Origin of the sequence: Nonomuraea sp. NPDC049504, from assembly GCF_040676845.1 — a bacterium.
In the GTDB taxonomy this organism is placed as follows: domain Bacteria; phylum Actinomycetota; class Actinomycetes; order Streptosporangiales; family Streptosporangiaceae; genus Nonomuraea; species Nonomuraea salmonea.
The window spans coordinates 57,392-169,448 of the sequence record NZ_JBFAPT010000016.1 but is presented as its reverse complement, the minus strand read 5'-3'; the positions used below and the strand labels follow the sequence as shown (position 1 = coordinate 169,448).

110 protein-coding genes and 1 pseudogene (1 of these 111 only partly in view) are annotated in these 112,057 nt (G+C 72.2%); 51 read left to right on the top strand and 60 right to left on the bottom strand.

Translation table 11 applies throughout. From position 1 onward, the window contains the following. On the top strand, positions 1–417 hold the 3' end of the coding sequence (locus AB0K28_RS29080) for a glycoside hydrolase family 3 N-terminal domain-containing protein (protein WP_364376237.1). The gene continues 1,905 nt to the left of window position 1, outside the view; only the last 417 of its 2,322 coding nucleotides appear in the window; the start codon falls outside the window, past its left edge; the stop codon is at positions 415–417. Positions 418–428: 11 nt separating this feature from the next. Then, the gene (locus AB0K28_RS29075) at positions 429–2,441 is read left to right on the top strand and encodes a beta-galactosidase (protein ID WP_364376386.1); all 2,013 of its coding nucleotides are present in this window, start codon (positions 429–431) and stop codon (positions 2,439–2,441) included. Here AB0K28_RS29075 and AB0K28_RS29070 read toward each other — a convergent pair. From AB0K28_RS29070 to AB0K28_RS29055, 4 genes are all read right to left on the bottom strand, one after another. Further along, positions 2,438–3,325, bottom strand: a complete 888-nt coding sequence (locus AB0K28_RS29070; RefSeq protein ID WP_364376234.1) for a TIGR02569 family protein — start codon at positions 3,323–3,325, stop codon at positions 2,438–2,440. The genes AB0K28_RS29075 and AB0K28_RS29070 overlap by 4 nt on opposite strands. Then, complete coding sequence (gene add / locus AB0K28_RS29065) at positions 3,322–4,272, bottom strand: adenosine deaminase (protein WP_364376231.1); 951 nt, start codon at positions 4,270–4,272, stop codon at positions 3,322–3,324. Before add ends, AB0K28_RS29070 begins: the two co-directional genes overlap by 4 nt. A gap of 53 nt (positions 4,273–4,325) precedes the next feature. Beyond that, the gene (locus tag AB0K28_RS29060) at positions 4,326–5,093 is read right to left on the bottom strand and encodes a class I SAM-dependent methyltransferase (protein ID WP_364376229.1); all 768 of its coding nucleotides are present in this window, start codon (positions 5,091–5,093) and stop codon (positions 4,326–4,328) included. A 120-nt stretch (positions 5,094–5,213) separates the two neighbouring features. Further along, positions 5,214–6,182 carry an RNA polymerase sigma factor gene (locus tag AB0K28_RS29055; RefSeq protein WP_364376226.1) on the bottom strand — a complete coding sequence of 323 codons (969 nt, stop codon included), beginning with the start codon at positions 6,180–6,182 and terminating at the stop codon, positions 5,214–5,216. Positions 6,183–6,312: 130 nt separating this feature from the next. Between AB0K28_RS29055 and AB0K28_RS29050 the strand changes: the two genes are divergently transcribed. After that, positions 6,313–6,951, top strand: a complete 639-nt coding sequence (locus AB0K28_RS29050) for a TetR/AcrR family transcriptional regulator (RefSeq protein WP_364376223.1) — start codon at positions 6,313–6,315, stop codon at positions 6,949–6,951. A gap of 62 nt (positions 6,952–7,013) precedes the next feature. On the opposite strand, the gene AB0K28_RS29045 is transcribed toward AB0K28_RS29050, so the two are convergent. The 3 genes from AB0K28_RS29045 to AB0K28_RS29035 all read right to left on the bottom strand — a co-directional run bounded on the left by AB0K28_RS29045 (position 7,014) and on the right by AB0K28_RS29035 (position 9,985). Next, positions 7,014–7,337 carry a hypothetical protein gene (locus AB0K28_RS29045; RefSeq protein WP_345403895.1) on the bottom strand — a complete coding sequence of 108 codons (324 nt, stop codon included), beginning with the start codon at positions 7,335–7,337 and terminating at the stop codon, positions 7,014–7,016. Between the two features lie 103 nt (positions 7,338–7,440). Then, the gene (locus AB0K28_RS29040) at positions 7,441–8,910 is read right to left on the bottom strand and encodes a wax ester/triacylglycerol synthase family O-acyltransferase (protein WP_364376220.1); all 1,470 of its coding nucleotides are present in this window, start codon (positions 8,908–8,910) and stop codon (positions 7,441–7,443) included. A gap of 25 nt (positions 8,911–8,935) precedes the next feature. Further along, the gene (locus AB0K28_RS29035) at positions 8,936–9,985 is read right to left on the bottom strand and encodes a winged helix DNA-binding domain-containing protein (protein ID WP_364376217.1); all 1,050 of its coding nucleotides are present in this window, start codon (positions 9,983–9,985) and stop codon (positions 8,936–8,938) included. Between the two features lie 9 nt (positions 9,986–9,994). On the opposite strand from AB0K28_RS29035, the gene AB0K28_RS29030 reads away from it, so the two are divergent. Further along, positions 9,995–11,173, top strand: a complete 1,179-nt coding sequence (locus tag AB0K28_RS29030; RefSeq protein ID WP_364376214.1) for a cysteine desulfurase-like protein — start codon at positions 9,995–9,997, stop codon at positions 11,171–11,173. Between the two features lie 7 nt (positions 11,174–11,180). Here AB0K28_RS29030 and AB0K28_RS29025 read toward each other — a convergent pair whose 3' ends face one another. Then, positions 11,181–11,729 (bottom strand): hypothetical protein, encoded by a 549-nt coding sequence (locus tag AB0K28_RS29025; protein WP_364376211.1) that lies wholly within the window; start codon positions 11,727–11,729, stop codon positions 11,181–11,183. Positions 11,730–12,048: 319 nt separating this feature from the next. Here AB0K28_RS29025 and AB0K28_RS29020 point away from each other — a divergent pair, with 319 nt between their 5' ends. Next, a complete protein-coding gene (locus tag AB0K28_RS29020; protein ID WP_364376208.1) occupies positions 12,049–12,627 on the top strand; it encodes a helix-turn-helix transcriptional regulator in 579 nt (192 codons plus the stop codon). Between the two features lie 6 nt (positions 12,628–12,633). Here AB0K28_RS29020 and AB0K28_RS29015 read toward each other — a convergent pair whose 3' ends face one another. From AB0K28_RS29015 to AB0K28_RS29005, 3 genes are all read right to left on the bottom strand, one after another. Further along, positions 12,634–14,037: a HAMP domain-containing sensor histidine kinase gene (locus tag AB0K28_RS29015; protein ID WP_364376205.1), complete on the bottom strand. Its 1,404-nt coding sequence runs from the start codon at positions 14,035–14,037 to the stop codon at positions 12,634–12,636. Between the two features lie 71 nt (positions 14,038–14,108). Next, complete coding sequence (locus AB0K28_RS29010) at positions 14,109–16,277, bottom strand: SpoIIE family protein phosphatase (protein ID WP_364376202.1); 2,169 nt, start codon at positions 16,275–16,277, stop codon at positions 14,109–14,111. A gap of 150 nt (positions 16,278–16,427) precedes the next feature. Continuing rightward, complete coding sequence (locus tag AB0K28_RS29005) at positions 16,428–17,363, bottom strand: hypothetical protein (protein ID WP_345403868.1); 936 nt, start codon at positions 17,361–17,363, stop codon at positions 16,428–16,430. Positions 17,364–17,721: 358 nt separating this feature from the next. On the opposite strand from AB0K28_RS29005, the gene AB0K28_RS29000 reads away from it, so the two are divergent. Continuing rightward, the gene (locus tag AB0K28_RS29000; protein WP_364376199.1) at positions 17,722–21,063 is read left to right on the top strand and encodes a S8 family serine peptidase; all 3,342 of its coding nucleotides are present in this window, start codon (positions 17,722–17,724) and stop codon (positions 21,061–21,063) included. Between the two features lie 113 nt (positions 21,064–21,176). Here AB0K28_RS29000 and AB0K28_RS28995 read toward each other — a convergent pair whose 3' ends face one another. Then, complete coding sequence (locus AB0K28_RS28995) at positions 21,177–21,914, bottom strand: SDR family NAD(P)-dependent oxidoreductase (RefSeq protein WP_345403865.1); 738 nt, start codon at positions 21,912–21,914, stop codon at positions 21,177–21,179. A gap of 113 nt (positions 21,915–22,027) precedes the next feature. Here AB0K28_RS28995 and AB0K28_RS28990 point away from each other — a divergent pair, with 113 nt between their 5' ends. Both AB0K28_RS28990 and AB0K28_RS28985 read left to right on the top strand, forming a co-directional pair. Further along, positions 22,028–22,654 (top strand): TetR/AcrR family transcriptional regulator, encoded by a 627-nt coding sequence (locus tag AB0K28_RS28990; RefSeq protein WP_364376196.1) that lies wholly within the window; start codon positions 22,028–22,030, stop codon positions 22,652–22,654. Between the two features lie 133 nt (positions 22,655–22,787). Then, on the top strand, positions 22,788–23,399 hold the full coding sequence (locus AB0K28_RS28985; RefSeq protein ID WP_364376193.1) for a GPP34 family phosphoprotein: 612 nt from the start codon (positions 22,788–22,790) through the stop codon (positions 23,397–23,399). Between the two features lie 24 nt (positions 23,400–23,423). Here AB0K28_RS28985 and AB0K28_RS28980 read toward each other — a convergent pair whose 3' ends face one another. Continuing rightward, a complete protein-coding gene (locus tag AB0K28_RS28980; protein WP_364376190.1) occupies positions 23,424–23,960 on the bottom strand; it encodes an XRE family transcriptional regulator in 537 nt (178 codons plus the stop codon). A gap of 76 nt (positions 23,961–24,036) precedes the next feature. On the opposite strand from AB0K28_RS28980, the gene AB0K28_RS28975 reads away from it, so the two are divergent. From AB0K28_RS28975 to AB0K28_RS28950, 6 genes are all read left to right on the top strand, one after another. Beyond that, the gene (locus tag AB0K28_RS28975) at positions 24,037–25,170 is read left to right on the top strand and encodes an aminotransferase class V-fold PLP-dependent enzyme (RefSeq protein ID WP_364376187.1); all 1,134 of its coding nucleotides are present in this window, start codon (positions 24,037–24,039) and stop codon (positions 25,168–25,170) included. A gap of 26 nt (positions 25,171–25,196) precedes the next feature. Continuing rightward, positions 25,197–26,585: an amino acid permease gene (locus AB0K28_RS28970; RefSeq protein WP_364376184.1), complete on the top strand. Its 1,389-nt coding sequence runs from the start codon at positions 25,197–25,199 to the stop codon at positions 26,583–26,585. Positions 26,586–26,917: 332 nt separating this feature from the next. Next, a complete protein-coding gene (locus AB0K28_RS28965; protein ID WP_364376181.1) occupies positions 26,918–28,546 on the top strand; it encodes an ABC-F family ATP-binding cassette domain-containing protein in 1,629 nt (542 codons plus the stop codon). Positions 28,547–28,739: 193 nt separating this feature from the next. Then, positions 28,740–29,279, top strand: a complete 540-nt coding sequence (locus tag AB0K28_RS28960; RefSeq protein WP_364376178.1) for a hypothetical protein — start codon at positions 28,740–28,742, stop codon at positions 29,277–29,279. A 151-nt stretch (positions 29,280–29,430) separates the two neighbouring features. Next, complete coding sequence (locus AB0K28_RS28955) at positions 29,431–29,985, top strand: hypothetical protein (protein ID WP_364376175.1); 555 nt, start codon at positions 29,431–29,433, stop codon at positions 29,983–29,985. A 6-nt stretch (positions 29,986–29,991) separates the two neighbouring features. After that, positions 29,992–31,623 (top strand): SRPBCC family protein, encoded by a 1,632-nt coding sequence (locus tag AB0K28_RS28950; RefSeq protein ID WP_364376172.1) that lies wholly within the window; start codon positions 29,992–29,994, stop codon positions 31,621–31,623. 345 nt (positions 31,624–31,968) lie between these two features. Here AB0K28_RS28950 and AB0K28_RS28945 read toward each other — a convergent pair whose 3' ends face one another. Then, entirely contained in the window at positions 31,969–32,397 is a 429-nt protein-coding gene (locus AB0K28_RS28945) for a glutaredoxin domain-containing protein (protein ID WP_364376169.1), read from the bottom strand. 59 nt (positions 32,398–32,456) lie between these two features. Beyond that, positions 32,457–32,852: a hypothetical protein gene (locus tag AB0K28_RS28940; RefSeq protein WP_364376166.1), complete on the bottom strand. Its 396-nt coding sequence runs from the start codon at positions 32,850–32,852 to the stop codon at positions 32,457–32,459. A gap of 207 nt (positions 32,853–33,059) precedes the next feature. On the opposite strand from AB0K28_RS28940, the gene AB0K28_RS28935 reads away from it, so the two are divergent. The 3 genes from AB0K28_RS28935 to AB0K28_RS28925 all read left to right on the top strand — a co-directional run bounded on the left by AB0K28_RS28935 (position 33,060) and on the right by AB0K28_RS28925 (position 35,292). After that, on the top strand, positions 33,060–33,407 hold the full coding sequence (locus AB0K28_RS28935; RefSeq protein WP_364376163.1) for a hypothetical protein: 348 nt from the start codon (positions 33,060–33,062) through the stop codon (positions 33,405–33,407). 105 nt (positions 33,408–33,512) lie between these two features. Continuing rightward, complete coding sequence (locus tag AB0K28_RS28930) at positions 33,513–34,469, top strand: NAD-dependent epimerase/dehydratase family protein (protein WP_364376160.1); 957 nt, start codon at positions 33,513–33,515, stop codon at positions 34,467–34,469. Between the two features lie 451 nt (positions 34,470–34,920). After that, positions 34,921–35,292 carry a cupin gene (locus AB0K28_RS28925; protein ID WP_364376157.1) on the top strand — a complete coding sequence of 124 codons (372 nt, stop codon included), beginning with the start codon at positions 34,921–34,923 and terminating at the stop codon, positions 35,290–35,292. Positions 35,293–35,852: 560 nt separating this feature from the next. Here the strand turns inward: AB0K28_RS28925 and AB0K28_RS28920 are convergent. Next, a complete protein-coding gene (locus AB0K28_RS28920) occupies positions 35,853–36,308 on the bottom strand; it encodes a MarR family transcriptional regulator (protein ID WP_364376154.1) in 456 nt (151 codons plus the stop codon). An 86-nt stretch (positions 36,309–36,394) separates the two neighbouring features. Between AB0K28_RS28920 and AB0K28_RS28915 the strand changes: the two genes are divergently transcribed. Next, positions 36,395–36,910 carry an SgcJ/EcaC family oxidoreductase gene (locus AB0K28_RS28915; RefSeq protein WP_345403812.1) on the top strand — a complete coding sequence of 172 codons (516 nt, stop codon included), beginning with the start codon at positions 36,395–36,397 and terminating at the stop codon, positions 36,908–36,910. Between the two features lie 38 nt (positions 36,911–36,948). On the opposite strand, the gene AB0K28_RS28910 is transcribed toward AB0K28_RS28915, so the two are convergent. The 3 genes from AB0K28_RS28910 to AB0K28_RS28900 all read right to left on the bottom strand — a co-directional run bounded on the left by AB0K28_RS28910 (position 36,949) and on the right by AB0K28_RS28900 (position 39,096). Next, entirely contained in the window at positions 36,949–37,365 is a 417-nt protein-coding gene (locus AB0K28_RS28910; protein WP_345403809.1) for a nuclear transport factor 2 family protein, read from the bottom strand. Between the two features lie 47 nt (positions 37,366–37,412). Beyond that, on the bottom strand, positions 37,413–38,042 hold the full coding sequence (locus tag AB0K28_RS28905; protein ID WP_345403806.1) for an isochorismatase family cysteine hydrolase: 630 nt from the start codon (positions 38,040–38,042) through the stop codon (positions 37,413–37,415). Positions 38,043–38,154: 112 nt separating this feature from the next. After that, positions 38,155–39,096 (bottom strand): aldo/keto reductase, encoded by a 942-nt coding sequence (locus tag AB0K28_RS28900; RefSeq protein WP_364376150.1) that lies wholly within the window; start codon positions 39,094–39,096, stop codon positions 38,155–38,157. 90 nt (positions 39,097–39,186) lie between these two features. Between AB0K28_RS28900 and AB0K28_RS28895 the strand changes: the two genes are divergently transcribed. Then, positions 39,187–39,783: a TetR/AcrR family transcriptional regulator gene (locus AB0K28_RS28895; RefSeq protein ID WP_364376147.1), complete on the top strand. Its 597-nt coding sequence runs from the start codon at positions 39,187–39,189 to the stop codon at positions 39,781–39,783. A gap of 23 nt (positions 39,784–39,806) precedes the next feature. Here AB0K28_RS28895 and AB0K28_RS28890 read toward each other — a convergent pair whose 3' ends face one another. Then, positions 39,807–42,086, bottom strand: coding sequence for a glycogen debranching N-terminal domain-containing protein (locus AB0K28_RS28890; protein WP_364376144.1), 2,280 nt, complete (start codon positions 42,084–42,086; stop codon positions 39,807–39,809). Between AB0K28_RS28890 and AB0K28_RS28885 the strand changes: the two genes are divergently transcribed. The 6 genes from AB0K28_RS28885 to AB0K28_RS28860 all read left to right on the top strand — a co-directional run bounded on the left by AB0K28_RS28885 (position 42,052) and on the right by AB0K28_RS28860 (position 46,819). After that, positions 42,052–42,957 carry a substrate-binding domain-containing protein gene (locus AB0K28_RS28885; protein WP_364376141.1) on the top strand — a complete coding sequence of 302 codons (906 nt, stop codon included), beginning with the start codon at positions 42,052–42,054 and terminating at the stop codon, positions 42,955–42,957. The genes AB0K28_RS28890 and AB0K28_RS28885 overlap by 35 nt on opposite strands. After that, entirely contained in the window at positions 42,954–44,174 is a 1,221-nt protein-coding gene (locus AB0K28_RS28880; protein ID WP_364376138.1) for an extracellular solute-binding protein, read from the top strand. Before AB0K28_RS28885 ends, AB0K28_RS28880 begins: the two co-directional genes overlap by 4 nt. A gap of 5 nt (positions 44,175–44,179) precedes the next feature. Further along, the gene (locus AB0K28_RS28875) at positions 44,180–45,163 is read left to right on the top strand and encodes a sugar ABC transporter permease (protein ID WP_364376135.1); all 984 of its coding nucleotides are present in this window, start codon (positions 44,180–44,182) and stop codon (positions 45,161–45,163) included. After that, a complete protein-coding gene (locus AB0K28_RS28870; protein ID WP_364376132.1) occupies positions 45,160–45,966 on the top strand; it encodes a carbohydrate ABC transporter permease in 807 nt (268 codons plus the stop codon). The genes AB0K28_RS28875 and AB0K28_RS28870 overlap by 4 nt, the downstream gene beginning before the upstream one ends. Positions 45,967–46,028: 62 nt before the next feature. Then, positions 46,029–46,616, top strand: a complete 588-nt coding sequence (locus AB0K28_RS28865; protein ID WP_364376129.1) for a helix-turn-helix domain-containing protein — start codon at positions 46,029–46,031, stop codon at positions 46,614–46,616. A gap of 20 nt (positions 46,617–46,636) precedes the next feature. Further along, entirely contained in the window at positions 46,637–46,819 is a 183-nt protein-coding gene (locus tag AB0K28_RS28860; RefSeq protein WP_364376126.1) for a hypothetical protein, read from the top strand. An 11-nt stretch (positions 46,820–46,830) separates the two neighbouring features. Here AB0K28_RS28860 and AB0K28_RS28855 read toward each other — a convergent pair whose 3' ends face one another. Further along, positions 46,831–47,403, bottom strand: coding sequence for a TetR/AcrR family transcriptional regulator (locus AB0K28_RS28855; RefSeq protein WP_364376123.1), 573 nt, complete (start codon positions 47,401–47,403; stop codon positions 46,831–46,833). Between the two features lie 133 nt (positions 47,404–47,536). On the opposite strand from AB0K28_RS28855, the gene AB0K28_RS28850 reads away from it, so the two are divergent. Then, positions 47,537–48,562 (top strand): aldo/keto reductase, encoded by a 1,026-nt coding sequence (locus tag AB0K28_RS28850; protein WP_345403769.1) that lies wholly within the window; start codon positions 47,537–47,539, stop codon positions 48,560–48,562. An 8-nt stretch (positions 48,563–48,570) separates the two neighbouring features. Further along, complete coding sequence (locus AB0K28_RS28845; RefSeq protein WP_364376119.1) at positions 48,571–49,437, top strand: LLM class flavin-dependent oxidoreductase; 867 nt, start codon at positions 48,571–48,573, stop codon at positions 49,435–49,437. A 4-nt stretch (positions 49,438–49,441) separates the two neighbouring features. Here AB0K28_RS28845 and AB0K28_RS28840 read toward each other — a convergent pair whose 3' ends face one another. The 5 genes from AB0K28_RS28840 to ureA all read right to left on the bottom strand — a co-directional run bounded on the left by AB0K28_RS28840 (position 49,442) and on the right by ureA (position 56,047). Then, positions 49,442–50,833 (bottom strand): HAMP domain-containing sensor histidine kinase, encoded by a 1,392-nt coding sequence (locus AB0K28_RS28840; protein ID WP_364376116.1) that lies wholly within the window; start codon positions 50,831–50,833, stop codon positions 49,442–49,444. A 107-nt stretch (positions 50,834–50,940) separates the two neighbouring features. Beyond that, the gene (locus AB0K28_RS28835; RefSeq protein WP_364376113.1) at positions 50,941–52,551 is read right to left on the bottom strand and encodes an amidohydrolase; all 1,611 of its coding nucleotides are present in this window, start codon (positions 52,549–52,551) and stop codon (positions 50,941–50,943) included. Beyond that, the gene (locus AB0K28_RS28830) at positions 52,551–53,831 is read right to left on the bottom strand and encodes an MFS transporter (protein ID WP_364376110.1); all 1,281 of its coding nucleotides are present in this window, start codon (positions 53,829–53,831) and stop codon (positions 52,551–52,553) included. The genes AB0K28_RS28835 and AB0K28_RS28830 overlap by 1 nt, the downstream gene beginning before the upstream one ends. Before the next feature lie 12 nt (positions 53,832–53,843). Further along, a complete protein-coding gene (locus AB0K28_RS28825) occupies positions 53,844–55,487 on the bottom strand; it encodes an urease subunit alpha (RefSeq protein WP_364376107.1) in 1,644 nt (547 codons plus the stop codon). Next, positions 55,484–56,047, bottom strand: coding sequence for an urease subunit gamma (ureA, locus tag AB0K28_RS28820; RefSeq protein ID WP_364376104.1), 564 nt, complete (start codon positions 56,045–56,047; stop codon positions 55,484–55,486). The genes AB0K28_RS28825 and ureA overlap by 4 nt, the downstream gene beginning before the upstream one ends. 90 nt (positions 56,048–56,137) lie before the next feature. On the opposite strand from ureA, the gene AB0K28_RS28815 reads away from it, so the two are divergent. Beyond that, positions 56,138–57,286 (top strand): helix-turn-helix domain-containing protein, encoded by a 1,149-nt coding sequence (locus tag AB0K28_RS28815; protein ID WP_364376101.1) that lies wholly within the window; start codon positions 56,138–56,140, stop codon positions 57,284–57,286. 39 nt (positions 57,287–57,325) lie between these two features. Here the strand turns inward: AB0K28_RS28815 and AB0K28_RS28810 are convergent, their stop codons facing one another. Beyond that, entirely contained in the window at positions 57,326–57,742 is a 417-nt protein-coding gene (locus tag AB0K28_RS28810; RefSeq protein WP_364376098.1) for an SPW repeat protein, read from the bottom strand. Positions 57,743–57,885: 143 nt separating this feature from the next. Between AB0K28_RS28810 and AB0K28_RS28805 the strand changes: the two genes are divergently transcribed. Further along, positions 57,886–58,926 carry an iron-containing redox enzyme family protein gene (locus tag AB0K28_RS28805; RefSeq protein WP_364376095.1) on the top strand — a complete coding sequence of 347 codons (1,041 nt, stop codon included), beginning with the start codon at positions 57,886–57,888 and terminating at the stop codon, positions 58,924–58,926. 20 nt (positions 58,927–58,946) lie between these two features. On the opposite strand, the gene AB0K28_RS28800 is transcribed toward AB0K28_RS28805, so the two are convergent. Beyond that, positions 58,947–59,684: a class I SAM-dependent methyltransferase gene (locus tag AB0K28_RS28800; protein WP_364376092.1), complete on the bottom strand. Its 738-nt coding sequence runs from the start codon at positions 59,682–59,684 to the stop codon at positions 58,947–58,949. Here AB0K28_RS28800 and AB0K28_RS28795 point away from each other — a divergent pair. Beyond that, positions 59,635–59,949 (top strand): annotated as a pseudogene (locus AB0K28_RS28795) (hypothetical protein); the annotation flags it as partial. The gene AB0K28_RS28800 and the pseudogene AB0K28_RS28795 sit on opposite strands and share 50 nt — an antisense overlap. Here AB0K28_RS28795 and AB0K28_RS28790 read toward each other — a convergent pair. Genes AB0K28_RS28790 through AB0K28_RS28775 form a run of 4 tightly spaced genes read right to left on the bottom strand, consistent with a single transcriptional unit; the run spans position 59,913 to position 63,220 of the window. Further along, positions 59,913–61,001 carry a glycosyltransferase gene (locus AB0K28_RS28790; RefSeq protein ID WP_364376089.1) on the bottom strand — a complete coding sequence of 363 codons (1,089 nt, stop codon included), beginning with the start codon at positions 60,999–61,001 and terminating at the stop codon, positions 59,913–59,915. The pseudogene AB0K28_RS28795 and the gene AB0K28_RS28790 sit on opposite strands and share 37 nt — an antisense overlap. 50 nt (positions 61,002–61,051) lie before the next feature. Further along, on the bottom strand, positions 61,052–61,903 hold the full coding sequence (locus AB0K28_RS28785; protein WP_364376087.1) for an ABC transporter permease: 852 nt from the start codon (positions 61,901–61,903) through the stop codon (positions 61,052–61,054). Further along, a complete protein-coding gene (locus tag AB0K28_RS28780; protein WP_364376085.1) occupies positions 61,863–62,753 on the bottom strand; it encodes an ATP-binding cassette domain-containing protein in 891 nt (296 codons plus the stop codon). Before AB0K28_RS28780 ends, AB0K28_RS28785 begins: the two co-directional genes overlap by 41 nt. Then, on the bottom strand, positions 62,750–63,220 hold the full coding sequence (locus AB0K28_RS28775; protein ID WP_345403737.1) for a MarR family transcriptional regulator: 471 nt from the start codon (positions 63,218–63,220) through the stop codon (positions 62,750–62,752). Before AB0K28_RS28775 ends, AB0K28_RS28780 begins: the two co-directional genes overlap by 4 nt. Before the next feature lie 119 nt (positions 63,221–63,339). Here AB0K28_RS28775 and AB0K28_RS28770 point away from each other — a divergent pair, with 119 nt between their 5' ends. Continuing rightward, on the top strand, positions 63,340–64,119 hold the full coding sequence (locus tag AB0K28_RS28770) for an LLM class flavin-dependent oxidoreductase (protein WP_345403734.1): 780 nt from the start codon (positions 63,340–63,342) through the stop codon (positions 64,117–64,119). A gap of 165 nt (positions 64,120–64,284) precedes the next feature. Here the strand turns inward: AB0K28_RS28770 and AB0K28_RS28765 are convergent, their stop codons facing one another. Then, on the bottom strand, positions 64,285–65,304 hold the full coding sequence (locus tag AB0K28_RS28765; RefSeq protein ID WP_364376083.1) for a glycoside hydrolase family 11 protein: 1,020 nt from the start codon (positions 65,302–65,304) through the stop codon (positions 64,285–64,287). Positions 65,305–65,567: 263 nt separating this feature from the next. Next, positions 65,568–66,953: an aminotransferase class V-fold PLP-dependent enzyme gene (locus AB0K28_RS28760; RefSeq protein ID WP_364376080.1), complete on the bottom strand. Its 1,386-nt coding sequence runs from the start codon at positions 66,951–66,953 to the stop codon at positions 65,568–65,570. A gap of 240 nt (positions 66,954–67,193) precedes the next feature. Between AB0K28_RS28760 and AB0K28_RS28755 the strand changes: the two genes are divergently transcribed. After that, on the top strand, positions 67,194–67,874 hold the full coding sequence (locus AB0K28_RS28755) for a DUF4142 domain-containing protein (protein ID WP_364376077.1): 681 nt from the start codon (positions 67,194–67,196) through the stop codon (positions 67,872–67,874). Between the two features lie 59 nt (positions 67,875–67,933). On the opposite strand, the gene AB0K28_RS28750 is transcribed toward AB0K28_RS28755, so the two are convergent. From AB0K28_RS28750 to AB0K28_RS28730, 5 genes are all read right to left on the bottom strand, one after another. Further along, positions 67,934–68,449: a MarR family transcriptional regulator gene (locus AB0K28_RS28750; RefSeq protein ID WP_364376074.1), complete on the bottom strand. Its 516-nt coding sequence runs from the start codon at positions 68,447–68,449 to the stop codon at positions 67,934–67,936. Between the two features lie 18 nt (positions 68,450–68,467). Beyond that, positions 68,468–68,737, bottom strand: a complete 270-nt coding sequence (locus AB0K28_RS28745; protein WP_345403719.1) for a DUF3040 domain-containing protein — start codon at positions 68,735–68,737, stop codon at positions 68,468–68,470. Positions 68,738–68,898: 161 nt separating this feature from the next. Continuing rightward, positions 68,899–69,654: a cytochrome c oxidase assembly protein gene (locus AB0K28_RS28740; protein ID WP_345403716.1), complete on the bottom strand. Its 756-nt coding sequence runs from the start codon at positions 69,652–69,654 to the stop codon at positions 68,899–68,901. After that, the gene (locus tag AB0K28_RS28735; RefSeq protein WP_364376069.1) at positions 69,651–70,160 is read right to left on the bottom strand and encodes a DUF2243 domain-containing protein; all 510 of its coding nucleotides are present in this window, start codon (positions 70,158–70,160) and stop codon (positions 69,651–69,653) included. Before AB0K28_RS28735 ends, AB0K28_RS28740 begins: the two co-directional genes overlap by 4 nt. Before the next feature lie 2 nt (positions 70,161–70,162). Continuing rightward, on the bottom strand, positions 70,163–70,741 hold the full coding sequence (locus tag AB0K28_RS28730; RefSeq protein WP_364376066.1) for a hemerythrin domain-containing protein: 579 nt from the start codon (positions 70,739–70,741) through the stop codon (positions 70,163–70,165). 174 nt (positions 70,742–70,915) lie between these two features. Between AB0K28_RS28730 and AB0K28_RS28725 the strand changes: the two genes are divergently transcribed. Beyond that, complete coding sequence (locus AB0K28_RS28725; protein ID WP_364376063.1) at positions 70,916–72,118, top strand: hypothetical protein; 1,203 nt, start codon at positions 70,916–70,918, stop codon at positions 72,116–72,118. 45 nt (positions 72,119–72,163) lie between these two features. On the opposite strand, the gene AB0K28_RS28720 is transcribed toward AB0K28_RS28725, so the two are convergent. Next, positions 72,164–73,450 (bottom strand): MFS transporter, encoded by a 1,287-nt coding sequence (locus tag AB0K28_RS28720; protein WP_364376060.1) that lies wholly within the window; start codon positions 73,448–73,450, stop codon positions 72,164–72,166. Then, on the bottom strand, positions 73,447–74,334 hold the full coding sequence (locus AB0K28_RS28715; protein WP_345403709.1) for a polysaccharide deacetylase: 888 nt from the start codon (positions 74,332–74,334) through the stop codon (positions 73,447–73,449). Before AB0K28_RS28715 ends, AB0K28_RS28720 begins: the two co-directional genes overlap by 4 nt. Positions 74,335–74,536: 202 nt before the next feature. Here AB0K28_RS28715 and AB0K28_RS28710 point away from each other — a divergent pair, with 202 nt between their 5' ends. Together AB0K28_RS28710 and AB0K28_RS28705 are read left to right on the top strand one after the other, a co-directional pair. After that, positions 74,537–75,775 (top strand): histidine kinase, encoded by a 1,239-nt coding sequence (locus tag AB0K28_RS28710; protein ID WP_364376057.1) that lies wholly within the window; start codon positions 74,537–74,539, stop codon positions 75,773–75,775. Next, positions 75,772–76,422: a response regulator transcription factor gene (locus AB0K28_RS28705; protein WP_364376054.1), complete on the top strand. Its 651-nt coding sequence runs from the start codon at positions 75,772–75,774 to the stop codon at positions 76,420–76,422. Before AB0K28_RS28710 ends, AB0K28_RS28705 begins: the two co-directional genes overlap by 4 nt. 2 nt (positions 76,423–76,424) lie before the next feature. On the opposite strand, the gene AB0K28_RS28700 is transcribed toward AB0K28_RS28705, so the two are convergent. After that, positions 76,425–77,288 (bottom strand): DUF2268 domain-containing putative Zn-dependent protease, encoded by an 864-nt coding sequence (locus AB0K28_RS28700; RefSeq protein ID WP_364376051.1) that lies wholly within the window; start codon positions 77,286–77,288, stop codon positions 76,425–76,427. Between the two features lie 44 nt (positions 77,289–77,332). Then, complete coding sequence (locus tag AB0K28_RS28695; protein WP_364376048.1) at positions 77,333–78,112, bottom strand: hypothetical protein; 780 nt, start codon at positions 78,110–78,112, stop codon at positions 77,333–77,335. Positions 78,113–78,168: 56 nt separating this feature from the next. Between AB0K28_RS28695 and AB0K28_RS28690 the strand changes: the two genes are divergently transcribed. From AB0K28_RS28690 to AB0K28_RS28660, 7 genes are all read left to right on the top strand, one after another. Beyond that, positions 78,169–79,170: an AAA family ATPase gene (locus AB0K28_RS28690; protein WP_355422427.1), complete on the top strand. Its 1,002-nt coding sequence runs from the start codon at positions 78,169–78,171 to the stop codon at positions 79,168–79,170. After that, positions 79,167–80,105, top strand: coding sequence for a DUF58 domain-containing protein (locus AB0K28_RS28685; RefSeq protein WP_364376045.1), 939 nt, complete (start codon positions 79,167–79,169; stop codon positions 80,103–80,105). Before AB0K28_RS28690 ends, AB0K28_RS28685 begins: the two co-directional genes overlap by 4 nt. Beyond that, positions 80,102–81,049, top strand: coding sequence for a VWA domain-containing protein (locus tag AB0K28_RS28680; protein ID WP_364376042.1), 948 nt, complete (start codon positions 80,102–80,104; stop codon positions 81,047–81,049). Before AB0K28_RS28685 ends, AB0K28_RS28680 begins: the two co-directional genes overlap by 4 nt. An 11-nt stretch (positions 81,050–81,060) precedes the next feature. Next, entirely contained in the window at positions 81,061–81,651 is a 591-nt protein-coding gene (locus tag AB0K28_RS28675; protein ID WP_345403698.1) for a methyltransferase, read from the top strand. Continuing rightward, positions 81,648–82,187, top strand: coding sequence for a TrmH family RNA methyltransferase (locus AB0K28_RS28670; RefSeq protein WP_345403695.1), 540 nt, complete (start codon positions 81,648–81,650; stop codon positions 82,185–82,187). The genes AB0K28_RS28675 and AB0K28_RS28670 overlap by 4 nt, the downstream gene beginning before the upstream one ends. Positions 82,188–82,226: 39 nt before the next feature. Further along, on the top strand, positions 82,227–83,021 hold the full coding sequence (locus AB0K28_RS28665; protein WP_345409772.1) for a glycerophosphodiester phosphodiesterase family protein: 795 nt from the start codon (positions 82,227–82,229) through the stop codon (positions 83,019–83,021). Between the two features lie 64 nt (positions 83,022–83,085). Then, on the top strand, positions 83,086–84,519 hold the full coding sequence (locus AB0K28_RS28660; protein ID WP_364376039.1) for an MFS transporter: 1,434 nt from the start codon (positions 83,086–83,088) through the stop codon (positions 84,517–84,519). 8 nt (positions 84,520–84,527) lie between these two features. On the opposite strand, the gene AB0K28_RS28655 is transcribed toward AB0K28_RS28660, so the two are convergent. Further along, positions 84,528–84,914, bottom strand: coding sequence for a hypothetical protein (locus AB0K28_RS28655; protein ID WP_364376036.1), 387 nt, complete (start codon positions 84,912–84,914; stop codon positions 84,528–84,530). A gap of 72 nt (positions 84,915–84,986) precedes the next feature. Between AB0K28_RS28655 and AB0K28_RS28650 the strand changes: the two genes are divergently transcribed. Next, on the top strand, positions 84,987–85,448 hold the full coding sequence (locus AB0K28_RS28650; protein ID WP_364376033.1) for a MarR family transcriptional regulator: 462 nt from the start codon (positions 84,987–84,989) through the stop codon (positions 85,446–85,448). Positions 85,449–85,450: 2 nt separating this feature from the next. Here the strand turns inward: AB0K28_RS28650 and AB0K28_RS28645 are convergent, their stop codons facing one another. From AB0K28_RS28645 to AB0K28_RS28615, 7 genes are all read right to left on the bottom strand, one after another. Then, on the bottom strand, positions 85,451–86,659 hold the full coding sequence (locus AB0K28_RS28645) for an MFS transporter (protein WP_364376030.1): 1,209 nt from the start codon (positions 86,657–86,659) through the stop codon (positions 85,451–85,453). A 102-nt stretch (positions 86,660–86,761) separates the two neighbouring features. Then, a complete protein-coding gene (locus AB0K28_RS28640) occupies positions 86,762–87,166 on the bottom strand; it encodes a hypothetical protein (protein ID WP_364376028.1) in 405 nt (134 codons plus the stop codon). 144 nt (positions 87,167–87,310) lie between these two features. Then, complete coding sequence (locus AB0K28_RS28635; RefSeq protein ID WP_364376025.1) at positions 87,311–88,237, bottom strand: universal stress protein; 927 nt, start codon at positions 88,235–88,237, stop codon at positions 87,311–87,313. Positions 88,238–88,303: 66 nt separating this feature from the next. Next, positions 88,304–88,735, bottom strand: coding sequence for a hypothetical protein (locus tag AB0K28_RS28630; protein ID WP_364376022.1), 432 nt, complete (start codon positions 88,733–88,735; stop codon positions 88,304–88,306). Between the two features lie 89 nt (positions 88,736–88,824). After that, entirely contained in the window at positions 88,825–90,519 is a 1,695-nt protein-coding gene (locus AB0K28_RS28625) for a DUF5994 family protein (RefSeq protein ID WP_364376019.1), read from the bottom strand. Positions 90,520–90,896: 377 nt separating this feature from the next. Next, entirely contained in the window at positions 90,897–91,103 is a 207-nt protein-coding gene (locus AB0K28_RS28620; protein WP_355422459.1) for a cold-shock protein, read from the bottom strand. 205 nt (positions 91,104–91,308) lie between these two features. Further along, the gene (locus AB0K28_RS28615) at positions 91,309–91,563 is read right to left on the bottom strand and encodes a hypothetical protein (RefSeq protein WP_364376016.1); all 255 of its coding nucleotides are present in this window, start codon (positions 91,561–91,563) and stop codon (positions 91,309–91,311) included. Between the two features lie 173 nt (positions 91,564–91,736). Here AB0K28_RS28615 and AB0K28_RS28610 point away from each other — a divergent pair, with 173 nt between their 5' ends. Continuing rightward, positions 91,737–92,240 (top strand): DinB family protein, encoded by a 504-nt coding sequence (locus AB0K28_RS28610; RefSeq protein ID WP_364376013.1) that lies wholly within the window; start codon positions 91,737–91,739, stop codon positions 92,238–92,240. A gap of 250 nt (positions 92,241–92,490) precedes the next feature. After that, entirely contained in the window at positions 92,491–92,835 is a 345-nt protein-coding gene (locus AB0K28_RS28605; protein WP_345403653.1) for an RNA polymerase-binding protein RbpA, read from the top strand. A 57-nt stretch (positions 92,836–92,892) separates the two neighbouring features. Here AB0K28_RS28605 and AB0K28_RS28600 read toward each other — a convergent pair whose 3' ends face one another. From AB0K28_RS28600 to AB0K28_RS28585, 4 genes are all read right to left on the bottom strand, one after another. Further along, the gene (locus tag AB0K28_RS28600) at positions 92,893–93,420 is read right to left on the bottom strand and encodes an FxsA family protein (RefSeq protein WP_364376010.1); all 528 of its coding nucleotides are present in this window, start codon (positions 93,418–93,420) and stop codon (positions 92,893–92,895) included. 187 nt (positions 93,421–93,607) lie between these two features. Then, positions 93,608–94,360, bottom strand: coding sequence for a polyprenol monophosphomannose synthase (locus AB0K28_RS28595; protein ID WP_364376007.1), 753 nt, complete (start codon positions 94,358–94,360; stop codon positions 93,608–93,610). Next, a complete protein-coding gene (gene lnt, locus AB0K28_RS28590) occupies positions 94,357–96,102 on the bottom strand; it encodes an apolipoprotein N-acyltransferase (RefSeq protein ID WP_364376004.1) in 1,746 nt (581 codons plus the stop codon). Before lnt ends, AB0K28_RS28595 begins: the two co-directional genes overlap by 4 nt. Before the next feature lie 520 nt (positions 96,103–96,622). Then, positions 96,623–98,815, bottom strand: a complete 2,193-nt coding sequence (locus AB0K28_RS28585; RefSeq protein WP_364376001.1) for an ATP-binding domain-containing protein — start codon at positions 98,813–98,815, stop codon at positions 96,623–96,625. A 313-nt stretch (positions 98,816–99,128) separates the two neighbouring features. Here AB0K28_RS28585 and AB0K28_RS28580 point away from each other — a divergent pair, with 313 nt between their 5' ends. Genes AB0K28_RS28580 through AB0K28_RS28555 form a run of 6 tightly spaced genes read left to right on the top strand, consistent with a single transcriptional unit; the run spans position 99,129 to position 105,742 of the window. Beyond that, a complete protein-coding gene (locus tag AB0K28_RS28580; RefSeq protein ID WP_364375999.1) occupies positions 99,129–100,325 on the top strand; it encodes an ROK family transcriptional regulator in 1,197 nt (398 codons plus the stop codon). A gap of 22 nt (positions 100,326–100,347) precedes the next feature. Beyond that, positions 100,348–101,673 (top strand): ABC transporter substrate-binding protein, encoded by a 1,326-nt coding sequence (locus tag AB0K28_RS28575; protein ID WP_364375996.1) that lies wholly within the window; start codon positions 100,348–100,350, stop codon positions 101,671–101,673. A 10-nt stretch (positions 101,674–101,683) separates the two neighbouring features. Continuing rightward, complete coding sequence (locus tag AB0K28_RS28570) at positions 101,684–102,613, top strand: sugar ABC transporter permease (protein ID WP_345403623.1); 930 nt, start codon at positions 101,684–101,686, stop codon at positions 102,611–102,613. Beyond that, positions 102,610–103,518, top strand: coding sequence for a carbohydrate ABC transporter permease (locus tag AB0K28_RS28565; protein WP_364375993.1), 909 nt, complete (start codon positions 102,610–102,612; stop codon positions 103,516–103,518). Before AB0K28_RS28570 ends, AB0K28_RS28565 begins: the two co-directional genes overlap by 4 nt. Next, positions 103,515–104,777, top strand: coding sequence for a 6-phospho-beta-glucosidase (locus tag AB0K28_RS28560; RefSeq protein ID WP_364375990.1), 1,263 nt, complete (start codon positions 103,515–103,517; stop codon positions 104,775–104,777). The genes AB0K28_RS28565 and AB0K28_RS28560 overlap by 4 nt, the downstream gene beginning before the upstream one ends. Then, positions 104,759–105,742 (top strand): BadF/BadG/BcrA/BcrD ATPase family protein, encoded by a 984-nt coding sequence (locus AB0K28_RS28555; RefSeq protein WP_364375986.1) that lies wholly within the window; start codon positions 104,759–104,761, stop codon positions 105,740–105,742. Before AB0K28_RS28560 ends, AB0K28_RS28555 begins: the two co-directional genes overlap by 19 nt. A 117-nt stretch (positions 105,743–105,859) precedes the next feature. Here AB0K28_RS28555 and AB0K28_RS28550 read toward each other — a convergent pair whose 3' ends face one another. The 5 genes from AB0K28_RS28550 to AB0K28_RS28530 form a co-directional block, all read right to left on the bottom strand. Beyond that, on the bottom strand, positions 105,860–106,333 hold the full coding sequence (locus AB0K28_RS28550) for an Lrp/AsnC family transcriptional regulator (RefSeq protein WP_364375983.1): 474 nt from the start codon (positions 106,331–106,333) through the stop codon (positions 105,860–105,862). Between the two features lie 23 nt (positions 106,334–106,356). Next, complete coding sequence (locus AB0K28_RS28545) at positions 106,357–106,950, bottom strand: ATP/GTP-binding protein (RefSeq protein ID WP_364375980.1); 594 nt, start codon at positions 106,948–106,950, stop codon at positions 106,357–106,359. Between the two features lie 257 nt (positions 106,951–107,207). After that, a complete protein-coding gene (locus AB0K28_RS28540) occupies positions 107,208–108,074 on the bottom strand; it encodes a terpene synthase family protein (protein ID WP_364375977.1) in 867 nt (288 codons plus the stop codon). Positions 108,075–108,161: 87 nt separating this feature from the next. Beyond that, positions 108,162–111,224 carry an AAA family ATPase gene (locus AB0K28_RS28535; protein ID WP_364375974.1) on the bottom strand — a complete coding sequence of 1,021 codons (3,063 nt, stop codon included), beginning with the start codon at positions 111,222–111,224 and terminating at the stop codon, positions 108,162–108,164. Between the two features lie 62 nt (positions 111,225–111,286). Next, entirely contained in the window at positions 111,287–112,054 is a 768-nt protein-coding gene (locus AB0K28_RS28530) for a protein phosphatase 2C domain-containing protein (RefSeq protein WP_364375971.1), read from the bottom strand. Between the last annotated feature and the right edge of the window lie 3 nt (positions 112,055–112,057).

Below are 112,057 nucleotides of genomic sequence, written 5' to 3'. Positions count from 1 at the left end.
TTCGGCTACTCCGCCTTCACCGCCGACGGCGAGGTGCCGGCCGGTGAGGAGATCCGCTGCGCGGTGACGGTGACCAACACCGGTGACCGCGCCGGCGCCGACGTCGTGCAGGTGTACGCCTCCGACCGGATCGCCTCGGTCACCCGGCCGCTGGCCCAGCTCGTCGGCTACGCCCGGGTCGAGCTGGCGCCGGGGCAGTCGGCGCGGGTGGAGTTCGCGGTGCCGGCCCGGCTGCTGTCGTTCACCGGCCGCGACGGGCGGCGCGTGGTCGAGCCGGGCGAGGTCGGCCTGTCCGTCCGCCGCTCGGTCACCGACGTGGTGGAGGAGCGCACGGTGCTGCTGACCGGCCCGGTCCACGCGTGCACCGGCGACGAGCCGCGGCTGACCACCGTCGCCGTGATGGCCGAGGAGCGCTGAGCGTGGACCGCATGGAGGCGTTCAGGCGGCGCGTCGGCGGTTTCGCCTTCGGCGGCGACTACAACCCCGAGCAGTGGGACCGCACGGTGTGGAAGGAGGACGTCCGGCTCATGCGGCAGGCCGGCGTCAACACCGTCAGCCTGGGCGTCTTCGCGTGGGCGTCGCTGGAGCCCGAGCCGGGCAGGTACGACTTCGGCTGGCTCGACGAGGTCATGGACCTCCTGCACGACAACGGCATCAGCGTCAACCTGGCCACGCCCACGGCGGCGCCGCCCGTCTGGCTCACCAACCTGCACCCCGAGGTGTTCCCGATCAGGGAGGACGGCCAGCCGTTCGGCTTCGGCAACCGGCTGCACTACGACCCTTCGTCGCCGGTCTACCGCGAGTACGCCGCGCGGATCACGACCAAGCTGGCCGAGCGCTACTCCTTCCACCCGGCGCTGGCGATGTGGCACATCAGCAACGAGTACGGGCCCACGTCGTACGGCGAGGCCGCCTCGGTGAACTTCCGCCACTGGCTGCGCCGCAAGTACGGCTCCCTCGACGCGCTCAACGAGGCGTGGACCACCCGCTTCTGGGGCCAGGTCTACACCGACTGGGAGCAGGTCGACGTGCCGCACATCCCCCGTACGTGGATGAACCCCACCCGCCGTCTCGACTTCAAGCGCTTCACCTCCGACGCGCTGCTGGAGTGCTACATCGCCGAGCGGGACATCGTGCGCTCCTTCCGCGACGACATCCCGGTCATGACGAACTTCATGCGCTTCTTCCGCCACGCCGACTACTGGAAGTGGGCGCGGGAGGAGGACGCCGCGGCGCTCGACATCTACCCCAACCCGGCCGAGGCGGATTCGCACGTGTCGGCGGCGTTCAACTACGACCTGTTCCGCTCGCTCAAGGGCGGGCAGCCGTGGATGCTGATGGAGCAGGCGGCCAGCGCGGTCAGCCAGTGGAAGCTCAACATCGTCAAGGAGCCTGGACGCATGCGGCTCGGCTCGCTGCAGGCCGTCTCGCGGGCCGCCGACTCGGTGATGTACTTCCAGTGGCGGGCCGCCAGGGGCGGGCAGGAGCGCTTCCACTCGGCGATGCTGCCCCACTCCGGCCCTGAGTCGCGCACGTTCAAGGAGGTCACCGACCTCGGGCGGGAGATGAAGCTGCTCGCGCCCGTGGCCGGCACCCGCTCCTCGGCGGACATCGCGATCCTGTTCGACTGGGACGGCTGGTGGGGCCTTGAGGAGGTCTTCGGCCTGCCGCGCAACGACTGGAGCTACACCGAGACGGTGATGCGGCACTACACGCCGCTGTGGGAGCGGCACCACGCGGTGGACGTGGTGTCGGCGTCGTCCTCGCTGGACGGGTACAAGGTGCTGGTGGTGCCGAACGCGTACCTGATCGACGACGCGGGCGCGGCCCGCATCGAGGCGTTCGCGCGCGACGGCGGCACCGTCATCATGTCGTTCTTCTCCGGGGTCGTGGACGCCGACAACCGGGTCAGGCCGGACGGCTACCCGGGCGCGTTCCGGCGGCTCATCGGCGCGAAGATCGACGAGTACTGGCCGGCGCGGCCGGACGAGTCGTTCACCGTCGCGTTCGCCGACGGCCGGCGGGCCACCTCTACCTGGTGGCGCGACGACCTGCACCTGGAGAGCGGCACTGCGCTGGCCACGTACGCCGACGGGCTGCTCGCGGGGCGGGCGGCCGTGGTCGAGAACCGGTTCGGGGCCGGGCGGGTGGTCTACTTCGCGACGCTGCTGGAGCAGGAGGCGTTCGACGAGACGGTGGCGCGGGTCGTCGCCGAGTCGGGGGTGCGCTCCCGCTTCGAGGGTGTGCCCGCGCACGTGGAGTGCTCGGTACGCGGTGACGCCTCGCACGAGTACGTGTTCCTGCTCAACCACAGCGCCGAGTCGGGCGTGTCCGTGCCTGTGGGAGGGGAGGGCACGGATCTGCTGACCGGGCGGCCGGTGTCCGGCGAGGTGTCCCTTGACCCGCTGGGCGCGGCGGTCGTCCAGCTCGCCCGCGGCTAGGACCGCCGGGCGTAGGTGACGGCGAGGTCCACGACCGGGTGGTAGGCGGCCACCCGGTCCTGGGTCCAGCCGTCCTCGCCCAGGGTGAGGTCGTCGGTGACGATGCGGTAGATCAGCGCCCTGACCAGGAGCTGTCCCCACTGCGGCAGGTGGGCCCAGCGGGCGGCCAGGCCGGGGGTGGCGCCGTACCAGCACAGGGCGTCGGCGACCGCGACGGCCGACGCCCAGGCGGCGGGCCGCCAGTAGACCGGCCAGTCGATGATCGCGGGTGGCAGAGCGGGGGCGAACAGCACGTTGCCCGGCAGGTCGCCGTGCACCGCCTGGGACGGCAGCCCGACCGGGCGGCGGGCGCGGACGAGCGGCGCGAGCAGGGCGGCCGCGTCCGAGGTCACCGGCCGTTCCCCCCACGCCACCCGGTCCCCGTGCGCCCAGGGGTCGTCGCGTACGTCGAGGAAGTCGGGCCTCGGCAGGTGCGCGATCGCCGCGTGGAACGCCGCGCCGGCCCGCAGCACGTCGTCCTGCCTGCGCACGTCCGGCTCCCCCGCCACCAGCCGCGCCGCCTCCCACCCGTCCACCACCCAGCCGCCGCCCGCCCGGACGGGGCGGGCGAGCCGGAACTCCGGCGGCTCGGGCAGGGACGCCAGCACCTCGGCCCGCCAGAGCGTCTCCGGCAGGAACGTGACCCGCTTGAGCACCACGGGCCCCGCCCGCCACGCTCCGCCCAGCCACACCGGCTCCCCCGCCCCGCCGAACGCGGCCACCACCTCGCCGGACGGCACCTCCCCACTCTCCGGAGGGGCCGCGCCCTGAGGCGAGGGGTCGGGGCCGGTGGGGGCCGAGGTGTCGTGGTCGCTGGGGGCCGAGGTGTCGTGGTCGCTGGTCATGCGGGCTGCTCCAGCCAGGCGTCGACGCCGGCCCGGAGGGCCGACTTGAGGGGGCCGGGGGCGAAGGAGGCGTCGATGCCGGCGCGGGCCAGGGCGGCGAGGTCGGCGTCGGTGAAGCCGTGGACGTCGCGCAGGCGGGCGTACTCGTCGGCCAGCGCCGTCTCCCCGTCCGTGTTGACGGTGACGGCGAGCCCGGCGGCGCGCAGCCGGGGCAGCGGGTGGTCGGCCAGCGACGGCACGAGCCCGAGCAGCACGTTGGAGGTGGGGCACACCTCCAGCGGGATGCCGCGCTCGCGTACCTCCGCCACCAGCAGGTCGTCGTCGAGCACCCGGATGCCGTGCCCGAGCCGCTCGGCATGTCCCACGTCGAGCGCCTCACGGATGCTGGCCGCCCCCGCCGACTCCCCCGCGTGGTGCACGAGGTGCAGCCCCGCCTGCCTGGCCTCGTCCAGCACGCCGGCGAACGGGGCGAGCGGGTGGCTCTCGTCGCCGGCCAGCCCGATGCCGATCACCTCGTCGTGCCGCAGGGCCAGCTCGTACGTCCGCCGCAGCCGCTCGACCGGCCGCCGCCTGGAGTGGTCGAGCAGCACCCGGCATTCGATGCCGTAACGGGCCCGCCCTTCGGCCAGCCCGTCGAGCACGGCCTGCAACGGCATCTCGGGCTGCCCCACCCGCTCGCCGTGGGCGGCGGCGGTGAACGTCACTTCGGCGTAGCGGGTGCCCTGGGCGGCCTCGTCGGCGCAGAACTCCAGCGCGACCCGGCGGAAGTGATCGGCCGTGCGGAGCAGCCCCCGCACCTGGGCCCGCTGGTCGGCGAACTCCCTGAAGGTGCGGAACACCCCCTCAGGCGCGGGCTCACCACCCAGCTCGCGCACGGTCTCGGGACGGACGGTGCTCTCGAGGTGCACGTGCAGGTGGGCCTTGGGCAGGGCGCGAAGATCTCTCACGTGCCCCCACGATAGACAGGCGCGGGCACCGGCCGCACCGCATTATCGCCAGGTCAGACGGCCAGTCGCTTGGTCAGGCGCATCTTCGACTGCTTGTGCGGCGAGCGTTCCCAGTCCTCCATGAACGTGGCGGTGAAGCCGTAGGAGGCGGCCAGGGCGGCCAGCGTCTCGGTGCGGTAGTAGAAGTCCTCGCGCAGCACGTGGTGCTCCTTGCCCTCGGTGCGGTCGAAGGTGAAGTCGAACCATCCGCCCGGCTTCATCACCCGTCCCACGTGGGCGAAGCACTCCTCGATGACGTGCAGCGGCGAGTGCGAGAACACGCTGTGGGCGTGCACCACGTCGAAGTGCGCGTCGGGCAGGAACGCGAAGCGCAGGTCGCGTACGGGGGTCAGGTGGGGCAGCTTGTCGGCCAGCCCGTGCCGGACGAGGGTGTCCTGGGCGGCCATGAGGATGTCGGGCGAGATGTCGATGCCGTAGTAGTTGCCGGTGTGCAGGTAGTCGATGAACAGGTGGCCGGCCCGCAGGTTGCCGCAGCCGATCTCCAGCATCCGGCACTCGGGCTTGAGCCCGTGCTCGACGAGGTAGTCGAACTGCATGCGGCCGAGCGCCAGCCAGCGCTTGTGGGTGTGGGAGCCTACGGCGCCCTCGGGATCGCGGGCGGTGTCGGAGCGCATGACGGCCCGGTAGTAGGCGACGTGGTCCCGCGTACGCAGCCTGAACCACGTGTCGCGGGCCAATCGCCGCAGATGGGGCACGACCTTGTGCGGATGCTTGATCGCGTACGTCGCCTGGTGGACGAGGCTCGAACGGGAGCGTTTCACGCCTTGGAATCTAGGCCGACGGCCCCTGCCCTCATAGGGCTGTGGCGACACTCTTGATGAGCCTTTGGCGCAGCCTTTCTCCGCGGCCTGGCCGTGTGGACCTGACCGTGTGGCGGCGGCTCAGCTCAGGTAGTCGCGCAGGGCCAGGGAGCGGGACGGGTGGCGGAGCTTCGACATGGTCTTGGCCTCGATCTGGCGGATGCGCTCGCGGGTGACGCCGTAGACGCGGCCGATCTCGTCGAGCGTCATCGGCTTGCCGTCGTTGAGGCCGTAGCGCATGCTGATCACCCCGGCCTCGCGCTCGGAGAGCTGGTCGAGCAGGGCGCGCAGCTGCTGCTGGAGCAGCGTGAACGAGACCGCGTCGGCCGGCGAGACGGCCTCGGTGTCCTCGATGAGGTCGCCGAACTCGCTGTCGCCCTCCTCGCCGAGCGGCGTGTGCAGGGAGATGGGCTCGCGGCCGTAGCCCTGGATCTCGATGACGCGGTCGACCTCGAGCTCGCACTCCTGGGCGATCTCCTCGGGCGTGGGCTCGCGGCCGAGGTCGCTCTGCAGGCGGCGCTGCACCCGCGCGACCTTGTTGATCAGCTCGACCATGTGGACGGGGATGCGGATCGTGCGGGCCTGGTCGGCCATCGCCCGGGTGATCGCCTGCTTGATCCACCACGTGGCGTACGTGGAGAACTTGAAGCCCAGCCGGTAGTCGAACTTCTCGATCGTCCTGATCAGGCCCAGGTTGCCCTCCTGGATGAGGTCGAGGAAGAGCATGCCGCGGCCGGTGTAGCGCTTGGCGATGGAGACCACCAGGCGCAGGTTGGCCTCCAGCATGCGCTGCTTGGCCCGCGTGCCGTCCTCGGCGATCCACTCCAGGTCGGCCCGCAGGTCGTCGGGCAGGCCCGGTTCGGTGTCGAGCCGTTCCCTGGCGAACAGCCCGGCCTCGATCCGCTTGGCCAGCTCGATCTCCTGCTCGGCGGTGAGCAGCGGCACGCGGCCGATCTCCTTGAGATAGGCCTTGACCGAGTCGGCGCCGACGGTGGTGACACCCTCGGCGGTGCTGTCGTCGAGTTCGAGAACCTCTGCTGCTTGGGACAAAACCTTCTCCTCGCTCACGTGCGGCACGAACGGCGTCCTAAACTTAGGTCGCGCCTAACTTTAGGCTTCCTCGATAGAAGAGTCAACCTAAAATAAGGTCGAACCTAAGTTTTTGTGTAAGACTGGAGCTATGAGCATCGACACCTTGGGCTTGAGGGAACAGAAGAAGCGAGAGACCAGGCAGGCCATCTCTGACCACGCTACCCAACTGTTCCTGCAACGTGGCTTCGACCGCACGACGATCGCCGACATCGCGGCCGCCGCACGAGTCGCGAAGATGACCGTGACCAACTACTTCCCCCGTAAGGAGGACCTGGCACTCGACCACCACGAGGAGTTCGTGGCGGGGCCGGCCGCGACCCTCGCCCGCCGGCCCGAGGGTGAGTCCGCGCTGGCGGCGATGCGGCGGGAGTACATGGCCGCGCTCGAGCGCCACGACCCGGTGATCGGCTTCACCGGGCCCGCGTTCGCCCGCATGATCGCTGAGAGCCCGACCCTGGTCGCTCGCCTGCGCGAGCTGCACGACCTGAGGGAGGAGGCCCTGGCCGAGCGCCTCACCGCCGAGACGCCTGACGACCCGATCGGCGCGCGCGCGATAGCGGCCCAGCTCGCCGCCGCCGACCGCCTGCTCTTCCGCGAGCTGCAGTCCCGCATGCTGACCGCCCCGGACGGCGACCCCCTCGACAGCATCGCCGCCGAACTCGCAGAGATGGCCCACCGCGTCTTCGACCTCCTGGAACCCTCGCTCGGCACCGCGGCCATCCGCTGACCGCCCCGCGCACGGCGGTGTGGTGGGGGCCTGAGGACGGGGGCTGCTCGGGCAGCGGCCGGTCAGCCGGCCAGCTCTTCGCCGTAGGCGGCGGCCTCGCCGAGGAGGTGGCGCCAGGTCTCCTCGTCGGGCTGGGCGAGGCCGACCCACTCGCGCATGCGGCGGCCGCCCATGCGCATCTCCTCGGCCGTGCCGTCCTCGACCAGGGCGGCCGCCCGCGGAGCCGGGAGCTTGACCACCACCCGCCCTCGCGATCTGGCGTAGAAGGCGTAGACGCGTCCCCTCACCTGCAGCCCCTCCGAGTTGAACATGCGCCCCATCCGCACCCCCGGCCGGGCGAGGTGTTCGGAGACGAGGTCCTCGTAGAGCTCCTCGGCGGTGGCCATGCGATCTCCCCTTCGTATGGGCGCCGGCCGGCCCCCGGCCGTGTGCACGCCGAGGTCCAAGATTTCACATGCCACCGACAAAAGCCCGCGCGGGCCGGGGCTTTCAGTGCGGCAGGCCGGACTCGGCCGCGCGCAGCTCCCGCAGGGCCGCGCGCAGGTCGGTGACCAGCTCCCAGGCGTCGGGCACCATCTCCCTGTCGGTGACGACGCCGACGTCCAGCGAGCCGTCGTAGGAGAAGGCGGTGATGTTGACGCCGCCGCTGACGTCGGTGATCACCGAGACGGGGTAGTGGGCGAGCAGCCGGACGCCGCACACGTACAGGGGGAACTGGGGTCCCGGCACGTTGGAGACGATCAGGTTGATCGGCGGCGCGGCCTGTCCGACCAGGTCGAACGCCGAGCGTGAGGCCAGCCCCATGAGCGCGGCCGGCATCGACTCGCTGAACTCGCGCAGCCACCGCGCCGACGCCGGCGCGAAGCGGTCCTTGATGCGCCGCATGGAGTGCCGTACGTGGTACAGCCGCTCCACCGGGTCGGCGAGGTGCACGGCCAGCGGCGCGGTCATGATGGCCACCTGGTTGCCCGCCTCCCCGCCGCCTTCGCCGCCGCCTTCGCCGCCGCCTTCCCCGCGTCCCTCCTCTGCTCGCACCGAGAACGGCACCCCGGCCACCAGCGGCCGGCCCGGCACTCCGCCGTGGGCGGCCAGCCACCGGCGCAGCGCCCCCGCGCACACGGACATGACGACGTCGTTGACCGTGACCCCGAACGCCTTGCGCACCTGCTTGATCTCATCGAGCGGCAGCGAGACGAACGCGAAGCGGCGGTGCGCGGAGACGGGACCGCTGAACGGCGTGCGTGGCGGGGGCAGCGCAGGCAGATCGGGCGCATGGCCCGCACCGGCCAGGCGGCGGGCGACGGCGGAGACGGCGCCCGCGCCGGGCAACTGGGACAGGACGGGGATCTCGTCGAGGTGCGGGACGGCCTGGGCGGCGAAGCGTACGGCGTGGGCGGGGTTGGCGGCCAGGCGGGCCAGGCCGCGCGCCACCATCTCGGCGGTGCCGGGCGGCGGTGCGTCGTGCTCGGGCTCGTCGCGGGGCGGCGGCGCCGGCTCGGGGCCGACGTCGAGCAGGGCGGCCAGCACATCGGCGCCGCCGATGCCGTCCACCGCCGCGTGGTGGATCTTGGTGTAGAGGGCCGTGCGGCCGCCGGGCAGGCCGTGGATCAGGTAGATCTCCCACAGCGGGCGGTTCCTGTCGAGGCGGCGGGGGTGCAGGCGGGCGACCTGCTCGGCGAGCTGCCGGTCGTCGCCGGGCGGGGGCAGCCCGATCTCGCGTACGTGGTAGTCGAGGTCGAGCTCGTCCTCCTGCCGCCAGTACGGGTGGTCGAGCCCGAACGGCACGGCGGCGAGCCTGCGCCGCAGGGCGGGCACGTACGGCAGCCGCCGTTCGAGCAGATCCTGCAGGTCGGCGCGGTGCAGGTGGCCGTCGAGCACGGCGAGCCCGGCGATGTTGGCGACGTTGGTGGCGGTCTCGAAGTGGAGGAACTGCGCGTCCAGTGCGGAAAGCTGCGGCATCGTCACACCTCCGCCCCGAACGCAATCACTGTGCGCCGGTCACTTCAAGAGCGGTCGTCGTCGCGTCCGGCTCGGCGAAGGCCAGCAGCCGGAGCCCCTCCTCCTCCACCTGCCCCAGGTCGGTGGCGACGAACGGGCTGATGAGCAGCTTGGCCTTCTTGCCCGAGCGTTTGATCTGCCAGGTGCCAGCGGCGAACCCGTCCACCAGGTAGACGGCCTTGATGCGCAGGTTCTTGGTGGCCACCAAGCCCTTGTGCTCGTCGGCGAGCACGCGCCTGCGGTCGGCGTGGCCGAGGAGCAGGGTGTCGAAGTCGGGCAGGAAGCGTACGGGGGCGGGCACGTCGCCGCCCGGCCTGGGCGCGCCGGGCAGGTCGTACAGCTCGCGGCCGGTGTCGTCGGCCAGCCGTTCCAGCTCCATGCCGGACATGACCTCGCGGATGCCGCGCAGCCCGCTCCAGGTCGCGACGTCGGCGGGGGTGGCGGGGCCGAAGCCGGCCAGGTAGCGCTCGACCAGGGCGGGCACGCTTGCGGGCGCCGGCTCGATGCCGGGCAGCCCGAACGCGGCGTCGCGGGGGAAGCTCCAGCGGTCGTCGGTGGGCTCCATGATGAGCGGGGTGAGCATGCGGACGACATAGCCGAGCGCGCGGTCGTACCCGCCGGGGAACTCCTCCAGCAGCTTCGGCCGCAGCTCGTTGAAGGTCATCGGCCCGCCGGCGAGCAGCCGTTCGGCGGCGGCGACGACCGCGCCGGTGTCGATGCCGTCGAAGCGGCGCGCGGCGGCGGCCAGCACGGGCTCGGCGACCGGACGGAACGCGGCGAAGTCGGCGGCCGTCACCAGGTGCAGCGTGGCCCGCCACATGGTGGCCCGCACCAGCGTGCGGGCGTGCAGCGCCGCGTGCAGGTCGTCGCGCTCGAACCCGGCGAGCCTGCTCCACACCCCGAGGTACGGCGGGCGCGGCTCCTGCGCCTGGAGGCCCACCAGCCGGTGCACGACGTCGGCCACGGCACCCTCGTGACGGGACAAAAGATGCTGGCGAGCCAGGGTGGCACGGTTGAGGTCGCGCAGGCTGAGCATCTACATATCATGCCCTTCCCCATCAAAGAGGTACGCGCCGCGTACCCCGCTCTCTCCGACGGTCACGCCTATCTCGACGGCGCCGCCGGCACTCAGGTCCCTCAGCCCGTGATCGACGCCATCGCCACCGCCTACCGGACGGGGATCGGCAACGTGGGCGGCACGTTCCCGGCCAGTCACCGCTCCGACGCGATCGTGGCCGCCTGCCGCGCCGCCGTCGCCGACCTGGTGGGCGGCCGGCCGGACGGCGTCATCCTCGGCCCCAACATGACGACGCTCACCTACCGCCTGTCCAGGGCGATCGCGGGGCCGGGCGACGAGGTGGTGGTCTCGCGGCTCGACCACGACGCCAACGTACGGCCGTGGACGCAGACCGGCGCCACCGTACGGTGGGCCGAGGTCGATCCGGTCACCGGGGAGCTGCCGGTCGAGCAGTACGCCGGCCTGATCAACGAGCGGACCAGGGTGGTCGCGGTCAGCGCGGCGAGCAACATCCTCGGCACCCGTCCCGACGTGGCCGCCATCGCCGAGCTGGCGCACCGGGCCGGGGCCCTGATGTACGTGGACGGCGTGCACGCCACCCCGCACGGACCGGTGGACATGGGGGCGATGGGCGCCGACTTCTACGCGACGAGCGCGTACAAGTGGGGCGGGCCGCACATCGGCGCGGTCGTCGCCGATCCCGGGCTGCTGGAGACACTGCGTCCTGACAAGCTGACGCCCTCGCCCGACACGGTGCCGCAGCGGTTCGAGACGGGCACGGCGGCCTTCGCCGACCTGGACGGCGTGACGGCCGCCGTGGACCACCTGGCCGCGATGGTGCCCGGCGCCGGCACCCGCCGCGAACGCCTGCTCGCCTCCATGGCCGCGGCCGAGGAGCACGAGCTGGGGCTGTTCGCCGAGCTGGTGGCCGAGCTGGAGTCGATGCCGCACGTGACGCTGTACGGCAAGCCCGCCCGGCGCACCGCGACGGCCTACTTCAACGTGGCCGGGCACGAGCCGCGCCGGGTCGCCGAGCACCTGGCGAAGCTGGGGGTCAACGTGTGGAGCGGGCACAGTTACGCCTGGGAGCTGACCGGGGCGCTGGGCATCCGCGACTCGGGCGGCGCGGTGCGGGCGGGCCTGGTGCACTACAACGACCGTACGGACGTGGAACGCCTCCTCGACGGCCTGACCCGCCTCCGCTGACCGGTGCTCAGCCCTTGTGGCGGTCCAGGAACGTGACGACGCGGTCGAGGACCGCGGGGCCGTGCGGGCTGCCGAACAGGGCGGAGGCGTGCAGGCTCTCCCCCGGGATGACCATGGTCTCGTTGGCGGCCGCCTTCGTGGCGGCGGCCTGGGCGGCGGCGAGGTCGTCCGCGCCGCCGTAGCCGTCGTTCTCCGAGCCGATCTGCAGGAGCGGGACGGTCAGCCGGGCGGCCAGCTCCGGCTTGATCTGCCCGGACAGCGCCACCACCCCCGCCGCCCTCGAACCGAGCTTCAGCGCGGCGGGGACGGCGGTGGTGGCGCCGATCGAGCCGCCGACGAGGAACACCCGCTCGACGCCCTTCTCCTTGGCCAGCCTGCGGGCGAGGGCGATCGTGGTGTCCTCGGGCAGCATGGTCGAGTCCCTGACGTACAGCAGGACGCGGTAGCCGGCCGCGACCAGCCGGTCGGACAGCGAGCGCCAGCTGCAGACGGTGCCGCGCCGCTCGTACGTGATGACCACGCCGACTGGGCCGTCGCCGGCGATCACGGCGGGCATGTCGTGGGCGTGCTTGATGATCTTCCCGTCCGCCTCGGTGAAGCACCCCGAGACGTTGGGCCCGGAGGGGACCGGCGACGCGCTCGTGACGGCACCGGCCGAAGGGCCCGGTGAAGCTGACGGTGAAGCTGACGGTGGAGCTGACGGTGAAGCAGACGGTGCCGCGCCGGTGCCGACCGCGCCCCCGCAGGCCGTCAGCACCAGCACCAGCACCCCTAAGACCGCCGATGAACCCGTCCACCTGCGCATGGCCGCCTCCTCCCGTCAAACTATGTCAAAACTGACATAGAAGCAACGGCACCTTATCCTTGGTCGGACCATGACCTCAACGACCTCGCCGGCCTCGACGCCCTCGACGCCCTCGACGCTCGGCTTCGCCATCCTCGCCGTGCTCGCCCGGGGCAACCGCACGGGATACGACCTCGCCGCCGCCATGCGCAGGCCGGTCGGCTACTTCTGGACGGCCCGCCACAGCCAGATCCACGCCGAACTGCAGAAGCTCAGGGCCGCCGAGCTCGTCGCGTACGAGTCGGAGCACGGGCCGGGCCCGCAGGACAAGAAGGTCTACCACCTGACGCCCGAGGGCCGACGGGCGCTGCGCGAGTGGGTCACCGAGCCGCCGCGCGAGCGGCCCGAGCGTGACGAGCTGGTGCTGAAGGCGTACGCGTCGTGGCTGGCCGAGCCGGGGATGGTGCGGCGGATGTTCGCCGAGCAGCTGGCCGCGCACGAGGAGCGGCTGGCCGAGTACGAGCGCCACGAGGCCTCCTTCGGCGGCCCGCCCGCCCTCGGCGACCCGCGCTTCGGCAACTACGCGACCCTGCTGTGCGGCCTCGGCTACGAACGGCACCGCATCGAGTGGTGCCGCTGGATGCTCTCCCGCCTCGGCGAAGACGCGTGACCCAGGTCAGGCGGGTTCGATGGCGGGGATGTCCTCGCAGGCCGGGAGGCGGACGACGAAACGGGCGCCGGACGGGCCGTCCTCGACCGTCAGCGTGCCCCCGTGCGCGATGCACGTCTCCCGGCTGACCGCCAGGCCGAGCCCGCTGCCGCCGGGGTCGAGCCGCTGCCCCTCGGCCAGCCGGACGAACGGCTCGAAGACCCGCTCGCGGTCACCGGGCGCGATGCCCTGGCCGTCGTCCTGCACGACCAGCACGGCGTGCCCGTTCCGGCGCGCGATGGAGACGTCGATCCTGGACCGGGCGTGCCGGCGCGCGTTGGCGAGGAGGTTGTCGAGCACGCGCGAGAGCTGCACGCGCGAGCCCAGCACGACCGGGCGTCCGGCCCGGTGCAGCTGGATGCAGGCGCCGGCGCGCGGCTGGGCCGCCAGCTCCTCCTCCACCAGCGCGGTGAGGTCGATCGGCTGGTACGCGATCGGCCCCGAGTCCTTGACCTTGGTGTAGGCGAGCAGGTCGTCGATGATCGCCTGGAGGCGCTCGGTGGTACGCAGCGTCAGCCGCAGCGCGGAGTGCGAGTCCACCTCGTCGGGGTACATGAGGGCCTCCTCCAGTTGCACGTGCAGGCCGGCGACCGGCGCGCGCAGCTCGTGGGAGACCAGGGAGGCGAAGCGGCGCTGCGCGCTCACCGCCTTCTCCAGCCGGTCGAGGTAGAGGTTGGAGGTGCGGGCGAACCTGGCGATCTCGTCGTCGCCGGGCGGGGTGGGGACCCGCAGGCTGAGGTCGCCGGCGGTGGCCTCGCGCATGGTGGCGCTGATCTTGCGCACGGGGCAGAGCATGCGTCCCACGACCACCCAGGTGACCCAGGCCGCGGCGACTGAGCCGATCAGCACCGCGGCCGCGAAGCCGATCAGCATGTACGGCATGGTCAGCGCGGGCGGGGAGACCTCGCCGGCGATGATGTAGTACTCCTGGCCGCCGAACAACGTCTGGGCCACCGGCCCGTCGAACCGCAGCACCGCCACCAGAAGGCACGGGCTCTGCTCGGGGCAGGTCACGACGTCCTCGAGGCGCTCGCCGAGCGCGGGCCGTACGTCGGTCAGCGGCGGCAGGCCGGACGCGGCGTCGTTGCCCGCCACCACCCGCCCCTCCTGGTCCACGAGCTGCAGGTAGTCGCTGCGCAGCTGTGGCTGGGGCGGCGGGTAGTCGCCTGGCGCCATCTGGTTCGCCCAGCTCAGGATGTCCTGGCGCAGGCCCTCTTCGATGTCCTTGGTGATGCTGTTGCGGATGCCGAGGACGGCGAGCGTGGCGACGGTCGACAGGACGACCAGGAACAGCGAGCCGACCCAGCAGGTGTAGCGCGTGCGGATCGACCGCAGGAACGGCCGTCGCCGTCCCGCTCGGCTCAGCCCCATGCCACCACCTCCTCGAGTGGCCGCGATCGGCCGGCCCGGCCCCGGGCGAATCGTTCGGTACGCTCCCCCCGTCATAGCCTCGGCAGGTGTTTGAGCAGCAGCAGCGCGATGTCGTCGCCGCGCTGCTCGGTGGCGGGCGCCTGGTCGAGCATGGCCTCTCCCAGGCTGTGCAACGGTTGCGGGCCCGCCTTGGTCAGGTGGGCGGCCAGGCGGGCGATGGCGTCACCGAGGTAGACGCCGGGCGCCTCGATCAGGCCGTCGGTGTAGAGGGCGAGCACGGCGCCGGGCGAGAACGGCACCTGCATCGTCGGATACTCCGCGTCGGGGTCGATGCCGAGCAGCGGCCCAGGCGGCACGTCCACGGGCTCCGCGACGCCGCCGGGTGCGCGCAGCAGGGGCGGCGGGTGCCCGGCGTTGGCCACGGAGAAGGCGCGCAGCCGCAGGTCGAGGTGGAGCAGCAGGCAGCTGGTGAACAGGTCGGTGTCCAGGTCGAGCAGCAGCCGGTTGGCGTTGCGCAGCACCGTGCCGGGGTCGGCGTCGGGGTCGGTGGCGGTGGCGTGGATGGCGGTGCGCACCTGCCCCATGAGGGCGGCGGCGGCCAGGTTGTGGCCCTGCACGTCGCCGATGACCGCCACGGCGGCGTGGTCGTGCAGGCGGATGAGGTCGTAGAAGTCGCCGCCGATGCCGACGCCGCGGGTGGCGGGCACGTAGCGGGCGGCCGTCTCCAGGCCGTCGATCTCGGGCAGGCGGCGCGGCAGCAGGCTGGTCTGCAGGCAGTGGGCGGCGTTGTCCTTCGCCTCGTACAGCAGGGCCCGGTCGAGCGCCTGCGCCATCATGCCGGACAGGGACGTGAGAGTGGCCCGTTCCGCGCAGGTGAAGGGATGCGGCTGCTGGAAGGCCACGATGCAGGTGCCGGTCAACCGGTCCGACAGCGACAGCGGCAGGAACGCCCACGCCTGCATGTCGTCCGGGTCCAGTGCGGGCTGGTAGCGGTCGCCCATCTCCTGCCGGTCGCCGAAGTATCTGGCCTCGCCGGTCCGCGCGACCTGGCCGGTCACCGTGCTGAAGTCCGCCGGCAGCCCGTCGAACCGGTCGAGGAGCTCGCGGCTGAACCCGTGCGAGCCGAGTGCCCGCAGCCTGCCGGCCTCGGCGAGGAAGACCGCCATGGACTGCACGCCGCAGGCGGCCATCATGTGGTCGCTGACCAGCTCCACGACCTGGCGCACGGTGAGCGCCCTGGTCAGGGTGGCGGCCAGGTGCAGGAGCTCGTGCAGGTGGTGCGGCTGCGGGTGCGCCGAGCCGTCGCCGAGCGCCGTCTGGCCGGTGGTCACGAGGTGCAGGCTGACGCCCGAGGGGTCGGGGTGCAGGCGGGCCTCGACGGTGGTGCCGCCCGACGTGCCGAGCCGGCAGAAGGTGGGCTGCTGGCCGACCACGGCGTGCCTGAAGCGCTCCTTGAAGGTGGGGCCGCGCAGCCAGTCCACCGCCTCCCACACCACGCGGCCGAGCAGCGCGGTGGGTGCGCCGCCGAGCAGCGCGGCGGCCGGGTCGTTGAGGTAGGTGATGTGGCCGTTCAGGTCGAGCGAGACGCAGCCGTCGCGCAGCCGGTCGGCGAAGCCGAAGGCGGCGAGCGAGCGCCCCACGTCGGAGGGAGGCGACGGAAGGGGGGTCAGCGTGCGGGGCTGCGGGGTGACGGAAGGCCGCTGCCCTTCCTCCGCCGCCTCGGTGAGCAGCTCCTGCATGCGGCGGGTGGCCTCGTCGACCACCCCCAGCTCGTACGCCCCCAGCCGCGGCGCCTGCGACGACGACCACATGAGCACCCAGGATCCGGCGACCCGGCCGCCGACTCTGAGCGGCGTGGCCAGCACGGAGAAGTGGTACGGCACGAGGAAGGCCATCGCGGGGAAGCGGCGGGCCAGCTCCTCCAGATCGGGCACCCAGACGCGCTCGCCCTTGCGGACGGCGACGGTCGCGGGGACGCCCGCCTCGGCCCGCAGCCGGCCCCACTGCCCGATCATCGGGCCCGGCAGTCCGAGCTGGGCCTGCATGAGGAGCACCTCGTCGTCGGCGTCCAGCAGATAGAGCATGCCGATGTGGGCGCCGGTCGCGCGCGCCGCGCGTACGAGCGTCTCGTCCAATGCCGAGGTGGCCGGGGGCCCGGCCGGCCGGAGCCGGTGAGACGCGCTGAGCCACTCGGTCCCGCGCGACAGCATCGGCTCCTCACGCCTCCCTACGCGAGCCATACGGTCACGGTATCTACCGCTTTGTCCCGATAGGGGAATGCTTGTCGTAATCTGAACTGTTTCCGGGGCGCGGATGGCGGTCTCCAAACCCTCCCATGGCGTGCCCGCCCGCCGTCGCGGCGGACGGGTCCCGCACCCCCTACCAGACGGCTACTCCGCGAGACTTCCGCAGGTAAAGCCCTTCTCCCGGTCGGGCGAGAACATCTGCACCTCGGTGAGGATCGTGCTCTCGGAGAACTTGCGGAAGGTCAGCGCCCTGTCGCAGTCGTAGATGGCGTAGCCGCCCTCGTGCTCGCCGAGGATCATCATCCAGCGGCTGTCGTAGAGGGGCTTGCCGCTGCTGTCCTGGAGCTTGGCCCACTGCGTCTGGAAGCCGACGGCGTCCAGCAGCGCGGTCGACTCGCCCTTCTCCAGCACGTTGATCGCGCCGTAGATCATCTGGATCATGAGGATGTAGCCGAGCCCGATCCCGGTGAGCGCGCCCACCAGCACCTTCAGCCCCGCCCTGCCGACCGGCTTGCGGCGCAGCAGCCGGAACGGCACCACGTACGCCAGCACGCCGAGCCCGCCCGCGATGAGCACGTCACCGGCCTCGACCGAGATGGAGGCGGTGGGGTCGGCGGCGTCCAGCGCGGTCATGAAGTACATGAAGCCCAGGTACGACGCGCCGGCCCAGGCGGCGGCGAGCACCGCGACGATCCACGGCTGCCTCCGCATGCCCTGCACGGCGCGGCCGGCCAGGCCGCGGGTGACGACGTTCAGCAGCCAGGCGACGCTGATGAGCAGGCCGGTGGCGATCGCGCCCAGGATCAGCAGCGGCAGGATCGTGCCCAGCAGCCGGCCGAGCAGCACCGACTGGTCGATGCCGGCCTGCTCGGGGGTGATGCCGAAGATGCCGTACATGCCCTGGTAGCCCATGTAGAGCAGCGCGTACAGGGTGACGCCGAGCGGGACGACGACGGAGCCGACCTTTTCCAGCAGGTCGAGGACCCCGACCTTTTCCTCGGCCTCCTGCTCGGGAGCAGCGGACGTTAAGTCCGGAATATGAGTATCCGCAGAGTGAGCGGTATACGACGGAGAAGTCATGGCTTGGGAGCATAGGGGATGATCACGCCGCTCAAGGGCGGTTTCCCTGTGCCGAGGGTCAGTGGTGGTCGTCACACTTCGCTCGTGTCCGGATCCGGACACGACCTGGGAAAACGGGCGATGTCGATCGCAACGTGTGCCGGATTACCGGCGGGATTCTGTCAAGTCACGCGGGTCCCCGGTCAAACCCCGCTGTTTACACTCCGGTTCGGAACCACGCTCTTTACGGCGCCGTTCCCGCTCGTCACCCGCCGGGGAGGGTCATGGCTCTCCCCTCGCGCGCCCGCGGGCGGGGTGACCTGACGGCCTCCCGGGCGGCGCGGCGAGCCCGCGCAGCCCTCGACGAGGAGGTCCTTCCGTGTCATCCAGTGCGCTCTTATCCCGCTTACGCCGGCTGGTCACCGTCGCCGCCGGCCTGAGCCTGGTCCTGGCCGCCGCCCCGCTTCCGGGCGCCGCGGCCACCCCCGAACCGCCGGACAAGAAGTGGACGGCCATCCCGCTCACCCCGTCCGCGGTGGTGGACGGCGCCAAGTCACCGACGGGCAAGCTCGCCAAGAGCGACCCCGCGCTGCTGCGCGCCACCTCCCCCGCACCGGTCAACGTCGTCGTGAAGCTCGACTACGACTCGCTCGCCGCCTACCAGGGCGGCCTGCCGGGGCTCGCCGGCACCAGCCCGTCCGCCACCGGCCGCGCGCTCGACACGCGCAGCGCGGACGCGAAGAAGTACGGCGAGCACATCGAGGAGGTCGAGAACGCCTTCCTCGCCGAGCTGAGGTCGAAGGTCCCTGGAGCCGTCGTCGGCCAGCGGCTGCGGACCGTGTACGGCGGCATCGCGCTGCGCATCCCCGGCGACAAGGCAGGCGAGGTGCTCAAGCTGCCCGGCGCGGTCGCCGTCCAGGAGGACAAGCCCGAGCAGCTGCTGACCGACTCCAGCCCTGCCTTCATCGGCGCCCCGGCGATCTACGACAAGCTGGGCGGCGGCAGCGGCACGGCGGGCAAGGGCGTGATCGTGGGCGTGCTCGACAGCGGCGCCTGGCCCGAGCACCCGTCGTTCGCGGGCCGGCCCGGCCTGCCCGCTCCCCCGCCGACCAAGGACGGCACGCCGCGGGTGTGCGACTTCGGCGACAACCCGACGACCCCGGCGAGCGACCCGTTCACCTGCACCAACAAGCTGATCGGCGGCCAGCCGTTCCTGGAGACGTACAACGCGGTGTTCGGCGGCGAGGTCTATCCCGACAGCGCCCGCGACTCCAACGGCCACGGCACGCACACCGCGAGCACCTCGGCCGGCGGGCCGGTCTCCGACGCCGACCCGCTCGGCATCAGCCGCGGCCCCATCCAGGGCATCGCACCCGGCGCGGCCGTGTCGGTCTACAAGGTGTGCGGCCTGGAGGGCTGCTTCCCGTCCGACTCGGCGGCGGCGGTGGCGCGGGCCATCCTGGACGGCGTCCGGGTGATCAACTTCTCGATCTCCGGCGGTGACGACCCGTACAGCGACCCCGTCGAGCTGGCCTTCCTCGACGCGTACGCGGCGGGCGTGCTGGTCTCGGCGTCGGCCGGCAACTCGGGCCCCGGCGCGGACACCACCGACCACCTCGGCCCGTGGACGACCACGGTGGCCGCCTCCACGCAGACCAGAACGTTCCAGACCACGATCAAGCTGCACGGCGGTCCCACCCCGGTGACGATCAAGGGCGCGTCCATCACGGCGGGCGTCTCCTCGCCGCTGCCCGTGGTGCTCGCCTCCGCGCCGCCGTACTCGCGGCCGCTGTGCGACGTGCCCGCGCCCGCCGGGCTGTTCACCGGCAAGATCGTCGCCTGTGAGCGCGGCCCGAACCGGGTGCTGAAGAGCTTCAACGTACGGCAGGGCGGCGCGGCCGGGATGATCCTCTACAACAGCTTCCCGTTCGACGTCTTCACCGACGCCCACTGGCTGCCGTCGGCGCACCTCGACAAGCCGAAGTCCGACACGCTGCTGAGCTTCCTCGCCGCCAACCCCGGGGCCACGGCCTCCTTCGGGCAGGGCGCCAAGAGCACCTGGCAGGGCGACGCGATCACGCACTTCTCCTCGCGCGGCCCCGGCGGCGACTTCCTCAAGCCGGACGTCACCGCGCCGGGCCTGCACATCATGGCGGGCATGACGCCCACCCCCGAGTCGCCGCTCGAAGGCCCGCCGGGCAACCTCTTCCAGGTCATCTCGGGCACCTCGATGTCGTCGCCGCACGTGGCGGGGGCGGCGGCGCTGCTGTTCGCGCTGCATCCCGACTGGACGCCTGGCCAGGTCAAGTCCGCGCTGGAGACGACGGCCAAGACGTCGGTCACCAAGCAGGACCGTACGACGCCGGCCGACCCGTTCGACATGGGCGGCGGGCGCATCGACCTGACCAAGGCCGGCGACCCCGGCCTGACGCTGGACGAGAGCGCGGACGGCTTCGTCGCCTCGGCCGCCGACCCGCTCAACCGCATCGACCTCAACCTGCCGTCGGTGAACGCCCCGACCATGCCGGGCGTCATCACCGCCAAGCGCACGGTGAAGAACGTCACCAGCAAGACGCTCACCTTCACCGCGTCGGGCAAGACCGTCAGCGGCGCCGCCGTCACCGTGCTGCCGCCGCTGTTCTCCGTCAAGCCGGGCAAGACGGCCAAGCTGAGCATCGTCATCACCGCGCCCGACCTGCCCGACGGGCAGTACTTCGGGCAGGTGAACCTCAAGCAGGTCGGCGGCTCCCGGCAGCTGCACCTGCCGGTCGCCTTCTACCGGCAGGAGGGCGCGATTCCGGTCGACCAGACCTGTACGCCCGACACGATCGCCAGGAACACCGGCGAGTCCACCTGCACGGTCACCGTGCACAACGGCACCTACCAGGACGCCGAGGTGACCGCGCTCAGCACGCTCGACTCCCGGCTGCGGCTCACCTCCGTCACCGGGGCGACCAAGGTCGGCACGCAGATCGCGACCACGAAGAAGACGCTGGCCGCGACCCAGCCGCCGAAACCCGTGATCGCGCCAGGTGCGGGGCCGGCCGGGTATCTGCCGCTCGACCTGTTCGGCGTCACCCCGTTCCCGCTCGGTGACGAGCAGGCGGTGAACTTCACCTCACCTGCGCCGTTCACCTTCGCCGGGAGCACCCACACCGTGCTCGGCGTGACGTCCAACGGCTACAGCGTGGCCGGTGGGGCCACCTCGGCCGACATCTCCTTCATCCCGCAGACGCTGCCCGACCCGGCACGGCCGAACAACGTGCTCGCCCCGTACTGGACCGACCTGAACGGCGCCGGCGCGCCCGGCGTCCTCGCCACGGTCCTGACCGACGGGACGAACCGCTGGCTGGTCGTCGAGTGGCGGGTCAACCTCTACGGGACGAACGAGCTGAAGGTGTTCCAGCAGTGGATCGGGATCAACGGCACCGAGGACATCAGCTACGCCTACGACCCGGCCAACCTGCCAGGCGCGCCGCCCGCCGAGTACGGCCTGACCGTCGGGGCCGAGAACGCTGAGGGCACCGCCGGCAGCCAGATCGCCGGACCGCCGGCCGAGGACCTCGTGGTCACCAGCACCCCGGCCGTGCCCGGCGGGACGCTGACGTACACGATGAAGGTCAAAGGCGTCAGCAGGGGCGCCGGGACCGTCACCACGGCCACCTCGACCCCGCAGGTCAGAGGCATCACCGTGGAGGTGGACCGGATCAACGTCCGGTGACATGACGGGCCGCGGGCGGCTCCGTCCGCCCGCGGCTCCGCTCAGGCGGACGCGGGCATGATCCGGTCGTGGATGAGCCTGAGCCGGGTGTCCACGCCCGCGGTCAGCCCGCTTCAGCGGGTCTGGTCGGTGGGACGGATGAGCAGCTCGTTGACCGCGACGTGCGGCGGTTGCCCGACCGCGTACACGACCGCCTCGGCGATGTCCTCCGGCTGGAGGGTGCGCATGGCCTCGCCCATCTCGCGTGCGGCGGCCCGCCGCGCCGGGTCGGTGATGTGGCCGATCAGCTCGGTGGCGACGAAGCCCGGCTCGACGACGACCACGCGGACACCCCTGGTGGTGACCTCCTGCCGCAGCGACTCGGCGAACCCGGTGACGCCGAACTTGGTGGCCGAGTAGACGCCGCCGCCGGCCGAGGCGATGCGGCCCGAGGTGGAGGAGACCTGCACGACCGTGCCCTTGCTCGCCAGGAGGTGGGGCAGGGCGGCGTGCACGGCGTACATGGAGCCGAGCAGGTTGGTCTCGACCATGCGCACCCACTCTGAGGTGTCGGCGCCCTCGATGGGGCCGCTGAGCATGACGCCGGCGTTGTTCACCAGCACGTCGAGCCTGCCGAAGTGGCCGACGGTCGCGGCCACGGCCGCGCGTACGGACTCCTGGTCGGTGACGTCCAGGTCGAGCGGGAGCAGCTCGCCCCGCGCCTGGTCCGCCAGGGCCTTGAGGCGGTCCGCGCGCCTGGCTCCGGCCGCGACACGGGCTCCCCCGGCCGACAGTGCCAGGGCGGTGGCCGCGCCGATGCCCGACGACGCGCCGGTGACGAGGGCGACCTTGCCCGCGAGATCGTGGTTCATGTGCGTCCTTTCCGCAGCTCACCGGCCCGCTGTTGCAAAACGGACCGGTTGGTCAGCTTCACCGTAGCAGTTAAACGGACCGCTCGGTCACCTTGGCCGGTAGACTGGCCGCCATGAGCGCGAAGCCCCCTTCGACCCGCAGCGACGCGGTGCGCAACAGGAAGCTGCTGCTCGACGTCGCGGCCAGGACGTTCGCCGAGCGCGGCGTCGAGGTGTCCATCGGCGAGATCGCGCAGCGCGCCGGGGTGGGCAAGGGCACGGTCTTCCGGCACTTCCCCACCAAGGAGGACCTGCTGGCGGCGATCATGCTCGACCTGCTCGACGAGCTGATCGGCGCCGCCACAGGGCTGCTCACCGACGACGACCCGGTGCGGGCGCTGCGCGCGTTCATGACCGCCGGGGTCGAGGCGTTCGTCAGGGACCGGGCGTTCTGTGACGTCATCGGCCGTCCCTCGCTGCAGAGCCAGGAGGTGCGCGACGCGATCCACCGGCTCTGCGAGGTCGCCGAGGGGCTCACCGCCCGCGCCAGGGAGCAGGGCGCCGTACGACCCGACGTTACCGGCACCGACGTCGCCCTCATGCTGAGCGGCATCCAGCACACCGCGGCGCCGCTGCTCGACGCCGACCCGCAGGCCTGGCGGCGCTACCTGGAGCTGACCTTCGACGGCATGACCGCCGTCACCGGCCGTCCGCTGCCCCACCCGCCCGGCCGCCTCACCCTGGAGGAGAACCCCTCTTGACCACATAGCCGTTTCGCTGGACGCTCGAAGGCACCCGGCTTGATCGACGGATCTTCCCCGGCTGGCCGCGCGACCACGTCCGAGGTGGACCACGCCGAGAGCACCATGGCGCGCGCGAGAGGGTGAAGGTCGAGTGACCATCGCGGAAGAGCTGCTCCTACTCGCCTACGACAACGAAGGCCGCCCGGCCGTCACCACGACCTGGCTGGATCCCGCGATCGCCGCCGCCGTCCTGGCCGAGCTGGTCGTGCGCGGCCGGATGGAGCTGTCGGGCAGGAAGCTGTCCGTCCGCGACCCCGCCAGGCTCGGCGAGGACGAGCTGGACGCGGCGCTCGCCCTGATGGGCACCCGCTGCAGGCGGCCCGTCTCGTGCATCCAGCTGCTGGAACGGCACGGCTTACGCCGGCGGCTGCTGGCCCGGCTGGTGACGGGCGGGGTGCTGGCCGAGACGCGCGGCAAGGCGCTCGGCCTCTTCCCGGTCAGGCGGTGGCCGGAGGCGCGGCCCGGCGGGCGCGCCGAAGTCAGGGCACGGGTGACGGCGGTGCTGACCGGGGCGGAGCCCGACGCCCGTACGGGGACACTCGTCGCGATCCTGCACGCCGACCGGTACACCCGCACGTTCTTCCCCGGCTACGACGACCGGCGCTTCAAGGAGGTCTGCGAGGGCGGCTGGGCCGCCGAGCCGGTCAGGCGCGCGGTGTCCGTCATCGCCGACGCCGCGCTCTACGCCATGGCCGGGGAGTGACGGCCGCTCGGGTGACGGCGCAGGTCAGTAGCTCGGCGGGGTGGCGGCGATGAGGAAGTCGGCGGGTTCGTCGCCCGGGTTGAGGTAGCGGTGCGGCAGCGCGGAGTCGAAGTAGCAGCTGTCCCCCGCCTCCAGCAGGTGCTCGGCCCCGGCGACCTCCACCACGAGCCGCCCGCGCAGCACCAGCACGCACTCCTCCGACGGGTGCGTCCACGGCTCGGCGGCCGACGAGCCGCCGGGCAGCAGGTGGCCCTCCAGCACCTCGAGCCGCCCGTGACCGGGTGAGACGCGCGTGTAGGAGATCCCGCCGGCGGGCGATTTCACCACCATCCGCCCGCCGCGCCTGACCACGGCCACGGCCTCGCCGTCCGGCTCCTGGAACAGGCTGAACAGCGGCAGGTCCAGCACCTTCGCGATCTTCCTGAGCGTCTCCAGGCTGGGGTCGGCGAGATCGCGCTCGACCTGGCTGATGAGCCCGCTGGACACGCCGGTGGCGGCGGCGAGCTGGGCGAGGGTCAGCCCGCGTTCTGTACGGAGCTGCCGGATCCTGGCACCGATCACCCGGCGATCCTATATGCCTTCAATCCCATTAAATCGGTATTGACCTGGTTAAAACTCCCCGGATAGGGTGCCCGAAATGTCACACCTGTTGAACCCCACCCAGTTCCGCGCCGAGTTCCCGTCCCTGGACGGCTCCGTGCACCTCGCGAGCTGCAGCCAGGGCGCGCTGTCGTCGCGGCTGGCGTACGCGCTGCAGGAGATCGGCCACTCGCTGCGCGAGGAGGGCGCCCCCTGGGGGACCTGGATGGGGCAGGTCGAGCGGGCCAGGGAGCGGTTCGCCCGGCTGATCGGCGCGGAGCCCGGCGAGGTGGCCGTGCTGTCGTGCGCGTCGGAGGCCGCGTTCCAGGCCGCCTCCTCGCTCGCCTGGGCGCGGCGGCCCGGCATCGTCACGACCGACCTGGAGTTCCCGTCGATCGCGCACGTCTGGCTGGCCCAGCAGCAGCGCGGCGCCCAGGTCGGGGTGGTCGCCGACAGCGGTGAGCAGGTGGCGGCGGAGGCGTACGAGGAGCTGATCGACGAACGCGCAGGCCTCGTGTCGGTGCCGCTGCACACCTACCGCAACGGCGCCCGCCTGCCGGTCGAGGACGTCGTACGACTGGCGCACGAGCAGGGCGCCCGGGTCTTCGTGGACGCCTACCAGGGCGCCGGCGTCACCCCGATCGACGTGCGCCGGCTCGGCTGCGACTACCTGGTGTCCGGCTCGCTCAAATACCTGCTCGGCCTGCCCGGCATCGCCTTCCTCTACGTGCGCGGCGGGCTGGAGCAGCAGCGCGCGCCCGAGCTGACCGGCTGGTTCGGCCGTACGCAGCCGTTCGCGTTCGACCCCCGCCTGCTCGACTTCCCCGGCGACGCCCGCCGCTTCGAGACCGGCACGCCGCCCATCCCGTCCGCCTACGCGGCCAACGCCGGCTTCGACCTCATCGAGCGGATCGACCTGCACGACGTGCGCCGGCACGTGTCCGAACTGGTGGACGAACTCGCCGAGCGGCTGACGGCGGAGGGCGTGAAGGTGGCCTCGCCCGCCGGTGCGCGCGGCCCGCAGGTGGCCATCGCCGACGACGCCCCCGACCGGCTGGCCGCCGCGCTGGCCGAGCGGCGCATCTGGACGGCGCCCCGCGGCGACCTGCTGCGGCTGTCGTTCCACTACTACAACGACCGCTCCGACGTGGACGCGGCCGTCGCAGCCATCAGCTCCTACCGCAGGAGCTGACCACCCCCTTCGTCGAGAGGTACGCCGTGGACGAGAACGCATCCGGCCTGCAACGCCGGCTGACCGGGCGCCAGCTCACCATGATCGGGCTGGGCGGGGCCATCGGCACCGGGCTCTTCCTCGGCTCCAGCCTGGCGATCTCGCAGGCGGGCCCGGCGACGATCGTCGCGTACGTCATCTGCGCCGGCGTCGCCCTGGTGATCGGCTGGTCGCTGGCCGAGATGGTGGTGGTGCATCCTGAGGCGGGCGCGTTCGGGGTGATCGCGCATCGCTATCTGGGGCCGTGGGCCGGGTTCGTGGTCCGGTGGACGTACTGGACGATCCAGGTCATCGCGATCGGCGGTGAGGTCATCGCGGCCGGGATCTACGTGCAGTTCTGGTGGCCGTCGCTGCCGCTGTGGCTGCCCGTCGCGGTCTTCTCGGTGGTCGTGCTGGGGGTGAACGCGGCCGCCGTCCGGCTGTTCGGCGAGATCGAGTACTGGTTCGCGATGATCAAGGTGGTCGCGATCATCGTGTTCATCCTGCTCGGCCTGGTGCTGGTGACGGTCGGCCTGCCCAGCGCCGACGCCACCGGCCTGACCAACCTCACCGCCCACGACGGCTTCCTGCCCAACGGGATGAGCGGCCTGTTCCTCGCCATGGTGTTCGTCCTGTTCAGCTACATCGGCACCGAGGTCGTCTCGGTGACCGCCGCCGAGTCGGAGAACCCCGTACGCGACATCCCCCGCGCCGCCCGCCGCATGATCACCCGGCTCGCCCTCTTCTACGTGGTCGCCATCGCGATCGTGCTCACCGTGGTGCCGTGGACCACGACGGCCCAGGGCGGCTCGGTCACCGAGAGCCCGTTCGTCACCGTCTTCTCCGCCGCCGGGGTCCCCGCGGCGGCGACGGTGATGAACTTCGTCGTCCTGACCGCCGCCCTGTCCAGCGCCAACACGAACCTCTACCTGACCACCCGCATGATGCACTCCCTGGCCGCCAACGGTTACGCCCCCCGCTGGACCGGCCGCCTGAGCGCCGCCGGCGTCCCCCGCAACGCCCTCACCCTGTCGGCGCTCGGCCTGGCGCTCGCGGCAGGCGTGTCGGCGGCCAGCGAAAGCGGCGCCTACCTGGCGTTGTTCGGCGTCTCGGTCTTCGGCGCCCTGGTGGTCTGGCTCCTCATCCTCGCCACCCACCACGCCTTCCGCCGCACCCGCACCGCCCAGGGCCTGCCACCCTCCCCGGTCCGTTTGTGGGGCGCCCCGGTCACGTCGGGCGTGGTGATGCTGTTCCTGGCCGCAGTGATCATCTCCACCCTGTTCATCGAGCCCCTGCGACCGGCATGGTGGGCAGGCATCCCGTTCTTCATCGTCGTCAGCATCGCGTACGCGGTGACCTCCCGCCGCGCTCGATCGGACGCAAGCCGGACCGGGTAAAGGTACTTCCACAAGCGGCCGGCGACTCCATGTCGAGAGCGAACAATCACTCGATCCGGGGCGCCGCCGCGACGATCGGCCCCGAGGGGGAGATCACGCTCCGGCGCGGCACCCGGACGGCGACCATCGGCCGGTGACCGGCCTCCTCCTGAACGCCGTCCGCCCGACGACATCGGGTAGAGTTTCTGGCATGCATTTGTACTTCCTCTGAGGACGACGCGGCTCGCCCCGCCCGCCACGGGCGCGGCTTGAGCGCTTCCGCGTCAGCTCTCACCTTTCAGGTCCCGCGCCGCCGCCGTGTGCCGCGCCGGGGCCTGCTTCCCGGAGGAAGTATGTCCATCGACATCGTGCTGCCCGCCCGTGCGCGGGCGCAGCTCAACGCCACCGGCCTGCACCTCGCCCGTGCCGGCCGGCCCGTCCTGTCCGGTGTGGACGTGACCGTCTCGGCCGGCGACCGGCTCGGCGTGGTCGGCGAGAACGGCCGTGGCAAGACCACGCTGCTGCAGGTGCTCGCAGGCACGCTCGCGCCCGACGCGGGCATCGTGCACCGCGTCGGCACCATAGGGGTGGCCGACCAGGAGATGCCGGTCGGCGACGACCGTGCCGTCGGCGACCTCATCGACGCCGAGCTCGCCCAGGTACGCGCGGCGCTGCGGGCCTTCGAGGCGGCCACGCTCGCGCTCGCCGAGGAGCGGCCGGGCGCCGAGCAGGCGTACGCCACGGCTCTGGAAGCCGCCGAGTCGCTCGGCGCGTGGGACGCCGACCGGCGTGTCGACGTCGCGCTCGCCGCGCTGAACGCCGTGAGCGACCGGGCCAGGCCGCTCGCCGGGCTGTCCGTCGGGCAGCGTTACCGGATCCGGCTGGCCTGCCTGCTCGGCGCCGGGCACGACCTGCTGCTGCTCGACGAGCCCACCAACCACCTCGACGCCGCCGGGCTCGACCATCTGACCGCCGCACTGCGGGCCCATCCGGGCGGGCTGGTGCTGGTCAGCCATGACCGGGCGCTGCTGTCTGACGTGGTGACCACCGTGCTCGACCTCGACCCGACCAGCGACGGGCGGCCGCGCACCTACGGCGGCGGGTATGCCGGTTACCGCGAGGGCCGCAGGGCGGAACGCGAGCGGTGGGAGACGGCGTACCGTGACCAGCAGCTCGAACGCCGGCGGCTCGCGCAGGACCTGTCCGAGGCGCAGAACCGGCTGGTCACCGGCTGGCGTCCGGACAAGGGCACCGGCAAGCACACCCGCGCCACGCGGGCCCCGGCCCTGGTCCGCGCCGTGCATCGGCGGCAGGAGGCGCTGGAGGCGCAGGTGCTCGACGTACCGGTGCCGCCGCTGCGCTTCTCCATGCCGCACCTGGACGCCCCGCCCGGCGTCGCGCTGCTGCAAGCCACCGACGTGACGCTCGATCCCCGGCTCACCACGCCGCGGTCCCTGCTGCTGCGGTCCCGCGACCGCCTGGTGGTCACCGGCCCGAACGGCTCCGGCAAGTCGACCCTCATGCACCTGCTCGCCGGGGAACTGGTCCCCGGCTCGGGGACCGTGCAGCGCGGGCGGGGCGTGCGGGCCGGGCTGCTCGGCCAGGAGTCGCCGCCGCCGTCCCGGCTGCGGGCTCTCGAGGTGTACGAGGCCGCGGTCGGCAGGTTGGTCGCCTCAGGACGCCTTCCCGAGGCCGACATGGTCGGGCTCGGACGGCTCGGGCTACTGCCCGCCGAGGCGGCGCACCGGCCGGTCGCCGAGCTGTCGGTCGGGCAGCAGCGGCGTCTCGACCTGGCGATCCTGCTGGCCGGACGGCCTCACGTGGTGCTGCTCGACGAGCCCACCAATCACCTGTCCATGGCTCTGGTGGAGGAACTGACCCAGGCACTCGCCGGTACGGGCGCCGCCGTCGTCCTGGCCACCCACGACCGGCAGCTCCTCCGCGACACGGCCGCCTGGCCCCGTCTCCACCTGGACGGGTAGCGCCGGGGACCCCTCCCGGGGCGGGGTGGTTAACGTGACGAGACGCCTACGGAGAGGAGACGATGCCACCATGGCCCCGACCCACCCCCCGCCCTCCCCGCTTCCCGCCTCGCCCCCGCTCAGCCGGTCCACGTCCACGGCGCCTGCGCCCATGTCGTTCGTCGCCCCTCCCCTACCGGCCCGGTATGGGCGGGTGCGTCGCGTACTGGCGGGGTGCGTGCTGGTGGGTGTGGTGGCGGGGTGCGGGGCGGCGGAGGAGCCGCCGGCCGCGGCCGCTCCCGCGAGCACGCCGGCCACCACCGCCCCGACCTCCGCCGCCCCTACCTCCGCCGCTCCGACCTCCGCCGCTCCGACCTCTGCTGCCGAGGCGTCCGCCACCCCGAGCGCGAGCCCCACGCCCTCGCCGTCCCCCTCTCCCACGAAGAAGCGCAAGGCCACCAGCCGGGTGAGGGACTGCTTCGACGGCGACTGCCTGCTGCGGGTGTCGAGGCCGGTCACCATCCGCCTCAACGCGAAGAAGTTCTACTACCGCCAGTTCCACATCCTGGACGTCGGCAAGAGCTCCATCACGTACCTGGTGGAGTATCCGCACGGCGGCGGCGCGCAGGCGACGCTGGGCAAGGGCGGCACTTCGAGCTTCGGGTTCCGCAAGCGGCCGACCGTGGAGGTGAGCCTGGTCTCCGTGAAGAAGGGCAGGGCGCTGGTGTCGATCACGGCGGGCAAGCCCGGCTGACCCACGGCGACACCGGTCGCCATCTGCAAAATGTGCTCAAGTTTCGCCTGATATCAGGTTCTTTGTCCCCTTTGAGGGCAGGCGGCGGGCGATGTCCCTCGCCTGCACAGACGCGGCCTCGGGGAAGGAAAACTTGATCATGGCGAACAAGATGCGAATCGCTTGTGCCCTGCTCGCCGGGTACTACCTCGGGCGACGGCGCAAGTTGCGCACGGCGGCGGTCCTCGTGGCGGCCGGGCTGGCCGGGAAGGCGTCCGGGAACAGCGGCGGGCTGCTGTCCCAAGGGCTCAAGACTCTGGGCTCGTCGGCCGACCTGGGCAAGTTGACCGAGCAGCTCCGTGGCGGCCTGCTGGAGGCGGGTAAGGCCGCGACCAGCAGGCAGATCGACTCGCTGAGCGACAAGCTGCACGAGCGCGCGGAATCGCTCAGGTCGCCGGGGGACGCCGAGGGCTCGGAGGAGCCTTCCGAGGCGACGGGCGACACCGCCTCCTCCAACGGCTCTCCCCAGAACGGGGCCTCACACGAGCCCCAGAACGGGGCTCACGACGGGGCACAGAACGGGGCCGAGAGCGAGGCCGAGAGCAGGGCCGAGAGCGGGGACGAGAGCGGGGACGGCAACCAGGACGAGGCCGAGCGGGAGCCCGCCGGACCGGAGCGAGCGCGGCGGCAGTCCCGTGCCGTCCGGCGGACCTCCATGCGGAGGTGAGCACAGGTGGCTGAGGAAAACGCGAGACGGCACACGAGCGCGGCCCGCCCCACGGTCCGGCGGGTGACACCTACGGCGGGCAAGGCCGCCGGCGCGGGCAAACGAGCAGCCAGCAGCCTCGGCAAGGCCGCCGGCGCGGCGAAACGGGGCACCGGCGCCGCGAAGGACACCACCGGCGAGGCCACGGGCACAGCGGCAGGCGCGGGCTCGAAGGCGACCGGCACGGCGAAGCGCGCCACGCGCACGGCCACCGGCGCCGCGAAGCGGACGGCAGGCACCGCCACCAGCACCGCCACCAGCACCGCTTCGGGCGCCGCGAAGGGGGCCGGAGGCGCAGCCGAAGGAGTCACCGGCGCAGCGAAGACAGCGGGCGAAGCGACCGAGGGGGTCGCCAAGGGAGCCGGCGGAGCAGCCGAAGGAGTCACCGATGCCGCCAAGGGAGCCGGAGGCGTCACCGGTGCAGCCAAGGGGGTGACGGGTGTGGCCAAAGGAGCCGCGGGTGCCGCCAAGGGGGTCGCGGGCACGGCGGCGGGCGCGGTCAAGGGGGTCGGCAAGGAGTTCCTGTCCGCCCTGCCGACCGACCGGCTCGCCGGCGAGGCACGCAACCTCATGCACGCCGCGATCGGACGCGTGGTCTCGGCGGCGGGTGACAAGGTGGAGAGCCTCACCGGCCGCCTGACCGACTACGCGGAGCAAGGCGGTGGCAAGGGCCTGATAGGCGCGCTGACCGGCTCGGGCGGCTCGGGCGGCTCGGGCGGCTCAGACGATTCCGGCGACTCCGGTGGCGGCGGCAGCGTACTGGGCGGCGTGTTGAAGGGCGGCTTCAAGGGCGGCCTGCAGAGCATCATGCAGAAGATCACGGGAGGTGGTAAGGGCGGTAAGGGCGGTTTCGAGAAGGTCACCAACATCGTCGAGACGATCGACGTGGGTGCGCCGCGCCGCCTGGTGTACGACCAGTGGACGCAGTTCCAGGACTTCCCGACCTTCATGAAGAAAGTGGAGACGATCAAGCAGGAGGCCGACGAGAAGCTCACCTGGAAGGCGCAGGTCTTCTGGTCGCACCGAAGCTGGTCCGCGCAGATCATCGAGCAGATCCCCGACCAGCGCATCATCTGGCGCTCGGAGGGGCCGAAGGGTCACGTGGACGGCGCGGTGACGTTCCATGAGCTGAGCGACGACCTCACCCGGGTGCTGGTGGTGCTGGAGTACCACCCGCAGGGCCTGTTCGAGCGGACCGGCAACCTGTGGCGGGCGCAGGGCCGTCGCGTACGGCTGGAGCTCAAGCACTTCCGCCGCCACGTCATGTCGCACCTGCTGCTGCACCCGGAGGACGTCGGCGAAGGCTGGCGCGGCGAGATTCGCGACGGCGAGGTGGTCAAGGACCACGAGACGGCAATGGAGGAGGAACGCGCCGCCGAGGAGGAGGAAGAGGAACAGGAGGAGCACGAGGAGGAGGAAGAGGGCGAAGAGCCCGAAGAGGGCGAGGAGGAAGAAGAGGGCGAAGAGGAAGAAGAGGGCGAAGAGGAAGAAGGCGAAGAGCCCGAAGAGGGCGAGGAAGCCGAAGAGGGCGAGGAAGCCGAAGAGGGCGAAGAAGCCGAAGAGGAGGAAGAGGAAGAAGGCGAGCAGCCAGGCCGTTGACAGGCGCCCGGCCCGAGCACGGAGCCGAAGCGAAGCGGCCCGTGCCACGGCTGGACGACCGGTCCGAGCCACACCCATGATCGTGCCCGCCCCCGGCTCAGCGGCCCGGGGACGGGCACTCGGCTGTTCCGGAGGCCCAGGGCCCGGTCAACGGCCTGCGGAGGGAACGGTGGTGCGGGCGGCTCGCTTGCCGAGCGATCTGATGAGGTGGCACCCCGCCGATCACCGTGGTCACCCCTCCACGGACAGAGCGACCGGGGCGAGCAGGAGCTGGGGCATGCCGAGCGAGAGCGCGGCCAGCAGCAGGGCGAACAGCGCGATGACGGCGAAGGACAGGGCGAGCTCTCAGCGCAACTGGTCGCGCAGCCACTTCGGGTGGGGGTTGACGTGCGGCTCGCCCGCAAGTACGACGGTCGGCACCGTCTCGTCGCCGCCGGTGATCGCGCGGACCGCCGCCGCGCCCTCCGGGTCGCGCCAGATGTCCACCCAGTACGCCCGCCGCGCCGCACGCCCCAGCCGGAGCCTGAGCCGCATGCAGTAGCGGCAGCCCGGCCGCCAGTAGACGATCGCCCGCCCGTCGGCGGCGCTGCGCCGCCGCGCCTCCCCGGCATCGACCGGCCTGGGGAACGCCAGCGGCGACAGCAGGAGGCCGAGCAGCGCGTACACCACGAGCACCACCACCGCCGGCACCAGATCGCCTTTCGTGACCTGCCAGGCCGCGATCGCCACCCCTAACGCCAGGAGCAGGCCCGGCACCTTCCATCTGCGGCTCACGGTTGAGCAAGCTATCGGAGCGCCCGCCGCGCCGATATCCCGGCCCCCGCCAGAGCGTGTCAGCCGGAGGGCCACCTCGGGGTGCCGGAGAGGTCGGTGAGCGCGTCCTCCACGGTGCCGGCCGCCTCGATCTCACCGCCGTCGTCGTCGGACGCCTGGGCGGCGTACTCCCCGTACACCACGATCATGCGCCCCTCCGCCACCCTGGCGTGCCGCGCGGCCGAGCGCAGGATGTCGCGCCCGTGCTCGTCGATCGCCGCGAGCGAGCGCAGGTCCACCGCGAGCAGCGGCGGTATCCGCGCCACCAGCGCGTTGACCAGGTATTGCTGCAGGACCAGGCACGCCACCCCCTCCAGCCGCCCGGTCAGGGACAGCAGGACGACCTGCCCGTGCCTGTCGAGCCGGATGTCGAAGTCCGGATCGCTCTCGTGGATGCCAGGTTCGGAGGGGTGCATGGGCGGATCCCGGTGACGACGACGGCATGACGGGTCTACGCCGACCAGACTTCCCGGCTCACCTGCTGCGACCATAACATTCCATTGCTCAATGCAACGATCCTGCGGTGCGGACCGTGACCTAAACGAAGCGCAAGCCCTCGCCTCCACGGCGCTACCCTGGGCCTCGGGGACGGCGGCGGCACCGTCCTCAGGCCGGACGGAGGGATGGCCGAGGTGACCGAGACCGACCCGCACATCCATGTCGATCGCAAGGTGCTGCAGGCCGGCGCCGACTTCCGCAACGTGCTCGCCTCGACGCTGGGCGGCGTCCCCGACGCGCCCTCCGAGGTCACCACCGGCTGCGGCCTCAAGGTGCCGTACGCGATGACCTCGCCCCACCCCGAACGCGTCACCTGCCTGCCCTGCCGCGAACACGCCTGCCGCGAACACCTGAACTTCGCCGACCAGGTCGAACGCCTCGGCCGCCACCCCGGCACCGCCCTCCCAGGCGACCGGACAGCCGAAGTGGCTCAGTGGGCCCGCGACCGCGCCCGGAAATTCGCCTCCGGCTGAACCCCCAGCACCGCCCCCGCTCCTGACGGCGACGGTGGTGGGGGGCGTTGCGCTGGGAGTGAAGCGGGGCGGACCTGACGCTCGCGGTGGGTCAGGATGAAGGGCATGCGAACACTTGTTTTGGGTGGCACGAGGTTCCTGTCCAAGGAGATCGCGCGGCAGGCGCGCGATCGCGGGCACGAGGTGGTGTGCGCGGCGCGCGGGCAGGCGGGTGACCCGCCGCCCGGAGTGGAGTTCGTCCGGGTCGATCGCTCGGAGGACGGCGGGCTGGCTCCTCTGGAGGGGTCGTTCGACCTGGTCATCGACGTCGCCAGGCATCCGAGCCAGGTGCGCAGGGCGGTCGATGAGCTGGCGGGCCGCGCCGGTCACTGGACGCTGGTGTCCACCGTCAGCGTCTACCCCGACACCCGCGAAGTCACCCAGGTGCTGCACGAGCCGCTGGCGCCCGGCGCCGACGAGAGCGACGTGGCCAACTACGGGCCGGCGAAGGTGGCGTGCGAGCAGATCGTCGGCGACGCGGCGCTGATCGTCCGCGCCGGGCTGATCGTGGGCCCGGAGGATTCGTCCGACCGGTTCACCTACTGGGTCGACCGGCTGGCGCGCGGCGGGCGCGTGCTGGCGCCGGGCTCTCCCGGCGACCTGGTGCAGCTCGTGGACGTACGCGACCTCGCCGCCTGGACGCTCGACGCCGCCGAGAAGGGGCTCGCCGGGCCGTATGACGCGATGTCCAGCCCGTTCCCGAGGGGCGAGCTGCTCGCGGGCATCGCCGAAGGGCTGTCGGTGCGGCCCGAGCTGGTCTGGGCCGGGCAGGAGTTCCTCGCCGAGCACGACGTGAACGCCTGGATGGGGCCGCGTTCCCTGCCGCTGTGGGTGCCGCTGCCGGAATACGCCGGCTTCATGGCCCGCGACGTCTCGGCCGTCCTGGCCGCCGGCCTGCACATCCGCCCGATCGCCGACACGGCCCGCGACACCCTCACCTGGCTGCGCGACTCCGGCCACACGGTGACCCGCTCCGGCCACACCCCCGAGGAGGAGGCCGAACTCCTCCGCCTCCTCGACTGATCCGCACTCCACTGACCAAAGGACATCTGCCCGCTCCTCCCCCGCCGGCGTGCCCCTTGCCTGGATGACGGGTGCGCCGAACGGCGCGGGAAGCCGGAAGGATCCGCGACGGATGGCGGGCGACCGGTCGCCGGCCGATCGTCAGGATGGCGGCATGAGCCGAGAACCGGAGACGTCCGTCCCGCTGATCGCCCAGCACGACTTGAGCGGCCCGGTCACCGCCCATGGGACCCGAGCGGACGTACAAGGGACGCGAACGAAGGTCCGACAGGCCAGAGGGGGTGTGCCAGAGGCCAGAGCGAGTGGGCGAGAAGCCGGGGCAGGTGTGCGAGAGGCCCGAGCGGATGGGCCGGAAGCTCGGGCGGCTGGGCGGCGGGCCGGGCGTCGGGTGCCTGGGGGCGAGCGGGAAGCGCCGACCGGGTCTGGGCTGGACGACGAGGGTGGTGTCCCGGTGGCGGTGACGCCGTTCGACCTGCTGATGTCGATCGTTCGCCTGAGCGCGAGCGGCGAGATCCACGCCGGCCGGAGAAGCGTCGATCGGGACGGCTGGCGGCTGCGGGTCTTCCACGCGAAGACCGCCACCGACGTGCACGGCGGCCGCTGGGAGCTGCACCCGGAGGCCGACGAGCTCGTCTCCTGCATCGTCGGCAAGATCCGCCTCTACCTGCGCGGGGAAGGGCGGGGTGAGGAGGAGGTCAAGCTGTGTGCGGGCACCGCGGCGATCGTCCCGCGCGGCCGGCGCCACCGCATCGCCCTGGACATCCCGAGCATCATCCTGACCGCCACTCTCCCACCCGCCAACCGCCTGGCCCAACCCGCCTGACATCCCGAGCAGCGGCCTGGACCGGCGCGCCCGAAGCGACCAGTGACCAGTCCCACCGAAGGAGCAGCCGCAGGGCACGGCGCACCCGAGAAGTCACCAGGCGACCGCCAGGGCGAGAGGGGTCGCGTCGCCGGGCGTAAGTGGGGTGGCCAGGGTGATGGGGAGGTGGGCCATGAAGCGTGGCTCGGTGCCTCGGTGTTCCTGGGCGGCGTGGACGGTGAAGGGGTGGACGATGCAGGCGGCCGTACGGGGCGGTGGTCCGGCGTACACGTCGCCGTTTCGCGCTGCATCTGACCGTCGAGGACGGGCTGATCACGCGCTATCACATCTACGAGGACAGTCTGACGGTCACCCGCGCCCTCGACGGCGCGTGAACGCCCTGGACGCCCTGGACGCCTCAGTTCGATGCACTGGCGCACTGCCCACTGGCGCGCTGGGCCCACTGCCGGACTGGCGTGCTGCCGGACTGGCGTGCTGCCGCCCGACTGCGGCGCCTGGGCAGGGCGTTGGAGCGCGGCCCTCGCCAGGGCCTCCCGGCCGCACCCACCGCCCGCACCGGGTCAGGGGCCGGTGCGCAGCTGCTCGGCCGCCTCCTCGTAGGCCCGGGCGGCCCGGCGGAAGTAGTCGTAGAGCACGTCGAGCTGATCGTCGTTGTATCCGGCGAGGATGTCGCCGACCTCGCGCCGCGCGGCGGCCATGACCTGGTCGAGCTGGGCGGGCTTGCCGATGGGCTCGACGATGACCTTGCGCCGGTCGTCGGGGGCGGGCACGCGGCGCACGTAACCGGCCTGCTCGAGCCGGTCGATGAGCCGGGTGGTCGGCCCGGTGGTCAGGCCGGCGCGGGCGCCCAGCTCGCCCGGCGTCAGGGGGCCTGCCAGCTCAAGGATGTTGAGCGCGTACAGGTCTGTGGCGCCCAGGCCGCACGCGCGCGCACTGGCGTGGCCGTGCAGCAGGACGGCGCTGAGGTAGCGGCGGTAGACGCGGCCGGCGTCGGGGCGTTCGCGTGGGGTTGACACGGGCTCCCTCGATTCCTAATCTCTTCCTCAGTGAAGAGAAATCTTCAGAGAAGAAACTTCTCGGAAGAAGCTACCATGGGAGAGCCATGACCACCACTGCCGCCACCACTGCCGCCACCACTGCCGCCACCACTGCCGCCACCACCGACGTCACCACCGACGAGACCGCCATCCTGGGCGTGCTCCGGAGCAGCCAGGACGCCTGGAACCGCGGCGACGGCGCCGCCTACGGCGCCTGCTTCACCGCCGACGCCACCGATGTGACGTTCGCCGGCACGGTCTATCGGGGCGGCGCCGAGATCGGGCGCGCCCACCAGGCCCTGTTCGACAGCTACCTCAAGGGGACGTGCCTGGTCATGGAGATCCTCGACGTCCGCCGCTACGGCTCCGGCACGGCCGTCGTGGTCACCCGCGGCGAGGTCGTCAAGGGCACGCCGGGGAAGCTGGGCAAGCTGGCCACGTACACGCTGGTGCGCGACGACGCCGGCCTCTGGCGCATCGCCGCGGTGCAGAAGACCAAGCACAAGCCGCTGATGGAGGCGGTGTCCTTCAAGCTCCAGCCCGCCACCCGGCCCGCCGCCCAGGCGGCGGACGCGCGCTGAGCGGCGCGCGGTCAGGACGTGCGCTGAGCGGCGCGCAGTCAGGACGTGCGCCACACCCCGTTCAGCGGTACGCGGTGCACGATCAGCTTGCGGTGGCTGATGCGCCAGCCGTGCTCGCCGCGCACGACCGTGTCCTCGTACGTGAGGCTGCCGGTGGTGCCGTCGGCCCGGACGCCGAGGCCCTTCGAGCGCGCGTGCACGAGCCCGTCGGCCCGCTCCGCCAAAATGATGTTGGTGACGTGGTGCCCGATCGGGTTCCCCTCGCCGAGGGCCAGGCCGGCGGCGGCCAGGGCCTCGACGCCGTGCAGTTCGCCGCCGCCCACGTCGCTCACGTCATAGACCACGTCGTCGGTGAACACCTCGCCGAACCGGTCGAGCTCGCCGCTGTCGCACAGGTGACCGTGCAGGTTGATCAGGTCGGTGATGGCGCAGCGGTCGTCGTGACTGAGGGGCATGGACGTCCTTTCCCGTGTACGGAACGCCGCCCCACTCTGCCACCTGGTCAGGCCGCGGTCACCCCGAGACCGGCCACCAGCTCGTCCGTGGTGAGGATGGCGTGGGCGTACGTGGGGCCGTTCAGCTCGTGGGCGGCGTGCATCATCTCGGGGCTGAACGCCGCCGTCGCGTCGCGCACCAGCGTGACGTGGTAGCCGAGCTCCATGGCGAAGCGGCCGGTCGACTCCAGGCAGGTGTTGGCCAGCACCCCGATCAGCACGACGTGGCTGATGCCGTGCTGCTTGAGCTGGAAGTCGAGGTCGGTGTTGGCGAAGCCGCTCTGCGCCCAGTGCTCGTGGACGACGATGTCGCCCGGCTGGGGCCCCAGATCGGGGTGGAACTCCCCGCCCCACGTCCCGCGCGCGAACGAGTGCCGCTCCATGATGCCGCGCTGGGTCGGGTTGGGGTGGTCCCAGCTCTCGTAGTCGCCGGGCTGCCAGCGGCGGTGCGGCACGATCAGCACCTGCACGCCGGCCCCGCGCGCGGCGGCGGTCACCGTGCGCAGGTGGTCCACCAGCCCCACCTTCGTGGCCACGGGCGCGAGCCTGGGCCACAGCTTGCCGCCCTCGGACATGAAGTCGTTGTACGGGTCGACCAGCAGGACCGCCGTGCGGCGGGGATCGTAGGTGCGGCTCACGGCGTGCTCCTCCGCGTACAAGGGACGGCGCAACAGCCCGCACCTACCCCGCCGACCCGCACGTCCGCCTCCCGTCCAGGTCAGCGTCGCGCCAAACCCCCTTGACCCGCGATCAGCCGAGCAGGATGTCCGTGGTCTGCGACGGTACGGCGTCCAGCGCGGCGAGGGTCTCCTCGTCGAAGGCGACGGCGCCGGCGGCGGCGTTCTCCTCCAGGTGGGCGGCCGTCGCGGTGCCGGGGATGAGCAGCACGTTCGGCGCGTGCCGCAGCAGCCAGGCCAGGCCGATCTGGGACGGAGTGCGCCCGAGCCGCGCGGCGGCCTCGGTCACGGCCGGCTGCTCCACCACCTTGGGCATGCCGGGGAACGCGCCCCCGAGCGGGAAGTACGGTACCCACGCGATGCCCTCGGCGGCGCAGAGCGCGAGCATCTCCTCGAAGTCCCGGCCGACGAGGCTGTAGGCGTTCTGCACGCAGGCGATGCCGGCCGGAAGCGCCCGGCGCAGCACGTCGAGCGAGACGGCGCTCAGCCCGATCGCGCCGATCTTGCCCTCGTCGCGCAGCTCGGTCATCACCGCGAGCTGGTCGTCGAGGTCCACCACCTGGGGGCCGGTGGCGCGGATGCCGGGGCCGACGTCGAGCCTGCGCAGGTTCACGACGGGGATGCGGTCGAGGCCGAGCGACTTCAGGTTCTCCTCGACGCTCGCGCGCAGTTCCCCGGGACGCTGGGCGGGGCGCAGCGGCAGGGGGCCGCCGGGGTCGCTGACGGCGCCGACCTTGCTGACGATCACCACGCCGTCCGAGGGGCGCAGCGCCTCGCGGAGCACGTCGTTGACGAAGCCGGCGCCGTAGAAGTCGGCGGTGTCGACGTGGTCGATGCCCAGCTCGACGGCGCGGCGCAGCAGCGCGACGGCGGCGGCGCGGTCGTCGCGCAGGCGTTCGAGCTGCATGGCGCCGTAGCCGACGCGGGAGACGGTAAGGTCACCGAGCAGGCCGGGACCGCCGGGGCGCGGGGCTCCGGTGGCCGTGACGTCGGAGGAAGAGGTGCCAGTGGACATCAGGAGTACACCGTCCTTCGGACAATGACGACAGAAAGCGGAGGACCCTCCGCCACGAACGACCCTAGCACTATCGGAGGTGCCTCCGCTTTGGCTTCCCCGAGTTCTTCCGAACCTCCCGCCGCCGGACGGCCCGTTCGCGCGCACGCGCGGCGCAACCGCGAGAACCTGCTCGCCGTCGCCCGCGCCGCCTTCGCCACCGCCGACGGGCCCGTCTCGCTCGAAGGCATCGCCAAGCAGGCCGGAGTCGGCATCGGCACGCTCTATCGCCACTTCCCCACCAGGGAGGCGCTGGTCGAGGCCGTCTACTCGGCCGAGCTCGACGACGTGACCGGCTGCGTGCCCGACCTGCTCGCCGAGCATCCGCCCGAGGTCGCGATACGGGTGTGGATGGAACGCTACGGCGCGTTCGTCTCGACCAAGCGGGCCATGCTCGACACGCTGCGCACCGGCTGGGCCTCAGGACGGCTCGCCACGCCCACCACCAGGGAACGCATCACCGCCGCGATCGGCGCGATCCTGAAGAGCGGGGCGCGGGCGGGCACGCTGCGCGGGGACGTCGAGGCCGACGACGTCACCTCGATGATCCTGGGCGTGTTCCTGTCCACGGCGGCCGGCGACACGTGGGACCGGATGGACCGCCTGTTCGACCTCCTCCTGGACGCCCTCCAGCCACGCCAGGGGTAACCGCCGCTTCGGCGGGCGTAGGTTCAGCCCCGGATGAGGGGGATGCCCTGCGGGAGGCCCGCGACCTGGGCCTTGCCCGATCCGTCCACCGCCACGTCCACGGAGGCGCCCGCCACCCGCAGCCCGCGCACCGACAGCGCACCGAGCGGGGCTCCGGGCAGCGGACGCAGGACCGCCCTGCCCGCCGGCACGTCGGGGTACAGGCCGGTGGCGGCGTGCAGAATCGCGATCGCGGCCGCCGCCGACCACGCCTGGGGACGACAAGCCGCCGGGTACGGCACCGGCCGCCCCATGAGCTCGCGGTCATCCCCCGCGTGCAGCTCAGGCAGCCGATACCCGAACGCCTCCGCCGCGGCGAGCAGCCCCTCGGCGAGCTCGGCGGCCAGCCCGCCGAGCTGGCTGGACAGGGTGGTGCGGGCGAGGGCGGTTATGACGATGGCGGTGTCGTGGGTCCAGACGGAGCCGCAGTGGTACGACAGAGGGCTGAAACCGGCGTCGCCGCTGGACATCGTCCGCAGACCGAAGGCGCCTGACATCGCAGGATCGCCCAGCACGGCGGCGATGCGGAGCTCTTCGTCGGGGGTGAGGATGCCGGTGCCGAGGAGGTGGCCGATGTTGCTGGTCAGGGCGTCCACCGGGCGTTTGTCCCGGTCGAGGGCCAGTGCCGGGTGGCCACCGTCCACCCAGAACGCCGCCCGGAACCGTTCGGCCAGCCGGCCCGCGTAGTCGCGCCACCGCTCGGCGCCGGGCCGTCCGTACGCGTCCAGCAGCGCCGCCCCGGCCATCGCGGCCTCGTACGCGTAGCCCTGGACCTCGACCAGGGCGATGGGCGGCTCGGCGCGGGAGCCGTCGTGGCAGCGCACGGCGTCGCCCGAGTCCTTCCAGCCCTGGTTGGCCAGGCCGCTCCCGCTGGTGTCGATGTACTCGAGGAACCCGTCCCCGTCCGCGTCGCCGTGGTCGGCGAGCCAGCCGAGCGCCGCCTCCATGGCGGGCAGCAGCGCGGCCACCTCGCCGTCGGGCAGGCCCCAGCGCCAGGCGTCGTGCAGGAGGGTGATCCAGAGGGGGGTGGCGTCGATGGTGCCGTAGTAGGCGGCGGGCAGGCGCAGCCGGTTGGCGTGAAGGGCGAACTCGTGGCGGCGCAGCTCGTGCATGATCTTGCCGGGCGCCTCCCCTGAGGCGGGGTCGAGCTTCGTGCCCTGGCGGCGGGCCAGCACGCGCAGGGTGCCCGCGGCCAGGTCGGTGCCGAGTGGAAGCAGCATGCGAGCAGCCCAGATGCTGTCGCGGCCGAACAGCGTCAGGAACCACGGGACGCCCGCGCCCAGGAACGTGTCCTGCGGCGCGCCGGTCTCGGTGAGCCGCAGGGATTCCAGGTCGTCGAGGGACTGGCGGGCCAGGCGTACGAGGCGGGCGTCATCTGCCGAGACTTGCGGCCTGCTCCACTCGCGAGCCCCGGACGGCGCCGCGACCACCGCCTCCGGATCCCGCACATCAACCCACCACCGGAGAGTCACCCGCTCCCCCGGCTCAACGGCAACCCGCCAAAGCACCGTCTCCCCGCTCATCTCACCATCGGCCCGCACCCAGACCCGAATGCCCCTGTCCCCCCAAACCACGCCCTCACCCACCTCGACCCCGACGGAGGAGGAGGTGGAGGAGGCGGACGAGACCGGAGAGGCGGAGGGGGCGGCGGACCCCAGCCCCACGGCCGGCGCGGAAGCCGAAGAAGCAGGGGCGGAAGGGGCGGAGGGAGCGGCGGGTCCCAACCCAGCGGAGGGGTCGGGGGATCCCGGCCTGATGGGGGCGAGGGGGGTGGTGGTGTCGCCGGATTTCACCGCCTCTATCGGGGCGAGGTCGCAGCCCAACCGAAGCGTGACCGTGCAGGTGACGGGGGTGGAGGCGGTGGAGGCGACGGTGATCTCCTCGGACATGGAGCCCGGCGTCACGTGGCGGACGCGGTCGATTCGCACCGTCGGGTCGGGGGTGGGGTCGCCGAGCCGGCGGGCCAGCGCGACGAAGCGGGAGACCCCGGGACCGAGTACGGCGTGCGCGACGGCCTCCGGCTCGCGGCCGTCGATCAGCAGCCCGGCCTGGGAGAGCACCCGCGCGTCCGCGTGGAAGAGCCCCTGCACACCGGCCGGCCTGATCTGGCCATCGGCGCCGCTGAGCGCGGTCGTCGGCGCCATGACGGTGCTGACGAGGTCGTGCAGCAGCGAGGCAAAGGTGACGATCGCCGATGTGGCGCGGCACGCCGGCGTGTCCCGCCAGACGGTGTCGAACGTCCTGAACTCCCCCGAGGTCGTCAAGGAGGAGACCCGGCAGCGCGTGCTCGCCGCCGTGGAGTCCCTCGGCTACCGGGTGAGCGCCGCCGCCAGGCAGATGCGGACCGGCCGGTCCAGGCTGCTCGCCGTACGGATCGAGACGACCCAGGACGGCATGAACGTCTTCGACCGCTTCCTGCACGGCCTCACCGAGTCGGCGGCCAGGTCCGGCTACCGCGTGCTGCTCTACACCGCCACCGGCGACGAGAACGAGATCGAGACGTTCGACCAGCTCCTCGGCGAGTTCGAGCCGGACGGTTTCGTGCTGACCAGCACCCACCACGGCGACCCGCGCGCGGCCTGGCTGGCCGAGCGGGACCTGCCGTTCGTCAGCTTCGGCCGGCCGTGGGGCGCCTCGGAGGCGACGCACCCCTGGGTGGACGTGAACGGCGCCGCCGGCACCGAGGCGGCCACCCGCCACCTGATCGACGCCGGCCACTGCAGGATCGGCTTCATCGGCTGGGAGCCCGGCTCCGGCGTGGGCGACGACCGCCGTACCGGCTGGTCGAGGACGCTCGGCGCGGAAGGGCTGGACACCGGCCTCGCGCTGGAGACGGACGGTTCGCCGGCCGCGGGCAGGGCCGCCGCGCTGGAGCTGGTGGAGCGGGGGGCCACCGCGCTGGTGTGCGTCAGCGACTCGGTGGCGCTCGGCGCGCTGCAGGTCACGCGGGCCGTCGTCGGGTTCGACGACACCCCGGTGGCCGCCGCCGTCGGGCTGACCAGCCTCGGCCAGCCGCTCGCCGAGGCCGCCGCGCGCTGCGTCGAGCTGCTGACCGACCGCCTGTCGGGCCGGCCCACCGCGTCTCATGTGCTGCTCAGTCCCACCCTGGTCATCCGGAAGGACCCCCGTCCATGAACAGACTCGTGATCCCCGTCGCGGCCGCCGTGCTCCTGTCCGCCACCGCCTGCGGCAGCGGCTTCGACGACCGGCAGGCGGCGCAGCAGCAGCAGCAGAGCGGCGGCCCGGCCGAGCTGCAGGTCCTGATGGCCTCCTCCGGCGACGCCGAGACGAACGCGGTCAAGGAGGCGGCCGCGGCGTGGGCCAAGACCACCGGCGGCAGCGTCGTCGTCACCCCCGCCCAGGACATCCACCAGCAGCTCGGCCAGGCGCTGGCGGGCAGCAACCCGCCCGACGTGTTCTACGTGGACGCCGCCCGCTTCGCCGACTACGCCAGCGTCGGCGCGCTGGAGCCGTACGCCGACAAGATCTCCGACAGCGCGGACTTCTACCCGAGCCTGCGGGAGACGTTCACCTACGACGGCCGCTTCACCTGCGTGCCGAAGGACTTCTCCACGCTCGCCCTGATCGTCAACGACGACCTGTGGAAGAAGAACGGCCTCACCGAGGACGACATCCCGGCCACGTGGGACGAGCTGACCGCCGTCGCGAAGAAGATCAAGGGCGTGACGCCGCTGACGTTCAGCGACACGCGGGACCGGGTCGGCGCGTTCATGGTGCAGGCGGGCGGCTGGATCACCGATGGCGAGCAGGCCACCGGCGACAGCCCCGAGAACCTCAAGGCCCTCGAGTACGTCAAGGGCCTGCTCACCGGCGAGCAGGCCCAGTACGCCAAGGCGCTCGACGCCGAGTGGGGCGGCGAGGCGTTCGGCAAGGGCAAGGCGGCGATGACGATCGAGGGCAACTGGATCAAGGGCGCGATGCAGGCCGACTATCCGGGCGTCGCGTTCTCGGTGCACGAGCTGCCGGCCGGGCCGGAGGGCAAGGGCACGCTGTCGTTCAGCAACTGCTGGGGCATCGCCGCCAAGTCGAGGAACAAGGCCGCGGCGATCAGCTTCGTGGAGGCGATGACGAAGACCGACCAGCAGCTCGCCTTCGCCAAGGCGTTCGGCGTGATGCCGTCGAGGGCCTCGGCCAAGGACGCCTACCTCAAGGAGTTCCCGGGCGACGCCGCCTTCGTCAACGGCGCCGACTACGCCCAGGGCCCGGTGAACGCCCCCAAGATGGACAGTGTCCTGTCCGACTTCGACGCGAACCTGCAGCAGCTGGCCACCAAGGACCCGAAGGACATCCTGGCCCGGCTGCAGAAGAACACGCAGAGCGCGCTGGGCTGACCGCCATGCGCAGCCGTACCAGGGAGAACCTCGCGGGCTGGTTGTTCGTGGCGCCGGTCGTGGTGATCCTCGGGTTGTTCCTGCTGCTGCCCATCCTGATGGCGCTCTGGGTGAGCCTCACGGGGTGGAACGGGCAGGGCAGCCCGTTCCGGGCGGGCGTGCCGTTCGTCGGCACGGACAACTACGCCCGGCTGTTCACCGAGGACGGGCTGGCCCGCGAGGACTTCATGACCAGCATCCGCAACAACCTCTATTACGTGGCCGCGGTCGTGCCGCTGCAGACGGCGCTCGCGCTGTTCCTCGCGCTCGTGGTGAACAAGCGCAGGACGTTCTTCCGCACCGCCTTCTACTTCCCCTCGGTGACCAGCTCCGTGGCGATCAGCGTGGTGTTCCTGTTCATCTTCAGCAACTCGGGGGCGGTCAACCAGCTGCTCGCGTTCCTCGGCATCGACGGGCCGCAATGGTTCTCCGACCCGCGCGGCGTGATCCAGCTGCTGGTCGGCGACCCGCCGGCCGCGCTGACCGAGCACGGCCTGCTGGGGCTGACCTGGTGGGACTGGCTGTCGGGGCCGAGCGTGGCGATGTGCGCGATCATCGTGCTGGTGGTGTGGACGACGTCGGGGACGTTCATGCTGATGTTCCTCGCGGCGCTGCAGAACATCCCGAGGACGCTGGACGAGGCCGCCACGATCGACGGGGCCACCCGGGCGCAGCGGTTCTGGCGGGTGACGCTGCCGATGCTGAAGCCGGCCATGTTCCTGGTGCTGACTCTGGGGCTGATCGGCACGTGGCAGGTGTTCGACCAGATCTACGTGATGAGCCAGGGCGATCCGGCCAAGACCACGCTGACGCCGGCGTTCCTGTCGTACCGGACGGCCTTCCGCGACTTCGACTACGGCGCGGGCACGGCGATCTCGTTCGTGCTCTTCCTGATCATCGTGCTGCTGACGTTGTTCCAGCGGTGGGTCATGAGGGAGCGCAAGGCATGAGGCGCGTCGTCCTGATCGTCTTCTCGGTCGTCTTCATCTATCCGTTCGTCATCCAGGTCGCGAACTCCTTCAAGACCGATCCCGACGCCGCCGCCAACCCTTTGTCGCCGATCCCCCACCCGGCCACGCTGTCGGCCTTCGAGCGGGTCTTCCTCGGCACGGACCTGCCGATCTGGCTGGGCAACTCGCTGCTGGTGACCGTGGTGGTGACGCTGGGGCGGGTGCTGCTGGACTCGATGGCGGGCTACGCGCTGGCCCGGCTGCGTTTCCGGGGGCGGTCGGGGCTGTTCGCGGCGGTGATCGCGGTGATGGCAGTGCCGGGGGTGGTGCTGTTCATCCCGAAGTTCCTGGTGCTGAACCAGCTCGGTATGTACGACTCATACCTGGCGTTGATCCTGCCCCTCGTCGCGGACGCGACCGGCGTGTTCGTCATGAAGCAGTTCTTCGAGTCGGTGCCGCGCGGCGTCGAGGAGGCGGCCCGCATCGACGGCGCCGGCACGTTCCGGGTCTTCTGGTCGGTGGTGCTGCCGATGTCGCGGCCCGCGCTGATCACGCTGACGATCCTGTCGTTCCAGGGCTCGTGGAACGAGTTCCCGCACACGCTGGTGGCGGTGCAGGACCCGGCGTTGTTCACGCTGCCGCGTGGCCTGGCCGACCTGGTCAGCGGCTCGCTCGGCGGCGGCACCCAGTTCCCGCTGAAACTGGGCGCGGCCCTGCTCGCCACCATCCCGGTCGCCGTGATCTTCGTTCTCTTCCAGCGCCACTTCATCCGCGACGCCAACGAGGGCGCCGAGAAGGGTTAGATACACAAAGGTATTTGCGAAAATTTCTTGTGCAACTCTCTTGGTGCATCTACCGTGGGGGTATGGCCAGGAAGAACGTACGCCACGTCAAGGATCTCGAGACGGTCAAGGCGCTCGGGCATCCGCTGCGCATGCGCCTCTACCGGGCGCTGATGGTGACCCAGCGCGCCACCGCCTCCCAGCTCGCCGAGCAGGTGGACGAGGCGGTGTCACTGGTCAGCTACCACCTGCGCAAGCTGGCCGCGCACGGGCTCATCGAGGAGGCCGAGCAGGGCAGTGCGGACGGGCGCGAGCGCTGGTGGCAGGCGGCGGTCAGCGGGGTCAGCACCGAGGACGTCGACTTCAGGGACGCCCCCGAGAGCGAGGGCGCCTACGTCGCCCTGTCCCGGCTGGCGGCCAGGCAGCGCCACGAGCTGTACCAGAGCTACCTCGACACCAAGTCCGCCTGGCCCGACGAGTGGCGTGACGCCTCGTTCAACTCCGAGTACCTGCTCTCGCTCACCCCTCAGGAGCTCGTCGGGCTCAGGACGGAGATGAACGAGCTGCTCAAGAAGTGGGAGGCGCGCAGTGACGCCGCCCGTGAGGCCGGCGAGCGCGAGGGTCGCGAGCACGTCGCCGTGCACACGGCGGGCTTCCCGTTCCGCCCCTGACGACGACCCCGGAGGTCGCCATGCATCCAGACCTGCATCTGTACGTAGAGCGAGTACGCGCCCGCGAACTGCGCCAGGAAGCCGAGCGGCACCGCCTGGCCGGATCCCCCTCCGCCACCGGAGCCCTGGAGGAGCGGCTCGGATGGGTGCTCGTGCGCGCGGGGCTGCGGCTGCTGGAGCGCCACGCGCCCGCCCCGTACTGATCCCCCGCCGGTCAGCGTTCGCGCAGGCCGGCGATGAGGAGGGCGACCATGCGGCGGGCGTCGTAGGCGCCCTCCTTGCCGGCGCCGACGCAGAGGTTGCCGACGCCGCGCATGAAGCTGAGGGCGTCCATGCCGGGCTCGGTCTGGCCGGCGTCGGCGGCGGCATCCAGCAGGCGGGCGCAGACCGGGACGAGCCGGTCGATGAAGTACGCGTGCAGCGACTGGAACGAGGCGTCCTCCGACTGCATCGCCTCGGCCAGGCCGTGCTTGGTGACCAGGAAGTCCACGAAGAGGTCGATCCAGTTCGCCAGCGCGTCGTACGGCGTGGGCCCGGCCGCCAGCAGGTCGGGCCCCGCCGCCGCGCACGCCTCCACCTGGTGCCGGTAGACCGCCACGATGAGGTCGGCGCGCGTCGGGAAGTGCCGGTAGATGGTGCCGACGCCGACCCCCGCCCTGGCGGCGATCTCGCGTACGGGCACGTCGACCCCTGAGGCGACGAAGGCCGCGGCGGCCGCGTCGAGCAGCGCCTTCTCATTCCGTCTCGCGTCGGCCCGCTTCTTCGGGGCTGCCTGTGACCCGGCCACTGTGCTGCTACCTCCACCATGCCGCTAGACAAACGGAACAGCGTTCCGTATCGTGTTTAACGGAACGCGGATCCGCTTTCAGGATGCCAGAAGCGCGGCCGCCGGACAAAGCCGCCGCGCACGTGGAGGAGACATGACCATGCAGTACCGCGCCCTGGGCCGCACCGGCGTCCAGGTCAGCACGCTCGCGCTCGGCGCGATGAACTTCGGCGCCATCGGCCGCACCACCCAGGACGAGGCCACCGCCATCATCGATGCCGCGCTGGAGGCCGGCGTCAACGTCATCGACACCGCCGACTGGTACAGCGGCGGCCAGTCGGAGGAGATCGTCGGCAAGGCCATCGCCGGCCGCCGCGACGACATCGTGCTGGCCACCAAGGCCACCATGCCGATGAGCGAGGCGCCGAACCACCAGGGCGGCTCGCGCCGCTGGATCGTCAGGGCGCTGGACGACAGCCTGCGCCGCCTCGGCGTGGACCACGTCGACCTGTACCAGATGCACCGGTGGGACCCCACGACCAGCGACGAGGAGACGCTGTCGGCGCTGACCGACCTGCAGCGGGCGGGCAAGATCCGCTACTTCGGCAGCTCGACGTTCCCCGCGTACCGGATCGTGCAGGCCCAGTGGGCCGCCCGCGAGCACCACCTCAGCCGGTACGTCACCGAGCAGCCCAGCTACTCGATCCTGCAGCGCGGCATCGAGGCCGACGTCCTGCCCGTCGCGCAGGAGTACGGGCTCGGCGTGCTGGTGTGGAGCCCGCTGGCCTCGGGGTGGCTGTCGGGCGCGATCCGCGCGGGCCGCGCGGCGGACACGCACCGCTCGTCGGTGCTGCCGGAGCGCTTCGACCCGGCGCTGCCGTACAACAGGGCCCGGCTGGAGGCGGTCGAGCGGCTGGCCGGGGTCGCCGACGCGGCGGGCCTGACGCTGATCCAGCTCGCGCTCGGCTTCGTGACCGCGCACCCCGGCGTGACCGGCGCGCTCATCGGCCCGCGCACGTTGGAGCACCTGAAGGCGCAGCTCGACGCGGCGCGGACCGTGCTGTCGCAGGACGTCCTGGACGCCGTCGACGAGATCGTCGCGCCGGGCACCGACCTGGCCGCGCACGAGAAGTTCGACACCCCGCCCGCGCTGCTCGACCCGTCCCTGCGACGCCGATGAGCAGCCCCGTGAACCGGACGCGGTTCGGCATCATGACCGCTCCCATGCAGGTCGGCTACGAGGACGTCCTGCGGGTCTGGCGGGAGGCCGACGGCGTGCCGGAGATCGAGCACGCCTGGCTGTTCGACCACCTGCTGCCCATCCAGGGCGACATCAACGGGCCGATCCACGAGGGCTGGACGCTGCTGTCGGCGCTCGCCGCCCGGACTCACCGGCTGCGCCTCGGCCTGCTGGTGACCAGCAACAGGTTCCGCCCGCCGGCCGTCCTGGCCAGGATCGCCGCGACCGTGGACATCGTGTCGGGCGGCCGGCTCGACTTCGGCATCGGCGCGGGCTCGCGGCCCGGCCATCCGCTGGCCCGCCGCGAGTACGAGGCGCACGGCCTGCCCTTCCACGACTTCCGTCACTCCGTGGAGAGCCTGGCCGAGGCGTGCACGGTGATCCGGCGGATGTGGAGCGAGAGCGAGCCGTTCGACTTCCACGGCTCGCACGTCACGCTGACCGGGGCGTACTGCAATCCGAAGCCCGTGCAGCGCCCGCACCCGCCGATCCTGCTCGGCGGGCGTTCTGCGGCGCTGCTGCGGGTGGCCGCCGAGCACGCCGACCTGTGGAACATCCCCGGCGGCGACATCGACGACGTCGTCCGCCGCAGCGCCCTGCTCGACCGCTACTGCGCGGAGGTCGGCCGCGACCCGGCCGCGATCACCCGCTCGATCCACCTGCCGGTCTCCTACGACCGGCCCGGCGCCACCAGGCAGGCCGTCGGCGAGGCGGCGGCCGCGGGCTTCCACCACGTGGTGCTCGGGCTGCCGGCGCCGTACCCGGAGAAGGTGGCCCGCTGGGTGGCGGACGAGCTGATCACGCCCTCGCTCTGACGGCTCAGCCGGGTTCGTGCTCGCCGGCCAGCGGCAGCCGCAGGACGAAGCAGGGGCCGCGCGGGCTGTCCTCGATGGTCAGGTCGCCCTCGTGCGCCTGGGCGATCGCGCGGGAGATGGCCAGGCCGAGCCCGCTGCCCGCGGGGTCGCGCCTGCGGCCGGCGGCCAGCCGGACGAAGGGCTGGAAGACCTGCTCGCGCTCCTCTGGCGCGATGCCCTCGCCGTCGTCCCAGACGCTCAGCACGGCCTCGTCGTCCTCACGGGCGACGCTCACCTCGATCGCGCCGCGGGTGTGCCGCTGGGCGTTGACCAGCAGGTTCGTCAGCACCTCCGTGAGCTGGGTCCTGTTGCCCCACACGCGGGGCGAGTCGTGGACGACCAGCACGGGCCGGCAGGGGCCCGGCAGACTCCCGGCCTCCTCGCGGACGAGGTGGCCCAGGTCGACCCGCTCGGCCTGCTGCGGCGACGACGTGCGGATCCGGGTGAGCAGCAGCATCTCGTCGATGATCCGCTGAAGGCGGTCCACGCTGCCGAGCGCCCCCCTGATCGTCTCCTCACGATCGGCGTCGGGGTACGTCACCGCCTCCTCCAGCCGTATGCGCAGCCCCGCCAGCGGGGTGCGCAGCTCGTGGGAGACCATCGAGGAGTAGTGGCGCTGCTGGCTGACCGCCTCCTGGAGCCTGGCCAGGGTCCTGTTCACGGTACGCGCGAGTGAGGCGATCGCGTCGTCGCCCGGCGGCGCCGGCACCCGCAGGCCGAGGTCGGTGACGGTGATCTCGGCGATCCTGGCCCGCATCTCCTCGACCGGGCGCAGCGTGCGGCGGATGAGGAGGGCGGCCAGGCCGGTCAGCAGCGTGGTGCCGGTGAGGACGGCGGCGGCCAGGCCCAGCTCCAGGTCCCAGCCGGCCAGGAGGGCGGGCTCGGGGCGGCCGGCGTACACGACGTGGGAGGCGCCGCCCCACAGCTCCTCCTCCTGCGGCGACGGCCGGTAGGCGGTGAACATGACGCAGCCGTCCCGCGTGCACTCCTTGCCGTGCTGGATGCGGTCGTCGGAGTTCGGCCACAGGGTGCTCATGGGCGGGCGGCCCTCGGCGTCGCGGCTGGCCTGCACGACGTGGCCGGTGGCGTCCACGAGCTGGAACAGGCTGACCTCGGGCGTGGTCACGGGCTGCGGGGTCGAGGTGCCCATGGCGCCGATCCACTCGGTGGCCGCGCGCTGGGTGCTCGCGTACACCTCGCGCTCGATCCTGCCGCGGACGATCAGGTCCACGGCGACGGCCACCCCCGTGAGGCTCGCCAGCGACAACAGGGCGGTCACCAGGACGAGGCGGGCCTGCACCGAGAGGCGGCCGGGACGCAGGAGCCCCGGCGTCAGGGGCCCCGGACGATGGGGCATCGTCCACCTCCCCGCTCGCCTCACTCCTCAGTGGCCATGTTTCCAACTAGGGGTTCACGGGGAGCCAATGGCTTTGCAAGCGGCGGGTCATAGGTGTCGAAATCGGGTCAACGCACGTCGTGCACCAGCCGCCCGCCCACCGCCGTGGCGATCACGGTGATGTCCCTGATCGTGGCCGGATCGACGGCCAGCAGGTCGTCGGAGAGCACCGCGAAGTCCGCCAGCCTGCCCCGGCCGAGCGTGCCCTTGAGGTGCTCCTCGTGCACCGCGTACGCCGAGCCCTCGGTGTACGCGCGCAGCGCCTGTCCGGGCGTCAGCGCCTCCTCCGGGTTGAACGGCCGCCCGCCCGCCGTGACCTGGTTGACCAGGTCGTGGATGCCGAGCAGCGGCGCGCCCGCCACCACGGGGCAGTCGGAGCTGCCCGGCAGCACGATGCCCGCCCCCAGGAACGAGCGCTGCCGGTAGCAGCCGCGGGCCCGCTCGGGGCCGAGCGCGTCCAGCATGCCGTCGCCGATCTCGGAGATGAACCGGCCCTGCGGCACCGGGATGACGCCCAGCTCGGCGAGCCTGGCGACCTGGGCGTCGCTGGTGACCGCGCAGTGCTCGATGCGGTGCCTGGCGCCGGGGCGCGGCGTGCGGGCCTGGGCTTCGGCGTAGGCGTCGAGCACGACGTCCACGGCGGCGTCGCCGATGGCGTGGGTGGCGATCTGCCAGCCGGAGTCGTGGGCGCGCAGGATGAAGCCGCGCAGCGCCGCCGCCTCCTCCTGCAGGAAGCCCCGGTTGCCCGGCTCGCCCGCGTAGTCGCAGCACATGGCGGCGGTGCGGCCGATCAGCGAGCCGTCGGAGAACAGCTTGACCGGCCCGATCCGCAGCCACTCGTCGCCGAACCCGGAGCGTACGCCGAGGTCGAGCCCGAACTCGGCGTCCACGTCGTGCAGGTTGGGCGAGCCCGGCATGAGCGTGGCCCGCTGCGGGAGCAGGCCGCGCCGGATCGCGTCCTGGAAGCCGGCCACGTCCCAGCGGCCGTTGCCGGCCAGCCCGACGCCCACGCCCGGCTCGGTGAAGCTGGTCAGTCCCTCGGCGGCGGCGGCCCGGCCGGCCAGCGCGATGCCCTCCACGAACTCCTCGTGCGCGAGCGGCCGCAGCACCCGCAGCGCGAGGTCCTGGGCCTGCTCGGCGAGCAGCCCCGTGGGCAGCCCGCGCTCGTCGCGGCCCACGAAGCCGCCGGGCACGTCGGGCACGTCCTCAAGGGAGGGGAAGCCCATGAGCGCGAACGCCGCCGTACTGGCGACGCCCATGTGGCCCGAGGTGTGCTGGAGCCAGACAGGGCGGCCTGCCGCGGCCTTGTCGAGCGCCTCGCGGTCGGGATGGGCGCCGCCCAGCTTGTTCTGGTCGTAGCCGCCGCCGCGGATCCACGCGCCGGCGGGGAACTCGGCGGCGCGCTCGGCGACCCGTGCGTACAGCTCGTCGAGGCTGGTCACGCGCACGTCCAGCTCGCGCAGCCGCTGGCCGCGCATGCTGAGGTGGTGGTGGGCGTCGTTGAAGCCGGGCACGACGGGAGCGCCGCCCAGGTCCACGACCGTCCCGGCGCTCGCGCCATCGAGCTCCTCGTCCAGCCCGGCGATCCGGCCGTGCAGCACACCCAGGCGGGTGGCGTACGGCCGGTCGCGGTCGAGCGTGGTGAAGCGGCCGTTGACGAACAGCGTGTCGAGACGCATCAGACCTCCAGGGGTTCCCGCGCGGCCGCCGCGCTCCTGCGCTGCAGGGCGGCCACGCAGGCCATGGTGAGCAGGATGATGACCAGGTACTGGGCGACGACCGCCCAGATGGTGCCGGTCGAGGTGAGCAGCGCCTGCGCGATCATCGGGGCGGTGCCGCCGATGAGGGCGCCGCACAGCTGGTACGCCAGCGAGATCCCGGTGTAGCGGACCCGCGCCGGGAACGCCTCGGCGAGGAACCCGGCCAGCGCCGCGTACGACATGCCGCCGAAGACGATGCTCAGCGCCAGCCCCAGCGTGGCGAGGACCGGCGAGCCGGTGCCGACCATGGCGAAGGTGATCGGCGTGCACACGATGAGCGCGGTGAACGCGATCAGCATGAAGCGGGCGGCGCCGTAGCGCTGGCCGAGCACCGCGCCGAGCGGCTGGGTGACGAACTGGGTGATCGCCACGATGAGCAGCACGTCCAGCATCGTGCTCTGGGCGATGCCGAGGTCGGTGGTGGCCCAGGACAGGATGAAGGTGTTGGTGAAGTACGCCGACGCGATGCCGACGCCGCTCGCGCCGATGCCGAGCAGCACCAGCGGCCACGCCGTGCGGAAGACCTCGGCGACCGGCAGCTTGGCCACCTCGCGCCGCTCCTGCATGCGGGTGAACTCCGGCGACTCCTCCACCCGCAGCCGGATGACCAGGCCCACCACCAGCAGCACGGCGGAGCACAGGAACGGGATGCGCCAGCCGTAGGACAGGAACGCGTCCTCGGGCAGCGTGCTGACCAGCGCGAACATGCCGGTGGCGAGGATCGACCCGGCGGGCGAGCCCTGCTGGGCGAAGGCGGCGTAGAAGATGCGCTTGGGCCCCGCGTGCTCGGCGGCGATCAGCACCGCGCCGCCCCACTCGCCGCCGACCGCGATGCCCTGCACCAGCCGCAGCGTCGCGAGCAGCACCGGCGCCAGCATGCCGACCTGCGCGTACGTGGGCAGCACGCCGACCAGCGTGGTGGCACCGCCCATCAGCAGCAGGGTGACGACGAGCGTGCGCTTGCGGCCGATGCGGTCGCCGAGGTGGCCGAAGACGACGCCGCCGAGCGGCCTGGCCAGGAACCCGACCCAGAAGGTGGCGAAGGAGGCCATCACGCCGGCGGCGGGGCTGACGTCGGGGAAGAACAGCCTGCTGAAGACGAGGGCGGAGGCGGTGCCGTAGATGTAGAAGTCGTACCACTCGATGGAGGTGCCGACGAAGGACGCGATGCCCGCGCCGCGGGCGGTGGTGGAGCTCATACGGGGGGATTCCTAAGCGAAGTGGTGGAGCTGGGCGAGCGGCACCTCGGTGGCGGGGGCCATGCTCGCCGCGGTGCCGTCCACGAGGACGGGCCCGGGTTCGCGCGGCACCTCGACCCGAGGAGTCGCCATATTTCGGCACATGTCGTGTCGGGTGAGGCCGCGGGCGTGCCGGATCGCCGCGTACCGCAGACCGCGCGGCAGGGCGTCCCTGCTGTCGGCCGAGTCGAGCGCGTCGTGCGCGACGAAGATCCGCGACAGCAGCGCGGGCGCGTCGCCGAGGCCGCCGAAGTACGGCCGGTAGACGCGCGGCTGGGTGAGCCGGGTGGAGCCCGACCCGCTGCCGGAGACGCCGTGCGCGACGAAACCACCCTTGATCACCAGCTCGGGCTTGCTGCCGAACCATCCCGGCTGCCAGAGCACGATGTCGGCGAGGCGGCCGGGCCGCAGCGTGCCGACCTCGTGGGCCAGGCCGTGCGCGACGGCCGGGTTGACGGTCAGCTTGGCCAGGTAGCGCAGGATCCGCGTGTTGTCTCCCACCGCTTCGCCGGCCCCGGCGGCCAGGGCGTTGAGGTGGGCGACCTGCCACGTACGCCGCACGGTCTCGGCCACCCGGCCCATCCCCATCGAGTCGGAGTTGACGATGCTGATCGCGCCGAGGTCGTGCAGCACGTTCTCGGCCGCGATGCCGTGCTCCCTGACCCGGCTGCGGGTCACCGCCACGTCGCTGTCGATGTGGTGGTTCTGCCGGTGCACGGTCATCGTCATCGGGAACAGCTCGCCCGCGGTGTTCGTGGTGTAGGGCAGCGTGGGGGTGGTGGAGGAGGGCAGCACGTGCGGTTCGGAGAGGATCTCCAGCAGGTCGGGATGCCCGCCGCCGCCCTCCACGTGGTACGCGTGCACGGTGCGCCCGCGCGTCGCCGCCACCGTGTCGGCCAGGTAGCCCGACTCGTTCATGGAGTCCGAGTGCAGCGCCACCGGCAGGTCCGCCTGCTCGGCCACGCCGAGGCAGGTGTCGATGACCCGCGGCGTCGCCCCGAAGTCCTCGTGGATCTTGAAGCCGCCGGCGCCCGCCAGCACCGCCTCCTCCAGCAGCCGCTGCGAACTGGACGAGCCCCTGGCCAGGAACGCCACGTTGAGCGGGGTGCCGCGCCAGGCGGCCATCAGCGTGTGCAGGTTGTGCGCCGGGTTGACGCCGACGTCCCAGACGCCGCCGAGTCCCATGCCGACCACGGTCGTCACGCCGGAGGCCAGCGCGGCGGGCGCGATCTCCGGCGAGGACAGGTGCACGTGCGAGTCCACGACGCCGGGCGTGGCGATCAGGCCCTCCCCCGGCACGATGGCCGTGTGCGAGTCGATGATCGCGCCCTCGACCGGCACGACCCGGCCGTCCTTGACGCCGATGTGCGTCTTGCGCACGCCGAGCACCGGGTCCATCAGCACGACCCCGGCGACCACCAGGTCCAGCGCGGACTCGCGGTCGCCGCGCGGGCTGGCCAGCAGCCCGTCGCGCAGCGTCTTGCCGCAGCCGCCGAGCAGCTCGTCGCCGTGCGGCACGTCGTCGGCCTCCACCTCGGCCCACAGGCAGGTGTCGCCGAGCCTGATCAGGTCACCGGTGGTCGGGCCGTAGATCGCGTTGTACGTCTCGCGCCTCATGACGTGATGACCTCCACCTCGACGGTCTCGCCCGGCGGGAAGGCGGTGGCCGTGCCGGCGGGGATGGCGAGCCTGAGCCCCTCCGGCTCCCTGTCGAAGGACAGCGCCGCGTTGACCTCGCCCAGCGGGAAGTGCGAGGAGACGTAGACCGTGCGCTCGCCCCGGTTGGTGACGCGCAGGGTGCCGCGCTCGCGGCCGGCGTTCAGCTCGACCTCGCGCGGCAGCGGCCGGACCGCGCCGGGTCCGTCCTGCTCCGGCGGGCCGATCGGGGCGTCCACGGCCACCAGCGCGGTGCCGTTCGGGAACAGGGCCTCGACCTGGACGTGGGTGACGAGCGCGGGGACGCCGTCCATCACGTCGCCCGGGCCGAGCACGGCCTTGGCGCCCTCGATGACCTCGGGCAGCGTGGCGCCGTCCCAGGCCAGTTCGAGTATCTCGTCGCAGATCAGGGCGATGGCCTCGGGGGCGTTGAGCCTGCGCCCTCGGGCGCGGCGGCGGCGGGCGAGCTCGGCGAGCGTGAAGATGGTCAGCCGCTCCTGCTCGCGAGGTGTCAGATGCAACGTCCAACCTCCCTTTCGCTCACGCTATGGCGAGGTCAGGGGGCCGACCAACGGCGATACGGTGCGTAAATGCGCGGCTAGATTGTGCATGTGACCAATGACGTGCTGGTCCGGCTGGCCAGGCGGTGCCTGGAGAGCTACGAGGACCTCATCGACGACTGGGCCGAGCAGGTCATGGCGATGGAGCCGTACGCGCGGGGCCTGGTCAGCCGCGAGGAGGTGCGCGAGGGGGCCAGGGTCGGGTTCGAGCTGATCCTGCGCCACCTGGCCGAGGGCAGGGTGCCGCCCGAGCAGCGCCCGCACTCCGAAAAGCTGGGCGAGCGGCGGGCCGGGCAGGGCGTGCCGCTGGAGTCGCTGCTGGCGGCGGCCCGGCTGGACGCCCGCGCGCTTTGGCACGGGCTGGTCGGGCTGGCCGCGCCCGGGGACGTCCCGGCGCTGCTCGAAGGGGCCAACCTGGTGTGGGAGGCGGTCGAGCAGCACAACACCGGCCTCATGACCGGCTACCAGCGGGCCGTGCTGGAGATGGGCAGGCAGCAGGAGGACGAGCGGCGCACGTGGTTCGCCCGGCTGATGGACAACGACGGGCGCAACCCCGACGTGGTCCGCGACGTGGGCCGGGTGCTCGGCTTCGACGTGCCCGCGCCGTTCGTGGCCGTCGTGGCGGCGCCCGCGTCGGGGGCGGCGCTGCGGGTGGCGGCGGGCGGGATGAGCGGGCTCGGGCTGCGTACGCACCGTCACGAGTCGCCGTCGGGCGACATCCTCGTCGTGCAACTGCCCTCCCGGGTGCCCGACCCGGAACGCCTGGTGCTCGACGCGCTCGCGCACGTGGCGTGCGGCCTGTCGCCGCGGGTGACGGGGCTGGCCTGGGTGCCCCACGCGGTGCGCCTGGCCTCGGCCACGGTCAGGGCCGGCGGCGCGGCGCCCGCGGGGCCGATGCGGCTGGAGGACCGGTGGCTGGAGGTGTTCGTCGCGCACAGCCCCGAGCTGGCCGCCGAGCTGGCGGAGCGGGTGCTGGGCCCGCTGGAGTCGATCGGCGCGGTGGAGCGGGAGCGGCTGCTGGAGACCGTACGCGTGCATCTGGCGGGCGACGGCTCGATCGCCGACACGGCCGCGGCGCTCTACTGCCACCGCAACACCGTCCAGCACCGCTTCGCCCGCTTCCGTGAGCTGACCGGCCGCGACGTGCGCGTGCCGGGGGACGCCGCCGTGGTGGCGCTGGCGCTGCGCGTCCGGGTGTGAGCGCATGAGAAGGGCCGGTCACACGGGCCGGCCCGGGTCTCATCGCCTCCTCGTCATGCTCATGCCGAGCGCGACCAGGCCGCAGATGAGGATGATCGCGCCGACGATCACGTTGGTGGTGATCGTGGTCGGCGTGTCCGCCTCTCCCCTGATCAGCCAGGGCGCCAGGATGGTCCACAGCCCGATGAGGGGCGCGACCCACGCGATCCCGTGCGTGCGCCCGTACGCCGAGCTGAAGCCCAGCGCGAGCACGGCCACGGCCAGCCCCGTGATCAGGTTGTTCATGGTCAATGACGTTATGCCGGTGAATCCGATGATCCACGGCGACAGCGCCAGGAACAGCCCGGCCACCAAGGTCAGCCCGTCCGCCAGCTGAACGGCCGGCTTGGCCGCGGCCACATCGTACTTCTCGCGCATGCTGATGATGTCGGGATGCCGCTCCATTTCGCGGGTCATCAGGGACATCACCTCCCCCGTTGCGAGCGGCGGGAGCCCTTCCCGTCGCCGCTCCCCACTACCCGGATTGAGGCCGGTCATACCTGCGGTTTGCCTGGTCAGAGGGTGGGAAACGACAAGGAGCCGACAGGAGGGGGGCGCTCGTGACAGCGGTCGACGCCATCGGGGGACACGCCCGTGAGAGAACCGGCGGGCCGGCGCCCGCGCTGCCCGCGCCGCGCGGGCCCGTCACCGCGCTGCTGTTCCGCCGCTTGGCCGGGGCACCCGACGGGCGGGCGCTGCACCTCGACGTGACCGGCGCCGACCTCGGCGACGCCGACTTCCAGCTCGCCCTGTTCGCCTGTTACGAGCTGCACTACCGGGGGTTCGCCGGGGTGGACGAGCGCTGGGAGTGGGATCCCGCGCTGCTGGCCGCCCGGGCCGTGCTGGAACGGCACTTCGAGGAACTGCTGGCGCGCGACGTCCCCATGCCGCCTCTGGAGGGGCCGCGGGACGTGCGGCGGGTGCTCACCGCGCTCGCCGCCGACGATCGCGGGCCGTCGGTGGCGGCGTTCCTGGCGCAGCGGGCCGGCCGCGAGCAGTTCCGCGAGTTCGTCGTGCACCGCTCGATCTACCACCTCAAGGAGGCCGACCCGCACACGTGGGCGATCCCGCGCCTGGCGGGCGGGCCCAAGGCGGCGCTGGTGGAGATCCAGGCCGACGAGTACGGCGGCGGCCGCACCGAGCGCATGCACTCCGAGCTGTTCCGCGCCACCATGCGCGGCCTCGGCCTCGACGACTCCTACGGCGCCTACCTCGGCCGCGTCCCCGGCATCACGCTGGCCATCTCGAACGCCATGTCGCTGTTCGGCCTGCACCGGCGGCGGCGCGGCGCACTCGCCGGGCACCTGGCGGCGCTGGAGATGACGTCCTCGCTGCCCAACCGGCGCTACGCGCAGGGGCTGCGGCGGCTCGGCGGCGACGCCGACACCGCGCGCTTCTACGACGAGCACGTCCAGGCGGACGCCGTGCACGAGCAGATCGCCGCCCACGACCTGTGCGCCGCCCTGGCCGCCGACGAGCCCGCCCTCGCCGGTGACATCGTCTTCGGCGCGGCCTGCGCGCTGGAGCTGGAGCGGTTGTGGGCGGGGTACGTGCTCACACGCTGGGAGCGCGGCGACACCTCCCTGTCCCGCCGCCCCTGACCCCGACCACCACGCGTTTCTCAGCCGGGCAGGCGGTACACCGACACGTGGTTGGTGCTGTCGTCGGTGAAGGGGCTGCGGGTCCAGTCGGCCCAGCGGTGCTCGCGCTCCATCCCCGCCAGCTGCGCCATCAGGTCCAGCTCGGCGGGCCAGGCGTAGCGGTGGTTGGCGGGCAGGAGGCGGACGCCGCCGGCGGTGAGCCGTACCTTGGTGGTGGCCATGAGCTGCTCGGCGGGCGAGATGCGGGCGGCCTCGGCGAGCACGACGTCCTCGCTCAGCGACAGCAGCCGCAGCGCGGAGCCGCGGCGGAAGGCGCCGGGGTCGGGCACCCACGCCTCCACCACGAACCTGCCGCCCGGCCGCAGGTGCGCGGCGGCGTTGCGGAAGCAGGCGACCTGCGCGGCCTGCGAGGGCAGCGCGTAGATGGTGTTCGTGGTGAGCGCCACCAGCGCGTACTCGCCCTCGACCCGCGTCGCCGAGAAGTCACCCACGGTGACCGGGATGTTCTCGCCGCCCGGCTTCTCGCGCAGGATCTCCACCATCTCCGGCGAGCCGTCGATGCCGGCCACCTGGTGCCCCCGCTCGGCCATCGGCACCGCCAGCCGGCCCGTCCCGATGCCGAACTCCAGCACGGGGCCGCCCTCGGCGAGCAGGCACAGCTGCTCGACGGTCGCCTCGGTCGGCAGGTTCCCGACGGTGACGTCGTAGATGTCGGCGATGCCGCGCCCGTACGCGGCCGGGTCGAACGCCGTCGTCATCGCCGCTCCCCCGCCCGGTTCCCGCCCGTCACACTCTGCTCACGTAGCTTCACGGCGGCAGTGCTACCCCGCAGGTCAGGGATCATTCCGGCATACCGCCGTGGCTCACGGGAACGTGGGGGGAATGTCGCAACACGGGGATGACGGGGACGATGTGGCCGCCGCGGTGACCGTGACGCCGTGCGAGGACGGGCCGCTGCTGGTCAGGGGGCCGTTCCGGCTGGTCACTCAGGACGGCGTGCCGATTCCCGCCGGACGTTCGACGGTCGCGCTGTGCCGGTGCGGGCGCTCGGCGGTCAAGCCGTTCTGCGACGGCTCGCACAAGGTCGCCGGGTTCCGGGCGGCGAGCGAGCCGGACCCGCCGGCCTGACGGTTCCTGCGCAGCCACCGTACGGAGTGGGCCGCCCGCCGCAGCCTGCGCCCCGCGTACGGGACGCCGCCCCGCAGCGCGGCGCACACGGCGAGCCAGCCGCAGGTGGCCCGCTCCAGCACCCACACGGGCGCGAACAGCGCCGACGTGCCGGGGAAGACGTGCCGTCCGCCCGCCCTGCGCCGCCCCGTCTCCGCCAGCGCGACGGCCAGCGCGGCGGCCGCCACCGGAGGCGCCCACCTGCCCCGCGACAGGCACCAGGCCAGCGCGGGCAGCACCGGCAGGAACACCGCCAGCCGGCCCGGCTGCGCCAGATCGTCGTAGGCCTGGCGGACCCGCTGGTTCCAGAAGCGGGCCTCGTCGGGCGGGAGCCGCCGCACGTACAGGTCGAGGGGGCGCAGCTCCCTGCCGCCGTGGGCGCGTACCGTGCGGATCAGCTCGAGGTTCTCGAACAGCACGTCGCCGTCGTAGCCGCCCATGCGCTCGAAGAACGCGCGGCGCACGCCGAACGTGCCGGGGTAGTCGGCGCCGAAGCTGCGGTTGAGCAGGGTGCGCGCGGTGTCCCAGCGGGCGTGCCAGGGCAGCTCGGTGAAGTGGTTCTGGGGGCGTACGAGGTCGGCGGCGATCAGCAGCGTGTCGATCCTGGCGAGCGTGTCACGGTCGTGGCGTACGTCGTCGTCGGCGATGACCACGTGCGGGGCGCGGGCCAGCCGCATGCCGGTGAGCACGCCGTTGACCTTGCCGTTGGCGTGGCGCAGGTCGGCGGCCGGGCGGACGTGCATGACCAGGCCGCGCCAGGCTTCGGCGTGCCGCTCGTACAGCGGGGGCGGCGAGCCGTCGACGACGATGACCGCGCCCACGTGGCGGGCCAGCGTGCGCAGGTAGGCGGTCAGCTCGTCCAGGCCGCGGTCGTCCTCCCAGCGCAGCGGGAGCACGTAGTCCATCATGGGCGGCGGCTGCCCGGGGAAGATCGGGTTAAACGGGCGATGACCTGCGCCTACCTGGCCAGGCGGCCGAGCAGCGCGGCCGCCGCCGTGATGCCGGCCGCGGCGGCCACCGCCAGCACCGCGAAGTCCAGCGGCAGGTGCGCGGGGACGCCGAGCAGCAGCCCGCGCAGCGCGTCCACCTCGTAGCTGAGCGGGTTGACCGCGCTGACCACCCGCAGCCATTCCGGCATCGAGGTCGTCGGGTAGAGGGCGTTGGAGGCGAAGAACAGCGGCATCGTGATGGCCTGGCCGAAGCCCATCAGCCGGTCGCGCGTACGGACGATGCCGGCGATCGTCACCGACAGGCAGGCGAAGAACGCCGAGCCGAGCAGCACCGCCGCCATCACGCCGAGCAGGCGCAGCGGGTGCCAGGACAGGTGCACGCCGAGCAGCGCGGCGATGACCACGACCACGACCGCCTGCACGATGGCCTTCACCCCTGCCGCGAACGCCTTCCCCGCCACCAGCGCCGCCCTGGGCGTCGGCGTGACCAGGAGCTTGGTCAGCACGCCTGAGTCGCGTTCCCAGATGATGTGGATGCCGTAGAAGATGGCGATGAACATCGTGGACTGCGCGATGATCCCCGGCGCCAGATAGTCGCGGTAGGGGATGCCGCCGGTCGGGATCACGTTGATGCGGGTGAACGTCTCGCCGAAGACCAGCAGCCACAGCGCGGGCTGGACGGCGCGGGTGTAGAGCTCCGTACGGTCGTGGCGCAGCTTCTGCAGCTCCACCACGCACATGGCGGCCACCCTGGCCTGGACGACTCGCCAGGCGGGCCGGTCCTGCGCCGGCGCGGGCAGCAGGACCGCCGCCGCGCCGTCAGCCGACGCGGGAGGCGGTGTTGCGGGTACGGCGGACATCGCGGAACTCCCCTCCCTCGTCGAGACCGCTGCCGGCGACGTCGCGGAAGACGTCCTCCAGGGTCGGCGTGCTGTCGTCGCCGCGCCGGGCGCGCAGGTCGTCGGTCAGTTCGCGCGGCGTGCCCAGGGCGCGGATCCCGCCCTGGTGCATGAGGGCCACGCGCTCGCAGTACTGGTCGGCCTCGTCCATGTAGTGGGTGGTGACCAGGACGGTCATGCCGGTCGCGGCGCGTACGGCCATGATGTGCTCCCACACGACCGTGCGGGCGATGGGGTCGAGGCCGATCGTGGGCTCGTCGAGTATGAGCAGGCGGGGCGCGCTGACCAGGGCCTGGGCCAGCTCCAGGCGGCGTACCATGCCGCCCGAGTAGGTCTTCGCCAGCCGGTCGGCGGCGTCGGTGAGGCCGACCGCCTCCAGTGCCTGGGCGACCCGCGCCCGCCGCTCGCGTCTGGGGACGTCGAAGACGCGCGCGAAGAGCGAGACGTTCTCCCTGCCGGTCAGCCCTGAGTCGGCCGAGAGCTGCTGCGGGACGTACCCGAGCAGGCGCCGCACCCGCATCCGGTCGGCGGCCACGTCCAGCCCGAACACCCGCGCCATGCCCTTGGGCACGGGCAGCAGCGTCGTCACGCATCTGATCGCCGTCGTCTTCCCCGCACCGTTGGGCCCGAGCAGCCCGAACACCTCCCCTGCGCGCACGGTCAGGTCGAGCCCGTCCACGGCGACGGACTCGCCGAACGCGTACCGCAACCCGGTGCACGCGACCGCCGCCTCCTCACGTCGCGGATGGCCGGGCGCATGACCCGCTCGGCCGTCCGGGACGCCGTCGCGGGCGGCCTCGGTGGGCGTCATTTCGCGGTCACCTCCTCTTCCTGCTCTTCCTGCAGGCCGGCGGCCAGGCGGCGCAGCGCCGGGAGCGCCGCCTCCAGCGCGGCCCTGTCCTCCTCGGGGAGCCGGGCGAGGTGCTCGCGGACGAGCGCCGTGCGGCGTTCCTGCCAGGCCCGCAGGCGCGCCTCGCCGTCCGGGGTGGGCAGCAGCCTGGCGGACCTGCGGTCGTCGCTGCGTACCTCGCGGTGCAGCAGCCCGGCCCCGCTGAGCTGGTTGACCAGCGTGGAGACCGAGTTGCCCGCCAGATAAAGCTCCTTGGCCGCTGCCGACACGCTGATGCCGGGGTGGTCAGCGACCAGGCGCAGCAGCTCGACCTGGGCGCCACGCAGCCGCGGCCCGGTCAGGCCCTGACGCAGGCGGCGCCGGATCAGCCGGTTGAGCCCGAGCAGCACGCCGGCGAACGCACTGGGCAGATCCTCCTCTGTCCTCATGCCCGAAATGTTAGCTCTGCTTACGATGTAATGGGAAATTTCCAGCTCAAGGGATGTTTGTCGGCGGCTTACCGTGTTTCGTGGTCGAGCGGGCTCGTGCGCGGGCATAGCCTTACCCCATGGTGCGCTTCGCTGTCGGGCTGCCGAACGTCGGCGAGTTCGGAGACCCCACGCTGCTGACCGAGCTGGGCGTCGCCGCCGAGGAACACGGCTGGGACGCGGTCTACCTCTGGGACCACCTGCTCTACCACGACGCGAGCTGGCCGGTCGCGAACCCGGTGGTGGCGCTGTCCGCCATCGCCGCCCGCACGCAGCGCGTCCGCCTCGGCATCCTGATGACCGCTCTCCCCCGGCGCCGCGTGCAGACCGTCGCCAAGGAGACCGCCTCACTCGACCGCCTCTCCGGCGGCCGGCTCGTCTTCGGCGCGGGGCTGGGCTCGATCGACGAGGAGTACACCGACTTCGGCGAGGACCCCGACCTGAAGGTCCGCGCCGCCAAGCTCGACCAGGGCCTGGACGACCTGACCCACCTCTGGGAGCGGCTGCCGCCGGCTCCCGTGCAGCGGCCCCGCATCCCGATCTGGTGCCCCGGCCGCTGGCCCACGCGGGCCGGTTTCCGCCGTGCGGCCCGCTGGGACGGCGCCATGCCGACCTTCCGCGACTACGGCCACGACCTCCCGCCGGTGCCGGTGGCCGAGTTCGCCCGCGTGGTCGACTTCCTGGGCGAGGAGCGCGGCTCACTGGACGGCTTCGACATCGCCCTGGAGGGCCGCGCCGCCGACGGCCTCGTCGAGGGCTACGCGGAGGCGGGCATGACGTGGTGGGTGGAGGCGATGGGCTGGTGGCGCGGCGGTGTCGCCGACGCCCGCAAGACGATCGCCGCCGGCCCGCCCCGCTGACTCATCGGCCTTCCCCCTCAAACCGCAGAAGACCGCGCCGCCGGACCGGCGGCTTCCCCCCTCAGTGCGAAAGGCCGCCACCGAAACGGCGGTCGACCCCGGGCATGGACAGCGCTGTGGCGCGGCGGCTTTCGCAGCCGTCGCGCCACAGGGTTCAGAGGGAGGTCAGCCTGCGCTGCAGGAGACCGAGGGCCAGGTCCAGTTGCCGTTGTGCTGGATGGTCACGCCCCAGTTGTTGCCGCTGCCGTTCGGGCGGGCGGTGAGCACTTGCGAGCTCGGGTAGCTGGCGGTGATGTTCCAGGTGGACAGGACGCGGGCCGGGGAGGGCACGTTCATCGTGACGGTCCAGTTGCTGGAGCCGCTGACCGAGACGTTGAGGTTGTAGCGGTCGCTCCACTGCTGGCCGGCGGAGAGGGTCGCGGTGCAGCCACCGCCACCGCCGCCACCTCCGCCGCCACCGCCGCCTCCACCACCGCCACCGCCGCCGCCCCCGCCGGAGCCGCCGATGGTGATGTTGGAGTTGCCGCTGCTCTGGTAGCCCTCGGTGGCGAGGATCATGTAGTCGTGGTTGCCCAGATTCATGCCTGCGCGGGCCCAGGCGTCGAAGTGGTTGCCGGCGGTGATGGTGCCGCCCGTCCGCTTCTGCTGCCTGACGCTCCAGAACTGGTCGAAGGTCCTGGTGCCCTCGATGGACGGAGCGTTGTAGCGGGTCGTCTGGTAGATGTCGTACGTCCCGCCGTCGGTGGTCACGGTGCCCCGGTAGTTACCGGTGGGCCGGTACGTGCCCCAGTTGTCGACGATGTAGTACTCGATGAGCGGGTTCCTGGTCCAGCCGTACAGGGTCAGGTACGCGTTCCCCGACGGGTTGAAGCTGCCCGAGTACGACACGCTCCTGCGCCCGCCGGTCGACCAGCCCTTGCCGGCGACGAAGTTGCCGGTGTTGCGCCAGGACGTGCTGTAGTTCCCGCCGGAGCCGAGCTCCATGGAGACGGTGCCCTGGGCGTCGGTCCAGAAGGAGTAGAAGTAGCCGTTGTTGTTGCCGGTCTGGTTCGTCGTGATGGCGGCGTGGGCGATGCCGGGGAGCATCGCGACGGCCAGCGCCACGACGATGGCGCCCGCGCGGGCGATGAACCGCCGTGCGCGGCCGCGTCTGCGGCCCGGCGGGTAGGGGGGTGCGCCGTTCATGGGGTGCTTCCTCCTCGCGTGATGACGGCGGGGATGCGGGCGGCGTGGTACGCGCCCGATGGCCGAGGTGGCCCCGATCGAACGTGGTGAAGCCGAGTGCCCGCCGAAAATATCGGTGGACTGGCGAAAGTATCGGCCCGCTTTCCGGCACCTGTCAACGGCCTCTTGCGCGAAGTGAAGACCCCTTTACCACACTGACGCTGGAAGCTGCGGAAATAAGGCTGTCAAGCGTCAATGAAACTTTCGTGCGCACCCCGAAACACTTAGCCGACGTCGGCCGCCGCCCGGATGGTCTCCAGTGCACGATCGACGTGACGGGCGTGGGTGCGGAAGCTCAGCACGCACAGCCGCAGATACAGCCGTCCCTGGACGTTCGTGCTGCTCAGGTAGATCTGGCCGCCGTCGTTGATCTCCTGGAGCAGCCGCCGGTTGCGCTCGTCGTCGCCGTCGCGCAGCCGGAACACCACCACGGTCAGGTCGGGCCGCCACGGCACGGAGAAGCGGGGATCGGCGGCCAGCTCGCGGTGCACGACGGCGGCGAGGTCGAGCTTCTCCTCCAGCTCGCAGGTGAAGGCGTCCACGCCGTGCAGGTGCAGCGGCAGCCACAGCCGCAGCCCGCGGAACTCCCTGGTCAGCTCGACGCCGAGGTTGGCGAAGTCGGGCAGGCCGTCCATCGCGGCGAGGTCCTGGAGATAGTCGCCGCCGTCGGCGTGCGCGGCGTGCAGCGTGGCGGGGTCGCGGACGAGCAGCACGCCGGTCCCGTACGGCAGGAACATGCTCTTGTGCGGGTCGAGGGCGATGGAGTCGGCCCGTTCCATGCCGGTGAGGAGCGGCCGGCCGCGCTCGGTGAGCTGGAAGCCGCCGCCGTAGGCCGCGTCCACGTGGAACCACAGCCCCTCGCGGGCGGCCAGGTCCGCCGCCTCGGGCAGGGGGTCGATGGTGCCGGTGCCGGTGGTGCCCGCCGTGCCCGCCAGCAGGAACGGCCGCAGTCCCTTGGCCCGGTCGGCGGCGATCAGCCCGGCGGCGGCGCGTACGTCCATGCGCAGGTCATCGGTCATGGGCACCTCGCGCACGGCGGCGGCGGGCAGGCCGCAGATGCGGGCGGCCTTGGCCACGCAGTGGTGGGTGTGGCCGGTGACGTACAGGGTGGCGCCGCTCAGGTCGTCGCCCAGCCGGCTCTGGCGGGCGGCCAGCACCGCCGACAGGGTGGCCGTCGAGCCGCCGCTGGTGGTGACGCCGCCCGCGCCGGGCGGCAGCCCGAACTGCCCGCACAACCAGGTGAGCACGCCGTGTTCCATGGCGACCAGCGCGGGCGACATCTGGGCCAGACCCGTGTACCGGTTGGCGGCGTTGGCGAGCAGCTCCGCCAGCGCCGCCGAGTACAGCCCGCCGGCCGGGAAATACGCGAGGTAACCGGGGCCCGCGGTGTTGACGCCCTGCCCGGCCGCCCGCAGGAACGTCTCCGCCAGCTCCCCGAAGTGGCCCGGGCCCGCGGCGGGCGGGCGGCGCAGGCGCTCCGCCAGGCCGTCGGGCGGCGAGTAGTCGCTGGCGGGCGACTTCTCCAGGGTGTCGAGCCAGTCGGCCAGCATGTCCACGGCCTGCCGGCCGAGTGCCGCCATGTCGGGGCGGTTCAGATCGAGTTCCGTCATGCCCGGCACCCTAGAAGAAGTCGGGCAAACGGGGATTGGACGTACCGGGCGTGCACCAGGTCGAGCCCGCCCAGACCGGGACGACGCCGGTGATGCGCGGAGTCGACGGCGCCCATGGCGTCTCCTCCGGTGATCGTTCATACCCTCCTGCAACTTTTGCACAGTGCCATGAACGGCCTCGCCTCCGGCGGCGTACCTCATGATGACGGCCGTCTCAGGCCGGGGAAGGGGACGATGATCATGGGACCCCGACGCGTACTCGTCGTCTGCGCGACCACCGTGCTCCTGCCGGTGTCGGCGTGCGCCGGCTACACACCGACGCCCGCCGCGGACGGCGCCAACACGGCCGCGCTCGCCGAGGTGGCGAGCGAGTCGCCGTTTCCCGACGAGGAACCCTCCGAGTCCTCCGCCCCGCCCGCGGAGGACGAGGACGAGGGGGTCTGGGAGACGAAGTGGGGGCCGGTGTCGAAGATCGACAGGGAGCTCATCCGCAAGGTACGCCTGGCCAGCCTCTGGGAGATGCCGATGGCGCAGGACGCCGTGCAGCGCGCCACCACGGCCAAGGTCAGGCAGGTGAGCGAGACGATCGCGAGCCAGCACCACACCCTGGACCGGCAGGTGCGCGAGGTGGCCTCGAAGCTGGAGATCACGCTGCCGGTGAAGCCCACCGAGCAGCAGCAGAGCTGGATGAGCGACATCTCCGGCAGCAACGGCTCCGCCTACGACGCCACGTACATCAAGTGGCTGCGCCTGGCGCACGGCCAGATCTTCGGCTTGATCGGCCAGGTGCGCGGCAGCACCCAGAACACGCTGGTCCGCCGCTTCGCCGAGCAGTGCAACGCGGCCGTGCTGAACCACCAGCGCCTGCTGGAGAGCACGGGCCTGACCACCCCGGAGAGCTTCCCCGACCCGGCCGCCTGACCTGACCTGACCTGACCAGACCAGACCTGACCTGACCTGACCAGACCGGGGCTGCGGGGTCAGACGTCCTGCCAGCCCAGCGGCCGGGGCGCGGTCTCCGCGGACTCGCCGCCCGCCTCGTTGAAGGCGTTCATGGCGGAGATGAGCGCGCGGCGCTGCTCGGCCGACATGCGGGCGACGATGGCGCCGATCTCGGTACGGCGGCGCTCCATCACCTGGTCGACGATGCGCCGCCCCTCGGTGGTCAGCCGCATCAGGCTCTCGCGCCGGTTGTGCGGGTTGACCTCGCGCACCACCAGCCCGGCGGCCATCAGACGGTCCGCCATGCGCATGGCGGTGGAGGAGTTGACGCCGAGCAGGTCGGCCATGGTGACGAGTTTGGTCTCGCCGTGCCCGGCCAGCACCACCATCATCCGGAACTGCGGCAGCGTGATGCGGTCCTCGACCGCGCCGAGCGACCGGGCGGCGACGGCGACGAGCAGCCGCGACCCGCTCAGCACGGCCGTGACGACCGCCGACAGATCATCGTCCCCATCATCAGCAGATTTCCCGCTGATCGCGGACATGTCACCCATGACCACAGTTGTACCGCGCTACCCCTCCTGCCGGGCGCCGGCCCCCTCACAGGAGCTGAACGGCACCCCCGGGCATTCCCGCTCCCCCGTCGTCAGCAGCAGCACGATCCCCATCATGAAGATCGCGCAGGTGAGCAGCATCAGCATCAGCCAGACGTGCACCGCCGACCTGCGCCGCAGGGAAGAGCCACAAGAGCCGGAGAGCAGCGCGTCCAGCTCGGGCTCGTCGAGCGCCAGCCGCTTCTCCAGGTCCTCCAGTGCCCGCCGCTCTTCCCGGGAAAGCCCCATCCCTCACGCCTCATCTCCTCGGCGGCCATTCCGCGGCACCCAGGACACGCCCCCGTGTACCTCCCCGCATCTCGACGACCATTTCAGCCGGACGGCCTGAGGAGACCAAGCGAACCTTGCATACTGCAACAAACCTGTGATGCGGGCCTGCCTGCGAGGAGTCAGGCGGACACGGACCGCACAGGGGACGCGGCGGGGCGGCGGCGCGGCCGCCATGAGCTCACCAGGGCGAGGGCGAGCAGCAGCTCGGCCAGGTCCCCGCCGTAGTACATGATCTCGGCGGCGCCGCGCCGCTGCTCGGCCGGTACGGGCAGATCTACGGCGAGGCCGGCGTACATGAGCTGGGACAGCCCGGCGTGCACGGCGATCGCGACGCCCAGCACGACCAGCCGCACCGGTACGGACGGCCGCCGCGGCGCCGGGTCGGGACCGGCGATCACCCACGCGAACAGGCAGCCGGACAGCAGGAAGTGCAGGTGGACGGCCTCGTGCAGCCAGGGGTTCGTGAGGGTCTGCCGGTAGAGCGGCGTGCAGTACAGCACCACCATCCCGCCCACGCTGAGCAGCAGCGCGACGACGGGATCGGCGACGAGGCGCACCGAGCGCAGCAGCGCCGTGAGCCGGCGGGCGCGGGCGGCCGGCAGCGTACGCAGCAGCAGCGTCACCGGCGCGCCCAGCACCAGGCCGAGCGGCGCCAGCATGCCGATGAGCAGGTGCTGCAGCATGTGGCCGCGGAAGTCGTGCGCGGCCAGCTCGGCGACGGGCCCGGCCAGGGCCGCGGCGACGAGAGCGAGACCGGCCAGGAAGGCAGCGGAACGCCACGGGCTCCACTTCCCGCGGCCCGCCAGAGCCAGATAGGCGGCCGCCGGGAGCAGGAGCAGCAGCACCGTGCCGTCGACGTGGTGGTGGTGGCTCACCGCGGGGCCTGGCAGAGGTCGAGCGTGTCGGCGCCGCGCCGCAGCGCCCACCCCCCGGCCACCAGGATCACTCCGAGCGCCAGGAACCCGAGGTCCCACGCCAGCTGGTACGGCCCCGTACGGACGTGGTGGATGCCCAGCAGGTGATGGTCGATCACGCCTTCGACCAGGTTGAACAGCCCCCACCCCGACAGGATCCAGCCCCACAGCGCCCGCGAGCGCCACACCCGCCCGCGCGAGGCGGTCACACGGGAGTAGAGCAGGCCGATCCCGACGAGCACGGCCAGCCAGGTCACGGTGTGGAACAGGCCGTCCCACACCGTGTTCATCCGCAGCCCAGGCACGGTGTCGACCGGGTAATGACGCACCCCGATGCGGTCGGTGTCGGTGCTGCTCAGCATGTGGTGCCACTGCAGCAGCTGATGCAGCAGGATGCCGTCGACGAAGCCGCCCAGCCCGATCCCCAGGATCGTGCCGGGCAGGCCGATTCCCTTGGGGGCCGCCATGATCAGGGGTTCTTGCCCATGGCCTGGCGGACGACGTCGCGGACGCGGTCCATCATCGCGATCGGCGTGCCCATGAGCACGTTCTTGGTGGCCGACTCGGTGCCGGGATGCGGGTGGGTGGGCGCCATGGCCTCGGCGGCCTTGACGCCGGCGGCCATGCTGCGCCGCTCGGCCTCGGTGGTGTGGGCGATGAGCTTGTTGAACTCGTAGCGCTCCTCGGCGCGGGCGTGCGCCTCGACGGCGCCGCGCAGCATCAGCAGGTTCTCCATGAAGTCGGGTGCGTCGGGGCCGGCCTGGTCCATGGCGGACAGCATCTCCTTGGCCTGGTTCTCCTCGGCCAGCCGGTCCTCCACCACGCCCTCGCCGCCGTCGATCTTGCCCCGCGCGTACGGGTGCACGATCTCCTCCTCGGCGGTCTCGTGCACGGCGAGCATGCGCACCAGCCGGGTGAACGCCTCTCCGCGCTGGTCGGCGGGGGCCTGCTCGACCTCGTCGAACAGGTTCCTGATCATCCCGTGCTGAGCGACCAGCAACTCGATGACGTCCGTCTCGGCCATCTTCTCCGGCGCCGTCTTCGTCATGTCTCTCCTCCTTCGAAGTACGGGGCTGCCTACCCCGGGCGCGGCCGGACACGCTCAAGAGGCGAACGGATTAACCAACGCGGGGCTTCGGCGTAACGGGCGCCGAGATTGCACCGGGACGCCCCGGGTAGGCGGGCACATCGCATGTTCCCGACCGCGAAGGAGCGGACGCACATGACTTTCAACCCACTGCGCGAGCGCGGCATCCCCTTGGACAAGCAGCTGCGCAACTGGCGGGAGCTGAACGTCACGCCGACCGATCCCGATCACGCCGACCCGTACACGCGGTGCCGCATCATCGCCATGAACGGCATCGAGGTCGAGGCGATCATGTTCAGCCACCACCTGGCCCGGCACTGTCCGGACGTGGAGATCAAGCAGCAGCTGGCCCGGGTGCGCTACATCGAGGCGCAGCAGCAGAAGGTGGTCAACTGGCTGCTGCCCGGTCTCGCCTCGGTGCTGGAGACGACGATCGCGTACGAGCAGGTCGCGGTGGACCTCACCGCCTGGGTCGCCCGCATGGAGCCCGACCCGTACCTGCAGCAGGCGTACCAGTTCGGCGTCCTGGAGGACTTCGACCACCTCTACCGGTATTCGAACCTGTACGAGATGATCGAGCACCGCAAGGCCGAGAAGATCGTCGACCAGCTCACCGAGGTCATGCCGGGCCGGCCGACGTTCATGCACCACCGTGATCCGGTGGACAACGTGCGCGAGCCGTACGACCGGACCAAGACGCCCCCGATCTCGAAGCTGCACGCGCTGACCATCATGGCGGCCGAGCAGCAGACGATGAACTTCTACATGAACGTCGGCCCGACCTACATGGAGCCGATCGCCCGCCAGCTCTACCAGGAGATCGGCCTCATCGAGGAAGAGCACGTCACCCACTACGAGTCGCTCGTCGACCCCGGCGAGAGCTGGTGGGAGATGCTGCTCAACCACGAGTACAACGAGTGCTACCTGTACCACTCGTTCATGGAGACCGAGTCCGACCCCAAGGTGAAGAACATCTGGGAGCTCCACCTCAACATGGAGCTGGAGCACCTGCGACTGGCCGCCGAGCTGTTCAAGAAGCACGACGGCCGCGACCCCGAGCAGGTCCTCGCGCCCGAACTGCCGGCCCCGGTGACGTTCGAGCCGAACAAGGCGTACCTGCGCGAGCTGATCGCGACCCAGATCGACTACACCACCCTGGGCACCGGCTACGTCCAGGAGGCCCACGAGCGCTTCGAGAAGATGCAGGAAGCGATCATGGGCGGCGAGAAGGCCCCCTCGGAGCGGGTCATCGACGACAACCGCGCCAAGAACGGCCGCGAGTACCGGCTGCAGACCGAGGGCGAGCACCCGGTCCACAGCCTCGCCGCCAACCGCTGACCGGCGCCCGGCCCCCGCAGGCCGGCCGGTCACGCGGGGGCCGGGTCAGGTCAGCTCCTTGTCCTTCGTCTCGGGCATGGTGGCGTAGACGATCACGCCGATCAGCGCCGCACCGGCCACGTAGATCCACACCAGGTCGCGGTGGCCGTTGGCGCTGAGCCAGGTGGTGACGTACGGGGCGGTGCCGCCGAAGACGCCCACGGACAGCGCGTACGGCAGCCCGATGCCCGTCGTGCGCACCTCGGCGGGGAACTGCTCGGCCATGACCGCCGCGCAGTTCGCCGAGTAGCCGACCAGCAGCACCACGCCGGCGAGCTCGATGGCCAGCAGCGCGCCGAAGCCGCCGTCAAGGAAGCGGAAGGCCGGCCAGGCCAGCACCAGGAACCCGAGCGCGAACGCGAGCATCGTCGGCCTGCGCCCCACCAGGTCCGACAGCAGCCCGCCGAACGGCAGCAGGACGAGCAGCACCAGCACCGCGATCGTGTTGGCGAGCAGCGCCCTGCTCAGCGGGATGCCGGTGTCGATGTGGGCGTAGGTCGGCATGTAACTGACCCACACGTAGTAGAGCAGCGTGCCGGCGATCGCCACGCCGGCCACCCGCAGCGCGGCCCGGGGATGCTCGCGGAGCATCGCCCTGAGCGGGTTCGTCCGCGTCCGGCCCGACGCCACGGCCCGCTCGAACGCCTCCGTCTCCGGCACCGACACCCGCAGCCACAACCCGGCCAGGCCGAGCAGGCCGCCGATCGCGAACGCCACCCGCCAGCCCCAGCCGTACAGCGCCGCCTCGTCGAGGACGGAGGTGAGCACCGTGCCGAGCCCCGACGCGATCAGCACGCCGCCGCCGACCGACACCTGCTGCCACGACCCGGCGAACGCGCGCCGCCCGGGGGCCGCCGACTCCACCAGGAACGCCGACGACGTGCCCCACTCGCCGCCCGCCGAGAAGCCCTGCACCAGCCGGGCCAGCACCAGCACGACGGGGGCGAGGACGCCGATCGTGTCGTAGCCGGGGCAGATCGCGATCACGAACGAGGCCGCCGCCATCAGCGAGATCGTCAGCGTCATGCCCTTCTTGCGGCCGTGCCGGTCGCCGTACGGGCCGAGGATCGCCCCGCCGATGGGCCGCATGACGAAGCCCGCGGCGAACACCGCCAGCGCCGGCAGCAGGCTCGCCGCCTCGTCGCCCGACGGGAAGAAGTGGCCGGAGAACACCGACGCGAACGTGGTGTAGATCGCCCAGTCCACCCATTCGACCGTGTGGCCGACGGCGCCGGCCACGATGGCCTTGCGCTGAGCAGGGGACAGCCGGGTCGCGGAGGCCGCGACCGTCACGCGTGTTCCCAGACGTACGCGGCGATTCCGGCGTGGGTGGCGTACCAGACGCCCTCGTGCGCGTCGATGTGCTGCAGCAGCTCACGCAGCGCCGCCATGCGGGAGCGGTGGCCGATGATGTGCGGGTGCAGGGTGAGCTGGAACAGCCCGCCCTCCCTGTACGCCTCGTCGAACTCGTCGCGCCAGATCGCCGCCGCCTGCCGCGGCGGCGTGTAGGGCCGCGACGCGCCGTCACGGTCCATCGTCAGGTACGGCGCGTCGTCCCTGATCCACTCCACCGGGATCTCCACCACGCCGGTCGGCTCGCCGTCGGCCAGCAGCTCGTACGGCTCGTCGTCGGCCATCAGCGAGGAGTCGTAGCGCAGGCCCAGCTCGCGGGTGATGGCCAGGGTGTGGTCGGAGAAGTCCCACGACGGCGTGCGGATGCCGACCGGGCGCGTGCCGGACAGCCGCTCCAGCGTGTCGGCCGCGCGCAGCGCCAGCTCGCGCTCCTCGGCCGGGGCGAGCCGCATGTTGCGCTCATGGATCCAGCCGTGCATGGCGACCTCGTGGCCGGCCGCCACGTAGTCGCGTACCTCGCCGGGGTGCAGCAGCGCCGACACGGCGGGCATGAAGAACGACGCGGGCACCCCGTACCGCTCCAGCAGGCGCAGCATGCGCGGGGCGCCGACGCGGGAGCCGTACTCGCCCTGGGACAGCCGGCCCGGCCGGGTCTCGCCGTCCTTGAGCGGGATCGTCTCGTGGTCGGAGTCGAACGACAGCGCGACGGCGACGCGGGCGCCGCCCGGCCACGACGCGGGACGCAGGCTGCGGCCGGCGCGCACCCGGTCGACGTGCCCGCGCCAGGTCCGCTCGTCCCACTGCCAGGGCTGCTGGTCGGTCATGGTGAGGGGGGTCTCCGTCCGTGAACTTCGCAATCTGTCCGAACTTACCGGCTATCGGGATATGCAGCTCCTTTGCGGTGCAACGCCGGGACGGCCACCGCCCGCCTGCGCGCCCGCCCCGCCGGAGGCGCCGCGTGAGCGACCTCGAAGCGGCGGGAAACCGCCGAAAGAGACGGCTTTTCCTCGACATACACTCTCGGATGTGACAGGGAACCTGTTCCGCCGGTGGACGTGCCTCATCCTGGGCGGAGCCCTGCTGATGCCGTACATGATGGTCGGCGTGCTGGTCGCGGGCCTGGTGAGCGGCGAGCCAGGCAACCTGCTGCTGCCTGCGCAGATCGGCGTCTTCGCCGCGATGCTGCCCGTCGTGGCCGTCACCGGGCTGTTCCTGCCGGTGCGCGGGCTGGAGGTGAGCGCGGCGCAGGGCCTGCTGGGGGCACGCGTGCGCACCCCGCCACGGCAGACCGGCAGAACCTGGCAGGAGCGGCGGCGCACGGCCGCCTGGTTCACCCTCCACCTGGGCGTCGGCGGCGTGCTCAGCGGCTGCACGCTGGCGATCCTGCCGTTCACGGCCTTCACGCTCGTGGTGCTCTTCACCGGGCCGCCCCCGGACCTGGGCGGGATGGAGATCACGCCGGGCTGGAACGCGGTGCTGTGGGCGCTCGGCGGGGTCGCGCTGCTGATCGCTCTGATCGCCCTGGCGGCCGGAGCCGGCGAGCTGCTGGCCAGGCTGGCTCCCGTCCTGCTCGGCCCCACCCCCTCGGAGCGGCTGGCCGCCGCCGAGGAGCACGCCCGCGCCCTGGCCGAACGCAACCGCCTGGCCCGCGAACTGCACGACTCCGTCGGCCACGCGCTCAGCGTCGTCACCTTGCAGGCCGCGGCGGCAGGACGCGTCCTCGACCGCGACTCCGACGACGCCCGGGCCACGGCACGCACCGCGTTGGCCGCCGTCGAACAGTCGGCCCGCGCCGCCCTCGACGACCTCGACCACGTCCTCGGCCTCCTGAGAGACGACGCCTCCCCTGGCAGGGACGCCGAGGATGACGAACGCCGGACCACGCCGCAGGCCACGCTGGCCGACCTCGGCGAGCTCATCGCCACCTCGGGCGCCTCCGTGCAGCGGCAGGTGGGCGATCTGTCCGGGGTGCCTGCCGTGGTGTCACGGGAGGCGTACCGGATCGTGCAGGAGGCGCTCACGAACGCCATCAAGCACGGCCACGGCCCCGTCCGCCTGACCGCCGCCGTCCACGGCGACGACCTGCACCTGGAGGTCGTCAACGCCCAACGCGGTGGCGGCGGGTGGAGCGGTGGCTGGAGCGGGGGGCGCGGGCTGGCGGGGATGCGGGAGCGGGTCAGGTTGCTGCGGGGTGAGCTGGAGGCCGGGCCTGCCGCGGGTGGGTGGCGGGTGACGGCTCGGCTGCCGCTACGGTCGGGTTCATGACGCTGCGAGTCGTGATCGCCGACGACGAGGATCTCATCCGTGCCGGCCTGCGCATCATCCTCGACGCCGAGCCGGATCTCACCGTCGTGGGTGAGGCCGCCGACGGCGCCGAGGTGCTGCCCATCGTGCGCCGGGAGCGGCCAGACGTGGTGCTGATGGACGTCCGCATGCCCGCCGTGGACGGCATCAGGGCCACCGAGCGGCTGCTGGCCCTGGATGATCCGCCCAAGGTGCTGGTGGTGACGACGTTCGAGAACGACGACCACGTCTACGACGCGCTCCGGGCGGGGGCCAGTGGCTTCCTGCTCAAGCGCACCAGACCGGACGACCTCGTCCAGGCCGTGCGCATGGTCGCGGCCGGCGACTCGCTGCTGTTCCCGGCCGCGATCCGCGCCCTGGCCGGCCGCCGGTCACCGGCGGGGTCGCCGGACCGGGTGCCCGGCATCGACCGGCTGACCGAGCGCGAGGGCGAGGTGCTGCGGCTGATGACCAGGGGCCTGTCCAACCAGGAGATCGCCGGCGAGCTGGTCGTCAGCCAGGAGACGGTCAAGACGCACGTGGGCAACGTCCTGGCCAAGCTGGGCGCGCGTGACCGCACCCAGGCGGTGATCGCCGCGTACGAGTCCGGGTTCGTCTCCCCCGGCTGACGTCACGGACGGACGCCACCGCGGCGCAGCAGCTCGGCCGCCGGGACGACGGTGGCCTCGGCCGCGGTGAGCCCCGTGCCGGCCAGGGCGCGGTCGACCAGGTGGAGGCCCACCGCGTACCCGGCCATGTCCGGGATGCCGCGCGGCTCCTGGCCGAACCTCCGCGCCGTGCCGTCGCCCAGCACGTACGCCGGAGTGTTCTGCATTCCCTGCAGGCCGAAGTCGGTCATGATCAGCTCCAGGGCGCGCTCGAAGGCCTCCCCCGCCACCATGGACGACCACGGCCCCATCGCCTCGGGCCCCGCCTGCTCGCGGACGAACGCCTCGGCCAGCCCTTCGCCGACCACGTGCTCGCCCACGGTCACGGTGGCCGGGTTCCACTCCACGTTGGTGTAGCGCACGTGGTGGTGGAACTCGTGCACGGCCAGGTGCGGGATCCGCCCGATCACCTCGTCCGCCGGCCACGCCAGCAGGTAGATGTACCCGGTGCCGGCTCCCATGCCGTAATAGCCCCCTGCGGTCGTCATCAGGTGCTCGTTGTCGGGGTCGCCCATGACGAGGAAGACCTCCAGCGAGTCGGCCTGCTCGGCGCCGCCGAGCGCCCGCGAGGCCCGCTCCAGCTCGTGCCGCACCTGGCCGAGCACGTCCTCCTCGATCATGCGTCGGACGGCGGGCAGGTAGCGCGGGTCATCCCTGTCGGCCCGGAAACCGCCGCCCTGGTGGTGGATGTCGACGATGTCGCCCGGCATCGGGATGGACGAGCGCATCGGCTCCAGCAGTTCCCGCAGCGCGTCAGGCCGGTGCGAGAGCGGCCGCTCCAGCAGGGACGCCATCGGGGTCAGGGTGTCGTGAACGATGAATTCCATGACCCTGGACGCTAAACCCTCACGTTACGTGAGGATCAACCGAATTACAGCGGCGACTCGTCGCCGGGGTCCTCGCCCGGCGAGCGTCCCGGCGTGCTCCGCCCGCTCTCCGTGGGCGACGGCGACTGCGAGGGAGACGGCCGCGGCTCCGGCGTCTCGGGCGTCGGCGGCGGCGTCGGCACGAACACCGTCGGCGGGAGCTGCCGGGGCTGCGGCTCGCTGTCCTGCCGCCCGAGCAGCAGCAACAGCAGGATCGTCACCACCAGCAGCAACAGCAGCACCATGGCGAGCGCGGCGATCAGCACCCGCTTGCGCGTCTCGGTCAGTGGCCGGCGCGGGCGCGGCGGCCCCGGCAGGGCGGGGGCGCGGTCGGTCAGCCAGTACGGCACGAAGTCCGGCCCATGGGCCTGCCCGATGAGCGTCCCGCCCACCATGACCGGCTCCAGGAACCGCTCGGCGCCCGGCCGCCCAGGCGCGTACGGCACCGCCACCCACGGCGCCCGCCCCCCGTCGTACGCCAGCACCTCGGGCGCGCCCTCCAGCACCGCGCCACCGCCGCGCGGCCGGGCGGGACGGTTGAGCCAGCCGCGCACCCCCGAGCGCTCCCGCCCGCCAGCGTCTCTGATGGCGGTGACGAACCGGTCGCGGGCCGCGGCGTCGTAGGCGGCGCCGCGGGTGAGCACCGCGAGCGACACGGCCCGCCCGTCGGGGCCCTGGCCGAGGTACACGAATCCGGCGGGCGCGCTGTGCAGGCGCGCCTGCACCACGTAGGGCCCCAGCCGGGGAGGATCGCCGTACTGCAGGGGACTTGCCACGTTTGCCATGTAAGCACAGACGTGGCGTCGTGCGAGTTTGCGGCGCGTTTGGTGGAATGGGCGTCATGAGCGTCGCCGAAGAGTTGCCAGGCGGAAACGACGCGGCACTGCTGCGTCAGAGTCTCGACGAGGTCCGGCGTGTCATCGTCGGCCAGGACCACATGGTCGAACGCCTCGTCGTGGCCCTGCTGGCGCGCGGGCACTGCCTGCTCGAAGGAGTTCCTGGGGTCGCCAAGACCCTCGCCGCCTCCACCCTGGCCACCGTCGTGGGCGGCACGTTCGCCCGTATCCAGTTCACCCCCGACCTCGTGCCGAGCGACATCGTCGGCACCCGCGTCTACCACCCGTCCAATGAGAAGTTCGATGTCGAGCTCGGCCCCGTCTTCGTGAACTTCCTGCTGGCCGACGAGATCAACCGCGCCCCCGCCAAGGTCCAGTCCGCGCTGCTGGAGGTCATGGCCGAGCGTCAGGTGACGCTGGCCGGCGTCACCCATCCGCTGCCCAGGCCGTTCATCGTGCTGGCCACCCAGAACCCGATCGAGTCCGAGGGCGTATACCCGCTGCCCGAGGTGCAGCGCGACCGGTTCCTGTTCCGGGTGCGCGTCCCCCATCCCAGCGCCCACGAGGAGCTGGAGATCCTGCACCGCATGAGCGTCACCCCGCCCGTCCCCGACCGCGTGCTCGACCCGCCCAAGCTGCTGGCCCTGCAGAACGCCGCCGAGCAGGTCTCGGTGCACCAGCTCGTCGCCGACTACGTCGTGCGCCTCGTCATGTCCACCCGCAACCCGGCCGAGTACGGCCTGGCCGACCTCACCGACACGATCGAGGTCGGGGTCAGCCCCCGGGCGACGCTCGGCCTGGTGTCGGCGGGGCGGGCGCTGGCGCTGCTGCGCGGGCGCGACTACCTGCTGCCCGACGACGTACGCGACGTCGCGGTGGACGTCATGGCCCACCGGCTGATGCTCACCTTCGACGCCCTGGCCGACGGGGTCGATCCCGAGCAGGTGGTCAAGCAGATCCTGCACGCCGTACCCCCGCCCCTCGTCGTCTGGAACCAGAACCGTTGAGCAACACAGCAGAACAGGCGCTGCGGCGACTCGAGCTGACCGTCACCCGCCGGCTCGACGGCCTGCTGCACGGCGCCCACCAGGGCCTGCTGCCGGGCACCGGCAGCGAGGCCGGCGACAGCCGCGTCTACGTGGCCGGTGAGGACGACGTGCGCCGCATGGACTGGGCGGTCACCGCCCGCACGACCATCCCCCACGTCCGCGACCTGATCGCGGACCGCGAGCTGGAGACGTGGGCGCTGGCCGACCTGTCGCCCAGCATGGACTTCGGCACCGCCGACAGCGACAAGCGCGACCTGGTGGTGGCGGCGATCGGCGCGATCGGGTTCCTGTCCAGCCGCATGGGCGACCGGTTCGGGGCGCTGGTGATCCACGACGAGTACGTGCACCGCATGCCCGCCCGCACCGGCCGCCCCGCCCTCTACGGCCTGCTGCACTCCCTCATGGACGCGCCGCGCGGCAGCATCGTGGACGACCCGCCCGACCTCGCCGAAGGCATCGACATACTCAACGCCACCCGGCGGCGCCGCGGCCTGCGGCTGATCGTCTCCGACTTCCTCGACGCGCACCCCGACCTCGACCCCGACGCCGAGCGCCCCTGGGAGCGGCCGATCCGCCGCCTCGCGGCCCGCCACCAGGTGCTGGCCGTCGAGGTCATCGACCCCCGCGAGCTGGAGCTGCCCGACGTGGGCCGGGTCGCGTTCGCCGACCCCGAGACCGGGAACGTACGCGAAGTGCACCTTTCGCCGAAAATCCGGCAGGCGTACGCGGAGGCCGCGGCCCTGCAGCGCGAGAGCACCCGCCTGGCTCTGCGCCGCGCCGGTGTCGCCCACCTCGTGCTGCGCACCGACCGCGACTGGGTGTTCGACGTCGCGCAGTTCGTGCTGCGCCAGCGCCGCATGAGCCACCTCGCCCACAGGAGGCCGTCCGCATGACCTTTCTCGCCCCCGCCTGGCTGTGGTTGTTCGTGCTCGTGCTGCTGCTCGTGGCGGGCTACGTGGCGGCCATGTTCGCCCGCCGCCGCTACACGGTGCGCTTCACCAACCTGGCCCTGCTCAACCTGGTCGCCCCCGCCGGTCCCGGCTGGCGCCGGCACGTCGCGCCCGCGCTGTTCCTCGTCATGATGTCGCTGCTGGTCGTCGGCGCCGCCAAGCCCGCCGACCAGGTACGCGTCCCCCGCGACCGCGCGACCATCATGATCGCCCTGGACATCTCGCTGTCCATGGACGCCGACGACGTGCAGCCCGACCGCATCAGCGCCGCCAAGGCCGCCGCGCAGGCGTTCGCCCAGGAGCTGCCCGACCGCTTCAACGTGGGCGTCGTCTCCTTCGCCCGCTCGGCCAACGTGATCGTCTCCCCCACCACCGACCACCAGGCCGTGGTCACCGCGCTCGGCAACCTCACCACCCGGCCGGGCACCGCCATCGGCGAGGCGGTCTTCAACTCGCTGGAGTCGGTGCGCTCCTTCGACCAGCAGGCCGCGACCGACCCGCCGCCGGCCGCGATCGTGCTGCTGTCGGACGGCGACAACACCTCGGGCCGGTCGGTCAACGAGGCCATCGAGGCGGCGCAGCAGGCCCGCGTACCGGTCTCCACGATCGCGTACGGCACCCAGGAGGGCACGGTCAGCATCGACGGCCGCCCGGTGAACGTGCCGGTCAACAAGCAGACGCTGCAGGCCCTCGCCGACGGCACCAGCGGACGGGCCTACACCGCCGAGTCCGGCAGCGAGCTGCGCGAGGTCTACGAGCAGATCGGCACCTCGCTCGGCTACAAGCTGGTCAACCAGGAGGTCACGCAGTGGTTCATCGTGGCCGCGATCGTGGCCGGGCTGCTGGTGGCGGGCGCCGCGGTGCTGTTCGGTTCGCGGATCCCGTAACGTTTTCCGACGTGGCCCACTACTTCTCCGAGCAGCCGAAGACCGCGAGCAGGCCGGGGTCGGTCGATCTCGTCCTGCCCGACCTGCATCTGCGGCTGGAGACCGACCGCGGCGTGTTCTCCCCCGAGCGGGTCGACGTCGGCACGCGGGTGCTGCTGGAGAGCGTCCCGCCGCCGCCTCAGGAGGGCGACCTGCTCGACCTGGGCTGCGGCTACGGGCCCGTCGCGCTGACCATGGCGGCGCGGGCGCCGGGCGCCACCGTGTGGGCGATCGACGTCAACCGCCGCAGCCTCGAGCTGACCGGGCGCAACGCCGAGGCCGCGAAGCTCGGCAACGTCCGCACCGCGCACATCGACGACGTGCCCGGCGGCGTGACGTTCCGGGCCATCTGGTCCAACCCTGCGATCCGCATCGGCAAGCAGGCGCTGCACGACATGCTCACCAGGTGGCTGACCCGGCTGACGCCCGACGGCGAGGCCTACCTGGTCGTCCAGAAACACCTCGGCTCCGACTCCCTGCAGCGCTGGCTCGGCGAGCAGGGCTGGCAGACCTCACGCGAGGCCAGCAGGGCCGCCTACCGCATCCTGAAGGTGACCCGTTGAGAAGACAGCTGCGCCCCACCGACGTCAAGCGGCTCAACCGCACCTGGCGCAGAAACACCGGCAACCGGCTCGGCCTCATCATCGAGTCGGTCACCGGGCCGTTCAACGTCGGCTCGATCTTCCGCAGCGCCGCCGCGTTCGGCGTGGAGGAGATCTGGCTGGCCGGCAACGCCACCCCGCCCACCAACCCCAAGGCGGGCAAGACCGCGCTCGGCACCGAGCGCCTGGTCACCTGGCATGAGGCGATCCCGGCCACCGAGGCGGTCAAGGCGGCCAGGGACGAGGGCTACACCGTGCTGGCCATCGAGCTGACCGCCGAGTCGGTGCCGCTGCACCGCGCCGACCTGGCCCGCGACGTGTGCCTGGTGGTCGGCAGCGAGGACCACGGCTGTTCCCCCGCCCTGCTCGACGCGGTCGACGGGGCCTGCTACATCCCGCAGGTCGGCCGGGTGGGCTCGTTCAACGTGGCGGTGGCGGCGGCCATCGCGCTCGCCGAGGCCCGTCGGCAGGAGTGGCAGAATCTCCCCGATTCGTAACCGAACCGTTCACCACGGAAGGGCATACTTCTGCACGTGCTGAGCCGCCGATTCGCCTTCCTCGACCACCCGGGCCCGCTGGCCTTCGCCCACCGCGGAGGCGCGGCGGAGGGCGCCGAGAACTCCGTCGCGGCCTTCGAGCGCGCGATCGGGCTCGGCTACACCTACCTCGAGACGGACGCGCACGCCACGTCCGACGGCGTGCTGCTGGCCTTCCACGACCACACCCTCGACCGGGTGACCGACCAGCGCGGCCGCATCTCCGAGCTGCCCTACCGGGCGGTCAAGCGGGCCCGCATCAACGGCGTGCACGAGATCCCGCTCCTGGAGGATCTGCTCGGCACCTGGCCCGAGCACCGCTTCAACATCGACGTCAAGGAGTGGGCGGCCATCGGCCCGCTGGCCGAGGCGGTCAGGCGCACCAACGCCTACGACCGCGTCTGCCTCACCTCGTTCAACGACGAGCGGCTGCTGGCGGCCAGGCGGGCGCTGCGCAGGGAGGTGTGCTCGGCGCTCGGCCCGCGCGGCGTCGCCGCGCTGCGCGCCGCCGCCACCACCTCGGGCTACGGCCGCATGCTGGCCCGCCTGTCGCGCGCCGGGGTCCCCTGCGCGCAGGTGCCGGTGGGCTTCCGCGGGCTGCGGGTCACCACCCGCCGCCTGGTCCGTACGGCCCACGCCCTCGGCATGCAGGTGCACGTGTGGACGATCAACGACACCGCCCGCATGGAGCAGCTGCTCGACCTCGGCGTCGACGGCATCATGACCGACAACGTCACGGGCCTGCGCGACGTGCTCGACCGCCGCGGGCTCTGGCACTCCGGCCTGGCCGCCTGAGGTTCCTTACCGGCACGACATCCCCCGACACGCCCGGTCCCCCGCAGAGGAGCTACCCGACACCATGCCCGCATCCGCACCCCCCGCGGCCCTCGACGACTCCCCCGCAGCGCGCCGGCGCGAGCAACGCGGCTGGTACTTCTACGACTGGGCCAACTCCGCCTTCTACACCACGGTCATCTCGGTCTTCCTCGGCCCCTACCTGATCCCGGTCGCCAAGACCGCCGCCTGCGCCAAGGACTTCCCGTCGATCGCCTCCGGCACGTGCGTGTCGACGTTCGACGAGCTGGCCGCCGCCAACCCGGGGCTCGGCTACGTGGACGTGCTCGGCGCCGACATCAGGCCCGCCGCGTTCTTCGGCCTGATCACCACGGTCGCGGTGCTGCTGCAGATCGTGTTCCTGCCCATCGTGGGGGCGCTGGCCGACCACACCGGGCGCAAGCGCGAGATGCTCGGCCTGTTCGCCTACGCGGGCGCGCTGGCCGCGATGGGGCTGTTCTTCGTCGAGGGCGACCGCTACATGCTGGGCGGCGTGCTGTTCATCGCGGCCAACCTGGCCTACGGCTCCTCGATCGTGGTGTACGACTCGTTCCTGCCGCAGATCTCCACCGCCGAGGAACGCGACGCGGTCTCCTCGCGCGGCTGGGCCATCGGCTATCTCGGCGGCGGCCTGCTGCTGGCGCTCAACCTGGTCCTCTACCTCCAGCACGAGAGTCTCGGCCTGACCGAGGGCATGGCGGTGCGGATCTGCATGATGTCGGCGGGCCTGTGGTGGGCGACGTTCACGATCATCCCGCTGCTGCGGCTGCGCAACCGGCCGGTGCCCAGGCACGAGACGACCGCGCTGCGTTCGGTCGGCGGCAGCTTCCGCCAGCTCGGCCGGACCCTTTCCGGCCTTCGGCAGTATCCGCTGACGCTGCTGTTCCTGGTGGCGTACCTGGTCTACAACGACGGCGTGCAGACGGTCATCGGCAACAGCGCGGCGTTCGCCTCAGAGGCGCTGAAGCTGCCGCAGACCGTGCAGATCACCGCGATCCTGATGGTGCAGTTCGTGGCGTTCTTCGGGGCGCTGCTGCTGGGCCGGCTGGCGCGCAGCTACGGCACCAAGCGGACGGTGCTGGCGAGCCTGGTGCTGTGGACGGCGATCGTGTCGATGGCCATGTTCGTGGCCGAGGGGCAGGCGCTGCAGTTCTACCTGATGGCGTTCGCGATCGCGATCGTGCTGGGCGGCACGCAGGCGCTGTCGCGCTCGCTGTTCTCGCTGGTGATCCCGAAGGGTCGGGAGGCCGAGTACTTCAGCCTGCTGCAGATCAGCGACAAGGGGTCGGCGTTCATCGGCGCGCTGACGGTCACCATCGCGCTGCAGCTCACCAACAGCTACCGGATCGCGATCATGTCGATGATCGTCTTCTTCGTGATCGGCTTCGTGCTGCTCGCCCTCACGAATCTGCCCAAGGCCATCCGCGCGGCCGGCAACGAGGTCCCGGACGGCGTCTGACCAGGTGTCTAGGACGTGATCACGACGCCGCCGACGCCGCTGCGTCCGGTGGGCATGCTCACCAGGTCAACGGCCACCCTCGGGCGGACGCGCTCGCCGACGACGCCGGCGATCGCGTCCGTCACGCCGGAGATCAGGCGGGCCACGATCCGGTCGCTGTCGGGACGGGTGAAGGCGATGTCCTTGACGCCGAACGTCACGCTCGGCGCCGGATCCTCGGCCTGCTTGCCGCCGATGCCCCAGCGACCCGCCGGGACGCCGACGAGGCGGATCTCCGCGATCTCCCGCGCCCACTCCCCGTAGACGGCGACGACGGCGTCGGTGAGTGCCGCGATCAGCTCGCTCTCGCGGCCGGCGAGATCGCTTTCGAGGGCATGGACGGTCAGGTGCGGCATGACGCCCCCCATTACAATCGTTTTTGAGAACAAAGTACCTTTGACAGCAAAGCTAATTGGCAGGCCCGACGCATGTCAACACCCGAACCCGCGGACGATGCCGTCCGCGCGCTGATGCTCGTGATGCCCCGGCTGATCGGCCGGGCCAAGCGCACGCCGCCGCCCGAGGAGCTGCGCTCGCTCGACCTCGCGCCACGGCACCTGTCGCTGCTGTCGATGCTGCTGCTCGACGGCCCGCTGACCGTCTCCCAGCTCGCCGGCGCGCTGGGCGTCGCGCCGACCACGGTGAGCCTCATCGTGAGCGAGCTGAGCCGTAAGGGGGTGCTGGAGCGGCGTGAGGACGACGCCGACCGGCGCCGCCGCATCATCGACATCAGCCAGGCGAGCCGCCCGGCCATCTCGCAGTGGCTGTCCCCGGGCGCGCGGGCCTGGCGCCGCGCTCTGGCGCCGCTGACGGACGAGCAGCGCCGGTTGTTCGTCGACACCCTGCTGGCGTACGAGTCCGCCATCACGGACATCCAGCGCGAGGCGTGATCTCAGGCGGTGCGGTTCGCCAGGGTGCGGGACAGGGCGATCGTGATCACGCCCGCCAGCACCACCGAGAGCAGCCCCACGCGCAGGCCGGCCAGGTCGGCGACGGCTCCGACGAGGAGCGGTGAGACGAGGAAGCCGCCGCGCAGCAGCCAGCTCACGACGGTCAGTCCGGTGCCGTGCGGCAGCCCGGGCAGCTCGTCGGCGGTGTGCATGGCGGCCGGCACGAGGGTGGCGACACCCAGCCCGGCCAGCGCGAACCCGGCCAGCGCCGCCGGCACGGTCGGCACCGCCAGCGCGGCGCCCATTCCGGCCGCGGCCAGCAGGCCCCCGGCCCGTGCGACCGTCCGCTGCCCGAAGCGGTCCACGGCGCGGTCGCCGGTGAGCCGCCCCGCGGTCATGGCGGTCTGGAAGACGACGACGGCCAGGCCCGCGGTGGCGGCGTCCGCGCCCAGATCGCCGCTGAGGAACAACGCGCCCCAGGACTCGCCGGCGTCCTCGACGAGCGCACCACAGGCGGCCACCACGCCGAGCAGGATGACCGTCCGCATGGCCGGCCCGGCCAGCGCGCGCCACCGCTCACGAGTGGACGTCCCCGGAAGCGACCGCCCACCCTCGGGCGCTGCGGCGGCCCGTTCGGTGTCGTCGGAGCCGGGGAGCAGGAAGCGGTAGGCGGTCAGGGCGACGGCGCTGAACAGGGCGCCGGAGATCGTCAGATGCACCGCGAGCGGCAGGTGCAGGCCGGCGGCGGCCGAGCCCATCAGGCCGCCCAGCACGGCGCCGACGCTCCACACGCCGTGCAGCGAGTTCACGATGGAACGCCGGTAGATGCGCTGCACGCGCAGCCCGTGAGCGTTCTGGGCGACGTCCACGACCGCGTCGAGTGCCCCCAGGACGAACAGCACCCCCCAGAAGGCCACCCAGTTGGGGACGAACGCGACGGCCACCGTCACGACCGTCATGAGCACGATCCCGAACGCCGCCACCCGCGACGAGCGGAACCGCCGCACGGCCGCCCCGGCGAGCAGCCCGGCCAGCAACGCCCCGATCGGCATGCCGGCCACCGCGCCGCCGAAGACCGCGTTGCCGACGTCGAGTTCGGCCTTGATCTGCGGGTAGCGCGGGACGACGTTGAAGAACACGGCGCCGTTCGTGAGGAACAGCGCCGCGACGGCGGCACGGGCCTGTCGGGCCTGGAGGTCGGGCGCGGGCATCGGCCTTCCGTTCACATGACTCGCGGCGCGGTGCGGCTCCATGGAGCCCGGGCGGGGGCGCACTCCGCGCCTGGCGCCCCCGCCCGGAGTTCGGTCAGCCGATCAGCCGCAGTGCTCCCACCCGCTGAGGTAGGACGTGTTGCCGTACGAGCCGCCCCACATGATGCAGCTGCCGGCGGCGCCCTTCGCCTTGGCCGGTCCCGCGTAGTACTTGAAGTTGCCTTCGTCCACATTGAAGTACATGTGGTCGTGGCGAACGCGCGCCTCAACCCAGGTGCTGTTGCCCCTGGCGCCCGTCTTCCAGGTCACCACGCAGTTGGTGGAGCCGTTGTAGAGGAGGTAGACGACGGCACTGGAGCCGAGGGCATGGCTGTCGATCACGTGGTAGCTGCCACCGCCGCAGGCCGCGATCGGCGTGTCCGCCGCCATGGCGGGGCCGCTGGCGGCGATCGTGCCGGCGAGCGCGGCCGCCAGGCCGAATGCCACGGCTGCGGTCTTCTTGAGCATGCCCAACGAATGTCCCTTCACATAAGAGATCAACACGATGTCAGGTAGGACGCAAGTAAGACCCGTGAAGTTGCGTGATACACGTCACCTTTTGGGGAAATAGGTATCAAATCCACTCATTGGGACGTTATCGCGCGGCCCTGCTCAGCTCGGCGGCGGGGTCACGGCGACCGGGCAGCGCACTTCGGCCAGCGCCGCCTGGAGTACGGGCCCGACCAGCACGCCCGCCTGCCTGTGGCTGCGGCCCACGACGAGCAGCGTCGCGCCCTTGGCCGACTCCACGACCATCCTGGGCGGCCGCTCGGCCTCGAAGGTGGCCGTCACCGGCACGTCGGGCCCGCAGCCGGCCAGGCGGCGTACGACGTCCCTGAAGCCCGACTCCGCCTCGGCCCGCATTCGTGCGTTGTCCACGAACGGCTCCTCGTGCCCCTGCCACGCGCACGGGTCCCACCAGCCGCACACCGCCTCCACGACCCCGTCCCGCAGCGCCGCCTCACGCACCGCGAACCCGAACGCCGCCAGGCTGGCCGGCGACCCGTCCACCCCCACCACGATCCGCCCACCACCGGCCCCCTCATGGGAGCGTGCGTCCTCATCGGGGCGAGTGCCGGGCGGGCCATCGGCATGGTCGTCGTCATGGTCGTAAGGGCGGACGACGATGACGGGCGTGGGGCTGTGCGCGGGCACCTGGACGGCCGCCGAGCCCACCCTGAGATCCTCGAACCCGCCCACCCCGCGCGACCCCAGTACCACCAGCTCCGCCTCCGCCGCGGCCTCCAGCAGCACCGCAGACGCGGGCCGCTTGACCAGCAGCGGCCGGACGTCCGGCACCCCGCCCAGCGCACGCACCCGCCGTACGCCGTCCTCCACGACCCCGGCGGCGACCCGCTCGACCTCGGCGAGCAACGCCCGGCTGACCGCACGCAGCGGATATGGCCAATTCCAGGCATGACACACCACCACGGCAAGCCCGCGCAGCCGCGCCTCCTCCACCGCCCACCGCAGCGCCTGCTCGCTCCCCGGCGACTCGTCGTAGCCGACCAGGACGAAGCCCATGCCGGGTTCCCGCACGGCGCCCCTCCCCACGAGGTGTCCGGCCCTCAAGGGGTGCGCTTCCCCGGCGACCGGCGACGACTCTCACACCATGAGACTTTGACCCGCTATTGGCCCGCTTCCCCCGACCGTCCTGTGCACCGCCCGTATCTCCGTCACCACGAACGCGTCCACGACATGCCGGTTGGCCAGCAGGAACCCGACGAGCCCCGCGACGGCCTGCGCGGCGGTGGCGGCCCGTACCTGCCCGCTGAGCAGGTAAACCAGGGGCGTTGACGGCTGATCAAGCGCGAACCGTCCACCGTGCCGCCGCACGTCCTTCAGCGCCGCGATCGGCATAGGCCGCTCGGAGGTGAACCACACCGCCAGCTCCCAGACCGGCGCCGCAGGCCCGGCCGCGGAACTGTCGTCGTAGCACGTGACACACCCCTGGGCGGCGGACTTCTCATGCGGGCACACCCATTGGGCAGCGGCCGCGGCCGGCAACCGCCCCCCGGTCAGCTTCGCCTCACTCACATGCCGGCACGCCGGACGTACGGGCTGGTCGGGCGGACAGGGGGCGGACGGGGAGACGGAACAACAGGCGATGACAGGCACCCCTTCGCTTATGGCAGGAACGAACGATCACCAGGCGCGCTTGCCGGAGCAGCCGACCGCGCAAAGAACGACCGATCAGCGGCCGAGGACGCGGGGACAGCCGAGCGCATGGAGGACGAGCGACCAGCGGACGGGCTCACGGAGGCGGGCAGAGGCATGGAAGCCGCGCGATCAGCGGACGGGCGATCGGCGGACGGGCGATCGGCGGACGGGCGATCGGCGGGCGGGGAGGCGGCGGCGCGGACGAAGGCCGGATGGTCTGCGGGCGCTCCCGCCGGGGTGGCCGGGCGCGTGAAGGAGGCCAGGCGGTCGATCTCGGTGAAGCCGGCGGCGGTGAACAGCTCCCACGACGGCTCGGGGTCTCCGGCCGCGTACAGGACCGTCTCGCGGGCCCCGTGCTCGGTCAGGAGGGCGTCGGCGCGCAGCAGGAGCGCCCGTTCGAGATCGGGGTCGGCGTGCCCGGCGTCGGCGCCGAGCCACCACACGACGCCGCGCCCGCCGACCGGCTCCTGAGCGACCAGCGCGGCCGCCGCGTCATCGCCGGGGGCCTTGAGCCACCAGCCCCGCGGCGTCCCGCTGACGACCACATCGACCATCGGGTACGGCCCCGCGCCCGGCTCGCACGGCGACGTCCGCCGCAGCTGCCGCCACGAGTCCCTGGCGACGAACCCCTCCCGTTCGAACACCGCGAGCGTGACGGCCCGCCGCCCCGCAGGCAGAGCCGCCGGAGCAGTCCCTGGCCGCCCGCCCGGCTCGTCGGTGAAGGCATGCACGGGCACGCCGCCCATCCCGCTGAGAGCGCGTCGAACGAGCACCTCAACGACCTCCGGCACCTCGCCTCCGTGCAACCACAGAATCCGCCCGGCCGCACGATCCCGCCGCAACGCATAGGCCACCGCCCCAAGCACCCGCCCGCCCGGTCCCTCCAGCACATGAATCTCAGGCTCCTCATAGGCCGTCCCTGCCACATGTCCGCCGAGCGCACCGTCAAGCCCGGACAACTCACAGGCGTCGGCGACGGCGGGGGCGGAGGCGGGCGAGAGAGCGAGGACGCCGGCGGCGGCAAGGGCGTCCGGAAGAGCGACGGCGTCCGGAAGAGCGTCCGGAAGAGCGACGGCGTCCGGAAGAGCGTCCGGAAGAGCGACGGCGTCCGGAAAGGCGTCCGGAAAGGCGAGAGCAGCGAGGGCGTCGGCGAGGGCGAGGGCCTCGACGGCCGCTCTGTCCGAGTCGCGGTAGCGGCGCATTCGCCACTCCGCGTCCGGTGGACGCGTCCCAGGGGTGGCGAGGATGTCGTGGGCCGACAGCGTGTTGCCGGTGCGGGCGGCGGTTCGCATCGCGGTCGCGGCGACAGAGCCGGCGGTGTCCGGTGGGATGACCAGCAGCAGGAAGCCGTCCTGGCCGCCGCGGATCACGCGGATGGTGTGCGGGGTGGCCGGATGGCCGCTGATCCGTACGAACCGTCCGTCGACGACCAGATGCGCCGGCACCTCGTCCCACGCCTGACTGTCGAGCCCGACCCGCAGCACGGGCCCGATCCGGTCTTCAAGGGCGCGGACGAACGCGGGCAGTTCGCGCCGGAGGTCGGTGCTGTGCGGCCACCAGGCGCCGTCGAGCGTCCCGTCGCGGGTCAGGGTGGGTTCGAGGAACAGCCGGGCCGGTCGGAGGGAGATGAGGGAGGCGGTCGGTGAGCGGCGGTTCGGCATCGGTGTGCCGCCTGTCTCCGGCGGTCGAAGGCCGGCTGTGGCCGGGGCGACGCCGACGCGGCTGCCGGCATGCGAGATATCCCAGACTCCCCACCCTACGCCGCCCACCCCCCACCACTCACGGCCCCACACCGTGGAAGAGCCCCGGAGAAGGCCCACACCCGTGGAAGGAACGAGCCGGGGGCCGCACCCCGGAAGGAACGAGCCGGATCCACGCCCTGGAAGAAACGAGCCGGGCCCGCACCCTCTGTATGGGCCGGGCCCGCACCTTCTCCAGGAGCACGCCGAACCCGCAGCCCCGGTCAGACGACCCCACAAAACAGGCCGGGCCCGCACCCTCGGAAGGGTGCGGGCCCGGCCCGTGGATGTCTGCCGGGTCAGGCGGCGACGATGTTCTCCGCCTGCGGGCCCTTCTGGCCCTGCACGACGTCGAAGGACACCTTCTGGCCCTCGTGCAGCTCACGGTAGCCACCGTTGCTGACGATGTTGGAGTAGTGGGCGAAGACGTCGGCGCCGCCGCCGTCCTGCTCGATGAAGCCGAAGCCCTTTTCGGAGTTGAACCACTTGACGGTTCCGGAAGCCATGTCGATCTCCTTCTGAGATGTGCAGGGACGCGATCCGCACCGCGCGGATCGCCGTGTCGCCGCGATGAAAGCCCATCCGGAGATGACCGGGAAACAAAAACGCGCCTGGCGAAACTCTGCCAGACGCGCACAAAGTCTTCTTATGGGTACAACAACTGCAACATCAGACAGCCTACCACGCCCCCACCCGTGCTCCAAACCCGCGCTATTCCTGCTCGTGCACCGTGACAGCCTGTACGGCGGTCAGCAGGATCGTGTGCACAGGGGATTCGTGCCGGGTGGACGCGGACCCGTGGGCGTATTCGTCGAGCACGACGGTGTTCCGGGACCGATCCAGCTCGACGACCGCCCCCTTGAGCGACTGCCCTCCCGTCAGGTGCACGGTCACCCGCTGCGATTTTCCTGTCATGCCGGACAACGTATAAACCCACACGTCCACATCGGCCATCTCTTCCTCCATGCAGACTCCGGACGGTCGCCGGTGAACGTTTCGCGGCTGATATCGGTTTTCACACCGCAAACCAGTCTATCGCCGTGTCTTCGGCCCGATCCGATCGCCCGTACCGCCCCAGCCAGGGACGGACACCGGTAAACCATTCGACACCGGTGCGGGGCGCCAGCATGATGCCGGGCATGAAGCGCACCTACACTCCCCCGGCGTGGGACGAGCGCGCCACGCTCACCACGTACCTTGACTACGCCAGGGCCACCGTGCACGCCAAGTGCGAGGGCCTGGCGGAGGAGGACGCGCGCCGCGCGCCGCTGCCGACGTCGCCGCTGATGACGATGTCCGGCCTGGTGAACCACGTCCGCTGGGTCGAGTACTTCTGGTTCCAGGTGGTGTTCCTCGGCGAGGACGACCAGGGCCCGTGGACCGACGAGGACCCCGACCGCGAGATGCGCATCGCCGTGGAGATGCCGATCGCGCGGCTGCTCGCGGAGTACGAGGCGCAGTGCGCCCGCTACCGCGAGCTGGTCGCCGCCCACGACCTGGACGACCGGGCCAAGTGGGCCGACCGCGACAAGGACCACGTGACGCTGCGGTGGGTGCTGATGCATCTCATCGAGGAGACCGCCCGGCACAACGGGCACCTCGACATGGTGCGCGAGATGGTCGACGGAGTGACCGGCGTCTGACCGTCACGGAGTGTTCCGGCCCGCGGTGAGCGACTTCGTACAGAAACAAAATCCGGAAATATGACCCCCGCGACGCGCATGCCCCGGGATTCCCGCAGGCTACGGGCCTGATCGGCGATCACGCGAAGAACCGAGGCCCCAAGCGCGATTGGATCACCCCGCGGGTGGGAATCCCATCACGGTACCAAGCGTTAGACACCGTGGGAGACAGACCCCCCACGCAAGGGGGCCCTGTAGGAGGCATTTAAACATGGGCGAGCGCGCGCTTCGTGGCACCCGGCTCGGGGCAACCAGCTACGAGAACGACCGTAACACGGATCTGGCCCCGCGCCAGGAGGTGTCGTACACCTGTCCGAAGGGCCATCGCTTCGAGGTTCCGCTTGCCGCCGAGGCCGAGATTCCCGCGAGCTGGGAGTGCCGCATGTGCGGCGCGACCGCGCTGCGGGTGGACGGCGAGCAGCCGGAGTCGAAGAAGACCAAGCCCCCGCGGACACATTGGGACATGCTCTTGGAGCGACGGTCCATAGAAGATCTCGAGGAGGTGCTCAACGAGCGGCTCGCCGTCCTGCGGGCTCAGCGTCGTAAGAGCGCCTGACTTCCTCTCACGGTGAAAACCCCCGGGCTTGAGCCCGGGGGTTTCTCTGTGCGTGCTTCAGGAGTCGCGGTCCTCGCGGATGACCTCGCCGTGCACCACCCGGCCGCCCTGCGGCGCGCCGGCGTCGCGGCCGTCATGGTGGGGGTCGTAGTGGGCCGCGTCCGGGCCGGGGAAGCCGCCGGGCGGGAAGAGGTTCGCGTACGGGGACGACTGCGCCAGGCGCTTGATCCGGCGCTCGAAGAACCACGCCCCGAGGCGGCGCATCATCGGCCGGGTCACCGGGATCAGGCACAGCAGCCCGAACACGTCGAGGAAGAACCCGGGCGCCAGCAGCAGCGTGCCGCCGACCAGGATGATGCCGCCGTCGGCCAGCTCTCGGTCGGGCATGCGCCCGCTCTGCATGGCCTCCTGCAGCGCCCGCCACGCCCGCCGGCCCTCGCGGCGCACCAGCCACGCGCCCAGCAGGCTGTCGGCGATGAGCAGGGCGATCGTGGCCGGCCCGCCGATCACCTGACCGACCTGGATCAGCAGCCAGATCTCCAGGATGGGGATGACCAGGAAGGCCAGGAATAGCAGCAGCCGCATCGTTTCAACCCTCGATTCCGCACACGCGTCACTGCACTGGACAACGCCCGGCGCCCTCGAAGCGTTCCGCCGGCCGCACGCCACCGTCCCTCGAACGCCGGGCCGGACGCCGCCAGCGGCACGCCGCCGTCCTTCGAGCGCCGGGCCGGACGCCGCCGGTCGCGCGACGCCGTCCCCCACGCCCGGGCTAGTCGCGGGCGCCGCCGCCCTTGAGGCGCTTCGGGAGCCCGGTGACGCCCCACATGCCGATCCGCCACAGCGCCTCGGACATGACCTTGCCGCTCATCTTGCTCTTGCCGACCGTCCGCTCCACGAACGTGATCGGCACCTCCACCACCCGCAGGCCGTGGCGGGACGTGCGCAGCGTGAGGTCCACCTGGAAGCAGTAGCCCTGCGACTCGACGCCGGCGAGGCCCACCTTCTCCAGCGTGGCCGCGCGGTAGGCGCGAAAGCCCGCGGTCGCGTCGCGGACCGGCAGGCCGAGCATCACCCGCGTGTAGATGTTGGCGCCCTTGGACAGCAGCTCGCGCCGCTGCGGCCAGTTGACGACCTTGCCGCCGGGGACATAGCGGGAGCCGATGGCGAGGTCGGCGCCCTCGGCCAGCGCCTCGAGCAGCTTCGGCAGCTCCTCCGGCTGGTGCGAGCCGTCGGCGTCCATCTCGACCAGGACGTCGAAGCCCTCGTCGAGCCCCCAGCGGAACCCGGCGATGTAGGCGGCGCCCAGCCCCTGCTTGCCCGGCCGGTGCAGCACGTGCACCTGCTCGTCGCCGGCGGCGAGGGTGTCGGCCACCTCGCCGGTGCCGTCGGGGCTGTTGTCGTCGGCGACCAGCACATGGGCCTCGGGCACGGCCGCGCGTACGCGCTGGACGATCGCCGGCAGGTTGTCGCGCTCGTTGTACGTCGGCACGACGACGAGCACCCGGCCGAGACTCTCCATCATCCGTCGTTCCTCATCCGATCGCCTCGCCGCCTGCCACGCCACGCGGCGAACCCGGCCGCCGCCGCTCCCATCACCATCAATGCCCATTCAGGAAGAGCGCCCACCTTTGTGGCGATTGTCTCCTGTGTGCGTACGGGCACCTTGACCACGTTCATGTCAGCGACAAGCTCGCGAGTCTGCCAGGAGACCTTACCCTCAGGCGTCACGTAGGCGGAGATCCCGGTCGTGGCGGCGGTGACCACGGCCCTGTTGTGCTCGACCGCGCGCAGCTTCGACATGGCGAGCTGCTGGGACGGCAGATTGGACAGGGCGTAGCTGGCGTTGTTGGTCTGCACGACGAGCGGGGTGCCGCCGGCGCGCACGGTGCCGCGCACGGTGTCGTCGTAGGCGACCTCGTAGCAGTTGACGGCGCCGATGGTGACCGGCCCCATCTTCAGGTCGCCCGGCCTGGTGCCGGCGATCGACTGGCGGCCGACGAGACTGGCCCGCTCCCACAGCGCCAGCACGATCTCCTTGAACGGGGTGTACTCCCCGAACGGCACCAGGTGCTGCTTGTCGTAGTAGGCGCCAGGGCCGGTGACCGGGTCCCAGACGAGGCTGCGGGTGGCGCGGTGCTCGTCGCCGATGGCCACGACCGCGCCGACCAGGGTGGGCACGCCGACGTCCTGCACGGAGTCGTGGATGATCTGGCGGGCGTACGGGTCGCGGTAGGGGTCGATGTCGGTGGAGTTCTCCGGCAGGACCACGATGTCGGGCTTGGGCAGCTTGCCGTCGCGTACGGCCTGGGCCAGGCGCTTGGTCTCGTTGGCGTGGTTGCGCAGCACGACGGCGGGCTCGTCGCCGAGCGCGTACATGCCGCGGCCGGGGACGTTGCCCTGCACGACGCCGACGTTGATCGAGCGGCCCTCGTCGCCGAACCTCGGCACCGCGAGCCCCAGCACCGGCACGGCCACCGCCAGCCCGACCGGCACGGCCCTGGCCACCGCCCTCGCGGGCCGGTTGAGCGCCGCGTACGCCTGCAGCGCGCCGCACAGCGTGACCGCGAACGACACCAGCGGCGCGCCGCCGAGCGCGGCGTACGGCGTGAACAGCGACTCGCCCTGGCTGAAGGCCGCCCGCGCCCACGGGAACCCGCCGATGGGCACCAGGCCGCGCGCCCACTCCATGAGCACCCACAGGCCGCCGAACCACAGCGGCCAGGCGCGCAGCCGGAACACCAGCGCCGCCAGCGCGGCCATGGCGGCGTAGAAGAAGCTCTCGGTGGCGACCAGCATGATCCACACGTCGTCGCCGATCGTGCGCACCCAGGCGACGGTGGGCAGCAGGAACACCGCCGCCGCCAGGTAGCCGATCCAGGCGGCGCGGCGGGGGCGGGTGCCGTGGATGGAGGCGGCGATCAGGCCGATGCCGAGCGGCGCGCACAGCCACCAGTCGAGCGGCGGGAACGCGAGGAACAGGGTGAACCCACCGGCCGCGGCCGCCACGATCCGCGCGCCCAGCACCCGCCGGCTCTCCTTACGCGCCGGCCCGCCCGGCCCGGACGAGGACTCACCGGACGCCGCAGACTGCGGCTCGGGCTCCGGCTCAGCGGACATCTCGGACTCCGCGGCGGGCTCCTCGGCCGACGCGGCGGCGGGGGCCGTGCCGTCGGTGGGCGTGCCGTCGGTGGGCGTGCCGTCGGTGGGCGTGCCGGTAGAGACCCGTCCGGGCGCGGGCGTGAGATTCGTTCGGTCCTGAACCACTCCGGGGTCTCCTCGCCACCTCGCAAACGCCTGCTCGCGAAAACGCTACCGCCCTCGGGCCGCACTCAGGTCGGCACACCCCGCAGAAGATCGAAGAAGGGGAAAGACGGCAGGGCGGTCCCGCGGCGATAAGGCGGGACCACCCGGCGCGTCGGCGGTCCTGGAGCACGGGAACGGGAAGAGGGCCCGGAAACCCTTCGGACCGGACCCGTCTCGTCGGCGGCGAGCGCGGAATTCCGTTGTCTACTGGGCTCCCGGACCCGTCCCGGGTCCAACCCCCCGCCCGGTTGGGGTGCCCCGACTCGACGGACCGACGGCCCTGCACCTGGCTGTGTGGACGGAGTCGCGCTCCGTCACGGACGCAGGATCCGGCGATGTCAGAGACGGCCAACCGGCCAAGTCCCGTGCTGGACTGCGCAGCAAACTACCGACTCCACCTCAGATGTCAACCGTGTCCCGATCAGCAGAAACATCAAGTTTTCGCAGCTAGGACATGTTTGACCGGTGGCTTCAAAGCAGGTCAAAGGCCATTAGCGGGCTCCGGCGAGCGGCTTGGCAAGTCCCGCAACGCGGGCGACAGCGGGCGCTCGTGGACGACCCCGAGCCGTTGCGTCGCACGCGTGAGAGCAACATACAGGTCGCTCGGCCCGCGTGGCGACTGGGCGGCGATGAGGTCGGGTTCGGCGACGATGACGGAGTCGAACTCGAGCCCCTTGGCGTCGGTCACCCCCATGACGGCCACGGGCGCGTCGAGCGCCTCGGTGCCCCTGCACCGCCCGGCGCCCGGCGTGACGACGGCGGCGCCTGGCACGGCGGCGGCGAGCCGGCCGCCGAGCTCGGGCACCAGGTCGTCGGGCGCGACCACGGCCACCTTGCCGCCGTCGGCCGCCTCGGCGGCGACCAGCTCGGGCAGCGCGGTGAGCGGCGCCGACCAGGGCCGGGTGCCCGCCTCGCGGACGGACAGGGGGGCCCGCAGGCCGGGGTCGATGGTGGCCAGGACGCGGGCGGCGACGTCCATCAGCTCGACCGGGGTGCGGTAGTTGACGGTCAGCTGCTCCTGCCGCCAGCGCCCGGCGACGTACGGGTCGAGCACCTCGGCCCAGGAGCGGGCCCCCGCCGCGGAGCCGGTCTGGGCGATGTCGCCGACGATGGTCATGGACCGGGTCGGGCAGCGCCGCATGACGGCCCGCCAGGCCATCGGCGACAGCTCCTGCGCCTCGTCCACGATGATGTGCCCGTAGGCCCAGGTGCGGTCGGCGGCGGCGCGCTCGGCGGTGGTGAGGTAGGGGCCGTCGCCGCGCTGGCGCTCGGCGAGCCGTTCGGCCTCCATGACGTCGGACAGGCCCGTGAGCTCCAGCACCTCGCGGGCGTAGGCCAGCTCGGCCTCGCGCTCGTTCTCGGCGGCCCGCCTGGCGGCGGCCAGCTCCTCCTCGGCCTGCATGGCGGTGGCGCGCAGCACCTGCTCGTCGATGTCGCCGAGCAGCTCGGCGGCCTCGTCGAGGAGCGGGACGTCGGACTCCGTCCACTCGCCGCCGTCGCGGCGCAGCAGCCGGCGTTCCTCGGGGGTGAGGGCGGAGGCGGCGTGGCCGAGGCGCTCGGCGGAGCCGTACAGGCCGAGCAGGAGGCCCTGGGGCGTCAGGTAGGGCCACAGGCGGTTGAGCGCGGCCTTGACGACCGGCTCGGTGCGCAGGTCCTCGCGCAGGTCGGCCAGCTCGTCGTCGTCGATGAGGCCCTTGCCGATCTTGCGGGCCTGCTGCCTGGCCAGCGCGGTGAGCAGCGAGCGCACGAACACGGCGCGGGCCTGGTTGTGGGGGCGGCGCGAGCGGCCGGCCTTGTTCTTGGCGTTGTCGAGCATCTGCCGGTCGATGGTGAGCGTGATGCGGCCGACCTGCAGCTCGATCGGCTTGCGCGGGACGCGCTGCCGGTCGCGTACGGCCTTGGCGATCACGTCGGCCATCCGCGCGTCGCCCTTGACCGCGGCCACCTCGGGGCGGTCGCGCCTGGTGGCGGTGACGCCGGGGTAGAGCTCGCCGACCGTGGACAGCAGCACGTCGGTCTCGCCGAGCGAGGGCAGCACCTGCTCGATGTAGCGCAGGAACGTGAGGTTGGGGCCGAGGATGAGCACGCCGCGCCGCTCGAGGCGCTCGCGGTGGGTGTAGAGCAGGTACGCGGCCCTGTGCAGGGCCACGACGGTCTTGCCGGTGCCCGGTCCGCCCTGCACCACCAGCACCCCGTTGAGGTCGCTGCGGATGACGCGGTCCTGCTCGGACTGGATGGTGGCGACGATGTCGCGCATGCGTCCCGTGCGCCGCTCGTCGAGGGCGGCGAGCAGCGCGGCCTCGCCGTTGAGCGTGGCGCGGTCGTCGTCGGTGAGCGCGTCGAGGTCGAGCAGGTCGTCGTCCACGCCGATGACGTCGCGGCCCCTGGTCTGCAGGTGGCGGCGGCGGGTGACGCCCATGGGGGCGGTGGGGGTGGCGCGGTAGAAGGGCTGCGCGACGGGCGCCCGCCAGTCGATGAGCAGGCGGCGCTGGTCGTCGTCGGTCATGCCGATCTTGCCGATGTAGAGGCGGCCCTCGTCGGCGTGGTCGAGCCGGCCGAAGGCGAGACCGCGTTCGACCGCCCAGAGCCTGGCGAGGCGCGAGGCGTACATGTCGGCGAACGTGTCGCGCTCCGACCTGTTCTGCATCGTGCCGACGGCTCCTGCGGCCAGCACCTCCTTGAGCTGCCGCTGGGTGCGCTCGCGAAGGGTGTCGAGGCGGTCGTAGAGGCGGGTGACGTACGCCTGCTCTTTTGCCAGTTCGGTTTGACGCGTTGCCGCCTGACCGTTAATGTGGTTAATGGGACACTCCGGGCCATTCTGCTTGTTGTTGCGACAAACGCCGACATTAGCACGCCTGCTGTAGCAGTCTCGTCACTTTTCTCCTTTCCTGGTCACGTCTTGGTTTCACCTCTTGACCGTCTCGCCAGGGTCTTCTTATGGTCATCGCGAGTTAGGAAAGTTTCCTAACCCAAGCGAAGGAGACGCCGTGAGCGGCCCGGTTCCGGGAACCCCCAGTCTGCTACGTGCCATCAATGATCGCGCGGCGTTGCAGGCGCTCCTGGAGCGCGGCCCGCTCACCAGGCCCGAGATCGGCGCGCTCACCGGCCTGTCCAAGCCCACGGCCTCCCAGCTCCTGCTCAGGTTGCAGCAGGCGGGGCTGGTCGTGCAGGACGGCGTCAGGGAGGGCCTGCCGGGCCGTACGGCCGAGGTCTACCGGATCAACCCGGAGGCCGCGTACGTGGCCGCTCTCGACGTCACCCCCGCCCGCATCGAGGCCAAGGTGGCCGACATCACCGGCACGGTCGTCGGCGAGCACGTGCTGCCGACGCCGCGCAGGCCGCACGGCGAGCTGGTCGAGCGGCTGGCCGCCGCGCTGCACGGCGCCAACCCGCCGGACAAGCCGCGCCGGGTCGTGATCGGCGTGCAGGCCGCGATCGACCCGGCCACCGGCAGGCTCGGCTACGCCGCCGCCAAGGACGTGCCGGGCTGGCAGCTGCCCGACCTGGTGCCCACGCTCAGCGCCGGGCTCGGCGCGCCGGTGGACGTCGAGAACAACGTCAACCTGGTGGCGGTGGCCGAGCAGGCGCACGGCGCGGCGCGCGGCCAGCAGGACTTCGTGCTGCTGTGGGCCGACGAGGGCATCGGCTCGGCCATCGTGCTGGGCGGGCGCATGCACCGGGGCGCCACCGGCGGCGCGGGCGAGGTGGGCTACATGCCGACCCCCGGCGCACCCACGGCCCGCGAGGCGGGCCGCTACGCCAACCACGGCTACCAGGCGCTGACCGGCGGCCCTGCCGTGCTCAAGCTGCTGCGCTCGTACGGCGTGCGCGGCTCCGACTTCCGCCAGGCCGTCGCGGGCGCCGTACGCGCGGCGGCCGGCACCGGGAAGAAGGCCGACGACGCCAGGGCCGGGCTGCGCGACGTCGCCGCCCGCCTGGCCGTGGGCCTGGCGGCCATCACCTCGGTCGTCGATCCCGGCCTGATCGTGCTGACCGGCGGCGTGGTGCTGCCGGGCGGCGAGACCCTGCGCGAGCTGGTCGAACACGAGCTGCACGCGCTGACCATCCCCCAGCCCCCCGTCCGCCTGTCGAGCGTCGAGGGCAACCCCGTGCTCGCCGGCGCACTCGACCTCGGCCTCGCCGCCGTCCGCGACGAGGTGTTCCGTTCAACCGTCCCGTCATGATGGATGGCAGGAGGCACCCCCCGTGCGCTTCGTCCCTCTTGCGGTCGCCGCCGCGCTGGCGCTGACCGCGTGTACCGCCGGCAAGGAGGCGGGCCCGTCGCTCGGCGCCCGCCCTTCGAGCTCCGCTGCTCAGGCCCTCTCCCCCGCCACGCTGGAGCTGTGGCACGGCTTCTCGACCGACGCCGAGGTCAAGGCGTTCGAGGACGCCATCGCCGGCTTCAGGAAGAAGTTCCCGCAGATCACCGTCAAAGCCGTCAAGGGCGTCCAGGACGACCAGATCACCCAGGCCATCAGGGGCGGGAACGCGCCCGACGTGGCGGCCTCGTTCACCACCGACAACGTGGCACAGTGGTGCAGGTCGGGATCGTTCCAGGACCTCACGCCGGTCATCGAGCAGGACGGCGTCGACCTGTCGGTGCTGCCCGCCGTCGCGCGGTCCTACACCGCCTACGAGGGCAGGCAGTGCACGCTGCCGCTGCTCGCCGACGCGTACGGCCTCTACTACAACAAGGCCCTGATGAAGGGCGAGCAGCCGCCGAAGACGCTGAGCGAGCTGACCGCGCTGGCCAAGAAGCTGACCGTGCGCGACGGCAAGGGCGAGATCAAGGTCGCCGGCTTCATCCCGAGCGTCCAGTACTACGAGAACAGCATGAGCCACCTCGGCCCGATGGTCGGCGCGAAGTGGTACAACGACGACGGCACCTCGGCCATCGGCTCCGACCCGGCCTGGAAGAAGCTGCTGACCTGGCAGAAGGAGCTGGTCGACTGGTACGGCCACGACAGGCTCGACCGCTTCCGCAAGGGACTCGGCGACGAGTGGAGCGCCGAGCACCCCTTCTACAAGGGCAAGGTCGCGATGGTGCTGGACGGCGAGTGGCGCAACGCCATGATCGCCAACGAGGCGCAGGACCTCGACTACGGCACCGCTCCCCTGCCGGTCGCCGACGACCGCCCCGACCTGTACGGCAGCGGCTTCACCGCCGGCACGGTCATCGGGGTGCCGAAGGGCGCCGAGCACCCGCGGCACGCCTGGGAGCTGGTCAAGCACCTGACGACGGACACCGAGTCGCTGGTGACGCTGTCGAACGCGCTGCGCAACGTCCCCACGACCAAGGCGTCGATGGAGTCGCCCGATCTGGCCAAGGACCCGAACTTCGCCACCTTCCTCGGCATCTTCGCCCACCCCAAGACCACGACCCTGCCCGCGAACGTCAACAGCGTCTTCAACCAGGAGGCGTTCTCCGCCTTCGCCGTCAAGTGGGAGAAGGGCGACGTACCGGACCTGGACGCCGGGCTCAAGGGCGTGGACAAGGTCATCGACGACAAGCTGAAGCTGTCCGGGGGCTGAGGTGGCCGCCGTGACCTCCGTACCGCTGCGGCGCCGGCACGGCGAGGGACTGCGCGCGCTGGTGTGGCTCGCGCCGTGGCTCTCCGGCGTGTCGATCTTCTTCGTCTATCCGCTGCTGTCCACGGTGTACTTCTCCTTCCACCGCTACGACCTGTACACGCTGGAGTTCATCGGCCTGGACAACTGGCGTTACCTGCTGCAGGACCCGCGGGTGCCGACGTCGGCGGCCAACACGCTGTGGCTGGTGCTCATCATGGTCCCGGCGACCGTGCTGTTCGCGCTGGCGCTGGCCCAGCTCGTGGTGCGGCTCAAGGCGGGCACCGGCCTGTTCAGGACGATCTTCTACCTGCCCTCGCTGGTGCCGATGGCGGCCGGGACGATCACGTTCGTGTTCCTGCTGAACCCATCGACCGGGCCGATGAACCAGGTGCTGGCCGTCTTCGGCATTGAGGGACCCGACTGGTTCGGCGACCCCGGCTGGGCCAAGCCGAGCCTGACGCTGCTGTCGCTGTGGGGCTGCGGCCAGCTCGCCGTGATCTTCATGGCGGCGCTGCTGGACGTCCCCAGGCACCTGTACGAGGCCGCCGCCATCGACGGCGCCGGCCCTTGGCGGCAGTTCCGCAGCGTGACGCTGCCGACGATCGCACCCGTGCTGATGTTCGCCCTGGTCACGAACGTCATCTACGCCCTGCAGTACTTCAGCCAGGCGATGATCGCCTCCCGGGTCGCCTCGGGCGCGACCGACTCGCCCGGCAGCTCGTTCACCCCCGGCTATCCGGACGAGTCGCTGCTCACGCTGCCGCAGTGGCTCTTCCACGCCGGGTTCCGCGACTACACCATGGGCTACGCCTGCGTGCTCGCGCTGTTGCTGTTCGCCACGTCGATGATCTTCACGCTGATCCTGCTGCGGCACTTCCGCCGGGCCGAGGAGGTGTCATGAGCGCCACCATGACCGCGCCGCCCCGCCCCGCGCCGGGGAGCCCGGGCGCTCCCGGCGCTCGCCGCGCCGGTCTCAGAGCGCGCCGGCGGCGGGTGCTGGTATGGATCGCCACGCACGCGCTGGCCGTGGCGCTGGCGCTGATGTTCCTCGCCCCGATCGCCTTCATCGCGCTGACCGCGCTGATGACCGACGAGCAGGCGCTGACCAGCGACCTGTGGCCACGCGAGTGGAACTGGGAGAACATCGCGCTGGTTTTCGAGAAGTCGATGCTGCTGCGGTGGGCGGGCAACACGCTGCTGTACGCGGCGCTCGGCACGCTGTTCACCGTGGTGTCGTCGGTGCCGGTGGCCTACGCGCTGGCCAGGTTCCGCTTCCGCGGCAGGCGGGCGGCGTTCCTGCTGGTCGTCACCACCATGATGCTGCCGCCGCAGGTCGTCGCGGTGCCGGTCTATTTGGTGTGGGCGCGGCTCGGGCTCACCGACAGCCTGTGGCCGCTGATCCTTCCGCTGCTGCTCGGCGACGCGTTCTCGATCTTCCTGCTGCGGCAGTTCCTGCTCACCATCCCGCGCGACTACACCGACGCGGCCAGGGTGGACGGCTGCTCCGACCTCAGGACGCTGCTGCGGGTCATCCTGCCCATGGCCCGCCCCGCCGTGGCGGCGGTCGCGCTGTTCCAGTTCTTCTACTGCTGGAACGACTATTACGGGCCGCTGCTGTACGCCGGCGTCGAGCAGGAGAACCTGACGCTGTCGCTCGGCCTGGCCACGTTCAAGGCGTTCCACAGCGTGCAGTGGAACCTCACCATGGCGGCCACCCTGCTGGTGACCGCCCCGGTGATCATCGTGTTCTTCTTCGCCCAGCGGGTCTTCATCGAGGGCGTGACGTTGACGGGAGTGAAGGGTTGAGGATCGCGGTGGTCGGGGGCGGCTCGACGTACACGCCGGAGCTGGTGGACGGGATCGCGCGGCTGCGTGACGAACTGCCGGTGACGGAGCTGGCGCTGATCGACCCCGACGCGAAGCGGCTCGGCCTGGTGGCGGGGGTCTCGCGGCGCATGCTGGCGCACGCGGGGCACCCGGCGCGGGTGCTCGCCACGTCCTCGGTCGAGGAGGGCGTGGCGGGGGCGCGGGCGGTGCTGTTCCAGCTGCGGGTGGGCGGGCAGGCGGCCCGCGACGTGGACGAGACGCTGCCGCTGCGCTGTGGCTGCGTGGGGCAGGAGACGACGGGCGCGGGCGGGCTGGCCAAGGCGCTGCGCACGGTGCCGGTGGTGCTGGAGATCGCCGACGTCGTGCGCGCCGTCGCCCCCGACGCGTGGATCGTGGACTTCACGAACCCGGTCGGCATCGTCACCAGGGCGCTGCTGGACGCCGGGCACCGCGTGATCGGGCTGTGCAACGTGGCCATCGGCCTGCAGCGCCGCTTCGCCGCCTGGCTGGGCGCCGACCCCGCCCGCGTGTCCCTCGGGCACGTCGGGCTGAACCACCTCACCTGGGAACGTTCCGTGCTCCTCGACGGCGAGGACGTGCTGCCCGCGCTGCTGCGCGAGCACGGCGACGAGCTGGCGGAGAGCCTCGGCCTGCGTCCGGGGCTGCTGCGGCGGCTCGGCGTCGTCCCCTCCTACTACCTGCGCTACTTCTACGCCCACGACGCGGTGGTGCGCGAGCAGCGCTCGAAGCCGTCGCGGGCGGCCGAGGTGGCGGACATGGAGGCGCGGCTGCTCGCCCTGTACGCCGACCCCGCCGTGGTCACCAAGCCCGAGCTGCTGTCGGAGCGCGGCGGCGCCTTCTACTCCGAAGCGGCGGTGGCGCTGATCGCCTCGCTGCTCGGCGACCGGGGCGACACTCAGGTGGTGAACGTGCGCAACGACGGGACGCTGCCGTTCCTCGGCGACGAGGCGGTGATCGAGGTGCCCGCCGCCGTCACCGCAGCAGGGGCCGTGCCGCTGCCGGTCGCGCCGGTCGAGCCGCTGTTCGCCGGGCTGATCGCGCACGTGTCGGCGTACGAGACGCTGGCCCTGGACGCGGCCCTGCACGGCGGCGCGGACCGGGTGCGTGACGCGCTGCTCGCCCATCCGCTCATCGGGCAGGACGAGACCGCGGAGGAGCTGACCGAGCTGCTGCTGACCGCCAACCAGGCGCACCTGCCGTGGGCGGCGTCGCGGTGAGCCGGCTCGTGCTGGCCGTGGACGGCGGCAACAGCAAGACCGACGTGGCCGTGGTGTCCGAGCACGGCGAGGTGCTGGGGGCGGGCCGCGCGGGCGGGTTCGCGCCGCAGCGCGACGGCGTGGCGGCGGCCGTGGACGTGATCGCGGCGGCGCTGGCCGCGCTGCCCGCCGGGGTGCCGCGCGACGGGTTCGCTCACGTGTCGGCCTGCCTGGCCGGGGCGGACCTGCCGGTCGAGGAGGAGGCGCTGGCCGCCGAGCTGGCCGCCAGAGAGCTGGGGGCGGACGTGGTGGTGCGCAACGACACGTTCGCGCTGCTGCGGGCCGGCGCGTCGGGGCCGTGGGGGGTGGCGGTGGTGTGCGGGGCCGGCATCAACGCCGTCGGCGTCGCGCCGTCCGGCGCGGTGGCCCGTCTGCCCGCGCTCGGGCGGCTCAGCGGCGACTGGGGCGGCGGGCAGGACCTCGGCGAGGAGGCGCTGTGGCACGCCGTACGCGCCGAGGACGGCCGGGGCCGGCCCACCGCGCTGGCCCGCCTCGTCACCTCGCACTTCGGCACGGCCACGGTCGAGGAGCTGGTGCTGGCCGTGCACTTCGGGCTGGTCGACGGCGACCGGCTGCACGAGCTCGCGCCCGGTGTGCTGGCGGCGGCCGGCGACGGCGACCCGGTGGCAAGGGAGCTGGTCGAGCGGCAGGCCGAGGAGGTGACCGTGCTGGCCGAGGTGTGCCTGCGCCGGCTCGGGCTGCTGGAGACGCCCGTGGAGGTGGTGCTCGGCGGCGGGCTGCTGACCGCGCGCGACCCGCTGATGACGAAGCTGCTGGAGGCGGGGTTCGCGCTGCGGGCGCCGCACGCCGAGCCGGTGGTGGCCGACCGGCCGCCGGTCATGGGGGCGGCGCTGCTGGGCCTGGAACGGCTGGGCGCCGCCAAGGGGGCCTTGACGGCGCTGTCCACGGCCTACGGTCCTCGCTGAGGCGATCCGGGGGTCGGGGGACGCTCCTGAGCTCTCATGACGGCGCTGCGGCCCCTGGGGAAGCGCTGTGGCCTGGGGTCGCGCTCGTGCTGCGGCCTGCGGTCGCGCTGTGGCCGGTCAGGCGCCCTCGGCGGCCATCGGGGGCTCGCCCGCGACGTCGGGGGCGCGGTGCTCGTAAGGGGTGCTGAGCACGACCGTGGTGCGGGTCGAGACGTTGGCCGAGGCGCGGATCTGCTGCAGCAGGTCCTCCAGCGCGACCGGCGAGGCCACCCGCACCTTGAGTATGTAACTTTCGTCGCCGGCCACGCTGTGGCAGGCCTCGATGGCCGTCAGGTGGGCCAGCCGCTCGGGGGCGTCGTCGGGCGCGGCCGGGTCGATCGGCTTGATGGACACGAACGCGGTCAGCGGCAGCCCCACCGCGTCGTGGTCGATGATCGCGGCGTATCCGCGGATCACGCCGCGCTTCTCCAGGCGGCGTACGCGCTGGTGCACCGCCGAGACGGACAACCCGGTCTCCCTGGCCAGGTCGGTGAAGCTCATGCGGCCGTCACGGGCCAGCAGCGTGACGATGCGGCGGTCGATCTCCTCCATCGGTCAAAGGTAGCCGGTCATGGTCACGACATGGTCCCGACCGGAGACGCTCCTCTGCGCATCGCGTGCTCGACGAGCGAGATGAGCACCTCCTTGCCCGAATCGCGGCGGCGGGCGTCGCAGCGCACGATCGGGATGTCCGCCGCCAGGCCGATGGCCGAGCGCACGTCGCCGACGGTGAAGGGGCTGGTGCCCTCGAACTGGTTGAGCGCCACGATGAACGGCTGGTCGCGCTTCTCGAAGTAGTCGACGGCGGGGAAGCAGTCGTCGAGGCGGCGGGTGTCGGCCAGCACGACGGCGCCGAGCGCGCCCATGGCCAGCTCGTCCCAGACGAACCAGAACCGTTCCTGGCCCGGCGTCCCGAACAGGTAGAGCATGTAGTCGTTGCGGATCGTGATGCGCCCGAAGTCCATCGCCACGGTGGTGGTGAGCTTGCGCTCCACGCCCGACAGGTCGTCGATGTGCGTGCCCACCTGGGTGAGCGCCTCTTCCGTGCGCAGTGGCCTGGTCTCGGAGACGGCACCGACCATGGTGGTCTTGCCCGCGCCGAAGCCCCCGGCGATCAAGATCTTGATCGCTGTCGGAAGCCGCCAACGGTCTGAGCGACCGAATTCCATCCAGCACCGCCCGTACAATTCCCGCGCATGCGCGACCCCGCCCCTGAGGTGCCGTGGTCAGTGGTACCTGTCAAGGAAAGCTGTGAAGGTCGATCCGCATGCCTGGCATCGAGACACCCTAGCAACGCCACATTTTCCACTCAAGCCGCAATCTTTTACAAGAATGAAAATGTCACGGTTTGTGACAGGACGCCCGCTTATTCGGCGATCTAACAGGCAAAGAGTCAAGTTTGTCTGTCATGTATTCAGACGAGTACTTATTCTTGCAGGTGAAAGCCCGAAACGCCGGTGAAGCCGGCCTGGAAGCCGAGCTGTCTGTGCAGGTAGAAGGCCGTGCGGGGGCTGTGGGCGCGTACCGGCTCGATCAGCTCCTGCGCCCTGCGCGCCAGCTCGGCCATCGCGGCCGTCACCTGCGAGCGCTCCACGCCGAGGGCGAGCACGTTCAGGTCGCCCCAGCTCAGGTCCCGCCGGTATGTCACGACGTCCCCGAGCAGGTGCAGGTAGCGCTGCACCTGCCGGCTGACCGCGCGCAGCTCCTCCAGGTGGGCCTTCGACCAGTCGTCGGCCGTGTAGATCCAGTGGCACAGGTCCACGAAGCAGGAGCCGCGGCTGTCGGCGTTCTCGACGTAGTGGGCCAGCGACGGCGTCGCGTGCGCGTCCCGCCAGGCCCAGGCCCGCGCCATGCCCTCCAGCATGCGGGCGAGCTGGCCGGCCCAGATGTCCTGAAGGTCGCCGAACTCCTTGACGGTGCCCAGCTCGTCGCGCAGGTCGGCTAGGAAGCGGGAGACCGCCGAGCGCGGCGCCGAGCCCCGCGCGACGTCCAGGCACTCCTTCGTCAGGCGGTCGACGTGGGAGCGGGTGAGCGCGGTGTGGTCGACGATCCTGTCCACCGCGAGGACCCACAGGGCGGCCCGGTTGACGACCTTGAGCCGGTGGGCGCCGGCCCAGGGGGCGCTGAACGCGGTGGACAAGGTCAGGGCGTGAATGAGGTCGGTGGTGAAAGCGGCAGCGGGGAACAACCCGCCGTACATTTCGGCGCACCGCCGCAGATCTCTGCCGCACTCGGCGGCCATTGCGCACGTCTCGCCGAGCTCGAACGCCTCGTCCAGCTCGTCGCCCGGCATCCTAGGGCCGCTCGACCGGCTCGCGGATCATGCCCGACGACCCCCATTTCCCCTGGATATGCACCTGTCACGGCAATTGTTTCATGATCACGCGGTATCGATCAAGGTATCAGCTGCCTGGCCGGGCAGGCGCGTTCGCCTCTCCCCCAAGCCAGCCGCGTGAAGTGCGGCGGTCAGGGCGACGCGGGAGCCGATGCCGAGTTTCGTATAGATCTTGCCGATGTGGTACTCGACGGTCTTGACGCTGATGAGCAGTTCCCTGGCGATCTGCCGGTTCGTCAGCCCGCCGGCCACCAGCATGGCCGTGCTCAGCTCCTGTGGGGTGAGGCCCAGCCGTACGGTCGCGGGCGGCTCCAGCCCGCACGCCTCCAGCTCGTGCGCACACCGCTCGGCCCGCGACTGCGCGCCGAGCCGCTGGAAGATCTCCCGAGCCGCCCCCAGCCGCTCGGCCGCCGCCCGCCGCCGCCCGGTCCTCCGCAGCAAGCGCCCCAGGTCGAGCAGCACCTTGCCCTCCTCGAACGGCCACACCCCCGCCGCCATCCCCACCGCCCGCAAGAACTCCGCCTCCGCCCCTTTTGGAACGTTCCCAGCCACAAGCACCAACCCCCGCAACCGCCCCACCTCAGCACCCACCCGCCCCTCACCCGCGGCAAGCGGTTGCGCCGCGTTGCCCGGCCGGTCCTGAGCGTGTCTCTCGTATGTGGAGAGCAGCCGCTCCGCCTCTTCCAGTCGGCCGTCGGCGACGAGGGCCTCGATGCGTTCAGGACGCGGGTCGGGGGCGAACAGCGCCCCGCACCCGGGGTCACCGCACTCCCCCTCCGGGAGCGGGCCGGCGCCGAGCGAGGCCAGGGCGAGCTCGGCCTGCCGCTCTCCCAGCGCGTGCCGCATCCCGCGGGCGGTCGTGGCGGCGGACCTGGCGTGCGCGAGCGCCCGTTCGTGCTCGCCCTTGGCCGCCAGCGGGGCCACACAGGCCACCTCCAGCAGGGGCAGCAACCAGCGCTGGCCGAGCGCCGTCGCCTCGGCCAGAGCCTCCTCGGCCCCGGCCACCGCCTCGTCCCACCGCGCCATCTCGTGATCGGCGACGGCCCGCAATCCAGCGGCCAGCAGCCGATGCTGCGCCAAGGTCCCGGCCGCGCCCACCACCCGCCTGAGCACGCTCCCGGCCGCAGCCACGGCTCCCTGCTGGAGCAACGCCACCGCACCGGCCAGCCCGTCGTCCGATGCCGAGCCGGCCTCGGACGACGCGACGCAGGCCAGGGCCCTGGTCAGGGCCAGGATGTCGTGGGGGCGGGCGGCCGGGCTCTGGATGGGCTGGTCGATCACCTGGCGGGCCCATGCCGCCGCCTCCACAGGGTCGCCCGTCACCAGGTGCAGCCAGGCCAGTTGCTCGGCGACGTCGGCGGCGTGCCCCGGCTCGGCGTGCCGCCACGCCTCGGACAGCAGCTCGTACGCCGCCTCGAAGCGCCCGGCGGCCAGGGCGAGCCGGCCCAGCACGTACCGGCGGGCGGGGCGCGGGTCGGTGTTGCGCGCGGCGGCGAGCCGGGCGGCGTGCAGCACGTCGCCGCCGATGAGCACATGTTCCAGGACGGCCGTACGCAGCTCGTCGCGCCTCCCGGCCGGCTCGGTCAGCCCGGCGGCCCGGTCGAGATGGGCGGCGGCCTCCCGCCAGAGCCCGTGCTGCGCCGCCTTGACCGCGAACCCCGCCAGCTCCTCGGCCAACTCCCCATCCGGCCCGAACGCGGCAGCGGCGCGATGCCGCAACGCCGCACCGGTGTCATCGGCCACCCCTGCGGCGGCCAGGTGCAGGCGGGCCCTGGCGGCAGGCCCGATGCCGTCGTAGGCCGCCGCCCTGGCGAGCGGCTCAGGAAAGTCGACCAGCCGCCCACCCACCTCCCGCAGCAGCCCAGCGGCCTCCGCCTCCTCGAAGGCCTCCAGCGGCACACCGCCGCAGCCGACGCCGCCGACGGACACAGGCGCGGCCACGGTCGCGGCCACGTGCAGCGGTGTCGGCCCGCCCAGCACCGCGCACGCCGCCACCAGCCGCGCGGTGTCGGGCCCGCAGGCGCGCAGCCGCCGCTCGAAGCCCCTGCGGTACGTCCCCGGCGCAGGCAACCGGGCCCCGGGATCGTCCAGCACGCCGTGGGCCAGCGTGCCCAGCAACTCTCGGACGTGCAGCGGATTGCCCAGGGTGTGCTCCCACAACCGCCGCACCGCCCCCGCCCCGAGCCGCTCCGACGGGCGGCTCCGGAGCGACACGTCCGCCCCCGGCACCGCACGATCGTGACCGTCCCGAAGGAGAGCCTGCGAGTGAGGCCGATCTAGGGAGTGGCCCGCTCCTGCCCAGGCCGCTCCCCCGCGCTCAGGGACCGCACCCGGCTTCACCTCGGCCTCCGGCCATGAGAGCAGGGCGGCGAGGTCGCCGGGCGTCAGACCCTCGAGGGTCAGGCGCAGGGTGGAGTCACCGGTGAGCGACCGCCGCAGCCCCTCAGGCAGCCACGGGTCGGAAATATCACGACACGCGACGACGACGAGGACCCGTCCCGCCCGCAGGTGCCGCAGCACGTACGCGAGAGCCCGCGACGACGCCCGATCAACCCACTGCGCGTCGTCCACGACCACGACGCACCCCCGCTCGGCCACCCGCGAAAGAGCCGCACACACCATCTCCCCGGCGGCACATGCACCGAGGCGCCCAGAGCCGGAAGTCCTGGGACGGCCCGCACAGGAACGGTCCTCAGGGACGATGACGCCCGCGCCGGCGAGCGCGGCAAGGGCCGTCCCGCCCTCGAAGGCACCCGCATCAAGCGGCCCGGCGCCCGAAACGCGGGCGGCTTCATACGCGAGTTGGCGCACGACGCCGAGCCGGAGCCCGCGCTCGCCCTCCGCACCGCTGACCGCCAGCGTGCACACTCCCTTGGCGCCGCTCACGGCCGGCGCGCCAGCTCCCTCGGCGCCGCCCACCGCCGGCGCGCTGACGCCCTTCGCGCCCGGCTCCCCGCCAGGCGCCGACGAACGCAGGGCCTCGTGGATGAGCGCGGTCTTGCCGATGCCCTCCGGCCCTTCGACGGCCACGATCCTGACGGCCCCCGCAAGGGCCACCCGCAGCTCCCCGCGCAGGAGGGCGAGCTCCCGCGTCCTGCCGACGAACATGCGAACTCCCTCCGCCGCCCTCGCCATCCCAGAGCGGCGGTGCGAGCACTTGATACACCACCTCAGCAGGCGGGCCGGCGCAGCAGCCCCCAGGCGGCGGTGGCGTCGTCGTGGCGCTTCCCGCGTACGGGCCCCCGCTCGCTCTCCAGCGCCCGCACGGCGGAGATCACCGCGTCCGGCCCGCGCCCGGCGAGCAGGCCGAGCACGGTCTCCCAGCGCCACCCGTACCAGTCGACGAGCCGTGCCACCCCGTCGGTGAACACCCCGGCCCCGCGCACGTCACGGGCGGGAAGGTCGCCGGTGACGCTCTGGCGGGCGGCCTCCGGCCTGGCGGCGGCGACCCAGAACCCGCCGGGCGCGTTGCGCAGCCGGCGTACCAGCTCCACGCTGTACGGCCGCCCGCCGGGCAGCCGCTCCAGCCGGTCGTCCGACACCACCCGCACCCCGCCCCCGGCCAGGGAGAGCACGACCGGCGAGTCCCCGAGCACGAGGTACTCCAGCCGCTCGCGCACCCGCACCAGCGCCACGGTGGCGGACGGCGAGTCGGGGTTGGCGAGGTCGCAGAAAGGAGCGTGGCCGGCGGCGGTGGCCTCGATGGCGCGTTCCAGGACCACGGCGAGCGGATCAGGGGCGTCGCGGGACAGCTCGGCGGCCAGCGCCCCGCCGAGCCGCCCCACCAGCCAGGCGACGTCGTGCACGCACCCGCTGTCGACGCCGGGCGCGGCCGTGGCGCCGTCGAGCACGGCGATCCAGGACGGCCCGGCGACCACGAGGTCCTCGTTGGGACGCGCGGACCCGGGCCTGGTGGCGTACGTGACCTGCTGGAACACGCC

Coding starts and splice junctions, on each gene's coding strand:
- AB0K28_RS29075 (WP_364376386.1), top strand. CDS start 429: ATGGAGGCGTTCAGGCGGCGCGTCGGCGGTTTCGCCTTCGGCGGCGAC.
- AB0K28_RS29070 (WP_364376234.1), bottom strand. CDS start 3,325: ATGACCAGCGACCACGACACCTCGGCCCCCAGCGACCACGACACCTCG.
- AB0K28_RS29050 (WP_364376223.1), top strand. CDS start 6,313: ATGAGCATCGACACCTTGGGCTTGAGGGAACAGAAGAAGCGAGAGACC.
- AB0K28_RS29045 (WP_345403895.1), bottom strand. CDS start 7,337: ATGGCCACCGCCGAGGAGCTCTACGAGGACCTCGTCTCCGAACACCTC.
- AB0K28_RS29040 (WP_364376220.1), bottom strand. CDS start 8,910: ATGCCGCAGCTTTCCGCACTGGACGCGCAGTTCCTCCACTTCGAGACC.
- AB0K28_RS29035 (WP_364376217.1), bottom strand. CDS start 9,985: ATGCTCAGCCTGCGCGACCTCAACCGTGCCACCCTGGCTCGCCAGCAT.
- AB0K28_RS29030 (WP_364376214.1), top strand. CDS start 9,995: ATGCCCTTCCCCATCAAAGAGGTACGCGCCGCGTACCCCGCTCTCTCC.
- AB0K28_RS29025 (WP_364376211.1), bottom strand. CDS start 11,729: ATGCCCGCCGTGATCGCCGGCGACGGCCCAGTCGGCGTGGTCATCACG.
- AB0K28_RS29020 (WP_364376208.1), top strand. CDS start 12,049: ATGACCTCAACGACCTCGCCGGCCTCGACGCCCTCGACGCCCTCGACG.
- AB0K28_RS29015 (WP_364376205.1), bottom strand. CDS start 14,037: ATGGGGCTGAGCCGAGCGGGACGGCGACGGCCGTTCCTGCGGTCGATC.
- AB0K28_RS29010 (WP_364376202.1), bottom strand. CDS start 16,277: ATGGCTCGCGTAGGGAGGCGTGAGGAGCCGATGCTGTCGCGCGGGACC.
- AB0K28_RS29005 (WP_345403868.1), bottom strand. CDS start 17,363: ATGACTTCTCCGTCGTATACCGCTCACTCTGCGGATACTCATATTCCG.
- AB0K28_RS28995 (WP_345403865.1), bottom strand. CDS start 21,914: ATGAACCACGATCTCGCGGGCAAGGTCGCCCTCGTCACCGGCGCGTCG.
- AB0K28_RS28990 (WP_364376196.1), top strand. CDS start 22,028: ATGAGCGCGAAGCCCCCTTCGACCCGCAGCGACGCGGTGCGCAACAGG.
- AB0K28_RS28975 (WP_364376187.1), top strand. CDS start 24,037: ATGTCACACCTGTTGAACCCCACCCAGTTCCGCGCCGAGTTCCCGTCC.
- AB0K28_RS28965 (WP_364376181.1), top strand. CDS start 26,918: ATGTCCATCGACATCGTGCTGCCCGCCCGTGCGCGGGCGCAGCTCAAC.
- AB0K28_RS28955 (WP_364376175.1), top strand. CDS start 29,431: ATGCGAATCGCTTGTGCCCTGCTCGCCGGGTACTACCTCGGGCGACGG.
- AB0K28_RS28940 (WP_364376166.1), bottom strand. CDS start 32,852: ATGCACCCCTCCGAACCTGGCATCCACGAGAGCGATCCGGACTTCGAC.
- AB0K28_RS28935 (WP_364376163.1), top strand. CDS start 33,060: ATGGCCGAGGTGACCGAGACCGACCCGCACATCCATGTCGATCGCAAG.
- AB0K28_RS28930 (WP_364376160.1), top strand. CDS start 33,513: ATGCGAACACTTGTTTTGGGTGGCACGAGGTTCCTGTCCAAGGAGATC.
- AB0K28_RS28915 (WP_345403812.1), top strand. CDS start 36,395: ATGACCACCACTGCCGCCACCACTGCCGCCACCACTGCCGCCACCACT.
- AB0K28_RS28910 (WP_345403809.1), bottom strand. CDS start 37,365: ATGCCCCTCAGTCACGACGACCGCTGCGCCATCACCGACCTGATCAAC.
- AB0K28_RS28900 (WP_364376150.1), bottom strand. CDS start 39,096: ATGTCCACTGGCACCTCTTCCTCCGACGTCACGGCCACCGGAGCCCCG.
- AB0K28_RS28880 (WP_364376138.1), top strand. CDS start 42,954: ATGAACAGACTCGTGATCCCCGTCGCGGCCGCCGTGCTCCTGTCCGCC.
- AB0K28_RS28875 (WP_364376135.1), top strand. CDS start 44,180: ATGCGCAGCCGTACCAGGGAGAACCTCGCGGGCTGGTTGTTCGTGGCG.
- AB0K28_RS28870 (WP_364376132.1), top strand. CDS start 45,160: ATGAGGCGCGTCGTCCTGATCGTCTTCTCGGTCGTCTTCATCTATCCG.
- AB0K28_RS28865 (WP_364376129.1), top strand. CDS start 46,029: ATGGCCAGGAAGAACGTACGCCACGTCAAGGATCTCGAGACGGTCAAG.
- AB0K28_RS28860 (WP_364376126.1), top strand. CDS start 46,637: ATGCATCCAGACCTGCATCTGTACGTAGAGCGAGTACGCGCCCGCGAA.
- AB0K28_RS28850 (WP_345403769.1), top strand. CDS start 47,537: ATGACCATGCAGTACCGCGCCCTGGGCCGCACCGGCGTCCAGGTCAGC.
- AB0K28_RS28840 (WP_364376116.1), bottom strand. CDS start 50,833: ATGCCCCATCGTCCGGGGCCCCTGACGCCGGGGCTCCTGCGTCCCGGC.
- AB0K28_RS28835 (WP_364376113.1), bottom strand. CDS start 52,551: ATGCGTCTCGACACGCTGTTCGTCAACGGCCGCTTCACCACGCTCGAC.
- AB0K28_RS28830 (WP_364376110.1), bottom strand. CDS start 53,831: ATGAGCTCCACCACCGCCCGCGGCGCGGGCATCGCGTCCTTCGTCGGC.
- AB0K28_RS28825 (WP_364376107.1), bottom strand. CDS start 55,487: ATGAGGCGCGAGACGTACAACGCGATCTACGGCCCGACCACCGGTGAC.
- AB0K28_RS28810 (WP_364376098.1), bottom strand. CDS start 57,742: ATGACCCGCGAAATGGAGCGGCATCCCGACATCATCAGCATGCGCGAG.
- AB0K28_RS28800 (WP_364376092.1), bottom strand. CDS start 59,684: ATGACGACGGCGTTCGACCCGGCCGCGTACGGGCGCGGCATCGCCGAC.
- AB0K28_RS28790 (WP_364376089.1), bottom strand. CDS start 61,001: ATGATGGACTACGTGCTCCCGCTGCGCTGGGAGGACGACCGCGGCCTG.
- AB0K28_RS28785 (WP_364376087.1), bottom strand. CDS start 61,903: ATGTCCGCCGTACCCGCAACACCGCCTCCCGCGTCGGCTGACGGCGCG.
- AB0K28_RS28780 (WP_364376085.1), bottom strand. CDS start 62,753: ATGACGCCCACCGAGGCCGCCCGCGACGGCGTCCCGGACGGCCGAGCG.
- AB0K28_RS28775 (WP_345403737.1), bottom strand. CDS start 63,220: ATGAGGACAGAGGAGGATCTGCCCAGTGCGTTCGCCGGCGTGCTGCTC.
- AB0K28_RS28770 (WP_345403734.1), top strand. CDS start 63,340: ATGGTGCGCTTCGCTGTCGGGCTGCCGAACGTCGGCGAGTTCGGAGAC.
- AB0K28_RS28765 (WP_364376083.1), bottom strand. CDS start 65,304: ATGAACGGCGCACCCCCCTACCCGCCGGGCCGCAGACGCGGCCGCGCA.
- AB0K28_RS28760 (WP_364376080.1), bottom strand. CDS start 66,953: ATGACGGAACTCGATCTGAACCGCCCCGACATGGCGGCACTCGGCCGG.
- AB0K28_RS28755 (WP_364376077.1), top strand. CDS start 67,194: ATGGGACCCCGACGCGTACTCGTCGTCTGCGCGACCACCGTGCTCCTG.
- AB0K28_RS28750 (WP_364376074.1), bottom strand. CDS start 68,449: ATGGGTGACATGTCCGCGATCAGCGGGAAATCTGCTGATGATGGGGAC.
- AB0K28_RS28745 (WP_345403719.1), bottom strand. CDS start 68,737: ATGGGGCTTTCCCGGGAAGAGCGGCGGGCACTGGAGGACCTGGAGAAG.
- AB0K28_RS28735 (WP_364376069.1), bottom strand. CDS start 70,160: ATGGCGGCCCCCAAGGGAATCGGCCTGCCCGGCACGATCCTGGGGATC.
- AB0K28_RS28730 (WP_364376066.1), bottom strand. CDS start 70,741: ATGACGAAGACGGCGCCGGAGAAGATGGCCGAGACGGACGTCATCGAG.
- AB0K28_RS28725 (WP_364376063.1), top strand. CDS start 70,916: ATGACTTTCAACCCACTGCGCGAGCGCGGCATCCCCTTGGACAAGCAG.
- AB0K28_RS28715 (WP_345403709.1), bottom strand. CDS start 74,334: ATGACCGACCAGCAGCCCTGGCAGTGGGACGAGCGGACCTGGCGCGGG.
- AB0K28_RS28705 (WP_364376054.1), top strand. CDS start 75,772: ATGACGCTGCGAGTCGTGATCGCCGACGACGAGGATCTCATCCGTGCC.
- AB0K28_RS28700 (WP_364376051.1), bottom strand. CDS start 77,288: ATGGAATTCATCGTTCACGACACCCTGACCCCGATGGCGTCCCTGCTG.
- AB0K28_RS28695 (WP_364376048.1), bottom strand. CDS start 78,112: ATGGCAAACGTGGCAAGTCCCCTGCAGTACGGCGATCCTCCCCGGCTG.
- AB0K28_RS28690 (WP_355422427.1), top strand. CDS start 78,169: ATGAGCGTCGCCGAAGAGTTGCCAGGCGGAAACGACGCGGCACTGCTG.
- AB0K28_RS28680 (WP_364376042.1), top strand. CDS start 80,102: ATGACCTTTCTCGCCCCCGCCTGGCTGTGGTTGTTCGTGCTCGTGCTG.
- AB0K28_RS28660 (WP_364376039.1), top strand. CDS start 83,086: ATGCCCGCATCCGCACCCCCCGCGGCCCTCGACGACTCCCCCGCAGCG.
- AB0K28_RS28655 (WP_364376036.1), bottom strand. CDS start 84,914: ATGCCGCACCTGACCGTCCATGCCCTCGAAAGCGATCTCGCCGGCCGC.
- AB0K28_RS28650 (WP_364376033.1), top strand. CDS start 84,987: ATGTCAACACCCGAACCCGCGGACGATGCCGTCCGCGCGCTGATGCTC.
- AB0K28_RS28645 (WP_364376030.1), bottom strand. CDS start 86,659: ATGCCCGCGCCCGACCTCCAGGCCCGACAGGCCCGTGCCGCCGTCGCG.
- AB0K28_RS28640 (WP_364376028.1), bottom strand. CDS start 87,166: ATGCTCAAGAAGACCGCAGCCGTGGCATTCGGCCTGGCGGCCGCGCTC.
- AB0K28_RS28625 (WP_364376019.1), bottom strand. CDS start 90,519: ATGCCGAACCGCCGCTCACCGACCGCCTCCCTCATCTCCCTCCGACCG.
- AB0K28_RS28620 (WP_355422459.1), bottom strand. CDS start 91,103: ATGGCTTCCGGAACCGTCAAGTGGTTCAACTCCGAAAAGGGCTTCGGC.
- AB0K28_RS28615 (WP_364376016.1), bottom strand. CDS start 91,563: ATGGAGGAAGAGATGGCCGATGTGGACGTGTGGGTTTATACGTTGTCC.
- AB0K28_RS28610 (WP_364376013.1), top strand. CDS start 91,737: ATGAAGCGCACCTACACTCCCCCGGCGTGGGACGAGCGCGCCACGCTC.
- AB0K28_RS28605 (WP_345403653.1), top strand. CDS start 92,491: ATGGGCGAGCGCGCGCTTCGTGGCACCCGGCTCGGGGCAACCAGCTAC.
- AB0K28_RS28600 (WP_364376010.1), bottom strand. CDS start 93,420: ATGCGGCTGCTGCTATTCCTGGCCTTCCTGGTCATCCCCATCCTGGAG.
- AB0K28_RS28595 (WP_364376007.1), bottom strand. CDS start 94,360: ATGATGGAGAGTCTCGGCCGGGTGCTCGTCGTCGTGCCGACGTACAAC.
- AB0K28_RS28565 (WP_364375993.1), top strand. CDS start 102,610: ATGAGCGCCACCATGACCGCGCCGCCCCGCCCCGCGCCGGGGAGCCCG.
- AB0K28_RS28550 (WP_364375983.1), bottom strand. CDS start 106,333: ATGGAGGAGATCGACCGCCGCATCGTCACGCTGCTGGCCCGTGACGGC.
- AB0K28_RS28545 (WP_364375980.1), bottom strand. CDS start 106,950: ATGGAATTCGGTCGCTCAGACCGTTGGCGGCTTCCGACAGCGATCAAG.
- AB0K28_RS28540 (WP_364375977.1), bottom strand. CDS start 108,074: ATGCCGGGCGACGAGCTGGACGAGGCGTTCGAGCTCGGCGAGACGTGC.
- AB0K28_RS28535 (WP_364375974.1), bottom strand. CDS start 111,224: ATGTTCGTCGGCAGGACGCGGGAGCTCGCCCTCCTGCGCGGGGAGCTG.